Source organism: Phenylobacterium sp. FG114 (assembly GCF_057809855.1).
Genome location: NZ_JBMDKU010000011.1, coordinates 1 through 112,419 on the forward strand (window position 1 = coordinate 1; position 112,419 = coordinate 112,419).

Sequence of the window (112,419 nt, forward strand, 5' to 3'; positions counted from 1 at the left end):
GGAGGCCTCGCGCCGGGTCCTGGGCCAGCGCCACTACGATGTGCAGCTCGTAGGCGGCCAGATCCTGCACCAGGGCGGCATCGCCGAGATGCGGACCGGCGAAGGCAAGACCCTGGTGGCCACCGGGCCGGTGTACCTGAACGCCCTGGAGGGCAAGGGCGTCCACGTCATCACCGTCAACGACTACCTCGCCCAGCGCGACAGCGAATGGATGGGCCAGGTCTACCGCTTCCTCGGCCTCTCGGTGGGCGTGATCGTCCACGGCCTGAGCCAGAACCAGCGCCAGGAGGCCTACGCCTCGGACATCACCTACGGCACGAACAACGAGTTCGGGTTCGACTACCTGCGGGACAACCTGGTCTACGACGTCAGCGAGATGGTCCAGCGCGGCCACAACTTCGCGATCGTCGACGAGGTCGACTCGATCCTGATCGACGAGGCGCGCACGCCGCTGATCATCTCGGGCCCGACCGAGGACCGGTCCGACTTCTACCGGACCATCGACCTGCTCATCAAAGAGCTGATCCAGGACAAGACCACCTACGACTACGACGAGAAGCAGCGGCAGGTGATCCTGACCGAGGAAGGCTCGGAGAAGGTCGAGGAAATGGCCGCCGCCGCCGGCCATCTGGCCGAGGACTCGGCCGGTCTCTACGACCCGGCCAACATCTCGGTGGTGCACCACATCAACCAGGCGCTCCGCGCCAACGTGATGTACGTGCGCGACAAGGACTACATCGTCCGCGCGGGCGAGGTGATCCTGATCGACGAGTTCACCGGGCGTATGATGCACGGCCGCCGCCTGTCGGAGGGCCTGCACCAGGCCATCGAGGCCAAGGAAGGCGCCGTCGTCCAGCCCGAGAACCAGACCCTGGCGTCGGTGACGATCCAGAACTACTTCCGCCTCTACTCGAAGCTGTCGGGCATGACCGGCACCGCCGCCACCGAGGCCCAGGAATTCATCGACATCTACAAGATGGACGTGGCCGAGATCCCGACCAACCGGCCGGTCCAGCGCATCGACGACGACGACGAGGTCTACCGTACGGCCGCAGAGAAGAACCGCGCCGTCACCTTGCTGATCGAGGAGTGCTACCGCCGCAAGCAGCCGATCCTGGTCGGCACGGTGTCGATCGAGCGCTCGGAACAGCTGTCGGAGTTGCTGAAGGCCCACACGTTCGAGCTGGACGGCAAGACCATTAAAGGCATTCCGCACAACGTGCTGAACGCCCGCTTCCACGAACAGGAGGCCAGCATCGTGGCCGACGCCGGCGTGCCCGGCGCGGTGACCATCGCCACCAACATGGCCGGCCGCGGCACCGACATCCAGCTCGGCGGCAACGTGGACATGCGCCTCGCCAAGTGGCGTGAGGAACAGCGCGAGGCGGGGATCGAGGTCACGCCCCAGCAGGCGCTGGACAAGAAGGCCGAGATCGAAGCCGACATCAAGGACCTGAAGGAACAGGCCCTGGCCGCCGGCGGCCTGTTCGTCCTGGGCACCGAGCGCCACGAGAGCCGCCGGATCGACAACCAGCTCCGCGGCCGGACGGGCCGCCAGGGCGACCCTGGCCACTCCAAGTTCTTCCTGTCCTGCGAGGACGACCTGCTGCGCATCTTCGCCGGCGAGCGCTTGGACGCGATCATGCGCACCTTCGGCGTTCAGGAAGGCGAGGCCATCACCCACAAGTGGCTGAACGGCGCCATCGCCACGGCCCAGAAGCGCGTCGAGCAGCGCAACTACGAGATCCGCAAGAACCTGCTGAAGTACGACGACGTCATCAACGACCAGCGCAAGGCCGTGTTCGAGCAGCGCCAGGAGTTCATGGAGGCGTCCGACCTGCAGGAGATCCTGGCCGAGTTCCGCGCCGACACGATCACCGACTTCGTGAACCGCTATCTGCCGCCCAAGGCCTATGCCGAGCAGTGGGACGTGGAGGGCCTGGACGCCCACGTGCAGCAGTACCTCGGCCTGCAGCTCCCGATCGCCGCCTGGGCCGCCGAGGAAGGCATCGCCAACGAAGAGATCGAGGACCGTATCCGCAAGGCGGCCGACGAGCGGGCGGCCGAGCGCAACGCCATGGTGGGCGAGCACATGCGCACCATCGAGAAGAGCTTCCTGCTGCAGACCATCGACCAGCAGTGGCGCGAGCACCTGATGCACATCGACCACCTGCGCACGGTGATCGGCCTGCGCGGTTACGGCCAACGCGACCCGCTGAACGAGTTCAAGACCGAGGCCTTCTCGCTGTTCGAGACGCTGCTCACCGATCTGCGCCAGAACGTCACCAAGTGGCTGATGACGGTGGAGTTCGCTTTCGAGGAGCCGCCGCAGCAGCCGCTGGCGCCGCAGACCTTCGAGGTCCACCTCGATCCGCTCACCGGCGAGAACGAGCTGGAGCGCGGCTTCGTCCCCGACGGCATCCCCGCCGAACAGCGCGCCGCCCTGCCGGTCTCGGCCCTGCCCGACGGGTGGGAGGACACCGGCCGCAACTCGCCCTGCCCCTGCGGCTCGGGAAAGAAATTCAAGCACTGCCACGGCGCGCTGATCTAGGCGCCCATTGCCGGACGTGACGGAAGGGCGGTCAGGCTGCCTCCAGTGATTTGGAGGCTCGCGCGATGACCGTCCTGCCCAAGGCCTGCATCATCGGCGCGGGCTGTTCAGGCTTCACCACCGCAAAGCGGCTGAAGGACCTGGGCGTGCCGTTCGACTGCTTCGAGATGTCGGATGACATCGGCGGCAACTGGTACTTCAAGAACCCCAACGGCCTCTCGGCCTGTTACGAGAGCCTGCACATCGACACGTCGAAGTGGCGGCTGGCGTTCGAGGACTATCCGGTGCCGGCCGACTGGCCCGACTTCCCGCACCACGCCCAGCTGCTGCAGTACTTCAAGGACTACGTGGACCACTTCGGTCTGCGGCCGCTGATCACCTTCAACACGCGCGTCGAGCTGGCGGAACGGACCGGCGACGGCCTTTGGAAGGTGACCCTGTCCACCGGCGAAACCCGGCTCTACGATGTCCTCTTCGTCTGCAATGGCCACCATTGGGACGCTCGCATCCCCGAGTATCCCGGCGCGTTCGACGGCCCGGCCTTCCACGCCCACGACTACCGCGACCCGTTCGATCCCGTGGACATGCGCGGCAAGAAGGTCGTGGTGGTCGGCATGGGCAACTCGGCCATGGACATCGCCTCCGAGCTCTCACAACGCCCCATCGCCAAGACCCTCTGGGTGGCGGCCCGTCGGGGCGTCTGGGTGCTGCCGAAGTACATGGACGGCAAGCCGGCCGACAAAGCCTCGATGCCCCACTGGATGCCGCGCAAGCTGGGGCTCAGCCTGGCGCGGGCCAAGATCAAGAAGACCATCGGCGCCATGGAGGACTACGGCCTGCCGAAGCCGGACCACGAACCGCTGGAGGCGCACCCCTCGGTGTCCGGCGAGTTCCTGACCCGGGCGGGCTGCGGCGACGTCAAGTTCAAGCCCAACATCGCCGAGCTGATGGGCCGGCGGGTCCGCTTCGAGGACGGCAGCGTCGAGGACGTCGACGCCATCGTCTACGCCACGGGCTATCGGATCAGCTTCCCGTTCTTCAAAGACCCGGCCCTGCTACCCGACGCCGAGAACCGCTTCCCGCTGTTCAAACGGATGATGCAGCCGGGCGTGCCGAACCTTTTCTTCATGGGCCTGGCCCAGCCCCTGCCCACGCTGGTGAATTTCGCCGAGCAGCAGGCGAAGTTGGCCGGCGCCTACCTCACCGGCCGGTACCTGCCCCCCTCGCCGACCGAGATGGCGGAGGTGACGAAGTCCGACGAGGCGCTGCATCTCGGCCCCTACTACAAGGCCGCGCGGCACACGATCCAGGTGGACTTCGGCCTCTACGTCCACGACCTGCTCAAGGAGATCGAGCGGGGCGAGAAGCGGGCGAAGGCGGCGGGCTACGCCCTGCCCGTCGCCGCCCGGGCCACGTTGGAGCCCGCGTAGGCCACCCGGCCTTCGATCAGCCGGGCGATGCGGCGCACGCCCTCATCGATGTCGGCGGGCGAGGGCAGCGAATAGCTGAGCCGCAGCGTGTTGGCCTCCGGGTCCACGGCGAAGAACGGCCCGCCGGGCACGAACGCCACGCGCTCGTCCGCCAGGGCGGCCTCCAGCAACTGGGCGCCGTCCATGCCTTCGGGAAGCTGCAGCCAGACGAACATCCCGCCCTGCGGCTTCGACCAGGTGACGCCCATCGGCATGTGCCGCGCCAGCGCCGTCTGCATCGCCGAGGCCCGCTCGCGATAGTGGCCGCGCAACCGCTCAAGGTGCGCGTCGTACCCCTCGGCCACGACGCGCGCGGCGACCATCTGATTGATCGTCGAGACGTGCAGGTCGCAGCCCTGCTTCAGGAGCACCAGCTTATCGATCACCGCCCGGGGCCCGCACACCCAGCCTAGCCGCAGCGCCGGCGACAGGGTCTTCGAGAACGTCCCGCAGAACAGGGTGCGCGCGCCCTCGATCCCGCCCGAACGCGCCACGTCCAGGGCGATCAGCGACGGCTCGTCGGTCCCCGCGAAGCGGAGTTCGCGGTAGGCTCCATCCTCCACCACCACCAGATCATGGGCCGCAGCGCGCGTCAGCAGCGCCTCGCGCTCGCGCTTCGGCATGGTCCGGCCGGACGGGTTGGCGAAGTCGGGCACCAAGTAGGCGATCCGCGCATTGCCCGGGATCTCGCCGGCGAGGTCGCCGTAGGCGGGCTCATAGGCGTTGAACGCCCCCAGAGCGCCCATGTAGGTCGGCCGCTCGACCATCACCGTGTCGCCACGGCTGAGGAACAGCTTGCCGATCAGGTCAAGCGCCTGCTGCGAGCCCGCGGTGATGACGATGTTCCCCTCGTCGCAAGGCACGCCCTGGGCGGTCATCCGCTCGGCGATCCAGCGGCGCAGCGCAGGCAGGCCCTCGCTCACCGAGTACTGCAGCGCCTGGGCTCCGGCCTCGGCGAGCACCTCGCCGTACAGCTGGGCGATCCGCTCGGTCGGAAACAGCACGGGGTCGGGGATGCCCCCCGCGAACGACAGGATGTCGGGCTGGTCGAGCAGCTTGAGCAGCTCGCGAATCTCCGAGGCGCGCACATGCGCCATGCGGCTCGAGAAGCGGTCGGTCCAGGGGTTGGTCATGAGGTCTCCATCTGGCGGCGGATGGAGGGGGTCTGCTGGCCGATCCATCCGCGAGTTGGGCGGGGATCGGTGGGCCTAGGCAGCCTAGCTGCGCACGACCTCGCGACGCCCCGGAAGGGCGGCGGCTACTTTCGCGACGAGAGCGAGGCGAATGGTCATGGTGCGAGTTGCATAGCGGCTGGAAGCGGCGCTGTCACGGTCCAGTCTGGGCGAAGTGGACGTCCCCGCTCAGCGCGTCACGATCGGGAACCCGGCGCGGGGCGCCGACAGCATGCCCAGCAGCCTCGCCAGCGCCGTGCTGTCGCCCGCTGTCGCCTGTCCCGAGAGATCGGCCCCCGCCAGCGCTCCACCCAGGAACTGGGAGCGCGGCATGGCGTAGGTCCCGTCCGCCTTCCCAGTCTCCGGATCGGCCTCGTAGGTCAGCACGTCGTGTTTCACCCGCACGCGAAAGCGCTCCTTGCGGTCGGGGAAGGCCAGGTCGACCGACACCTCGGCGCCCTTCGACTTCGCGGGATCCAGCCGCACGGCCAGCAGGTCCAGCAGCATCGGCGTCGGCGTGTTGCGCACGAGCTCCAGGGAGGCCGACGCGCCGGCCGCCGGCGCCACGCCGTTCCGCAACTCGCGGGCGCCGGTCAGGTACATGTTGCGCCAGATCGCGCTCTCGGCCGCCGCGCCCTGGCGGTCGTACGCCCTGGCCAGCAGTTCGCGGGCGGCCTTGTCGGTCGCGTCGGCCATGACGACGCGGTTGGCCAGCTCACCGGCCCAGCGGTCATCGCCCTTGTCGTAGGCGGCCTGGGCGGCGGCCAGCACCTTGGCCGGCCCGCCCATCATCTCGACATAGCGCTTCGCCTCGTCGGCCGGCTCCAGCGGCGCGAGATGGACCGGGTTGGCGTCGTACCAGCCCATGTAGCGTTGGTAGACCGCGCGGGAGTTGAAGCTCATCGTCCCGTAGTAGCCGCGGTTGTACCACGCGCTGTCCAGCGCCTCGGGCAGCCTGATCCGGTTGGCGATCTCGGCGGGGAGCAGGCCGTCGTTCATCATCCGCACGGACTGGTCGTGCAGGTATTTGTAGGCGTCGCGGTGCTTCTCCAGGTAGTCGCCGATCTCGGCCTGGTCGAACCGCGGCCAGCCGTGGCTGGTCATCAGCACGTCCGACTTGTCGCCGTAGAGCCGGATGGATTCCGAGAGATAACCGGCCCACTCCTTGGCGTCCCGCACCAGCGCCCCGCGCGGGGTCAGGACGTTGTGCATCGTCGCGTTGGCGTTCTCCGCCAGGTCCAGCAGCTTCAGCTCGGGAAAATAGAGGTTCATCTCGGCCGGCGCCTCGGTGTTCGGCGTCAGCTGGAACTGGATGCGGACACCGTCCACCGTCAGCTCCTGTCCGCTCCTGGCGATGTCCACGTTGGGCGGCACGAGGGTCTGGGTTCCCCCGCTGACCGCCATGCCGATCCCCGAGTTCACCAGCCCATCCGGCCCCTTCGGCAGCAACGAGCCGAATTGGTAGAGCGCGCGGCGCTGCATGGCGGCGCCGGCGATGATGTTCTCGCTGACCGCATGCTCCAGGAACCCTTGCGGCGCGATCACCTGGACCTTGCCCGCGTCGACGTCGGGCTGGGCCACCATCCCCCGCGCGCCGCCGAAGTGATCCACGTGGCTGTGCGTGTAGATCAGGGCCACCACGGGCCGGGCGCCCAGCTTGGCGTTGGCCAGGTCCAGGGCCGCCTTGGCCGTCTCGGCCGAGGTCAGGGGATCGATGACGATCCAGCCGGTCTTGCCGGCGATGAACGTGGCGTTGGCGAGGTCGAAGCCGCGCACCTGCCAGACGCCCTTGGTCACCTCGAACAGGCCGCTCTTGGCCAGCAGCTGCGACTGGCGCCAGAGGCTGGGGTTCACGCCGGCCGGCGCCGGCGCCTTCAGGAATCCGTAGGCGGAGAGATCCCATACCACCCGTCCGTCGGCGGCGGTGATCTTCGGGTCGTCGCGCGTGGCGACGAAGCCCTTCTCGGCGAAGGCGAAATCCTGGCGGTCGGCGAAGTCCGGCCCCGCGATCGCCGGCCCGGCCAGAGCTGTCAGGGCCACCGCCGCCACCATCATCCCACGCATGCCGCTTCTCCTCCGTTTCGGGCGGACCGTGGCCGCGCCAGGCGAGCTTGGCAATGCGTAGGTGACAGCTGATCACCCATCCCGGGGGCCGCCCGCCGGGTGAGTTGTCGCGCCGCGGCGGATGCCGGAGAGTGGCGCGATGAGTCCGCACGTCGCCTCCCGCCGCGCCTTACTCACAGGCGCCGGCGCCGTCCTGGCCGCCGGACCGGCCGCGGCCCAGGCGACGGCCTTCGGCGCGGACGACATCCGCAAGGTGCTCGCACATCGGGTCGACACCCAAAAGCGCGGCACGGGGGCCGTCGTGGGCATGCGGGACGCCCACGGCCGCTCGGCGGTCGCCTACGGCTCGACCCGGATTGGTGGGCCGCCGGCGGACGTGCGCTCGATCTTCCCGATCGCCTCCCTGACGAAGGTGTTCACCGCGCTGCTGCTGTCCGACGCCGTGCAGGGTGGCCAGATGCGCCTCGACGACCCGCTGTCGAAGCACTTGCCGGCCGGCGTCACCGTGCCCGACTTTCAGGGCCGCCCGATCACCCTGGCCGACCTGGCGACCCACAGCGCCGGCCTGCCGCTGCGGCCGCCGAACCTGCATTCCAAGGATCCGGACGATCCCTACGCGGGCTACACCACCGCCGACCTCTATGCCGGGATCTCTGCCTTCAAGCTGGCGCGCGCGCCGGGCGCCGAGTTCGAATACTCCAACTTCGCCTACGGCCTCCTGGGCCAAGCCATCCAGCATCGCCTGGGCCGCAGCTACCGCGAGCTGATCCGCGAGAAGATCACCGGCCCGCTCGGCATGGCCGACACCGGCCTCGCCGCCCCGGCTGCGACCGACCCTCGGCGCGTGCAGGGCTACACGGCCGACCTGAAGCCCGCGCCGCCGTGGGACTTCGACGCCCTGGCCGAGGCGGGCAGTCTGTTTTCGACGGTGACCGATATCCTGACCTTCCTGGGCGTCTGGCTCCGCCCCGACAGCAGCCCGTTGGGCCCCGCCGCCCTGGCGATGCTGGCGATCGATCGCCCCGGCGACTCCAACGAGATTCGCATGGCGCTGGGCTGGAGGATCGTGCGGAGGGCAAGCCGCCGGATCGTCTGGAGCAACGGCTCGGCCGGCGGTTGCCGCGCCTTCATGGGCTTCTGCCCCGAGACCGGCGCCGGCGTCGCAGCCTTCAACAACGCACAAACGGGGATGGGGGTCGACGACGTCGGCCTGCGCTGGCTGGGCGTCACCGATCAGAACATCGACATGAGCATGCCGGTCACACACGTCGAAATCACGCTGCCGCGCGACAGGCTCGAACCGCTCGCGGGCCTCTACTGGCTGGCCGACGACGACACGATAATCGTCCGCGTGGAGGGCCCGAACCTCGTCGCCCAGCTCGGCAAGCAGGTGCTGCCCATCTATCCCGAGAGCCCGAGCAGGTTCTTCTTCAAGGCCGCCGACGCCCAGATCGAGTTCGTTCCCGGCGGTCTGATCTTCGCGCAGTCTGGCCAGACCTGGCGCTACGTCCGCCGCCCCTAGGCGAGAGGCCTCCCGCCCGCAGTCCCCATGCCTGCAAGCGGGAGGCTGGTCATCGGAGCGCTAGGCGATCCAAGCCAGGAGGTCGCCGCCCTTCGCGAGGGTCACGCCCATCCCTACCGCGTCGTCACCCGCCAGCGACGACAGGGTCACGGCCTCGCCAGGCAGCGGGTACGGCAGGATCGTGAACACGCCGTCGTCGCCCGGCATCGGGAACGGCAGGATGTGGAACTCGCCCTCGTCGCCCGGCGTCACCACGCCGGTGTCGTCGGGCGCGATCTCGCCGCGCTCGTGGACAGTGACGTAGCCGTCTTCCTTGCCGTCGCCGTCGATGTCGATCGAGACGCGCTGGCCGCCCTTCTCGTCGGCTTCCCGGCCGAGGATGGCGGCGTTCGAGCCCAGCTGGCTCAGGTCCAGCTCGTCGCCCTCGTGGAAGTCCATGATCGTCCCGAGGTTCTCGGGCCCGTCGGCGCCCGGGTTGGTCGAGGTCAGCACGAAGGTGTCGTTCCCTTCGCCGCCGAAGGCCACCCGGCCGTCGAGCACCAGGAGGTCGTCGCCGTCGGTCCCCGCGACGATCCGCATGCGGCCGGCGTCGCCGGGGTGGGGTTCGCCCGGCGCGATCGGCATGGGCATCGGGACCGCGTCGGTCGGCGGAAGCAGTGTTGGACCGCTCACCGCTGGGCCGCTCGACACGGAGCTCCCAGGATCATTGATAGGCATTACTGAAGTCTCCTGAACGTCCCCCCGAGGGCAGGCCAAGCTCTGCCTTGGGTTGCCGCCAGAGTCCAGTAATTACGCAACGAGTTTATATGAGTCTTTCGCGACACCCGTGCCCGCGCCGACTTGACTCGGGGTCCTCCGCCGGGCCGCATCCGGGCCTGGGATGGAGGATCGGATGGGTGGGTTCAAGGGGCTCGTGACGGCGCTGGCCGTGGCCGTGGGGCTGGGCGGTCCCGCCGCAGCGCAGACGGCCGAACAGGCCGCCGCCTTCGCGAAGCTGGATCCCCTGTTCGCGACCTTCATGCAGGAGCGCCACTCGCCGGGCCTCGTCTACGGCGTCGTGGTCGACGGCAAGCTGGCCTATGTGCGGACGCTGGGGGTGCAGGATACGAGGACCAACGCGCCGGTTACCCCCGACACGGTCTTCCGCATCGCCTCGATGTCGAAGAACTTCACCGCCCTCGCCGCCCTGAAGCTGCGCGACGAGGGCAAGCTCCGGTTCGACGCGCCGGCAGAGACCGTGATCCCCGAGCTCGCGCGGCTGAAATACCCCACCACCGACAGTCCCAAGATCACGGTGCGCGACCTGCTGACCCACAGCGCGGGCTTCGTCACCGACGACCCCTGGGGCGACCGGCAACTGCCCATGAGCGAGGCGGACTTCTCCAGGTTCGTGGCGGCCGGCGTGCCGTTCTCGCGGGCGCCGGGGATGGCGTTCGAATACTCCAACCTCGGCTACGCCTTGGTCGGGCGCGCCGTCACCAACGCATCCGGCCGCAACTATGCCGACTACATCGAGGGCGCGTTCCTCAAGCCCCTTGGCATGAGCTCCAGCACCTATGACCTCGCCAAGGCACCGAAAGGCCGTCTGGCCGTCGGCTATCGCTGGCAGGACGATGCCTGGGTCGAGGAGCCTGCGCTGGGCCCAGGCGCGTTCGGGGCGATGGGCGGCCTGATGACCACGGCCAACGACTACGCCCGCTACATGGCCTGGGAGCTGGCAGCCTGGCCACCCCGCGACGGGGCGGAGGACGCGATCCTCAAGCGTTCCAGCGTCCGCGAGATCGTGCGCGGCCAGAACTTCGCGGGCGTGCAGAGCCGCATCGACAGATCCGACCCGGCCGGCTGCGACCGCGCGCGGACCTACGGGATGGGCACCATCGCCTACGCCGACTGCGTGCTCGGCGCCCACTTCACGCACTCGGGCGGGCTACCGGGCTACGGCTCCAACGTCCTGATGCTGCCCGAGCGCGGCGTGGGCGTCTTCGCCTTCTCCAACCTGACCTACGCGCCAATCACCCTGGTGGTGCGCGACGCCGCAATCGTGCTGACGCGGAGTGGGGCCTTCCCAGTGCGTGCCACGCCGCCGAGCGCGGGCCTGCAGGCCATGGCCGCGGCCGTGCAGCGGATCTACGCGGCCGGCGACGTGCTGGCGGCCCGCGACGCACTGGCGATGAACGTGCTCCTCGACCGTGATGCGCGCCGCCGCAACGCCGAGATCGCCGCGCTGAAGGCCAAGCTCGGTGCGTGTCGCGCCGCCGAACCGATAGCCGCCGACAGCGCCATGTCGGCCATGCTGACTTTCCCCTGCGAGCGGGGCGCCTTGCGCGCGCGCGTGATCCTCGCTCCCACCACACCGACATCGATGCAGATGGTCGAGTTCTCGAGCTAGCGAGGCCGGACGATGTGGCCTTCGTCCGGCTTCACGTCGCCCGCGACGACCTGACCGTAGAGCGCCTGCAGCGCCTCGGGGCCGACGTGGTGCTTCAGCGTCAGCCAAGGGTTGCCGGCGATGAAGTCCTGCAGCGCCGTCTTGAAGCGGGCATCCAGCTCGGCCGGACCCCAGTCCTTCATCCGCTGGCGGATCCGGTCGGGGGCGAAGAAGAAGACCGGCGTCGGGCCGGGGAGCTGTGCGGGCGCGCCGCGCGGGGCGTCCCAGTGGGTGACGCCCACCACGACGCTGCTGGCCAGGGCGTCGCCCAGCGTGCGGTGGACCTCGGCGGTCACCGCGCTGCGGCCGGCGAAATCCACATAGGCGACCGGCGCCTCGGCCTTGATCGCGCCGATGGCCTCATACGTCTCGACCTCGTCGTAGAGGCCGGTGCGCGTCAGCAGGTCGAGGTGCGCGGGCGACGTCAGCCCGATCACCTTCACCCCACGCTTGTGGGCCAGCCACGCCAGCCCCATGGCCGTCTTGCTCGAGGCGCTGGACAGCACCAGCGTCCGGGGCGCCGCCTCGGCGATCTGGTCGTCCAGCAGGAAGCTGGTCATGAACAGGGGCCTGAGCAGCGAGCGCCAGTCGTCATCCGGCGCCGCCGGCGCTTCCTGGTAGGCGTTGTAGGTGGGCGGCAGCTCGGCACGGTGGGCCGAGACCTCGACATAGCCCGCCGGGCGCTTCTGCAGCCGTGCCACCGTATGGCTCGACATCGGCCAGTAGCCGAAGAGCCGGAGGCCCTCCGGTGCGTCGGCCGTGTTGGAACGCACGACGCGGGCGTAGCCCCACACCGGGATGCGCCCCAGGCCCTCGGGCGCCGGGAAGAACTTCCAGTAGCCGATCTGGTCGCCCACGGCGCCGTAGGTGACGTTGTTGGCCGTCAGCGCGAAGCTCTCGACCTCCAGCAGCGCCTCGCCGTCGGCCAGCGGGACATCCAGGTCAGCCTGGGCGACGGCCGTCTTGCGCAGGTCGCCCCGGTCCACGAGCAGGTCCCACCCGTTCATACGCAATCTCCGAGCCTGGCCATGTTCGCCGAAAATGGACCGTCATGGCGAGGTTATCCGCGCCATGACGGTCAGGGGGGAAATCAGTCGATCGCGGCCCAGTTGCCGTGGAAGCCGAACGGCATCCGGCGCGGCATCTCGGCGATGGCGATCGGCCCCTTGGCCACGTCCTGGGCTTCGAAGATGGCCAGGTCGGAGCGGTTCTCGCCCGCCCGCCAGATCACCGCCGTCAGCCAGCCGTCGCCCTCGGCCGCGTCGGCCGAGCGGGGCACGAACACGGGCTCCGACGTCAGGTCGCCGCCGTTCAGCTCGTAGACCTGGCGCTTGCCGGTCGACAGGTCGAGGTGGGCGATGGCGCACTGCTTGACCGTGCCGCTGGCCGTGGGGTCGGCGGCGTACCAGCCGTGGCGATGCTTCAGCGTCTCGACCCGCGGATCGACGCGCGGGAACTCGCCGTCCAGGTCGTCCAGCTTGGTCTCCTGGATCGCGTCCGACGCGCCGTTCAGGTCGAAGGTCCAGCGCACCAGGCGGGCCGCCGACTTCTCGCCCGGCCGGCCGTCGGCGTATGGGAACAGCGGAGCCACGTCGTAGCGCATGACGTCGCAGTGGATCTTGCCGTCCTCTTCCCAGGAATTCAGCGGGTGGAAGACGTAGCAGGCCTCGGTGTTGAACCAGCGGATCGTCGAGACGTCGGCGTCGCGGCGCATGACGCCCACGTAGCTGCCCTTCTCCGGCTCCCAGGCGAACGCGGGCTTGCCGCTCATCGCCCGTTCCAGGCTGGCGGTCAGCGGCAGGATCGGGAACAGGGCGTGGTTCTCGGTGACCATGAAGTCGTGGACCATGCAGGCGAAGGGAGCCTGGAAGTCCTGGCGGCGCACCAGCGAGCCGTCGGCCGCCGTCACGCCGTAGCTCATGCCGGCCGAGAGCGGCATCTGACCGACGCCATAGGCGAACCAGACCATCTCGCCGGTCTTCGGGTCGAGCTTCGGGTGGGCCGTCACCTTGCCGTTGAACTCGCGATCGTAGCCCTTCGAGGCCAGGGTGCGCGGATCCATGGCGAAGGGGTGGTGCCCCTCTTCCAGCGCCAGCAGCTTGCCGGCGTGCCAGACGATGTTCGTGTTGGCGACGCCGCCCTCGTTGCCCATGGCCAGCGGGTCGGTGGTCATCGGGTTGCCGAAGCTGCCGAACAGCGAGCGGCCGTGCTCGTGCTCCAGCTCCCACTTGGGCGTTCGCACATAGCGGTTGCGGTAGCTGACCTTGCCGTCGGCCACGTAGAATCCGTGCACCATGCCGTCGCCGCCGAACCAGTGGTGATTGGGGTCGCGGGGCTCGAACTGCGGGTTCGGTCCGATGCGGAACAGTGCCCCGCGCAGGCCCGCCGGGATCTCGCCCTTCACCACCAGATCGAAGTCGTCCTCCGAGCGGACCGGGGCGAAGTTGCCCGCCAGATACGGATTGATGCGCACGTCGCCGTCCATGAGCCGATCCTCCGATTGTGTTTTGTAACTTACGTTGTAAATTCATGCGGGAGGCCGTACCCCTTGGCAAGCGTTTTCTTCCGCAGACGAGTCGAATGCCCCGCGTCCTGACCGAGACCGACGTCGCCGACTTCCGCGAGCGCCTCTGCGCCGCCGCCGAGCGGCTGTTCGCCGAGAAGGGGCCGGATGCGGTCACCATGCGCCAGCTCGCCGCCGCGCTGGGCGTCTCGCCGATGACGCCCTACCGATATTTCCAGGACAAGGACGACATCCTGGCGGCCGTCCGCACCAACGGCTTCACCCAGTTCGCCGAGGCGCTCGAGAAGGCCCGAGACGGCGCCAAGAGCGCGCGCGCCAAGGCCGCGTCGGTGGGCGACGCCTACGTCCGCTTCGCCTTCGAGCACCCCCACACCTATAAGCTGATGTTCGACCTGAACCAGCCGATGGACGACAGCTATCCCGACCTCGTCGAAGCCGGGCGGCGTGCGCACGAGACCCAAACCGCCTGGGTCAAGGACCAGATCGCCGCCGGCGAGATGGCCGGCGACCCGGAGCAGATCGGCGCCATGTTCTGGGCTGCCACCCACGGCGTGGTGGTGCTGGAAATGGCGGGTAAGCTGCCCCCCGGCTCGGCCAAGGACCTCCACCACCGCCTCAGCGCCACCCTGGCCAAGGGCCTGAAGCCGGGCGACTGACGGCCGCTTGACCGCCCCGCACGGAAACCTGCGAGGTTCACCGCAACAGCGGGAGGCGTGGATGGCTGAGATCAAACCCTTTGAGGTGACCTGGACCGAGGCCGAGGTGGGCCGCGTGCTGGATCAGGTGCGCGCCTATCTGTGGCCGCCGGCGCCGCGGGTTCCCGATGGTTGGGCCTATGGCTGCGACGGGGCCTATCTCAAGGCGCTCTGCGAGCACTGGACCGACGCCTATGACTGGCGCGCCGCGGTCGCCGACCTCAACCGCTTCCCGCAGTTCACCGCCCGCGTCGAGGACTTCGACCTCCACTTCCTGCATGTGGTCGGCGAGGCGGGCGGCAAGCGGCCGCTGCTGGTCACCCACGGCTGGCCGGGCTCCCACTATGAGTTCTGGCAGGCGATCGAGAAGCTGGCGTTTCCTTCGCGGTTCGGCGGCCAGGCCTCGGACGCCTTCGACCTTGTCATCCCGTCGCTGCCCGGCTTCGGTTTCTCGTCGAAGCCTACGCGCCCCATGGGCCAGCGCACGACGGCCCGGCTCTTCAACGCCCTGATGACCGAGGTTCTCGGCTATCGCAGCTACCTGGCGCAGGGCGGCGACTGGGGCGCCATGGTCACGTCCTGGCTGGGCCGCGAGCACGGGGCGAACGCGCGGGCGATCCACCTCAACATGCTGGGCTTCCGTCCGCACGGCGGGCCGACGGACGAGGCCGAGGTCGCCTGGGCGCAGAAGCAGGCCGCCGCGATGGAAGTCATGGGCGCCTATTTCCGGCTGCAGGTCTCGAAGCCCCAGTCCATCGCCTGGATGGGCGCCGGCAACCCCGTGGGCCAAGCGGCCTGGATCGCCGAACGCTTCCACGACTGGTCCGACCTGAACGTGAAGTCGATGGACGAGGCCTATCCCAAGGACCGGCTGCTCACCAACATCATGCTCTACGTCATGACCGGCAGCTTCACCTCGGGCGCCTGGTACTACCGCGGCCTGGTGGAGGAAGGCGGCGTGGCCTTCGCCGCCGGCGAGCGCGTGGAAACCCCGACGGCCTTCGCCAACTTCCCGGGCGAGCCCCTCTACGCCGCCCCGCCTCGCAGCTTCGCCGAGCGCGCCTACAACATCGTGCGCTGGACCGACATGCCTCGCGGCGGCCACTTCGCGGCCATGGAGGAGCCCGACCTGTTCGTCGATGAAGTCCGCGCCTGGGGTCGGGAGCACGGCTAGACGGGCTTGCCGTCGCGGGCCGAAGCCGTAGAAGCCAACCCATGGCCCGATACGACTTCGCATCCGACAACACCGCCCCCGCGGCGCCCGAGGCGATGGCGGCGATCGTGGCCGCCAATGGCGCGGGCTTCACGTCCGGCTACGGCAGCGACACGATCAGCGCGCGGGCGGCCGACCTGGTGCGGGGCCTGCTGGACGCAGACGCCGATGTGCGGTTCGTGACCTCGGGCACCGCGGCCAATGCGATCTGCCTGGCCACGCTGTGCCGGCCCTTCGAGGCGGTCCTGGCGCACGAGCATTCCCACATCGCGACCGACGAGACCGGCGCCCCCGGCTTCTTCGGCCACGGCCTGCGGATCGCGGGCTTGCCAGGCGCCTCGGGCCGGATCGACCCCGCGGGCTTGGCCGCTCCCCTGTCGGCGCCCGACCAGCCGCATTGGCAGCCGCCTGCGGCCCTGTCCGTCACCAACGCCACCGAGTACGGCACGGTCTATGACGCCGCGGCGCTGCAGGCCCTGATCGCGCCGGTGAAGGCCAAGGGTTACGGCGTCCACCTGGACGGCGCGCGCCTGGCCAACGCCGCGGCCGCCGGATTCGACCTCAAGGCGATCAAGGGCCTGGGCGTCGACCTGCTGGTGATCGGCGGGACCAAGGCGGGGATGACGCCGACCGAGGCCATCGTCCTGTTCGACAAGTCCCTCACCCGACGGTTCGATGCGCGGCTGAAGCAGTCGGGCCAGTTGCCGTCCAAGGGCCGGTTCTACGCCGCGCCCTTCATCGGCATGCTCGAGGACGGCGCCTTCATCCGCCACGCCGCCCACGCCAACGCCATGGCCCGCAAGCTGGCGGCGGCCCTGCCGTTCAAGGTGGTCCATCCCGTCGAGGCCAATGCCGTGTTCGTCGAGATGGACGAGGCGCGGCTCGCCGCCCTGCATGCGGCCGGCTGGTTCGTCTACCGATTCCTCGACGGGTCGGTCCGCTTCATGTGCTCCTGGGCCACAACCGAAGCGTCAGTGGAAGATCTGGCCGAGACCGCGCGCCGGGTCGCGTAGGACAACCATAGCGACGCTTCGAAGATCGCGGGTCTGGGAGGACCCGCGCTCGCCGAAGGTGTGGCGTGCTCGCCGCACTGCGCGGAAAAACCACGACTATCATCGACCGTTCGTCGCGAATGCGGCGCTGTCACGTTGCCCGCGGGTTCGATGCGTGACAGCGAACGCTCCACCCTCAGGTGCAATCGTCTCCGCTCGCCACTCAACCTATTGGCGCGACGAATGACGGTGCGCCTCCCTTGAAACAACGGCGCCGTCCGGCGCGCTCGAGACAACCGGCCTTGGCCGGACCGCAAGAACGAAAGTCGATATGAACACCAAGCTTCAGAATGCGCTGCTTACCTCGGCCGCGTCCGCCAGCCTGCTGCTCTTCGCCCCGGGCTTCGCCCAGGCCCAGGCGGCCGACGAAGGCGTCGACGTGGGCGAGATCGTGGTCACCGGTTCGCGCATCCGCCGCGACACCTTCTCCTCGCCCCAGCCGCTGTCGGTGGTGAGCGCCCAGGCGATCCGCGAACAGGGGCAGGTTTCGGTGGGCGACATCCTGCTCGAACAGCCGGTGATCAACCCCGCCACGAACCCCCAGAATTCCTCGTCGACCCTGTTCCTGGCCGGCCAGACCCGCGCCGACATCCGCGGCCTCGGCCCGACGCGCACGCTGGTCCTGATGGACAACCGTCGCCTGCCGTTCTCGGACGCCTCGTCGCCCGCGGTCGACCTGAACACCATCCCCTCCCTGATGATCGAGCGCATCGAGACGATCGCCGGCGGCGCCTCTGCCGTTTACGGCTCGGAGGCCATCTCGGGCGTCGTCAACTTCATCATGAAGAAGGAGCAGGACGGTCTCGAGATCGACCTGCAGGGCGGGACCACCGAGGAAGGCGATGGCGAAGAGACGCGCTTCGGCTTCAACTGGGGCAAGAAGTTCTTCGACGATCGCCTGAACGTCCTGATCGGCGGCGAATTTGCCAGCCAGGGCGCCATCATGCGCAAGGACCGCGACTGGGCCATTCCCGGCATTCGCCGCGACACCCGCCAGACGCCGCAGACGATCATCACCAACTCGCGTTCGACCACCGGGCCGACGCCGACGTTCCAGTTGGTCGGCGGCAATGTCCTGGGTACGGCGCGCGCAGTCACCCTGGACACCCGTGACCCGACCCGGGTGGTTCGCCTGTCGGGCGCCTGCTCCACCGTCACGGTGCAGCCGGACTGCCAGGACGAGTCCCTCTACTACGCCGGCATCTACGATGCGCTCCAGGGCAAGTCGAACCGGCAGGTCATCCGGGGCTACGTCGACTACAAGATCACCGACACCTGGAAGGCGTTCGCCGACGTCTCCTACCTGCATGGTTCGGGCTACGGTTACTTCTCGCCCTCGTTCTCCAGCACCAACGGCGCGGGCACCCTGGTCGTGCTGCTCCGCGGCGACAACGCCTACCTGAATGGACCGGGCGCCACCGCCGCTGCCCTGCGGTCGGAGTGGCTGGCCGCGGGCAAGACGTTCAGCGAGGGTTCGACGGCCGCGGTCGGCAAGGTCTACGAAGAGCTCGGACGCCGGGACGTGAAGACCGAGCGCGAGCAACAACGCTACACGGCCGGTGTCGAAGGCAAGTTCCAGACCTTCGGCCGCGACGTGAACCTGGACGCCTACGTCCAGTACTCGAAGGTCGACGGGACCACGACCTCCTACAACGTCTTGAACGTCGCCCGCATGCGGCAGGCGACGGACGCCGTTCTGGTGAATGGCCAGGTCGTTTGCCGCGACGCCGCCGCCCGCGCCGCGGGCTGCGTTCCCTGGGACCTGGTCAACGGCGGGTCGCGCGAAGCGGCTCTGTGGGTCAACGGCATCGCGACCTCCGACCAGCGGCTGTCGCAGACCGTCGCCGGCCTCAATTTCGCGACGAACCTGTTCGATCTGCCGGCGGGCCCGCTGGGCGTCGCCTTCGGGGCCGAGTACCGCAAGGAGAAGAGCGAGTTCGTCCAGGACCCGCTCAGCGCCACCGGCGCCCTGTTCTTCAACGCGATCGGCACGCGTGAGGGCGAGTACGACACCAAGGAAGCCTATGCCGAGGTCCGGATCCCGATCCTGAGGGACCTGCCCTTCGCCGACGAATTCACGATCGAGCTCGCGGGCCGTGTCGCCGACTATTCCACCATCGGCGGGACGGACCAATGGCGCATCCACGCCGAATGGGCCCCCGTGAAAGACATCCGCTTCCGCGCCACCGAAGCGACCGCGGTCCGGGCGCCGAACATCGTCGAGCTGTTCTCGCCGCAGAGCCGGAACTTCACCTCCGCAGCGGCCCCGGCCGTCGATCCCTGTGACCGCGACAACTTCCGGCTGGCCTCCGCAGCGCAGCAGGCCGCCCGCCGCGTCACCTGCGCCGCGGCGATCCCGGGCTACGACCCGACGACGTTCGTCTCCAACGTGGGCTCGGGCCGGCCATCGCTGCCGTTGCTCCAGGGCGGCAACCCCGACCTGGGCCCCGAGAAGGCGCACACCTTCCAGTACGGTGTCGTCATCAATCCGCGCTGGATTCCGAACCTCCAGATCTCGGCCGACTTCTTCAAGCTGAACATCACCGACTCGGTGGGCTCGATCCCGCTCAACACCCTGCTCGGCACGCTCTGCTACGACGACGCCACCACGCCGGTGGCTTCGAACCGGTTCTGCCAGCAGATCCGCCGCGACAGCGCCGGGACAACCACCGGCGTCCTCGTCGGCGGCATCTCGGAAGTCGTCCTGGTCCAGCAGAACGTGGCCTCCAACAAGGTCGAGGGCTGGGACTACGCCGTCTCGTACGGCTTCGAGACGGAAGACATGTTCGGCCGCGACTACGGCTCTGTCGCCCTGCGCGTCGATGCGACCTGGATGTACAAGTTCGTGTCGCAGGGCCTGCCCGGGCAGCCCTTCGCCCAGTTCGCCAACACCATCACCAACGCCACGCCCGAGTGGAAGGGCTCGGCCTCGGCGCGCTGGACGTACGACCGGGTCTCCCTGACCTGGAGCACCCTCTATTTCGGCTCCATGATCGCCAACCAGGTGCAGCAGGCGGGCGTGCTCGATCCGTACAAGACGGGCGACTACTTCCGTCACGACATCCGGGTCACCTATCGCCTGAACGACGACATCCGTCTGCGCGCGGGCGTCCTGAACGTGTTCGACCGCAACCCCCCGGCCCTGCCCGAGACCTATCTCGGCACGGGCACCGGCTCGTCGCAGTACGACAACGGCGGGCGCTTCTTCTTCGTGGGCGCGAACCTGAACTTCTAAGTCCGGGAACGCTTCTCGCAGAGTTGAAACGAAAGAGCCGCCAGGGCGACCCGGCGGCTCTCTTGTTTTCGGCGATCGAGGCCGACGCTATTCCGCCGGCTGCATCGCCCGCTTCACCACCGCACCGGCCAGGCGGCCCGTGATGATCTCCTCGGCCTCGCGCACGATCCGGTGGATCAGTTCGGCGCAGGTGGGGATGTCGTGGATCAGGCCCTGGATCTGGCCGGCCGACCAGATGCCGTAGTCCGGGTCGCCCGCCTCGTAGACCACCTTGCCGCGCGCGCCGGCCACCAGGTCCTTCACATCCTCGAACTTGGCGCCGCCGGCCCGTTCGATCCGCACCACCTCGTCCGACACCGCGTTCTTCGCCACGCGGGCCGTGTTGTGCATGGTGCGGAAGATCAGGTTGGTCTGCCGCTCGTCGTTGGCGACGATCTGCTCCTTCACCTTCTGGTGGATCGGGCTCTCCACCGTGGCCATGAACCGCGTCCCCATGTTGATGCCCTCGGCGCCCAGCGCCAGCGCCGCCACCAGGCCGCGCGCGTCGCCGAAGCCGCCCGAGGCGATCATGGGGATCTTCACCTTGTCGGCCGCCGCCGGGATCAGGATCAGGCCGCCCACGTCGTCCTCGCCGGGGTGGCCCGCGCATTCCAGCCCGTCGATCGAGATGGCGTCGACGCCCATCCGTTCGGCCGACAGGGCGTGGCGGACCGCGGTGCACTTGTGGATCACCTTGACCCCGTGCGCCTTGAAGTGGTCGACGTGCTCCTGCGGCTTGTAGCCGGCCGTCTCGACGATCTTGATCCCGCTGTCGATGATCGCCTGGCGGTACTCGGCGTACGGCGGCGGCGTGATCGCCGGCAGGATCGTCAGGTTCACGCCGAACGGCTTGTCCGTAAGCTTGCGCGCCTTCTCGATCTCACGGCGCAGGTCGTCGGGGGTCGGCTGGGTCAGTGCGGTGATGAAGCCCAGGCCGCCGGCGTTGGCGACGGCCGCCACCAGCTCGGCGCGCCCCACCCACTGCATGCCGCCCTGCACGATCGGGTGTTCGATCCCGAAGGTCTCGGTGAACCGGGTCTTCAGCGCCATCTGGCGTCCTCCCAAACGATTGTTTGGAGGCCAGTTGAACCCGCCTACCCAGCGTCAAGCAAGCGTCACGCCGCTCATCCGGCGAACGCCGGGATGAGCCGAGTTACTGAATCCCGCTGCGGCCGATGGCGTAGAAGCGCTCGGCGCGCTTGGCCTTGAGCTCCTCGGCCGAGAGGCCCTCCAGGGCCGTCAGCTCGGTTTCCACCGCGTCGCCCACGGCGGTCATGGCCGCTTCTGGATCGGCGTGCGCCCCGCCCGCCGGCTCGGGGATGATCTTGTCGACGATCTTCAGCTTGATGAGGTCCTGGGCGGTGATCTTCATCGCCTTGGCCGCCTCGCCCGGCGTGCGCGCGCCGCGCCACAGGATCGAATTGGCGCCCTCGGGCGGGATCACCGAATAGATGGCGTGCTCCAGGATCAGCACCCGGCTGCCGCAGGCGATGCCGAGCGCGCCGCCCGAGCCGCCCTCGCCAGTGACCACCGCCACCATCGGAACTTCCAGCATCAGCGCCTTCTCGGTCGACCGTGCGATGGCCTCGGCCACGCCGCGCTCTTCCGACGCCATGCCCGGATAGGCGGCGGGCGTGTCGACGAAGCTGATCACCGGCAGCTTGAACCGCTCGGCCAGCTCGAACAGGCGAACCGCCTTGCGGTAGCCCTCGGGGCGCGCGTAGCCGAAGTTGTGCTTCACGCGGGTGACGGTGTCGCGGCCCTTCTCGTGCCCCATCACCACCACCGGGCGGCCGCGGAACCGGCCGATGCCGCCCATGATCGCCTGGTCGTCGGCGAACTTGCGGTCGCCGCGCAGCTCCTGGAACTCGTCGATCAGGGCAGCGACATAGTCCACGAAGTGCGGCCGGTCGGGGTGGCGCGCCACCTGGGTCTTCTGCCAGGCGTCGAGGTTCGAATAGGCCTCGATCCTCAGCTCCTGGGCCCGCGCCCGCAGCGACTCGATCTCGTCGTCCACGCCGCCGCCGGCGGTTTCCGAGAGCTTGGAGAGTTCTTCGATCTTGGCTTCGAGGTCGGCGATCGGTCGCTCGAACTCGAGGTAGTGCGCGGCCATCAGGCGTCCGTTCCGAAAGAGGCAGCCGCCCCGGAGAAGCGGCGGAAAGTAGGGCTGAACCGTCTCGCTCACAAGCGGCGAGGTCCGGTCAAGGTTCCTGGTCGGCGGAACGCTCAAGCCTGTGGAGTCGTTTGGCGGGATCGAGTGGACCAGGAGCCTTGAGATGAAGAACGCCCTGAAGATTGGAATGGCCTCGGCGCTGGCGCTCGCCACCGCCCTGCCGGCCGTCGCCCAGCAGTATCGCCCGACGCCGGAATATCAGCGTCAGCAGGAAGTCTACGACGCCCAGCGGGCGCAGTACGAAAACCAGCGGGCGCAGTACGAAGAGCGCCGCCAGGACTACCGCGAAGCCCGCCGCGATGCGCGTGAGGCCCGCCGCGACTATGAGCGCCGCCTCGCCGAGTGGAACCGCGCCCAGGTGATCTACGACCGCCGCTACGGCTACGGCTCGTACGCCCGCATGTATCCGAAGCCCGTCTGGGATCAGACCTACTGGACCCGCAACGAGCCCCCGCCCTACGCCGGCTACTACGGCCGAAACACCTCCGCCACCTCCGTCCCCTGCGGCTCGAGCAGCGGTAGCGGCAACACGGTGGCCGGCGGCGTGATCGGCGCCCTGGCGGGCGCGGTCCTGGGCTCCCAGGTCGCCTCGCGCGGGGCGCGGACCGAAGGCGCCGTCTTGGGCGGCGTGGCCGGCGCCGTGATCGGCGGCGCGGTCGGCAACGCCAGCCAGAACCGCAGCTATAAGTGCGACGCCCGCGGCCCGTACTTCTCGTACGACGACACCGTGGCCTATCGCGAGGGCCGCAACCGCTACGCCTCGACCTATGACTACGGCTACTACGAGCGCCAGCGCTGCCGCCTGGCCGCCGCGCCGGTCGATGCCTACGGCCGCGACGTCCGCTACGTCCGCGTCTGCCCTGACAGCGAAAACCGCTACCGCATCACGGGGTAGGCCCGACTTCTCCTTCCCTTGATGGGGAGGCTGGCTGGAGCGAAGCGACAGTCGGGTGGGGAAACCTTGGCCAGGCCCTGAGCCCGGTGGTGGTCTCCCCAACCTGACCGCTTCGCGGTCTTTCCCTCCCCATGAAGGGGAGGGAAGAGGCCCTACTTCTTCCGCGCCAGCGGATGTCGCGTCTCCACCACCTCGCGGAGCCGGTCGGACGCCACATGGGTGTAGATCTGCGTCGTGGCGATGTCGGCGTGACCCAGCAGCTTCTGCACGACGCGCAGGTCGGCGCCGCCCTCCAGCAGGTGGGTGGCGAAGGCGTGGCGCAGCACGTGCGGACTGACGCGGTCGGGATCTATGCCAGCGTCCGCCGCCGCCTCGTCCAGAACCTGCGCGAACCGGCGCGGCGTCAGGCGCCCAGCCTTGCCCCGTGACGGGAAAAGCCAGGGGTTGGATCTCTCGCCCTTCGGCAGAAACTTCGACCGCACGCCCAGATAGGCCTTCACCGCCGCGCGCGCGGTGTCGTTCAGCGGCGCGAGCCGTTCCTTACCGCCCTTTCCCTTGACGATCAGATAGGCCGGGTCGCGCTGCAGCGCGGCCAGCGGCAGGGCCGTCAGCTCCGAAATCCGCAGACCCGACGCGTAGGCCAGTTCCACCATGCAGCCGAAGCGCAGGCCTTGCGCACCGTCGCGAGCCGAAGCGGCGCCGATCAGCCGCTCCATTTCCTCGCGGCTCAGCACCTTGGGCAACGGCCGCCCCTTCTTAGGCGCCTCCACGCGCCGCGAGGGATCGTCGTCGCGCCAGCCCTCGCCCAGCGCGAACCGATAGAACTGGCGCACCGCCGCCCGCCGCCGCGCGGCCGTCGCCGGCGAGAGGCCTCGCGCGCCAAGATCGGCGAAATAGGCCTCGATGTCCTCGGCGCTGGCCTCGGCGAGACCCAGCCCGCGCCCCGCCAGGAAGAAGCCGGCGTCGGTAAGGTCGCGGGAATAGGCCGCCAGCGTGTTGCGCGCCGCGGCCCGCTCGACCGCCATCATCTCGAGGAACGCCTCGGCCCACTCGGCGCCCTTGGAACTCATTTGAGCCCCGCGAGGCCCTCGAGCACGAAGAGCCGCGCGTCGTCGGCCAGGCCAGCGCGGATCAAGGTGCGGACGATGCGCGCGCGGTCACCGATGGCGGGACCCGCCGTCCCCGCCTCCGCGCAGGTCCAGAGCGCCAGCAGCGCCGCCTCCCCGACCCGGCGGCTCTCCGCGGCGGCCTCCAGCGCCAGGTTGCGGCCCGCCGGCGCCTTTCCCTCGGGAACCGCGAAGGTCGAGATCTTCGCCCGGTCCGGGCCGGGCAGGTCGTTGGCCAGCGCGCCCAGCAGCACGGCGGCCGCCTGCAGCCGAGGCTTGCTCTTGGGATCGGCAGACTCGGCGGCGGCCGCGATCAGCGCCGAGACGCCGGTTTCCGGCGGCAGACCCGACACCACCGCCTGACCCAGCCCGCCGATCTGGCCATCGATCAGGCCAACGTCGAAGCTGGGGATCGCCGGATCGGCGCCCGACACCGCGGCCGCGACGGCGGGGGCCGCCTTGGCGGCGGCCAGGTCGAGGTTCAGGCTCCGCGACAGCGCCAGGTCGAGGCCATTGCGCAGCGACGCCGCGCCGGGCGGCGTCCCCGCCAGCCTCGCCCCCATCAGCCGGCCATAGACGGCGTCGCGCGCCTGAGTCTGGGCGAGTTCGAAGGTGAGTTGCGCCTGCGCCGCCTGCCCGGCCTCGACCTCGCAGAAGGCGCGCAGGCGCAGCCAGTAGGCTTCGCCTCGTCCGGCGCTGAGTCGGTCACCGATACTGCAGGCGCGCGCCGTGTCGCCAGCCAGTAGGGCGGTCTCAGCCGCGGCCTGCGACAGCGTCGCGTTGCGGTCCAGCCCCGGCGCACGGTCGAGGATGCGCGTCGCGGCCGCCACGTCGCCCAGGGCGATCAGGGCGCTCGCCCTGGCCCCGGTCAGGGCCTCGTCGCCCGACGAGCCTTCCGGTCCCCTCGCCCCCGTGGCGAGCACTCGGCGAGCCAGGGCGGCGCCGGCGGGCGAGAGCGGCTTGGTCGCCAGCAGCGGCAGGACGGCGCGCGCGGTCTCTACCGGCGTCCCCTTCCAGAGGTCGGCGGGCAGTCCGGCGTCGCGTCCCGCCGTTGAGAAGGCGTCGGGCGCGGCGAGCTGGACGACCTGGACCTGCGGCTGGGGCGGCGCAGGCGTGAGGAGGGGTGGCGGAGGCGCTTCGGCGGGCGGCGGCGCGGTGGCGGCCGGGACCGGCTCCTGGGCCAGGGCGGGGGTGGCGGCTAGCGTCAGCAGGCCGGCGATCAGGGCGTTACGCGACATGGGACGCAGCTTATCCACCGCCGCCGATTGGCGCGAGTGCACAGGCTCGTGTAAAGGCTCAGCCTCCCATGGACCGTTACGAACCGCTTCGACGCCGCACCATCGCCCTCGTGGGCCTCATGGGCGTCGGCAAGTCGAGCGTGGGGCGCCGCCTCGCCAACGCGCTGAACCTGCCGTTCCGCGACACCGACGCCGAGGTGGAGGCCGCGGCCGGCCGCTCGATCCCAGAGATCTTCGAGAAGCTCGGCGAGCCGGCCTTCCGCGACGGCGAACGACGAGTGATCGGCCGCCTGCTGGAGGGGCCGCCCCACGTGCTGGCCACCGGCGGCGGCGCCTTCATGAACGACGAGACCCGCGCGCTCATCAAGCAGCGCGCCATATCGGTGTGGCTGAAGACCGACCTCGAGGTGCTGGCGCGCCGCGTCGGCCGCAAGGACAGCCGCCCCCTCCTGGCCGGCAAGGATCCGATGGATGTGCTGCGCGCCCAGGCCGAGGTCCGCTATCCGGTGTACGCCCAGGCCGACATCGTGGTGGAGACGGGCGACACCGCCCACCATGTCACGGTGGCCCAGGTGATCGACGCCATGACGAAATATCTGGGCGAAGCCTGCAAATGAGCCGAACCGTCCCCGTAGGCCTGGGCGACCGGGCCTATGACGTTCTCGTGGGCGAGGGCCTGCTGGACGCCGCCGGCCGCCTGATCGCGCCGTTCCAGAAGCGCGGCCGCACCGCCGTGGTGTCCGACGAGACGGTCTGGCGCCTGCACGGCGACCGCCTGACCGCCGCTCTGGCGTCGGCGGGCGTCGAGGCGCTGCCCGTGATCGTGCCGCCCGGCGAGCAGACCAAGAGCTTCGAAGGCCTGGCCGACGTTTCGGACCGCCTGCTCGCCCTCGAGCTCGACCGGGGCGACATCGTCACCGCGTTCGGCGGCGGCGTGGTGGGCGACCTCGCCGGCTTCGCGGCCGCCATCTACAAGCGCGGCATCGACTTCGTGCAGATCCCCACGACCTTGCTCGCCCAGGTGGACAGCTCGGTGGGGGGCAAGACCGCCATCGACACGCCGCGCGGCAAGAACCTGGTGGGCGCGTTCCACCAGCCGAAGCTGGTGATCGCCGACCTCGGCGTGCTCGCCACCCTGCCCGACCGCGAGATGCGCGCCGGCTACGCCGAGATCATCAAGTACGGCCTCCTGGGCGACCTCGCGTTCTTCGAATGGCTCGAGGCGAACGCCGCCGCGGTGCTGGCGCGCGAGCCTGAATCGCTGGCCCACGCAGTGGCGCGCTCCGTGGAGATGAAGGCCGAGATCGTCGCCGAGGACGAGAAGGAACAGGGGCGCCGCGCGCTCCTGAACCTGGGCCACACCTTCGGCCACGCGCTGGAGGCAGAGACCGGCTACGGCGAGGCGCTGCTGCATGGCGAGGCGGTCGGCGCGGGCATGGCGCTGGCCTTCCGCTTCTCCGCCGCCCAGGGACTGGTCTCGGGCCAGGACGCCACCCGCGCCACCCGCGCCATCGCCGCCGCGGGCCTGCCCACCGCCCTGCTCGACATCGCCAACCAACCCTTCGACGCCGGCCGCCTGGTCCGCCACATGGCCCAGGACAAGAAGGCCGAGGCCGGCCGCCTCACCTTTATCCTGGCCCGCGCCCTGGGTGACGCCTTCGTCGCGAAGGACGTGGACGCCGGCGCGGTGCGGGATTTCCTGACCACCGAAGGCGCAACGCCATGATCTGGGCCCTGATCGCGACGCTGGCCCCGTCGCTGCTGATCCTGCTGACCCTGTCGGGCCTGCTCTCCGCGTCCGAAACCTCGATGACCGCGGCCAGCCGTGGCCGCCTGCACCAGCTGGAACGCGACGGCGATCGCGCGGCCCGCCGCATCAACCGGCTCCTCGGCAATCAGGAGACAATGATCGGCGCCATCCTGCTCGGGAACAACGTCATCAACATCGGCGCCTCGGCGCTGACCACCAGCGTGCTGACCGCCGCCTTCCCCGGCCCGCTGGGCGCCCTGATCGCCACGGTGGTGATGACGGTGCTGGTGGTGGTCTTCTCCGAGATCCTGCCCAAGACCCTGGCCATCGCCCGCGCCGACGACGTGGCCCGCGCCCTCTCGATCCCGACCTACTGGACGGTCAAGCTGTTCGGGCCCCTGGCCGACGGCGCGCAGTGGATCGTCCGTCTCACTCTGCGTCCGTTCGGCATCAAGCTGGACGCCGGCACCGACGTGCTGGCCGCCCACGAGGAGATCCGCGGCGCCGTCGAATACCACCACTCGGAGGGCCTTGTGGAGACGCGCGACCGCTACATGCTGGGCGGCGTGCTCGACCTGGGCGAGATGGACGTCTCCGAGGTCATGGTCCACCGGCGCTCGATGGAGACCGTCGACGGCGGCATGACCGCGCGCGAGATCGTCTCCGAGACGCTCGCCAGCCAGCACAGCCGCGTGCCGATCTACCGCGACGATCCGGAGAACGTGATCGGCGTCCTGCACGTGAAGGATCTGTTGCGCGCCCTGGCCGACGCCGACGGCAAGATCGACCAGCTCGACGTCGGCGCGATCCTGCGCGAGCCGTGGTTCATTCCCGAGACCACCTCGCTGAAGGACCAGCTCGCCGCGTTCCTGAAACGCCAGAACCACTTCGCCCTGGTGGTCGACGAGTACGGCGCGCTGCAGGGCCTGGTGACGCTCGAGGACATCCTCGAGGAGATCGTGGGCGAGATCGAGGACGAGCACGACGTCGTCGCCGCCGGGATCAAGCCGACCGAGGGCGGCGCCGTGATCGTCGAGGGCTCGGTGACCATCCGCGACCTCAACCGGGCGATGAACTGGGACCTGCCGGACGAGGAGGCGGTGACCGTCGCCGGCCTGTTGATCCACGAAGCCCAGGCGATCCCGGAAGTCGGACAGACCTATACCTTCCACCACCACCGCTTCCGCGTGGAGGCCCGCAAGGGCGCGCGCATCACCTCGCTGAAGGTGGAGCCGCTGCCCCGCGAAGAGGGGGAATAGGAGCGGTCAGCCCTCGCGGTAGTAGGGCTCGACCGGGCCCTGTAGCTTCATGGTCAGCTGGTTGCCGTGGCGGTCCTTGGAGTTGCCGACGGCCACCCGCACCCAGCCCTCGCTGACGCAGTATTCCTCGACGTTCGTCTTGTCCTGGCCCTTGAACCTGATGCCCACGTTCCGCTGCAGGACGTCGGCGTCGTAGTAGCGGCTGTTCGGATCCACCGACAGGCGATCGGGCAGGGCCGGAGGGGTGTCTTCGCTCATGGGCGGGACGTCGCATAGACCCGGCCGGCATTCAAGCGAGGGAAAGCGGCTCGTACGCGATCTGATGCCCTTCGTCGGCCGGGAGAAGTTGTTGGCCGCCGGCGACGGACCAGCCGATTGCCAAGGCGCCCGCAACCCTGTTCAACAGCGGCCATGAAATTCGCCACCGCCGCCGTCGCGGCCTTGCTCGCCGCCGCCCCCGCCCTGGCCGAGACCCTCCCGCCACAGCGCATCTTCGAAAGCCCCGACATCTCCGGCCCGCGCGCCAGGGGCGTGCAGCTGTCGCCCGACGGCAAGTCGGTCACCTACATCAAGACCCGCGCCGACGACCTGACGGTCACCGACCTCTGGATCGCCGACGTGGCGGGCGGCGAGCCGCGCCTGCTGCTCGACGGCAAGAAGCTGGCCCCGGCCGAACGTGAACTGTCCGAGGCCGAGAAGGCGCGCCGCGAGCGGGCCGGCGTGGCCACCCGCGGCGTGGTGGACTACGAATGGGACGACCTGGGCAAGGCGATCCTGGCGCCCGTGGAAGGCGACGTCTGGCTCTATGACGTGGCCGCGAAGCAGGCCCGTCAGCTCACCAGGACCGCCGGCGATGAGATCGACGCCAAGATCTCGCCGAAGGGCGGCTGGGTTTCCTACGTCCGCGACGACAACCTCTACGTCATGCCCGCCGCGGGCGGCGCCGAGCGCGCCCTCACCGAGGGTGGGACCGAGCTGAAGAGCTGGGGCACGGCCGAGTTCATCGCCCAGGAGGAGATGGACCGCCACACCGGCTACTGGTGGAGCCCCGACGACAAGGCCATCGCGCTGGCCTTCGTCGACCAGACCGGCGTCGATATCGTGGAACGTCCCGAGGTTAACGCCACCGGCGCGCGCGTGGTCCCCCAGCGCTATCCCCGCCCGGGCCGGCCGAACGCCAAGGTCGATCTCTACGTCCAGCCGTTGGACGGCCAGCGGGTGAAGGTGGACCTGGGCCCCGACGCCGACATCTACCTGGCCCGCGTCGACTGGGCGAAGGACGGCAAGACCCTCTACGTCCAGCGCGAGAGCCGGGACCAGCGCCGCCTCGACCTGCTGGCGGTCGATCCGGCCACCGGTCAGGGGAAGGTCATCCTCTCCGAGACCAGCCCGCACTGGGTCGATCTTTCGGACGACTTCCGGCCGCTGAAGGACGGGACCTTCCTGTGGTCGTCCGAGCGTTCGGGCTTCCTGCACCTCTATCTCCACGACCGCGACGGCAAGCTGATCCGCCAGGTCACCAGCGGCGACTGGCCGGTGGAGAAAATCGAGGGCGTCGACGAGGCCGCGAAGACCGTCATCTTCTCGTCCCACAAGGACAGGCCGATCGAGCGGCGCATCTATTCGGTCTCCTACGCCAAGCCCGGCGAGCCCAAGGCCCTGACCCCAGCCGGCGGAACCTGGACCGTCACCGTGGCCGACAAGGGCGGCGCCTTCGCCGGGACCTACGAGGACCCGAAGACCCCGCCGCAGACCGCCCTCTACCGCGCCGACGGCAAGCGGGTGCGCTGGATCGAGGAAAACGCGCTGAAAGCGGGCCATCCGTTCTGGCCCTACGTCGACCATCTGCGTCAGCCGCAGTTCGGCACGATCAAGGCCGCCGACGGCAGCGACCTGTGGTGGTCGCTGCGCACCCCGCCCGGCTTCGATGCCACCAAGAAGTATCCGGTGATCGTCCAGGTCTACGGGGGCCCCGGCAGCGCCCGGGTCGCCGCCAACTGGCACACGCCGGAGGACCAGATCCTGCTGGACGCGGGCTACATCCTGTTCCGCCTCGACAACCGCGGCACGCCCAACCGCTCGGTCGCCTTCAAGACCGCCATCGACCGGCGGATGGGCCAGCTCGAGGTGGACGACCAGATCGCCGGGGCGAAATACCTGCAGTCCCTGCCCTACGTGGACCCGGGCCGAATCGGCGTCACCGGCTGGTCGTACGGCGGCTACATGACGCTGCTGATGCTGACCGCGCCCGACAGCCCATTCAAGGCGGGGGTGGCCGGCGCGCCGGTCACCGACTGGAAGCTCTACGACACCCACTACACCGAGCGCTTCATGGGCACGCCCGCCAACAACGCCGACGGCTATGCGAAGTCGGAGGTGGTGAGCCGCCTGTCACGCCTGAAGCCCGGGTCGCTCCTGCTGGTCCACGGCATGGCCGATGACAACGTCACGTTCGACCACTCCACACGGGTGCTGTTCGCCCTGCAGGCCGAGGGCAAGCCATTCGAGACCATGGTCTATCCGGGCCTGCGCCACCGCGGCGGCTGGACGCCGATGAACCGCAAGCATCGGGCCGATCAGACCGTCGAGTTCTTCGACCGCAAGCTCAAGGGGCCGTGATGCGGGCCGCGCGGGCGGACTCCCCGCGCTCTTCGTAATCCCGCACCAGCGCCTGGAAGCGCGGGGCGAAGAAGTCGATGAAGGCGCGCACCCGCGGCGCGTCCTTGAGCTCTGGCCGCGTGACGATCCAGGTGTGGGACACGCTCTCCGGATGCGGGGGGAAGACCTGCACCAGGTTGGGGTCCACATCCGCCGTCAGGCAGACCATGGGACCGATCCCCAGGCCGGCATGGATCGAAGCCCAAAGATTGGTGACGCTGGTGGATTTCAGCGTCGGCGCCACGCCCGGCGCCTCCCGGAGCACATGCGCCAGGCCGGGAAGGGTCTGCGGCTCGTCCGCACCGCCGATCACCACGTGGTTCTTGAGGTCGGCCGGCGTGGCGGGCAGACCCATGCGGTTGGCGTAGTCCCGGCTGCAGTAGAGCGCCCAATCCACCGTCGAGACCTTGCGCGCCACGAGATTGGAGTCGGGCAGGGCCTGCGACCCCCGGAACGCGATGTCCGCCTCGCCGGCCTCCAGGTCCAGCATTTCGTCGGTCACCACCAGTTCCAGCGCGACGTCCGGATACTGCTCGCGGAACTCCGGCAGCAGGGGGGTGATGGTCGAACTGGCCAGCATCTCGCTGAGGGTGACGCGCACGGTCCCCGCCACGCCGCGCCGGTGGGCCGCCAGCCGCTGCCGCATCGACTGCGCGGCGCGTTCCATCGCCTCGGCGTCAGCCACCAGCGAGAGCCCGGCCTCGGTCAGGCTCGCACCGGCCTGATGACGGTCGACCAGGCGCACGTCCAGGTCGCGCTCCAGCGCCTCGAGCCGCCGCGAGACGGTGGTCTGGTTCACGCCCAACTCCCGCGCCGCGGCCGCGGTCGATCCGCCCCGGGCGACCGCCAGCAGTGCTTTCACGTCGTTCCAGTCGAACATGGCGCGCATGTCGCCACGACCTGCGCCGTCCGGCAAGGCCGCGTCAGGCGGAAGCGGCGCGGTCCTCCGTCCACCCGTCCTCGCCCACGGCCAACGCCCCTTCGATGGCGGCGACCAGCGCGGCCATCTCGATCGGCTTGGCGACGAAGCCGTTCATGCCGGCGGCCAGGTATTCCTCGATCTGGTGGCGCATCACATTGGCCGACACCGCCAGGATCGGCGTGGGCGCCTGGCCGCGCTCGGCCTCCAGGGCGCGGATCGCCGCAGCGGCGTCGACGCCGTTCATCACCGGCATCTGCACGTCCATCAGCACCAGGTCGAAGCGATCGCCGGCGAAGGCCTCCAGCGCCTGGGCGCCGTCCATGGCGAGGGTGAGGTCGACGCCCAACGGCTGCAGCATCGCGCTCAGCAGCAACTGGTTGGTCGCATTGTCTTCGGCCGCCAGCACCCGCAGGCAGGGCAGTCGGGCTTCGCGGTCCGGCGCGACGGGTGCGGCGCTTGCAGCCGGCGCATGCAGCCAGGCGAGCGGCAGGTTGAACGAGAAGGCCGAGCCGCAGCCCTCGGCGCTGGTCACCGAAACGCGGCCGCCCATGAGCTCCACGAACTCGCGGCAGATCGCCAGGCCCAGGCCCGTGCCGCCGTATTTCCGGGTGGTGCTCGCATCCACCTGCGAGAAGCGCCCGAAGAGGCGCTCCAACACCTCGGGCGCGATGCCGACGCCGGTGTCCGAAACGGTGCAGGCGATGCCCTCGTCCGTCCGGCGGACGCAGACGCGGACTTCTCCCGCGGCAGTGAACTTGACCGCGTTGGAGGTCAGGTTCGCCAGCACCTGGCGGATGCGGCCGCCGTCACCCATCCAGACGCCGCGCGCGGCGGGCTCCACCTCGACGAGGAAGCGCACCCCCTTCTGGGCCGCCACGGCGGCGAAGCCCCGCGTCGCACCGTCGACGGCGGCCTCCAAGTCGAAGGGCTGGACGTCCAGCTCCATCCGGCCCGCCTCGACCTTCGACAGGTCCAGGATATCGTTCAGCAGGGCCAGCAGGGCCTCGCCCGAGGTGCGGATCACGTCCAGCTTCTCGCGGTCGGCCGGCGCGAGCGGGCTCCTGGCCAGTACCTGCGCCATGCCCAGCACGCCGTTGAGCGGCGTGCGGATCTCGTGGCTCATGTTCGCCAGGAACTGGCTCTTGGCGACATTGGCCGCCTCGGCGCGGTCGCGGGCCTCCTGCAGGTCTCCCATAGCGTGGGTCAGAACGCGCTCATGCGCGCCGAGCTGGCGGGCCACCCGCAGGATCTGCCATCCGAAGGCGGACATGAGCGCGCCCAGCGCGAGCAGGCCCAGGGCGATCGCCGGGGCGGCGTCGACCAGCACCTTGGCGCCCGGATGATCCGGCTTCCAGGTCAGCCATCCGACCGCCTTGCCGCCGGCGTCGCGCAGGAGCAGGCCCGGCGCGCCGTCCGGCCGGGCGGTCACGATGTGGGGCTCGGGCACGCGGAACTGGCGAAGCGTGGCCATCAGCTGGCGGTCCATGCGCTGGGCCGACACCACGACCACGGCGGGCCCCGGGCGGCGCCGCACGCCGCCGTATTCCGGTGTCACGGTCGACACTGCGGTGAGGTAGAACACGCCGTTCCAGACCACGATCCCCTCGGCGGTGTCCGCCGTATTGGCGTTCCCGGCGCGCGGCGCGGTGGCGCGCCGGGCGGCTTCCATCGCCCGCACCTTGCTGACCAGCGGGGCCGCCTGCGCCAGGAACCCGCGTTGGGCGTTGGGATCGGCGCGACTCTCGCCGCGCCAGGCGTAGAAGGGCGCCCCACGCCCGTCGATGGCCACCGAGATGTCGTGGCCGCGGTTGTAGACGAAGTAGCTGCCGACCTCCTCGTCCGCCCACGAAGGGTCCCCGCCGGGACGCAGATTTTCATAGGACTGGTCCCAGATCGTCGCCGTGGTGATGTCCGCCACCGCGGTCTGCAACGCGCGCTCGAGGGCGCGTTCGATCCGCGCGCTGTCTTCCCGGACCTGAAGGTCGTCCAGCGCATCGACCCCGCCGACCAGCATGGCCGCCACTCCGGCCAGGACCAGGGCCACCAAGGCGGCGCCCAGGACCATGAACCGACGGAGAGCGACCTGCCCTTCGGTCAGTTCGTGGGCGCGCGCGAAGAACATGGATGGATCCTGTCCTCCGCCGCAGCCAACAGCCGGTAAACATTGAGGAAGGGCGGGCCTGACAAACTGTCGCAGGCCCGCCGCCCCGGCCTATTTCGGCTTGCGGAACTTCATGATGAACTGGTCCGTCTTGCCGCGGATCGCCGGGTCGAAGACGTTCTTGTCGTGGGCGTCCGAGGCGTCTTTCAGAAGCGGGCTCTCGCTCTCCAGTTTGAAGCCGGCAGCCTCCACCTCCTGCTTCACGATCGCCGGATCGATCCGGTGGACCTTCATCGGCGGCTCCAGGCCGGAACCCGCGATGGCCACATGGTCGACCACCAGATAGACGCCGCCCGGCTTCAGCGACTTGAACACCTCGGCATTGACCTTGGCGGCCGTGTCCTTGGGGAACGGGGTCAGGTGCAGGTCGTGGTAGTTCTGGACGGTGAGCACTAGGTCGACGCCGTCGGGAAGGTCCAGGTCGCCCAGGCCGGACGTCAGCGCCGTGACGTTCGGATAGGCCCCGGCCACCTTCTTCTGGTCCTCGCCGTACTTGGCTTGGAACTGGATGAATTCGGACGGCTGATAGGCGATCACCTGCCCCTTCGGCCCCACGGCCACCGAGAGCAGGCGCGTGAAGTAGCCGCCGCCCATGATCAGGTCGACCACCTTGTCGCCGGGCTTCACGCCGGCGTAGGCCAGCAGTTGCCCCGGCTTGCGGGCCGCGTCGCGCGCGACCTCGTCGGCCGGCCGCGCCTTGTCGGCCATCGCCGCCACGATGTTCGACGGGGTCGCCGGCTGGGGCGCCCCCTGGGCCGCCGAAGCCGCCAACGCCACCGCCGCTGCCGCGGCTATCATCCATATGCGCGCCATCTGCTGGCTCCTCCCGTTTTGATGGCCGAGCCTAGCATCCGCGACAGCCGAGCCTCTAGCGGCGTGCGAGGAACGGCCGTATCCTGGCGACGCGTGTCAGACAGGAGCCGTCGTGATCAGAGAGATCATCGGGGGCGCAGTGGCTGCTGCGCTTCTTTCCGTGCCGGCGCAGGCCGCCGCCGCCCGCCCTTCCAGCGCCCTCGCCTGGCTGGTGAATCCCACCGATACCGGCTGCCGCGTCGAGCTGGAGCTCACGGCGCGCTCGGGGGCCGTCACGCCCATCAGCCTGATCTCGGACGGCCAGCTGATCAGCCTGCGGTTCTTCAAGGACGACCTGCCGACGCGGGCCTTCCTGCCGATCCGCATCGACAAGGCCCGCTTCTCGAACCTGATGCTGCGCAGCGAGGACGGCGCGGGCGAGCTGGTGCTGTCCGAGGAGACCCTCGCGGCGATGAAGAAGGGCGGGACGCTGGGCGTGGCCTGGCTGACCGAGGAGCCGCTGACCGTATCGCTGTCGGGCTCCGAGCAGGGGCTGACCGACCTGCGCGTCTGCGGCGCCCAGACCGCGTCGCGCCATCGCGAAAGGCTGGCTGCGGAGCAGGCCGCCCGTGACCGGGCCGAGGCCGAGGGCCGCGCGAAGGCGTTGAACGAGGCCCAGCTCGCCGCCGTCCAGGCACAGACGGCCGCCGCCGACGCCCAGCGCCGCCAGGTGGAGGAGACCGCCGAGCGCCAGCGCCGCGCCGAGGCCGCCGCCCAGGAACGGGCCTACGCCGAGGCGCGCCAGCGGGCCTATGAGGAGGAACGCCGCCGCGCCTACCAGCAGGCCCAGCGGCCCTACTACGACGACGAGGAAGACGAGCGCTGGGCGCCGCCGCCGCGGCCGGCCTATCCGCCGCCGCGCTACTACAACCCGTACTGAGCGGCCCGAAAAGCATTCGGCCCGGCGTTTGGCCGGGCCGAAGTCGTTCCTAGCTGACGCTCGCCGCGATGCGGCGTCGCCGGACCACGTAGCCGATGGCCCCGAAGCCCATGATCATCATGGCCCAGGTGCTCGGCTCAGGGATCGCCCCAACGGGGCCGCGGTCGTCCGGCGTCTCGCCAGGACCGCGCGGATCCTCGATGATCGGATTGTTCGGCAGGATCGACGGACCGCCCGAAGGGTTCGTGCCGCCGTTGCCGCCGTTGCCGCCGTTGCCGCCGTCGCCCGGAACCGTCGGGAACGTGGGCTTGTCGATGGGCGGAGTCGGGGGATTCAGAGGCCCGGACGGATCGCCGCCGCTCGGAGCGGTCGGATCGGTGGGGCTTGTCGGGTCCGTGGGCGTCGTCGGATCCGTCGGATTCGTCCCGGTCGGATCCGTGGGCTGGCCGCCCCCACCGCCGCCACCGCCGCCGCCGCCACCGCCGAAGCCGCCCCCGAAGCCGCCGGGGCCGCCGCCGAGGTCGGTGGGCGTGTCACCGCCCGGCGAGGTCGGCGGATCGAGGAAGGTCACGCCGTCGTCGCCCGGATTGCCGGGGTTGCCGCCGTCGCCGCCGTTGGTCGGGCCGCCACCGTTGCCGCCCGGGCCCGGGCCGCCGAAGCCGTCGAAACCGCCTGCGCCGCCGCCGTCGCCTTGGCCGCCCGCACCACCGGCGCCGCCGTTGCCGCCGGCTCCGCCGACGCCACCCGCGCCCGGCTGCCCGCCACCTTGGCCACCGGCGCCCGTATCGCCGCCCTGCGCGCCCGCATCGCCGCCGCCGGCGTCAGCGCCGCCGCGGAACAGGCTCAGGCGGCCGCCATCCGCGCCGTTGCCTTCCATGAAGGTCGGGGCGGCGATCGCGGTGGCCGCGAACATCATGAAGACCACGCCGCCGTGCTTGCTGATCTTGCGCTGCCAGGGTTCGCCGACGCACACCTCGGCCCGAAGGGCGGGATGCCAGGGCGCCAGCGCGCAGACATCGCCGTCGGGGCCCATGACGCGGCCGGGCCACATCCAGCTCCACAGCCAGCTCAGCTTCCAGAAGCGCTTGAAGCCGCGGTCCAACGCGCCGGGCCAGGCCCAGCCGAACAGCGTGGCCATCAGCCCGTGACGGCGGCCGAAGCGCTCGTCATGGGTCGCAGAGGGCCACATCCAGCCGAGCAGGCTGGCCAGCCACGCCGGGCAGCGCTTGTCCTGGGTCTCGAGGGGTTGCGGCCAAAGCCACGCCATCAGCGCGGCCTTGCGGCTACCGGCGGACCGCTCGGTCCGGATCGCTTCGACGGTCATTGGAAATTCATCCCGCCGATGCCGCGATCGGTCGAATTGCTCGTCTCGAGACGCACGCGCCGCACCACTCTATGCCTGACAGGCCGGCACAACCCCCCCCGGGAGACACCGCCTACGGCAGAGATGCCGCATTTCCGCCGCGAAGTCGTTAACGATGGCGCGGTCGCGACGCTTTGTCCCGTTTCAGACAGCGCGCGGTAATCCACGAAAAATCGCGCCGCGCCATCGGCGCCGCGTGTCACTCCGCCCGAGAATCCGCGCCAGCTTGCCGGCATAGGACCTGCTCCCGCTCCAGCGCCGCGCGGGGGATCGCGACGCGTCCAAGCTCCACCGTGGGCCTTCGAGAACTGCGCCACAACGGAACACAATTCGCAGGGGAATTTCGCTCTGAGAGGGAATGCCCCGACGCAAGCCACTCGCAGCAAGATACGGACCAAGCTGAGCCTTGGATGACTCCGGACGGAAGATTCTTGATAAGGCGGGACGGAGAGGTCTCGTCATGAAGGGGTTGCGCCCCGCGCCAGCGCCTGTCGACGCCCCGGCCGGGACCGCCCCGCCGCCGGTGCGCCGACTCATCTTCGCGCTCCTGGCGCTGGCGCTGCTCTGCGCGCTCTGCGCCCCGTTCTTCGCCGACCTGGCCGACCACAATGCGCCGCGAGCCGAGAACGGCGTCGTCGATTATTCCCATTATGGGCCACTCGGGGCCCCGGCCGGCCTGGCGGGCGACTGGCGGCTGACCTGGAAGAGCTCCGGCCCGGGCCAGCCCGCGCCGCAGACCACCGCCCTCGCCCCGGTTCCCGGCGTCTGGACCGGCGAGACCCTGGGTGGCGTCGCCCTGCCCGAGCGCGGCGTGGCCGCCTATGCCCTGACGATCCGCGGCCTCGCGCCCGGCCGCTACATCCTCCATGTCCCCACCCTGTACGAAGCCTCGGAGGTGCGCGTGAACGGCGTGCTGGTCTCAGGGCGTGGCCGCCTGGGCCTCACGCCCGCGGCCACCCGCTACGAGGTGCGCTCGCAGGACGTCGCCATCGACGCCGACGGCCGCGACCTCCAGCTCGAGATCGCCCTGGCCTCCTTCCACCACCGCGACAACGGCATGGAATCGGCGCCCGCCCTGGGCCTGGCCGAACCGATGAGCCGCTGGATCACCCTGGGCTGGCTGCGCGGCTTCATGTTCGTCACCGCCACCCTGCTGCTCGCCTGCTACGGCCTGGTCGTCTACCTGTTCCGCCGCCAGGATCGCGCCTCGCTCTACATCGCCGTCTCGGCGCTCAGCCTGCTGCCCATCGCGGCGATCTTCAGCCATGACAACCTGATCCTGGTCGCCTTCCCGGGCATGACCCTGCAGCAGATGTTGAGCCTGCAGTACCTCTCGGGTCTGGCAGCGCTCGGCTTCTTCCTCGCCTACGCGCACCACCTGTTCCCGAGGGAGAGCCGTCGGCCGATCTTCTGGACCATCGAGGGCCTGCTGGCCGCCGCCTTCGTCGCCCAGGCCGCCGCCCTGGCGCTGGGCGACACCCTGCTGGCGTCGCAGATGTCATTCTGGGTGCTGCCGGTCCGCGCCGCCACCTTCCTGTACATGGTCGCGCTGGTGGTCGTGGCTGCGGTCCGCAAGCGCGACAGCGCCCTGATCTTCCTGCTGGGGCTTAGCGTCTTCGCCGCCAGCCTGATCACCTACGATCTGCTCACCAACGGCGTGCTGCGCCAGGACCGCATCGGCCTCGACCTGCCAGCCCTGGGCATGCTGGTCCTGCTCTTCTCCCACATCGTCATCCTGGCCGAGCGCTGGACGCTCTCCATCGACGCCGCCGAACAGACCGCCGGCGACCTGCGCCGCCTGCTGGACGTCAACGCCGCCATCACCAGCGAGATGGAGCTCGAGGCCCTGCTGACCAAGATCGTCCAGGTCACCTCGCGCATCATCCATGCCGACCGCAGCACCCTGTTCCTGCACGACGAACGGACCGGAGAGCTCTGGTCACTGGTGGCCGAGGGGCTGGAGACCCGGGTCATTCGCTTCCCGGCCCACCTCGGCCTGGCCGGCGCCTGCTTCACCTCGGGCCAGCCGATCAACATCACCGACGCCTATGACGACCCGCGCTTCCACCGCGACGTCGACGCCCTCACCGGCTACCGCACCTCCAGCGTGCTCACGATCCCCGTCACCGCCCGCGACGGCCGCCGGCTGGGCGTCATGCAGGCCCTGAACCGCCAGGACCGGCCCCACTTCGGCGAGGGCGACGTCGAGCGCATGGCCGCCTTCGCCGCCCAGGCCGCGATCGCCATCGACAACGCCACCCTGTTCTCCGAGGTCGCCACCGAGCGGAACTACAACGAGAGCATCCTGCGCTCGATGTCGACCGGGGTGCTCACGCTGGACGCCGACGCCCGGGTCGCAAAGCTGAACGACGCCGCCTGCCGCATCCTGGCGGTCCCCGCCGACCAGCTCGCCGGGGCCGACGCCCGCGTGCTGCTGGCCGCCAATCCCGGCCTGCTGGACGAGTTCGCCGCGGTATCGCGGAGCGGCCACCCCAAGTCGCTGGTCGACGCCGACCTGGTCACCGGCCGCGGCGATCGGATCTCGGCCAACCTCTCCATCGTCCCCCTGCTGGGCGATGGCGAGCCGGTCGGCCTGTTGGTGCTGCTGGACGACATCACCGAGCGCAAGCGGCTGCAGGGCGCCATGCGCCGCTTCATGACCCAGGAGGTCGTCGACCAGGTGCTGGCGCACGACACCCTGCTGTTCGGCGACGCCTGCCAGGCCAGCGTGCTGTTCGCGGACATCCGCAACTTCACCAGCCTCGCCGAAACGCTCAGTCCGCGCGCCACGGTCGAGGTGCTGAACGAGATCTACACCGAGCTGTTCGAAGCGGTGGCCGCCTGCAACGGGGTGCTCGACAAGTTCCTGGGCGACGCGATCATGGCGCACTGGGGCGCGCCGATCCCCACCGACCGCGACCCGCTGAACGCGGTCGAGGCGGCCGCCCAGATGCTGAAGCTGGCCGAGGGGCTGAACCGCCGCCGCCGCGGCCAGGGCCTGGCCGGACTCAGGCTTGGCATGGGCATCGCCACGGGCGAGGTCATCGCCGGCGCCATCGGCTCGCCCAAGCGCATGGACTACACCGTGATCGGCGATAGCGTGAACCTGGCCTCGCGGCTCGAGGCCCTGACCAAGGCCTATGGCGTGGGCGTGATCGTCTGTGAGGCCACCGCCGCCGCCATCGGCGACGCCTTCCCCCTGCGCGAGCTCGACCTGGTGCGCGTGCGCGGCCGCCGCCAGCCGTCCCGGATCTTCCAGGTCCTGACCGACGAGGCGCCCGCCGCGGCAGCCTATGCCGAGGGCCGCCGGCACATGGCCGCCCGCAAATGGACCGCCGCGGTCCGCGCCTTCGAGGCCGCGCGCGCCGCGGATCCCACGGACGGCCCCACCGCTCTCATGCTGACGCGCGCCAAGACCCTCAAGATCGTGCCGCCTCCCGAGGACTGGGACGGCGTCTGGGACGAGGGCTAGCCGCGCATCGCCCACGAAAAAGGGCCCGCGAGGGGCCCTTGTCCGAGGATGAGCTGCACGTGCAGCTTGGGGACTACGCGCCGAGGCCGGCGGTGGCGAAGGCCGTCAGCATGCCGATGATCAGCAGGGCCAGCGGGGCGAGGCGGTCGGCTTGGCGTTCGATGTTGGCGAAGAGGGTCATGACACACACCTTGAGTTCGGTTCCTGGGAACCCCGGGGGAGCGGGGCTGTCCGTCTGGACACTGTTTAGATAGCATCATCTGAACGCTGCATAGATCAGCAATTTTGCCTGACGGCTATGCGTTTGCGCATGACTCACTGCGACGCGACGTCCGGCGGCGCTTAGGCATTGGCTTACCAAATGCGGTTAAGCACGTTCCCAGCCGCGCCCGACGTGGGGGCGTATGCGCGGCGCCGAGGGCGCGATGGCGAAGACTGCGGATCGATCCTACCGAAGCCTGCGCGGGCTCGAGCGCACCGCCTCGACGTCGCGGGTGCTCAACCTCGCCGCGCTCGCCGCCCGCAACGCCGACAATGCGCAACACGCCGCCCAGCCGTTCTTCGTCGCCGATACGCTCAACGGCGCGGTGCTGGTGCGCCATCGGCTGCGCGCGTCCGAGCAAGAGAACTTCGAACGCCATCGCTTCAGCGCCACCAAGCTGATCATTCCCTTCGCGCGCGACGACCTGGGCCTGGGCGGCCGCTCGGTCTTCGTCGGCGAGCGATACTGGATGGACGCCTTCGAGGAACTCCGCGGCGACCTGCCGAACCCCGAGCGCGACGTCGCCGCCCTCGAAGCCATCGACGAGCTTCCATCGCTCGACCCCTTCCTGCTGCGCGAACATCTCAAGCGGCGCAATTTCGAGATCAGCCCCAGCTACTTCGATATCTCGGGCCCCGACCTGTCGCGCATGCAGCGGTTCGTGGGCGGCGAGATCGCCAAGCTCATCGAGCTCGCCTATCGCGGGGCCGAGGGTATGGAAGGCAACATCAACCGCCTCGTCGAGGCGTTGCTGGTCTCGAAGTCCGACGAGCGCCTGGAGCCGCTGCGGCTCACGCTGCGGCTCGAGAAGGAGAACTACCAGGAGGGCATCTTCGCCTGGAAGGGCTTCCTCTATTACAAGTGGGTGCTCAACTCGCTCTGGGAGCAGCTCAAGGAGGTGTTCGCCGAGTTGGGCCGCGTGCGGATCAACACCGCAGTCGACGCCACCATGCGCGCCGAGCTGGAAAGCACCAAGGTGCGCCTGCGCGCCAAGCTGGAACGCCAGGTTCGCGCCGTGCGCACCCAGCTCCAGGTCTACGATGACGTCTTCGCCCAGCTCACCGCCAGCGGCAACGCCGTCGCCTTCCGCGACTTCCTGCTGAAGTCGCCCGAGATGTTCCTGTCCCTGGGCGAAGGCAGCGGCCTCATCAGCCACATCGCCACCTACTGGCGCTACCGCTTCCCGGTCGGCCGGATCCTGCTCGCCACCCCCGACCAGTTGCTCGACATCCTCCAGGACTTCGACGCGAGCCTCGGCCAGGACGAAACCGCCCTCGCCGCCTAGGCCACCGCCATAAGAAAAGGGAGCGCCGGTCGCCCGGCGCTCCCTCATTTCTGTTCGGCCGGATCGCCTTAGCGGCGGTAGCCGTAGCCGTCGTTGTGGCGGTAGCCGTACCGGTCGCTGGTCCGGCCGTAGTAGCCACGGTCGTACGACCGGTAGCGAGCGTCGCGGTAGTAGGGTTGCGACGTGCGATACGCATAGCCGTTGCGGTAGTGCTTGCGGTCGTTGCTCTTGTCGGCCGCGACGCCCAGGGCCGCACCGGCGACCGCGCCGATAGCCACGGCTTCGGTCTTGCCGTTGCCGACCGCCGCGCCGGCCACGCCGCCCAGCAGGGCGCCCAGCAGCGCGCTTTCGGTCTTGGACGTACCCGCGGCCGCCTGGCTGGCGGGCAGGGCCACGGCGCCGGCGACGGTCAGGGCCATCGCAGCCTTCATCATCTTGTTGGTCATGGCTCAAACTCCTTTGCCTGCGCCGGGGCCGGGAAGGCCTGATCGGCGATGTTGAGCCTGAATTTAGCGATGCGGTTCTGAACCCATCCGGAGGCGCCCGTTCATTCTCGCGACAGGAAAGCGAGGCCGTCGAAACCGCCCCCCGGGCACGAAAAAGGGCCCGCGAGGGGCCCTCCGACGTCGGAGACTGGGGAAGATCTCCGTGCGGGCTCGGCCTAGGCGCCGACGCCCACCACGCCGACGGCCGCGAAGGCGACCACCAGCCCGAACATGGCCGTCGTCAGAACGGCGGGGGCCGCTCTTTGGACCAGGCCCTGAAGGATCGAGAGGTTCATGACACACACACCTGAAGTTTCTGGGGGACCCCGTGGGGAGCGGGGTGTCCGTCTGGACGAGTTCTAGATAGCAGAGCCGCCGACTCGCGGGGATCGGCATGTTCGCGGAATAGCTATGCGTTTTTGGTGCAGGCCGCTCTGCATCCAAAGGTTTGCCGCCGGGCGGGAGCGGGACGCGGCCCGGGACGGATCATTCCACGCGTAACGGCGACGGGATGTCTGGCGCCGCTTCGACCGGAGGCTCATATGCCCAGCGTAACCAGGGGGAACAGGACGTGCGCAGCTCCAACCCGTCGGGCGCCGCCCGCTCGATCCTGATCGTCGGGGCGTCGCGCGGCCTGGGCCATGCAATGGCGGCCGAGTTCGCGGCCCGGGGCTGGCGGGTGGTCGGCACGGTCCGAGGCGCCCAGACCCCGCTCCACGCCCTTGCCGTCGAACGCGCCGACGCCGTCGAGGTGGAGACGCTCGACATGACCGATCACGACCAGATCCGGAGCCTCCGCGATCGGCTCGCCGGCCGGGCGTTCGAGGTGGTCTTCGTCAACGCGGGGATCGTCAACCGACGACCTTCCGACACGATGGCCGAGGTCTCCGCCGACGAGTTCGTCGAGGTCATGGCGACCAACGTCCTGGGCGTCATGCGCGCCGTGGAGGCGCTCGGTTCACTGCTGGCGCCGGGCGGCGTTATCGGCGCCATGTCCTCGGGCCAAGGCAGCATCGCCAACAACGCCAACGGGACGAACGACGTCTACCGCGCCAGCAAGGCGGCTCTGAACCAGGCGCTGGCCAGCTACGCCGGGCGGCATCCGGAGCGAGCGACGATCCTCATGGCGCCCGGGTGGATCCGCACCGAACTGGGCGGCGCGGGCGCGCCCTTCGGCGTGGAAGAGGCCATGCCTCAGATCGTCGACGTCCTCGTGGGCCAACAGGGCGCCCCCGGCCTCCGCTACCTCGACCGGTTCGGCAAGACCGTGCCCTGGTGACCACGGTTGGCGAGGCGTGCGCAAAGGCTGAGGGAGCGCTCCGCCCTCCGGCTGGCGGCCTGCGCCTTTGGCGTCAGTCCGCCGGGCTCGCGGGCAGCCCGGCGCCCACAGTCGTGAGAAAGTCGTCCAGGTACTGGCGCATGCTCATGGCGGCCGTGCGGATGTCATCGAGAGGCAGGCTGTCGTCGGCGATCCTGGTCAGATCGTCGGTGAGGGTCGACAGGTAATCCCGCGGGCTGGCGGCCTGCCGCGCCTCCTGGCGCACCAACTGCATGATGAGGTGGTGGTGCACGATGGCGCGCGCCTGGAGGTCGGCGATCAGTCGCGTCAACTGTAGCTCGTTCGACATGCTGGATCGGGATCCGGTGTGTGAGGCGCGGCTCACGTCGAGCGCGCGGGTGTAGGGCGGAGACGAGGACGACCGCCAGGAATCTCGAACTAGCGGCGCGCCTGGCGGGCGGCGTAGCGGGCGTCACGCTTTGCCTTGGCTTCGGCCTTCGTGAGCGCCTTGCGCTCCTTCCGTTCGCCGCGCTTGGCGTCGAGCGCTGCGGCAGACGCAGCTTCGTCGGCCAGGCGAGCGGCTTCGACACTGGCTGCGGCCGCCTCGGCCTTGGCCGTCTTGGCCTCGAGCCGGGCCTCGCGGACGCGGCGGAGTTCCTCCGCCTTCAGCGCCGCCCGCGACGGCGCGTGAGGATCGTGGGTTACGGCGGGCTTCGGCCGAAGCTTCGCGAGCAGGGCTGCCTTGGCCTGGGCCGCGCGGGTCTGTCGGTCGGAAAAGCTCGCACCGTCGATGTCGTTGTTCATGGGGACTCCGAGATGCGGTTGATCGCGTCGGGGGTCGCCCCACGTGCGATAGGCGCGTCAGATCGTGGGAGCGCTCGTGACGCGCTGGTCGTCCGGAGGCGGGATGAGCCCGCCCCCGGCGCCGAATTCGCGTTTAGACCGACTGCAGCTGGCCAGCGGACATCTTGCCGCTGCGCTGGTCGCGCTCGAGCTCGTAGCCGACCTTCTGGCCTTCGTTGAGCGAGCCCATGCCGGCGCGTTCGACCGCGGAGATGTGCACGAACACGTCGTTGCCGCCGTCGTCGGGTTGAATGAAGCCGAAGCCCTTTTGGCCGTTGAACCACTTCACAGTGCCAGTCGTCATAATCGTCACCTTTCAGGTGTAAGTCTTCGCGCGTCCCGAATAGGACGTGAGGTCAAATTGTCGGAGAAGGAAGGGTGGGCCCGGGCTCGATCCGAAGAACAAGCGTGGAGAGCAACCGAACCGAAAACGATATTCGATGCATCAATATATCCACAGAACAGCCGGCCGCGCCAGCTAAATCTGGTCCCGGGATAAGTTCAGGGCGGCTGATGGGGCTGGATGGCCGATCTTGTCGGCGTTCGCGGCGGCGTCAATCGGCGCGCGAAGCCTCTTCCGAAAAGCGCCGCCGTCCCGCATCATGGCGGCCGTTGCTCCGGGACGGCCCGGGCGCGTCGCAGCCCCGGGGGAGCCATGTTCGCCGCGATCCTGACCGTCGTCGCGCTGCACGCCGGCGCCCCGCCCGTGGTCGCCACGCCCAAGGGCCAGATGGCGCCTGTCACCAGCATTCCGGGGGAACCGCCCTACGGCCTGCGGATCGGACGCAACGCATCCAAGAGCGACCAGGTCTGCTTCCGCGACCCCGTGGTGGGCTCGAAGATCCCCACCCGCCGCTGCATGAGCCGCGAGATGTTCGTCCAGCGCCAGCAGGACTCGAAGGACCACCTCGACGCCGTCCAGCGCGACGCCCGCATCCAGACGACGTTCTAGGTTCGGCGTCGCCTCCCCTCCTCGCCGCAGGGGGAGGAGGGGGACGGCCCGGCTTCTATGCCGCGAGAAGCTGCGGCTGGCCGCCGGCGAGGTAATCCAGCTTGCCCAGCGGCACGCCCTGGCTGCGCAGCAGGCCGTAGGCGGTGACCACGTGGAAGTGGAAGTTGGGCAGCGAGAACTGGAACAGGAAGTCCCGCGCGGTGAACTTCAGCGTCCGGTTCGGCGTCGGCAGCTCGATGATCCGCGTCTCGTCCAGCGCCTCGATCTGTTCGCGCTTGATCGACTCCACGAAGGCGATGGTCTTGGCCACCCGGTCCTTCACCTCCGCCCAGGTCGTCTCGGTGTCGGGCATGCTGGGCGGCGTGACCCCGGCGAGGCGCGCCGCGCCGCCCTTGGCCGCGTCGCTGGCGATCTGGATCTGGTTGGTGAGGGGGTGCATGTCGGGCGCCAGCCGTGCCGCCAGATAGGTCTGCGGATCGACGCCGCTCGCCTTGGCGTGCGCCTCGGCCTTGTCGAGGATCGCGGCCAGGTTCTTCAGCATCCCGAGGTAGCCGGGGATCGAGGCGTCGTAGAGCGACAGCGCCATTGAGCATCTCCAAGGTCGAGGTTGAGGCCGAGAGATGGGCCGCGCCGCGGATGGGCGAAAGACGGACCCCGCCTCATTTTTTCTGACAGGCCCGCATCGCACGGCCGCGCTCGGCGTTGAAGGCGACTGCTGCGCAAACAGGCTGCGAGGTCGCTTGGCTCCGAAACCCGAAGATCCCGTCACCCCCTTCTTCGACATGGTCGGCATGGCCCTGTCGGGAGATCCGGTGATGCTGCGCAGCCTCGCGGCGACGCTGGGGTCGTTCTCGATGCGGCTTGTCGTGGCCTTGCTGATCCTGGCGGTGACGCTGTGGCTGTCGAGGCGGCTGGGCAAGGCGGCTGAGCGGGCGCTCACCCGCATTCCGCACCATCACCAGCCCGCCGACAGCACGCTATCGACCTTCGTCTCGACGCTGGTCCGCTACGTGGTGGTCGCCATCGGCCTCGTGGCGGTGCTGCAGCAGCTGGGCGTGCGGGCCACCTCGGTCCTGGCCGTGCTGGGCGCCGCCTCGCTCGCCATCGGCCTGGCGCTGCAGGGCACGCTGGGCAATGTGGCGGCCGGCGTCATGCTCCTGCTTCTGCGCCCCTACCGCGCCGGCGATCGGGTCGAGCTGAACGGCCGGCAGGGTGTCGTGGTGGGCATGGACCTCTTCAACACCAAGCTCCTGGACTACGATGGGCTCACGCTGTTCCTGCCCAACGGCAAGGTGTTCGGCGACATGATCGTCAACATCAGCCAGGCGGGCCGCCGCCGCATCGAGCTGACCCTGGGTGTCGACTACGAGGACGACCTGGACTTGGCGCTGGAGACGATGATCCGCGTCGCGCGGGCCGAGCCCCGCGTGCTCGCCGACCCCGAGCCCTGGGCCCGCGTGACCGCCTCGGGCGACAGCGCCATGGAGGTCACCCTGCGATGCTGGGCCACGACCGACGACTGGATGAACACCCGCTTCGATCTGCTGAAGGCGCTCAAGGAGGCCTTCGACGACGTCGGCCTGATGATCCCCTACCCCCACCAAGTAGAGATGCGGCGATCGGAATTCCGCCCAAAGCCGGCGGTGCGCGAGAAAAAAGTCGGGAAGGGCGAGGCTCGCCCGTCCTAGGCTGGCGCACACCACCGCAGCCGAGGCCCCCGCATGCTCTACGCCCTGCTCGCCTACCACGAGGAAGCCGACGTCCAAGCCATGACGCCGGACCAGGACGACGCCCTGATGGACCGCCTCATGGGCGTCCATGCGCGCCTGGAGGGCCGCATGGGTCCCGCCGCCCGCCTGGGCGCCACCTCGCTGGCGGCCGTGGTCCATGGGCGCGGCCTGGTGACCGACGGGCCGTTCGCCGAGACCAAGGAGGCCATGCTGGGCTTCTACGTGATCGACTGCGCCGACCGCGCCGAGGCGATCGCCGCCGCCCAGGCGCTCAACGCCGCCAATCCGAACGCGATCTACGAGGTCCGCCCCATCGTCACCTACGTCCCCGGCGCGGCCTTCCCGCACACCGACGCTGGGCTCGAACTGGTCAGGCCATAAGGACACGCCGCCGGCGCAGGACCGCGCCCGCGCCGACGAACCCGATGATCATCAGCGCCCAGGCGGAAGGCTCGGGCGCCGCGGCCGTGGCATTCAGCGCCACGTTGTCCAGCCCGGGCGCCCCGCGCGAGGTCGAGCTGCTGTTGCCCGCGAACTGCACCCGGATCGCGCCCGACGTCGGGGCCACGGCCGTCAGGGCGTATTGCGTCCACGTTGAGCTCTGCGCGCCGGGCGAATAGGGCAGGCTCACGGTCTTCGTCGCGAGCTGAGTCAGCGACTGGGCGTCCGACAGCGTCGCCGCCAGGTCGCCCGCGCTATTCTGTGCCCACTGGCCCACCCAGTAGGTCAGCGTCACCTGCGAGCCAGCCACGAGGCCGGTGACGTCCTGGTAGATCCCGCCGGTGGGGCTGGCGCCGTTCATGTCGAGGAAGCGGTCGCCCTCCTGCGGGTTCAGCAACACCAGGAAGCCCGCCCCGCTCTGGGTGTAGGCGTCGCTGACGATGTCCGGCGCCTCCAGCCCTGCGACCCGGCTCCAGCCGTCGGGCGCCAGCGGGCCCCGGTAGTAGGTCCCCATGTTGTTGGCCGGCCCGCCCTCGAAGCCGCCGTTGGTCAGGAGGTTGGCGGCCGCGGCCGGCGTGGATGCGAGCGCCGCGGCGATGGCGGCGGTGGCGAGAAGCGTCTTCAAGGCAGATCCCCGTTCGGAACGATGTCGCCGCGAACCTGTGGCGATCTTCCTCGGCGGGCGTCCCCCGTTTGGGGGTATGACCTTGGTTTAGTTTCACTTTTTCGCGCGACGGGGGAATCCGGGCGGCCTGAATGCGCCGTGCGCGCGAACTAGGCCTGCGCGGCTTCCGCACGCTCGAGGGCTGTCCGCAGCGCCTGCAGCTCGCCGCGGATCCGCGCCACGGACGCTAGGTCCAGGCCGGACGAGGCCAGGAGTTCGGCCGGCGCCGCGCAGGCCGGCCCTTGCAGAGCGCGGCCCTTGTCGGTCAGCCGGATGCGCACCACCCGCTCGTCCCGCTCGTCGCGTGCGCGGGTGATCAGCTCCATGCCCTGCAGCCGCTTAAGCAACGGCGTGAGCGTGTTCGACTCCAGGCCCAGCCGCTCGCCCAGCTCGCCGACGGTGCGGTCGTCCCCTTCCCACAGCACCACCATCGCCAGGTACTGCGGATAGGTGAGCCCGAGCCGGTCCAGCAGCGGACGATAGAGCCGATTGAACGCGTGCCCGGCCGCGTAGACCGAGAAGCACAGGAAGTCGTCCAGCTTCAGGGGTGACGAAGGCGCGTCGTTGGTCATGCGCTGAATATAAATCGTGCACGATATGATCGCAAGCGGTTGACACTCGCTGAACCGCCTACCAAATAGATCGCACACGATCTAATCGCGCACTAGTAATCCAAAGGAGCCCTCTATGTCCGTCAATGTCCTTTACCGCACCGCCGCCCGCGCCACCGGGGGTCGCGACGGCAGCGCCGCCACCCTGGACGGTAGCCTCGATGTCACCCTGGCCACGCCCAAGGAGCTGGGCGGCGGCGGCGGGGCGGGGAATAACCCGGAGCAGCTCTTCGCCGCCGGCTACGCGGCCTGCTTCATCGGAGCCATGAAGTTCGTCGCTAGCCAGGGCGGGCCCAAGGTGCCCGCCGACGCCACCGTCACCGCCGACGTCGGTATCGGTCCGCGGGCTGAAGGGGGTTTCGGGCTCGACATCGCGCTTGAGGTTTCGCTGCCGGGCCTGGACCGCGACGCCGCCCAGGCCCTGGTCGAAAAGGCGCATCAGGTCTGCCCGTACTCCAACGCCACGCGCGGCAACGTCGATGTCCGCCTGAGCGTGGTCTGAACCGTCACGGTCGGCAGGTTCGCGCGGCCGTCGCGGCCGCCCTGGACCTGCCGGCCTCGGGCTCGGATCGAACGCCCGGCCGGCGCATTCCCATCGGGAGTTCAACGTCCGGGACCCCCATGATCCGCTCTGTCCTCATCGGCCTCGCCGCCGGCGCCCGCGCCCTCACTCCGCTGGCCGCCGTCGCCGAGGCGGCCCATCGCCGCGCGCTGCCACACGACAATGGCGCGCCGGCCTGGCTCGGCCATCCCCTCGTCGCCGCCGCCACCAAGGCCCTCGCGGCTGGGGAGCTCTGGGGCGACAAGCTACGCTCGGCGCCCGACCGGATCGTCCCGGCCGGTATCGCCGCGCGCGTGATCAGCGGCGGGGTCGCGGGCGCGGCCTTGGCGCCTCGCCGCCAGGCCCTGCTCGGCGCCGCGCTGGGGGCGACTGCCGCCGTGGGCGCGGCCTACCTCACCTTCGGCCTGCGCATGCGTGCGCTCCGCCGCTTCGGCCAGACCCCGACCGGCCTGGTGGAGGACGGCCTCACCGTCGCTGCCGCTCAGGCAGTGGTGGCCAGCGCCGCGCCTTGAAATCCGCCACCCGAGTTCCCACCTAAACGACTGAAACCCCAACACAACTCGGAGATTCCATGGCCACCGGCTGGGCCCACGAAGGCGCCGTGCTCGACCAGATCGAAGACACGATCAGCGACGCCGTCCGCAACGCCCGCGCCCGCCTGCCCGCCGGCGAAGGCACGGACGACTGCGTCGAATGCGGTGAAGTAATCCCCCCGGCCCGCCGTCGCGCCCTGCCCGGCGCCCACACCTGTGTCGATTGTCAGTCGGCCCGCGACCAGCGCGTGGTCCACACGACCATCAACCGCCGCGGCAGCAAGGACAGCCAACTCCGCTGAGGCGCGGAACCCGGCCTGCCCCTGCGGGTTGCCTTCGCTGCGCCCCCCGGCGCGCCGACCGAGAAGGCCCATGACCCGCGCCACCGCCGTCGCAGCCCTTGCCACGACCCTCGCCGCCGCCGTGCTCGCGGGCTGCGCCACGACCCCCGCCCAGAATCGCGACGTGGTCGCCGTCGTCCAGGACGAGCAGAGTCGCCAGGCCGTGGCCGAAGCCATCGACGAAGGAAAGGCCCCCGAGGCCGCCCTCTCTCGCGCCTCGGAAGCCAGCGAACTCACCCCGCCGCACTAGCCCCTCCCGATCCGCCTGCACAAAAGTCTGCGAAAACCGCCTCGTCAGCCGCCCCCGCAACGGTCACAATGCGCCATGGCGACCGATCGCAAGACCGTTGACTACCTTGTCGACCAGATGGCCGAGGCCGGGGTCGTGACGGCCAAGCCGATGTTCGGCGAATACGGCGTCTACTGCGACGGCAAGATGTTCGCGATCGTCGCCGACGAGCAGCTCTTCATCAAGCCGACGGCCGCGGGCCGCGCCCTGGCTCCGGACGCCGCCGAGGCCGCTCCCTATCCAGGCGCCAAGCCCTATCTGCTGATCGACGCCGACCGCTGGGACGATCGCGACGGGCTTCGCGATCTGGCCCGCGCCACCGCGGCCGAACTCCCCACCCCCAAGCCGAAGCCGCCGAAGAAGCCCAAGATAGCGGGCTGAACGCCGGCGGGCCGTCAGCGGACGGTCGGCAGAGCCTTGCGGCAGTCGCCCGCGCACTCTTCGCACATCGTCGCGCAAAGCTGGCAGTGTTCGTGATCGTGCTTGCGGCATTCCTCGGCGCAGATTTCGCAAGCGCGGATGCACGCCTCGATTTGCACCCGCAGCATCTCGATGTCCTGGCTGCTGCGCCGGACCGCCAGCCGGGCCGTCGCGGCGCACACGTCGGCGCAGTCCAGGCACCGGCGGATGCAGTCGCGCATGTCCATCGGCTCGGCCACGCAGGCGTCGGCGCATGACGTGCAGAACAGCGAACAGAGCATCGCGTGGCGCGCGGCGGTGACGAGGTCCTCGTTCACCTCGCCCTTCACGTCGGGATGAAGCCCGACCATCTTCGAGAGGGACATCGCATTCTCCTCGCTGGCTGGGACATTGAACCCGCCCCGCCGTCCGAGGTTGCTCCCATCGGCCATTTGTAAGCCGCGCGGGCTACTTCCCGAGGTGGCTTTGGAACCAGCTGACCATCGCCTGCATGGCCTCCGTGGCGTAGGCGTCGGTCTTGGCCGGGTCGCCCTTGACGTAGAAGTCATGGTCGGCGCCCGCGAACATCGTGAGCTTGTTTTCAACCCCGACCTTGTCCAGCGCGGCATGCATGGCTTCGGACTGCGCGGGCGGCACGCCTCTGTCGGCGTCGCCGTGCAGCATCAGGGTCGGCGGATCGTGCGCATCCACGCTGTGGATGGGCGAGACCGAGGCAAAGAGCCTGTCGTCGAACGCAACGGGGCCGGCCTTGGGGCGGCCCTGCAGCAGGACGGCCAGGTCGGTGGGCGGGAAGTAGGCCACCACGGCCGCGACGCGGTTGCCTGAACGCTCCAGCGGGTTGGCGGCGGCCGGGTCCCCGTCGTCGGCCATCATGCCGGCGACGAGCGCCAGATGGCCCCCGGCGCTGGCGCCCCAAACGCCGATCCGCTTCGGGTCGGCGCCGTAGTCGGCGGCGTGCAGCTTGATGTGGCGCATTCCGAGCCGCACGTCGGTCACCGCGTCCGGAACCTGGAAGCGCGGCGCCGAGGAATGGTAGAGCGCGACCACCGTGAAGCCCTTGTCGATCAGCGCCTGATAGCGGGCCGGGCGTTCCTCGGGCGGCGCCCACGACGACCGCCAGCCGGCGGACACCATGTTGACCACCAGCGCGCCATTGGCCTTCTTCACCGGCTTGAAGACGTCGTACGTGAGCGCCATGCCGTCGCGATGCCCGTAGATCACGTCGCGGACATAGGTGGCGGTCTTCAGTTCCGCGGGGGTCGGCGCGCGAAGGGCGCTGCGGGGATAGCCGCTGAGCGGCGGTCCAGGGTCTGCGGGCGACGGGGTCGGAACCTGCGCCACTGCGGCGCCGCCCGCGCCGAGGGCCACCGCGAAGGCGAGCGCGATCTTCCGGAACCTGTTCATGGACGTCCCCCTGCTGTCGAGCAGCCTAGCCATCCGGAAGGCAGGACGCCAACACCACTGCCCCATCATGGGCGACAGCCGGATTGGAATTCCGCGGCGGACCGCTATCTCTACGCGGACCCCTGAGATCTCGTTCGCCACGGAGCCGACCGCATGACCAAGCCCATGAAGATCGACTTCGTCTCGGACGTGTCCTGCCCCTGGTGCATCATCGGCCTGGGCGGGCTTGAGGAAGCCCTGGCGCGGGTCGGCGACCTGGTCGAGGCGCAGATCACCTTCCAGCCCTTCGAGCTCAATCCCGATATGCCGCCTGAGGGGCAGAACATCGGCGAGCACGTCCGCCAGAAGTACGGCGCGACGCCGGAGCAGTCGGCAGCGAACCGCGAGCAGATCCGCGCCCGCGCCGCCGAGGTGGGCTTCACCATCGCCACCGGCCCCGACAGCCGGATCTACAACACCTTCGACGCCCACCGCCTGCTCCATTGGGCGGGCCTGGAGGGCCGCCAGCTGCCCCTCAAGAAAGCTCTGTTCGAGGCCTATTTCACCCGAGGCGAGGCCCCCTCCGACCACGAGGTTCTGGTCGCCGCCGCGGAACGCGCGGGCCTCGATCCCGTGAAGGCGCGCGAGGTGCTGGCCTCGGGCCGCTTCGCCGATCACATCCGCTCCCTGGAGCGCCAATGGTACGAGGCCGGCATCAGCTCGGTGCCGGCCGTGATCATCAACGAGAAATATCTGATCTCCGGGGGCCAGCCCGCCGACGCCTTCGAACGCGCGCTCCGCACGATCGCCGCCGAGACGTAGAGGCCGGTCGGACCGCGACGCCTAGGTCTCAAACCTCGTCCGGGCCGTAGGCCACCCGGTTCACCGCGCGACTGTAGGTCTTGGGAAGGTCGACCGATCCGGATGGAAGCGCGGAGGGTATGGCGCCCGTCCGCTGCAGTTCGCCGGCGGTGTAGCCGAAGGCGGCGTGGAACTGGCGGCTGAACCGAGCCTCGTCCGAGAAGCCGGCGGCATGGGCGATCTGCTGGACGGTCCGGCCGTCGGTGCGGTCGCTCAGCATCCGGTGCGCGGCCTCCAGCCGGAGGCGCCGGACCAGTTCGGTCACCCCGCCGTCCCCCGTCAGCGCGCGATAGAGCGCCGACCGCGAGACCCCCAGCGCCGCGCAGACCCGCTCCGTCGTGAGAGGCTCCGAGAGATGGGCGTCGATGTGGTCCATCACCCGGCGGCGCAGATCCTCGGTCCGCAGCACCGTCGGCCGCGGCCTGGCGGAGGCGGGCAGGCAAGCGGCCACGAGCTCGCATAGCGCCCGCGCGGCGGGAAGCGCGGCGGCGTCGGGAAGCTCCGGCAACGCCTCGCAGAGCGAGGTGAGATAGGTCGCAAGCAGCCGGCTCTGGGCGGTCGGTGGCAGCGGGCCGTGCACACCGCCACGACGTCCGGCGCCCAGCAGGTTTCTCGGAAGCACCACCACGATGGAGCGTACCGGCCCGGTCATGATCTCGATGGGCCGGGCGAGATCGAGAAGCACCGGCGTCCCCGGTTGCACCTCGAATCTGCGGCCGTCGGCGTCGAGATGCAGCACGCCCTCGAGCATCAGGTTCAAGTTCCAGTAGTCGCTGCGCCGGGCGCGGATCATCTCGATGCTGCGGCGGAAGTGCAGCGGCGGAAGCCGCGATTCGCTGATCGGCAGAGGTCCGAGGCCGGTCACCTTCGACACCGCCTCGAAGGCCGCCTCAGGATCGCGCGGCGACACCTCGAAATCGCTCAGTCCCGAGCTCCACAGCCTGAACCGGTCCGGCCCGGGGATGTCCTTCGTGTCGAAGACGAACTGATGCATGCCTTCGCCCATCAGACCTGCCGGCTCAGCGGCGCGCAAGCCTGCCCGCGCCGGCCAGGAGCCGTATCAAGCGCTCAGCCGCGAGCGATCGGGCTCCAGGCCTGGCGTTGCGACCGCATGGCCGCGCCCGCCAGGCCAAAGCCCAGCACCGCCAGCGCCCAGGTCTCCGGCTCGGGCACGGGGACCGCCAACGGCGTCGGATCGTAGTCGTAGCTGAGTTGCACTTCGCCGGCCCAGCTTTGAGTGGTCGTGGCGCGCGCGTCGCCAAACAGTCGGCTGAGCACCAGCGTCAGATTGAGGTTGGACGCCAGTTCGACGGGCACGGGACCACCCTGGAGGAATGGGGCGAGGGGCGCCGAAGCCCCGGCGAGATCGAAGTCCGCCGACTTCGTCTCGGTGAGGAGGCACCCGGCGGCGCCCACCGTGCCGCATGAGATGAACACGTCTCGGCTGAGCCTGCCCATCGCATGGCCGGCGGCCAGGACGTCGTCGACCATGCTCCCTTCGATCCACACTGACCCGACCGGGTTGATGAACACCCCGTAGGACAGCGTGAGCTGCGAATTCAGGTCGAGGCGCACGCCGCGCAGCGAGCCCAGCGCGGTGTCGAAGGCCTGGAACAGCAGGGTTTGCCGTTCGACCCCGCCGAATGGCTCGTCGGGAAGCTCGATGCCGGCGCCCGACGCAGTGTGGTTCACGACGTGGAAGATGCTGAACGCCTGGCTCTGAACGATCGTGGCGGCCTGGGCCGAACCGGCGAGCAGCGACGCAGCCGTCACGGACGCGGCGGCGAAGATTGGGCGGCGAAGGGCCGAGACGGCGCCCTGGCGCGAGGCCGGCTCAAGTGCCTGCGCGCGGCGGGTCGGCCGCGGGGACCGCCGGCGCAGCGCCGCGCCCACCGCCCCGAAGCCCAGCAGCATCAGACCCCAGACGCCGGGCTCGGGCGTCGGGCTCGCGCTCACGGCCTCGAACCGCACGGAAGACGGCGTAAGGCTGAACGCGAAAAGGGCGGGCGACCCGGCTTGCGCGAACCCACCCTCCAACGCCCCATAGCCCCCCGTCAGCGGCCCCGACCACGGCGTCTCGAGACTGGCCTGCGCCGCACCGAAGCCGCCGATCCAGAAGTTGAAGAAGCTGGGCAGGGGAACGGCCGACTGCACGTCGGTCACATTGAATTCCACCTGGCCGGGATAGCGGTCGGCGAACTCGTGGACATAGTTGGGTCCGTAAGTCTCGGCCGTGCTGTTGAAGGTGTGGGTCAGGTCGGTGGCCTGCCCCCCGACCGTCAAGATGGCGCTCAGGATGGGGCTGTCGTAGCCCCCGCCCTGGCCGCCACCCAGGAACTCGCCCGTCCCGTTGAAGTCGGTCCGGTAACCCAGCGCGGTGTCATAGGTGAGCTGGGCCACGAACGGCTGGGCGTCATAGAACGTGCGATCGCCCAAGAACCCGATCGCGTCATAGCCGCTCAACTCGCCCACGAAGGTCGCCGACATCACCTTGGCCTCGGCTGTCCCGGCGGTGAGCGCGAAGGCGCAAACCAACGCCAGGCCCGTATTCGCTCGCAGCATCGTCTTCCCCGCAACTCGGCCGCGGGCGGAACTCCCGGCGCGGCGCCTTCACGACCTTAGGCCGCGGTGGCGCGCCGCGCCGTCCCAGACGCTTGCTTCCATGCCTCAAGCCGGTCCGAGCCGGGGTTCGGCTGGGCGACGGCGCGCGTTGACGCCCGCCGACGCACGGCGTCTACGACGCCGCCTACGCTCCCTCGTAGTTCAGGATCGGGGCCAGCCACCGCTCGGCCGTGCGGACGTCCCAGCCCTTCCGCCGCGCATAGTCCTCGACCTGGTCGCGCTCAATGCGGCCGACGCCGAAGTAGTGGGCCTCGGGATGGGCGAAGTAGAGGCCCGAAACCGCCGCCGGCGGGGTCATGGCGTAGCTCTCGGTCAGCACGATGCCGGCCGCGTCCGTGGCGCTCAGGAGTTGGAACAGCGTCGCCTTCTCGGTGTGATCGGGCTGCATCGGGTAGCCCGGCGCCGGGCGGATGCCGCGGTACTGCTCGGCGATCAGGTGGTCGATGTCGAACGGCTCGTCCGGCGCGTAGCCCCAGAGCTCGGTGCGCACCTTGCGGTGCAGCGCCTCGGCGAAGGCCTCGGCCAGCCGGTCGGCCAGGGCGGTGGCCAGGATCGCCGAATAGTCGTCGCCGGCGTCCTTGAACTGTTTGGCCAGTTCCAGCTCGCCGTGTCCGGCGGTCACCGCGAAGCCGCCGATGTAGTCCGGCTTCGTGCCCACCGGGGCGATGAAGTCGGCCATGGCGACGTTGAACTGGCCCTCGCCGGTCTTGATCATCTGCTGGCGCAGGGTGTGCAGCCGGGCGAGCTCGGTCGCGCGGTCCTCATCCGCATAGACCACCACGTCGTCGCCGTCGGTGTTGGCAGGCCAGAAGCCCACCACGCCGCGCGCCTCCAGCAGACCCTCCTGGATGATCCGGTCCAGCATCCGCTGAGCGTCGGCGAACAGATCGGTGGCGGCCTTGCCCACCACGTCGTCCTCCAGGATCGCCGGATAGCGGCCGATCAGCTCCCAGCTGGCGAAGAACGGCGTCCAGTCGATGTGCCGGCGCAGCTCGGGCAGGTCGTAGGGCGCGAAGGTGCGCGTGCCCAGGAAGCTGGGCTTCGGCGGGTCATAGGTGGTCCAGTCCGGCGTGAAGGCATTGTCGCGCGCCTCCTGCAGGGTGGCGCGCGCCCGGGCGCCCTGGCCGCGCGCGAACTGCTCGCGCACCTTGACGTAATCGGCCTCGGTGGCCGCCAGGAACTTGGGCTTCTCGGTCGGCGACAGCAGGTTCGAGACCACGCCCACCGCCCGACTGGCGTCGAGCACATAGGTGGTCGAGCCCGACGGATAGCGCTGCGAGATCTTCACCGCCGTGTGGGTCTTGGATGTGGTCGCCCCCCCGATCAGCAGCGGCATCTTCATGCCGCGCCGCTCCATTTCCGAGGCCACGAACACCATTTCGTCCAGGCTGGGCGTGATCAGGCCCGACAGGCCCACGATGTCGACGCCGTTCTTCTCGGCCTCGTCGAGGATGCGGTCGGCCGGGACCATCACGCCCAGGTCGATGACCTCGTAGTTGTTGCACTGCAGGACCACGCCCACGATGTTCTTGCCGATGTCGTGGACGTCGCCCTTCACGGTGGCCATCAGCACCTTGCCGGCGCTCTGGCGCTCCGCGCCGTCCTTCTCGGCTTCCATGAAGGGCATCAGGTAGGCCACGGCCTGCTTCATCACCCGGGCCGACTTCACCACCTGGGGCAGGAACATCTTGCCCGCGCCGAACAGGTCGCCGACCACGTTCATCCCGTCCATCAGCGGGCCTTCGATGACGTGCAGCGGGCGCTCGGCCAGGCTGCGCGCCTCCTCGGTGTCGGCCTCGATGAAATCGGTGATGCCGTGGACAAGGGCGTGGCTCAGGCGCGCGGCGACCGGCTGGTCGCGCCAGGCCAGGTTCACCACCTTGGCCTCGCCCTTCTGGCCCTTGTACTTGGGCGCCAGATCGACCAGCCGCTCGGTGTTGGAGGGCGCGCCGGGCTTGGCCGGGCGGTTCAGGATCACGTCCTCGACCAGCTCGCGCAGTTCGGGCTCGATGTCGTCGTAGACGGGCAGGTCGCCGGCGTTGACGATGCCCATGTCCATGCCCGCCGCGATCGCGTGGTACAGGAACACCGAGTGGATCGCGCGGCGCACCGGCTCGTTGCCGCGGAACGAGAAGCTGACGTTCGAGACGCCGCCCGAGATGCGGGCATGGGGACAGACTTGCTTGATCCGCCGCGTCGCCTCGATGAAGTCGACGGCGTAGTTGTCGTGCTCCTCGATCCCGGTGGCGATGGCGAAGATGTTGGGGTCGAAGATGATGTCCTCGGGCGGAAAGCCCACCTGGTCCACCAGGATGTCGTAGGCGCGCTTGCAGATCTCGACCTTGCGGTCGGCCGTGTCGGCCTGGCCCACCTCGTCGAAGGCCATGACCACTACGGCCGCGCCGTAGCGCAGGCAGGCCTTGGCCTGCTCCAGGAACTTGGCCTCGCCCTCCTTCATGGAGATCGAATTCACTATCGCCTTGCCCTGGACGCACTTGAGGCCCGCCTCGATCACCTCCCACTTCGAGGAGTCGATCATCACCGGCACCCGCGCGATGTCCGGCTCGGCGGCGAGCAGGTTCAGATAGGTCCGCATGGCGGCGACCGAATCCAGCAGCCCCTCGTCCATGTTGATGTCGATGACCGCGGCCCCGGCCTCGACTTGCTGGCGCGCGACCGACAGCGCCTCGGGATAGGCGCCCTCGGCGATCAGCTTGCGGAATTTGGCCGAGCCGGTGACGTTGGTCCGCTCGCCGACGTTGATGAAGGTGGGACGCATCAGCTCACAAACTTGAGGGACCGCAGGATGAGGTAGAGCCCGCCTGCGCCGGCGGGAACGCGATATGCGCCCTGAGCCTCGACGACGCGAGCGGCGATCGCCGCCAGCATCCAGCCCAGACCGTCCAGATCGTCGCTGCGCAGTTCGGGAATCGTCAGTTCCTCGACGCCGTTCTCCACGCCGAACGCCCGGACCCGCTCGACGTCCTCCAGCATGGCCTGGCGCCACTGGATCGCCGCCCAGCCCCAGCGCCACTCGCCGTCGGCGGTCGCGCCCAGCACCTGGATGTCGCAGATCACTCGCGGGCCGTTGGCGTCCGAGAACCTCAGCACGCCCTCGTTTGCGTCGTAGTCGTAACGCTCCCACGTCTCGAGCCCGAAGGTCTCGGCGACATGCCGTTGCTTGGCGGTGAAGGCCGCGAACGCTTCCTCACACCACGCGTCGTACCAATTGGGGGCTTGCATCAGACGAGCTCGAACGGCTCCAGGCCCGCCAGCCGCATGGCTTTCGGGCGCTCGGGCACGGCCCGGGGCTTCAGCCCGCGCACTGCGTCCGCCACATGCCGGATGTGGTCCGGCGTCGTGCCGCAGCAGCCGCCCAGGATGTTGACCAGGCCGTGCTCGGCCCATTCGTGCAGCTGGTGGCCGGTCTGGTCGGGCGTTTCGTCATACTCGCCCATGGCGTTGGGCAGGCCGGCGTTGGGATAGGCCGAAACCAGCGTGTCGGCGACCCGCGCCAGTTCCGCGATGTGCGGCCGCATCAGGTCGGCGCCCAGGGCGCAATTCAGGCCGATGGCGAACGGCTTGGCGTGACGCACCGAGTTCCAGAACGCCTCGACGGTCTGGCCGGACAGGGTGCGGCCCGACCGGTCGGTGATCGTACCCGAGATCCAGATCGGCAGCGGCTCGTAGCCCTCGTCCTGCAGGTCCAGGATCGCCTTGATGGCCGCCTTGCAGTTCAGCGTGTCGGTGATCGTCTCCACCAGGAACAGGTCGACCCCGCCCTCGTGCAGGGCGCGGACCTGTTCCAGGTAGGCGTCGTAGACCTGGTCGAAGGTGACCTTGCGCGCGCCCGGATCGTTCACGTCCGAGCTCATCGACAGCATCACCGGCAGCGGTCCGATGGAGCCCGCCACGAACCGCGGCTTGTGCGGTTCCTTGGCCGTCCAGCGGTCGGCCACCTCGCGCGCGATGCGGGCGCCCTGCAGGTTGATGTCCCGCACGGCGGCTTCCATGCCGTACTCGGCCTGGCCGATGGTCGTGGCCGAGAAGGTGTTGGTCTCCGAGATGTCCGCGCCCGCGGCGAAGTATTGGTCGTGCAGGTCGGCGATGATGTCGGGCCGCGTGACGCACAGCAGGTCGTTGTTACCCTTGAGCTGGCCGGGGGCGTCCTTGAAGGCCTCGCCGCGGTAATCCGCCTCGGCCAGGCCGCGCTTCTGGATCATCACGCCCCAGGAGCCGTCGAGGATGAGCACGCGCGTCTTGGCCGCCGCCTTCAGCGCCGCGATGCGCTCCTGTCTGGAGAGGGGGCGGGTCATGCCGCAGCTTCCTTGGGTTCGGTCCTGGGGGAGGTCTCGCGCACGCCCAGCACGCGGCAGATCGCGTACACCAGGTCGGCGCGGTTGAGCGTGTAGAAGTGGAAGTCGCCGAAGCCTTCCTCGGCCAGCCGCGCGCACATCTCGGCGGCCACCGAGGCCGCGACCAGCTTGCGGGTCTCGGGGTCGGCGTCCAGCCCCTCGAAGTGGTTGGCCAGCCAGGCCGGGATTTCGACCCCGATGCGGCCCGCCATGTTCGACAGCCCCTCGAAGCTCGAGACGGGCATGATGCCCGGCAGGATGGGGATCTCGACGCCGGCCTTGCGGATGCGCTCGACGAAGCGGAGGTAGCCGTCGATGTCGAAGAAGAAGTTGCTGATCGCCCGCGTCGCCCCGGCGTCCACCTTGGCCTTCAGGACCTCGATGTCGTGCTCCACCGACGGGCTTTCGGGGTGGATCTGCGGATAGACGCCGACGCTCACCTCGAACGGCGCGATGGCCTTGATGCCGGCGGTCAGCTCGGTGGCGTTCTGGTAGCCGTCGGCGCGAGGCGTATAGGCCCCGCCCAGCGAGCCCGGCGGGTCGCCGCGCAGCGCCACGATGTGGCGGATGCCGGCGTCCCAGTAGTCGCGGATCACCTCGTCCACTTCGCCGCGCGAGGCCTCCACGCAGGTCAGGTGCGCCGCGGGCTTCAGCGACGTCTCCTTCAGGATGCGCACGACGGTGCGGTGGGTGCGCTCGCGCGTCGAGCCGCCCGCGCCATAGGTCACGGACACGAACTCCGGGCTCAGCGGCTCGAGCCGGCGGATCGCCTCCCACAGGCTCTCCTCGCTCTTCGGCCCCTTGGGCGGAGAGAATTCGAACGACACGCGCGGCCTCGGCTGGCCGCCCGAGCCCGCGCGGGCGACGGGACCCAGCGCCGTGGATTGCGGCGCGCTGGACGGGGCGGGACTCATGCGGCGCTCCTCAAGGCGGTCGGCGCGCGCTGGGCGGCCCAGATCTTCACGGTCAGCCCGTCGTCACGGGTCGGCGGCAGCGCCTCCAGCGCCACCTGGGGCAGGTCGGCCTCCGCCAGCCAGCGGCTCATCTCTTCGTCGGAAAATCCTAACCGGCGGTGCTGATGCTGCTCGCGCAGGAATTCGTGCCTGTGCGGGGCGAAGTCGACGATGATCAGCCGCCCGTCCGGCGCCACGATCCGCGCCGCCTCCTTCACCGCGGCGGCCGGGTCGCCCAGGTAGTGCAGCACCTGGTGGACCACTACCAAGTCGGCGCTGGCGTCCGGCAGCCGGGTGTCGAAGATGTCGCCGTGGCGCAGCTCCACATGCGCCAGCCCCGCCTCGACCGCGTTGCGCCGCGCGATGTTCAGCATCTGCTGCGACAGGTCCAGGCCCAGGGCCTGGTCGGCATGCGGCGCCAGCAAGGTCAGCATGCGGCCGGTCCCGGCCCCCAGGTCGACCAGCCTCCGGAAGCGGCCGGACCCGGCGGCGCGCACGATCTCGGCCTCGACATGGGCGTCCGAGACATAGAGCGAGCGGATCTGGTCCCAGTGCTCGGCGTGCTCGGCGAAATAGGCCTGCGCCGCATCGGCGCGTTCGGCCTGGACGTCGTCCAGCTTGCGGCGGTCACGTGCCAGGACGGGGTCGTCGGGATTGATCCGCGCCAGCACCTCGCCGATCACCTCGTGTTGGTGACCCGCGCCGGTGAGGCGATAAAACACCCACGCGCCGTCGGGGAAGCGTTCGACCAGCCCCGCCTCGGCCAGCAGTTTCAGGTGGCGCGACACCCGCGGCTGACTCTGGTCCAGCACCCGGCAAAGCTCCAGCACCGCCAGCTCCTCGCGCTCCAGGAGCGCCAGGATACGCAGGCGGGTCGGTTCTCCCGCCGCGCGCAGCACATCCACCGTCTGTTTCGCCGACAGCCTCATCGGACATAAAGATATCTTTATGTGTAAGAAGCGCAAGGGGCCAGTGGCGCCGAGCGTCACTTTGCAGCGCCGGGAACACAGAGGGAACTCGCGTCAAATTCAACTCACGCGCGAAAAATCCGCGCAGGTCGATCCCTCAGGGCGCCGGCGAAGTCACCGGCTGGCCGGCCAGGAAAAGGCGAATGTTCTCCGCGGCGCGACCCAGCATGTTGGGGATCCCCTCCGTCGTGCCGCCGGCGCGGTGCGGCGTCAGGAGCGTCCCGGGCACATCGGCCCACCGCGCGGCCGGCGTCGGCTCGACTTGGAAGACGTCGAGGGCGGCGCGGCGCAGTCGTCCGGCCCGCAGCGCGGCGATCAGCGCATCCTCGTCGACCACGGACCCCCGCGCGACGTTGACGATCATCCCCTGCGGCCCGACGGCGTCGATCACCTCGGCCGAGATCAGGCCCTGCGTCTGGGGTCCGCCTGGACAGGCCACCATCAGGATGTCGCTGTCCCGCGCCAGCGCCAGCAGGCTCTCAGCCATCGGCCACGGCGCGGCCTTGGGCCGAGGCCCCCACCAACTCACCGTCATCCGGAACGGCTCGGCCCGACGCGCGATCGCCGCGCCGATGTGGCCCAGTCCGACGATCCCCAGCTTGCGGCCGGTCAGGCTGGGTTGCGGGATCAGGCGGTCCTCGAGCCGCCAGCGGCCCTCGCGGATCGCCCGGTCGTGCTCGTGCATGTCGCGCGCACCGGCCAACAGGAGGCCCATGGCGTGGTCGGCGACGTCGTCGGCGTTGACCCCTCCGGCATAGGTCACCTCGATCCCGTGCGCCCGGCACCACGCCACGTCCACGCCCTCGTAGCCGGCCGTCATCACCGCGATCAGGCCCAGGTTGGGGAAGGCCGCGAGGAATTCCGGTGTCAGCGTCGCCTCGCCGGCGTGCAGCAGCGCCCGCACCTGCGGCCTGTCGGCGTCGGGCATGTCCCAGGCGATGGCGGTGGCGAAGCCCTGCCGGGCCAGCATCGGCTCCAGCCCTACGAGGATCCGGGCCGAGATGGCGACGATCGGTTCGGACACGGCATTCCCCTTCAAGGCGTGGCGCCTGCTGCTATAGCCAGCGCCGCCGTCCCGCGGCCAGCCTAGGCCCGTCCCTCCGCGCAGGCCGCCAGCTTGCGGGCCAGGAGCGCGCGCTCTGCGGCGTTCGCGGTCAGCGCCATTGCCGTCTCGTAGGCCGCCCCGGCCTCGCGGGTTCGGCCCAGCCGTTGGAGCAGCTCGCCGCGGATGGCGTGGAACAGGTGGTAGCCGCGCAGGTCGATCGCCTCGACCAAGGCCAGGGCGCGCTCGGCGCCCTCGACCTCCGCGACGGCGACGGCGCGGTTCAGCCGGGCGACCGGCGTCGGCGCCACGACCATCAGCTGGTCGTAGAGCGCCACGATCTGGCGCCAATCGGTCTCGACGGCGCTTGCCGCGTCGCTGTGCACCGCGCCGATCGCGGCCTGGAGCTGATAGGGGCCCGGCCGATTGATCTCGAGGCAGCGGCGGACCAGCGCCTGGCCCTCGGCGATCAGCCGCGCGTCCCACAGCGTCCTGTCCTGCTCGGCCAACAGCACGGGCTCGCCGTGCGGCCCCGTCCGCGCCCGGCGCCGCGAGGCGGTGAGCAGCATCAGCGCAAGTAGGCCCAGCACCTCCGGCTCCTCCGGCGCGAGTTGGCGCAGCAGGCGACCCAGGCGCACGGCCTCCTCGCACAGGTCGTCGCGGACGAGCTCGGCGCCTGTGCTCGCGGCGTAGCCCTCGTTGAACACGAGGTAGATCACCGCGAGCACCCCGCGGAGGCGTTCAGGCAACTCCGCGGCCTCGGGCACGCGATAGGGGATGCGGGCGTCGCGGATCTTGGCCTTCGCCCGCACCAGCCGCTGCGCCATCGTCGCCTCGGGCGTCAGGAAGGCCCTTGCGATCTCCGGCGTCGACAGCCCGCCCACCAGGCGCAGGGTCAGCGCCACCTGGGCCGGCAGGGCCAGCGCCGGGTGGCAGCAGGTGAAGATCAGGCGCAGGCGGTCGTCTTCCACGTCCGCCTCCGGCGGGTCCTCGGGGGCGTCCAACAACGCCGCCTCCGCATGGCGGCGGCCGCGCGAGGCCTCGCGGCGCAGGCGGTCGATGGCGCGGTTGCGCGCCGTCGTGACGATCCATCCCGCCGGGCTCGGCGGCAGGCCCACCTCGGGCCAGCGCGCCAGCGCCTCGGCAAAGGCGTCCTGCACCGCCTCCTCCGCCAGGCTCACGTCGCCCAGTCGGCGGATCAGGATGGCGACCGCGCGCCCGTGCGCCTCACGGAACACGCGCGCCACGTCGTCGGCGGTGGGTGGGTCAGGCGGCAGGCGGCGCCCCCCGCGGCGGATCCGGGTACATGGGCCGCACCTCGAGCGGAATGGTAATGGCCTTCGCGAGCTTGCGCGCCCACATCAGCGCCTCGTCGAGGTCAGCCGCCTCGATGATGGTGATCCCGCCGATGTGCTCCTTGCCTTCCAGGTATGGGCCGTCGGTGGTCAGCACCTCCCCGTCCTGCAGCCGCACGGTCGTGGCCGAATCCGTCGTGTGCAGGCCGCCGCCGAACACCCAGAGTCCGGCTGCCCGCATCTCGGCGTTCACGGCGCCCACATCGCGCATGATCGGTCCAAGGAAGTCCTCCGGCGGGACCGGGCCGTCAGGCTGGTGGATGAGGAACATGTAGCGGGCCATGGGGCGTCCTTGCGGTTCGCAACGCGGCATCATGCCGGTTTTCCGCGCCCTGAACGAACGCGACGGACCGGAATCGACAACGCCCGCCGGGAATTCTCCAAAGCTTGACTTGGCGGCGGCCTTCCCCGAGGAAGGCGCCTCGGTGAGCCCGCGCGGCGGCCTCAAATCGGCTCACCCCAGTCCCCACGCCCCGCGTGGGCCTCCGGCCGCATGGCCGCCGCTTCCCACGGTTTCCTCCCATGTCCTCCGCAAGCGCGCTGTGGCGCGACCGCGACTTCGTCCGCCTCTGGCTCGCCCAGGGCGTCTCGGCCTTCGGCGCCCGCATCACCCGTGAGGGCCTGCCCATCGCCGCGGTCCTCAGCCTGGGCGCCTCGCCCGGACAGCTCGGCCTGCTGGCGGCCCTGTCGCATGGACCGGCCCTGCTGGTGGGCCTGGCCGCCGGCGGCTTTGTCGACCGCAACAGGCGGCGTGGGTTGATGATGACCGCCGACCTGGCCCGCGCCGCGGTCCTGGCCTCGATCCCGGTCGCCGCCCTCCTCCACCTGCTGACCCTGCCCCAGCTCTACGTGGCCGCCGCCCTGGTCGGCGCCGCCAGCGTCCTCTTCGAGATCGCCGACCACGCCTACCTCCCGAGCCTGGTGGCGCGTGAGGAGCTGACCCGCGCCAACGCCAGCCTGTCCGCCACCGAATCCGTCGCCGAGATCGGCGGGCCGGCGCTGGCGGGCGCCCTGTTCCAGGTGCTGGCCGCGCCGATCGCCATAGCGGCCAATGCGGCGACCTACCTGGTCTCGGCCGTCTTCCTCGCCGGCATCCGCCACGTCGAGCCCGAACCCCATCCGGAGCCCCCCGCCCATTGGACTGAGGACGTGCGCCTGGGCTTCCGCACGGCGCTCAGCCACCCGCTGGTGCGGCCGGTGTTCCTGAGCTCGTGGATGCAGGCGCTCGCCGGGGGCATGTTCGGCGCGCTCTACATCCTCTTCTGCGTGCGCGTGGTGGGCCTGACGCCGGGCCTGCTCGGCCTGACGATCGCGGCAGGGGGCGTCGGCGCCCTGGTCGGCGCCGTCGTGGCGGGCTGGCTCTCGCGGCGGCTGGGCGTCGGTCCCTCGTTTCTGGGCGCCCAGCTGCTCGTCGCCCTGGCGATCGCGATCATCCCGCTGTCGCCGTCGGACCCGGCGAAGGGAATGACGTTCCTCGTCGTGTCCCAGATCCTGGGCGACGCCTTCGGGGTGGCCACCCTGATCTTGGGGACCAGCCTGGTGCAGACGGTCACCGCCACCGCCGTCCTCGGCCGCGTCAACGCGACCTTGAAGGCCGTCAGCGGCGGGCTGGCCGTGCTGGGCGCGATCCTGGGCGGCCTGCTGGGCGAGGTCATTGGCGTCCGCGGCGCGATCTGGGTCGGCGTCGCCGGCCTGGCCCTCGCCCCCCTGTTCAGCCTCCCCGGCCCGCTCAAGCGCCTGCGCGAAATGCCCTCCGGCCCAGGCTAAGCCCCGAAGATCCAGCCGGCCGTCAGCGTGCTCATCTGGACGCCGACCAGGATCATCTGCCCCCCGCCGGTCATGCTGATGACCGTGTCGGCGCCCGACTGGGCGACCGTGTACTGCGTGCCTGGATCGAGCTGGACCCGATCCCCCTGAGCGAGGCTGAAGTCCAGCACCCGGTCGACGCCCGCGTCGCCGAAGGTGTGGAACAGGTCCGCGCCCAGCCCGCCGGTGACCGTGTCGTCGCCCTTGTCGCCCGAGACGTAGTCGTCCCCGGCGCCGCCGAAGATCACGTCGTTGTCCTGGCCGCCGCGCACGATGTCGTTCCCGTCGCCGCCCTCGCAGGTGTCGTTCCCGATGTTGCCGTAGACGAGGTCGCCGCCGGCGTCCCCGGACAGGCTGTCGTTGTCCTTGCCGCCCACCACCCAGTCGTCGCCCGCGCCGCCCGCTTCGGTGTCGGCGCCGGTATTGCCCTGGAAGTTGTCGAACCCGGCGCCGCCGCTCAGGGAGTCGGCGCCGTCTCCGCCCGCCACCATGCCCACAGCGGTCCCGCCGGCGCCCACATAGGTGTCGGCCCCGGCCCCCAGCGTGACTTCGCCCTCGATCCGGCCAATGTTCTCCAGCCGCGAGGCTCCGGCGCCGAGGTCGACCTTTCCGACCAGCACGCCGGTGTTGGCGTACAGATCGGGCGGATGCCCGGCGGGCGCGTCGTCGACCACGCGCAGGGCGTAGTCACCCTCGATCCGGCCGCCATTGCGGAAGCTGTTCGAGGCCGGCTGGCCCTGCGGCGCGGCCTGGATGCGCCAGAGCACCCCGTCCGAGCTGGCATCTCCGCCGCCGTCCCGCGCGATGATGATTCCGGTGTTGTTGAAGCCCACCGACTGCAGCGAGGTGATCGAAATCCCCACCGCCCCGGTCTTGCCGGTCGCGGTGATCGACCCCGTGTTGAGAAGCGTCCCGGCCGTCCCCAGCGACACGCCGAACGCGTTCGCCGCCGACGACGACGCTAGGATGGTTCCCGAATTGGTGAGCAGCCACGCGTCCTGCGCGCTGGCGGACACGCCTGTCACGCGCCCGACGGCGGACACGTCGATGACGCCACGGTTCTGCAGCTCCGGCGAGTCGGCGGCCAGAGCCTGGAACCCGACCGCGACGCCCGCCTCGCCGGCGAAGGTCGACACGACCTTGATCGTCCCCATCATGCCGACGGTCACCACCGCCTCGGGGCTGCCACTCAGTTCCTTGCCCAGGACGCCGATGGCTGCGCCAGCCACGTCGTAGGCGACCTCGACCGTCCCCTCGACCCGCAGGATGTCGCGCACCCCGCCGATGCCGGACTCCAGCACGATGCCGGTCTCATTGCGGAAGCTGAGCGCGGCGCCCTGGGCCACCACGAAATTGTCCGAGGTCGTCAACCTTGGCATGCCATCCCCCTCGCCCAGGCGAGGGGAGCTTGACTACAGCAGCCCGTCAAGCGCCGGCCGGCCCCGCCTCGGCCAGGCCCCGAACATCCGGCCGGCGGCGAGCGTGCTCATCTCGACGCTGACGAGGATCATCTCCCCACGGGCCACACGCATCGCTACGCCCCCACGCCAAGGTCGCGTGAGGGCCACGACCCGATCGGGCTTGGGGCTCTACCGCCCGAACTTCTGGAACTTGATCCGGTGGGGGATGAGGCTGTCGGCGCCCAGGCGGCGCTTCTTGTCCTCTTCATAGGCCTCGAAGTTGCCCTCGAACCATTCCACGTGGCTGTCGCCCTCGAAGGCCAGGATGTGGGTGGCCAGCCGGTCCAGGAACCAGCGGTCGTGGCTGATGACCACCGCGCAGCCGGCGAATTCCTCCAGCGCCTCCTCGAGGTTCTGCAGCGTCTCGATGTCCAGGTCGTTGGTCGGTTCGTCGAGCAGGATGACGTTGCCGCCTTCGGTGAGCGTCTTGGCCAGGTGGACGCGGTTGCGCTCGCCGCCCGACAGCTGGCCCACCTTCTTCTGCTGGTCGCCGCCGCGGAAGTTGAACGAGCCCACGTAGCTGCGGGTGTTGATCTCGCGCTTGCCCACGGCCAGCACGTCCAGTCCGCTGGAGATCTCCTGCCAGACGGTCTTGTTGGGATCCAGCGCGTCGCGGCTCTGGTCGACGTACGACAGCTTCACCGTCTCGCCGACGCGGAACGTACCCCCATCGGGCTGCTCCTGGCCGGTGATGATCTTGAACAGGGTGGACTTGCCGGCGCCGTTCGGGCCGATCACGCCGACGATGCCGTTCGGCGGCAGCTTGAAGGTCAGGTCGGTGAACAGCACCTTGTCGCCATAGGCCTTCGACAGGCCGTTGGCCTCCAGCACCACATTGCCCAGGCGCGGGCCGGGCGGGATCTGGATGACGGCGGTGGTCTGCGCCTGCCGCGCGTTCTCCTGCTCGCGCACCATGTCCTCGTAGCGGGCCAGGCGGGCCTTCGACTTGGCCTGGCGGGCCTTGGCGCCCGAACGCACCCACTCCAGTTCGCGGGTCATGGCGCGCTGGCGGGCTTCGGACTCGGACTGCTCCTGCACGATCCGCTTGGTCTTCTGCTCCAGCCAGCCGGAGTAGTTGCCCTCGTAGGGGATGCCCTTGCCGCGATCGAGCTCCAGGGTCCACTTGGTCACCTGGTCCAGGAAGTAGCGGTCGTGGGTGACCAGGATCACGCAGCCCGGGAAGGCTTCCAGGTGGTGCTGCAGCCAGGCCACGCTCTCGGCGTCGAGGTGGTTGGTCGGTTCGTCCAGCAGCAGCATGTCGGGCTTGCTGAGCAGCAGGCGCGCCAGCGCCACGCGGCGCTTCTCGCCGCCCGACAGCTTGTCCACCGGCCAGTCGTCGGGCGGGCAGCGCAGAGCGTCCATCGCCATGTCGATCTTGGAGTCGATGTCCCAGAGGTCGCCGGCGTCCAGCTTCTCCTGGAGGGCGGTCATCTCCTCCATCAGCTCGTCCGTGTACTCCTCGCCCAGCCTGGCCGCGATCTCGTTGTACTTGTCGAAGATCCGCTTCTCTTCGCACCAGGCGATGACGTTGGCGCGGACGTTCACCTGCTCGTCCAGCTGCGGCTCCTGCTCGAGGTAGCCCATCTTCACGCCGTCGGCGGCCTTGGCCTCGCCCGAGAATTCCTTGTCGATCCCGGCCATGATCTTCAGCAGGGTGGACTTACCCGAGCCGTTGACGCCCACCACGCCGATCTTGGCGTCGGAGTAGAACGACAGCCAGATGTTCTCGAACACCTTCTTGCCGCCGGGATAGGCCTTGGTCAGGCCCTGCATCTGGAAGATATATTGCTGCGCCATGGGGCGTCCGCGCTCGCTGGTTCGATGTGTCGGGAATTCGGGCGAGCAGATAGCGGTGGCGGCGGCCGGGCGCAACGGCCGACCGGACCGGAACCCGCGCTGTGGGCGTGCGTTAGGAGCCGATGGGGGACGGGGAACCTTGAGTGCGCGCCGATGATGATCATGAACCGCCGCATCGTCGGGCGGGCGGCGCGATGAACGATCGCGCCGAACCGGGTCCGCGCAAAGGTGAGGACGAGTTCCGCCTGCTGGTCGATAACATCGTAGACTACGGGATCTACATGCTGGACCCCAACGGCCTGGTGACCACCTGGAACCGCGGGGCCGAACGGATCGAACGCTATGCGGCTAACGAGGTGGTCGGCCGCCACTTCGCACTCTTCTACACCCCGGAGGACCGCCAGGCGGGCGGCCCGGCCAGGGCGTTGGAAACCGCGCTGCGCACCGGCCGGTTCGAAGCCGAGGGGTGGCGGGTCCGCAAAGGTGGCGACCGGTTCTGGGCCTCGGTCGTCATCGACCCGGTCCGCGACGACAATGGCAGCCTGATCGGCTTCGCCAAGGTCATCCGCGATATCACCGAGCGGCGGGCCGCACAGGACGCCCTCGCCCAGAGCGAGCGGCAGTTCCGCATGCTGGTGTCCGGCGTCGTCGACTACTCGATCTTCATGCTCGACCCCAACGGCATCATCAGCAACTGGAACGCCGGCGCCCAGCACATCAAGGGGTATGGGGCCGACGAGATCGTGGGCCAGCATTTCTCGCGGTTCTACACCGACGAGGACCGCGCCGCCGGTACGCCCCTGAGGGCGCTGAAGACCGCCACCGAACAGGGCCGCTATGAGGCGGAAGGCTGGCGTGTGCGCAAGGACGGCAGCCTGTTCTTTGCGTCGGTGATCATCGACGCGATCCGTGAAAGCGACGGGACGCTTCTCGGCTTCGCCAAGATCACCCGCGACATCACCGACAAGCGCCGCGCCCAGCTCGACCTGCAGCGGGCGCACGAGCAGTTGGCCCAGAGTCAGAAGCTGGAGGCCCTGGGCAAGCTGACCGGCGGGGTGGCGCACGACTTCAACAACCTCCTCATGGTCGTCAGCGGTCAGGCCCAGCTCCTTCGCCGCAAGGTGGGGGACGATCCCCGCGCGCTGCGGGCCCTCGACGCGATCGACGTCGCCGCGCGGCGGGGCGAGGATCTGACCCGCCACCTGCTGTCGTTCTCGCGCCGGCAACGGCTGACGCCGGCTCCGACCTCGCTCGCCGAGCGCAGCGTGAGCCTGGGCGAACTGCTCGCTGCGAGCCTCCCCGCGACGGTGCGGCTCGACATGGCCCTGTCGGAGGACCTCTGGCCTGTGGCGGTTGACGGTGGCGAGTTCGAGCTGGCGCTGCTGAACCTCGCGGTGAACGCGCGCGACGCCATGCCAAAGGGCGGCGAGCTATGCCTCCGCGGCGAGAACGTCACCCTGGACGGCTCAGGCCCAGGGCAACTGCGAGGCGATTTCGTCGCGTTGACGGTGTCCGACACCGGGACGGGGATCGCGCCCGATATCATACCGAAGATCTTCGACCCCTTCTTCACCACCAAGGACGTCGACAAAGGCACGGGGCTTGGCCTGTCGCAGGTTTTTGGCTTCGCCCAGCAGTCGGGCGGCTACGCCACGGTGGAGAGCGAGCTCGGCTCGGGGACACGCTTCACGCTCTACCTGCCTCGCACCGACAGGACGCCGCGCGCGGCGCAAGACGAGGGTCCGGTGCCTCTTGTCGGCAGCGCCCGGGTCCTCTTGGTGGAGGACAATCCCGAAGTCGCGGAAGTCGCCGCCCGCATGCTGGAAGAATTGGGCCACGAGGTTCGGGTCGTCGGCAACAGCGCTGCGGCCCTCACGGCGCTGCAAGGCAGCGAGCCGGTCGACGTCGTATTCAGCGATATCGTGATGGCGGGCGACCTCGACGGCCTCGACATGGCGCGGCGGGTCCGCGAGACCTTCCCCGACGTTCCGGTCGTGCTGGCCACGGGCTATAGCGAGGCCGCGGCCCGGATCGGCGACGAATTCCCCATCCTGCGCAAGCCCTACAAGCTCGCCGACCTGAACCGCGCCATCGCCAAGTCCCTGAGGCCCTCGTCCGCCGAGGATGACAAGCTGGTCGATCTCGAGGCGGCGCGCCGGGCGCGGGGCGCCAACGGCAAATAGGTCACGAGAAAGCCGCGGAAGGGGCGCCTGATCGTCCTCCGGCTGGGATAGCTCGACCCGAAGGCCGTGCGCCGGTCGATGAGCGGGCGTCCCCTCCCGCGAGTTGATCCCTTGGCGGGCCAGACGAACCGAAGCGGCCTGCCGAGGGGAGGAAAGAACCTGGATCTAGTTGCGCGCCGCCTGGAGCTGGATCGCCGCCTTGTTGCAGGCGCGGACCTGGCCGTCGGTCAGCTCGCGGCCGCCCGAGCGGTAGCTGGCGACGGGGCCCACCACGGCCACCACCTTCTTGCACTCGCGGACCAGCCCATCGAGGTTGGCCTTGCGGTCGGCCGAACCCAGGCACTGGTCGCCGTCGCATCGCCACGCCACGCCGGAAATCACCGCTTCGCGCGGCGCCGTGGCTCCGGCCTTGAGCCGCGCCTCGCCCTGGTAGCCCGCCGTCTGGGCAAAGGCCGAACCCGTCGCGAACACCGCCAGCGCGGCGATCGCGGTCACACACCTGAAGTTTTGCATTTTCGTGTTCCTGTGGGTAGAAAAGAGCACGACCGGTCGCTAAGCTCTAAAAAGAGCACGATCGGTCACTTTGTCAAGCAGGGAGGCTTGGCTTTTGCGCAAGGGTGAAGCCACGAGGGCGCGCATCCTCGAGGAAGCGACGCGACAGGCGGCTCTGCGCGGCCTGACCGGCGTGAGCCTGTCCGACGTGGCCGACGCGGTCGGCTTGTCGAAGAGCGGCCTCTTCAAACACTTCGAGTCCAAGGAAGACATGCACCTGGCGGTCGTGCAGATGGTCACGGACAAGTTCCGCGACATTGTCTGGACGCCGGCCGCCGAACTGCCGCGCGGCCGCCAGCGGCTGGAGAAGATCTTCGAGCTCTGGCTCCGGTGGTGCGAGGAGGACTGGCCCGAAAGCGGCTGCCCGCTTACCCAGCTCAGCGTCGAACTGGACGACCAGCCCGGCCCGCTGCAGGACCTGCTGCGCAAGCAGCTGCAAGCGTTCCGCAAGACGGTGACGCGCGAGTTCCTGTGGCTGCGCGACCCGCCGCTCAGCGAGGCCGAGGCCCACGCCGCCTACTTCCAGATGAAGAGCTTCATCCTGGGGCACTCCGACTCGCGCCGGATGATGGGTGACGCCGACGCGCGCCGCTCGGCCGCGGGCGCGTTCGAGGCCCTGCTGGACCGGACCTCGCGCGCCGCCGCCTGATCCGTCGGCCCGATCCCCCGGAACGATCCCCGAGCTGTCGCGTAGTCACTGCGATGGGTGGACCACACCAGTGACAGATGAGGATGACAGCCATGCACAAGGACGAAGCCAAGGGCGCCGCCAAGGACATCGCGGGCTCGATCAAGGAAGGCGTCGGCAAGGCCACGGGCGATGACCGTCTGGCCGCGGAGGGCGCCGGCGAGCGCGTGGAGGGCAAGGTCCAGAAGGGCGTCGGCGCCCTGAAGGACGCCGCCCGCGACGTTCTGAAGAACTAGGCCCAGGCCACGAGGATCGGAGGCCGCGCCGCGAGACCGGCGCGGCCTTCGTCTTGTCAGGCCTCCCGGTCGATCTCGGCGAAGGTCTTGCCCCGCGTCTCGCGGGCCGCGAGGGCCGCCACGCCGGTGACCAGCGCCGCGCCGGCCACATAGATCGCGATCGGCGTCCCCGAGCCATAGGCCGCCAACAGGGCCGCCGCGATCAGCGGGGCCAGCGAACCCGCGAAGATCGACGTCACCTGATAGGCCAGGGAGACGCCGGAATACCGGATCCGGGTTGGGAACATCTCGGCCAGGAAGGCCGCCTGCGGGCCGTACATCGCGCCATGGCAGACCAGGGCCCCGACGCAGGCCAGCACGATCATCACCGGCTCCGCGCTGTCGAGCAGGCGGAAGAACACGAAGGCCCAGACGACCATGCCGAACGCACCCGCCGCATAGACCGGCCGCCGGCCGATCCGGTCCGACAAGAGCCCGAACAGAGGGATCAAGAAGACGTGACAGGCCGAGGCGATCAGGATCGCCTCCAGCGCCACCTGCCGGGACAGCCCGACCTTCTGGGTGACATAGGTGATCGAGAAGACGGTGATCACGTAGTAGCTGATGTTCTCGGCGAACTTCAGTCCGGCCCCCACGATCAGCTCCCGCGGCCGCCGCCGGATCGCCTCCAGCGTCGGCGCCTTCTCGATGGCCGCGGCTTCCCGGGCCACCTCCCGGAAGGTCGGGCTCTCCTCCACCGTCGTGCGGATCCACCAGCCGACGCCGATCAGGACCGCCGAGAGCAGGAACGGCACGCGCCAGCCCCAGGCCAGGAACTCGGCGTCGCTCTGGATCGTGGCCATCAGCGCCAGCATCCCCGAAGCCAGGAGACTGCCGGCCGCCACCCCCGCCTGCGGGAAACTGGCCCAGAGGCCGCGGCGGGCCGCGTCGCCGTGCTCGGCCACGATCAGCACCGCCCCGCCCCACTCCCCGCCCACGGCGAAGCCCTGCACCAGCCGGAGCGCGATCAGCAGGGCGGGCGCCCACAGGCCCACCTGGTCGTGCGTCGGCAGGCAGCCGATCAGCACGGTGGCCGCGCCCATCATCACCAGGCTCAGCATCAGCAGGCGCTTGCGCCCGATCCGGTCGCCGAAGTGGCCGAACACGATCCCGCCGAGCGGCCGCGCCACGAACCCCAGCGCATAGGTGGCGAAGGCCAACATGGTGCCGACCAGCGGCTCTGACGCCGGGAAGAACAGCTTGTTGAACACCAGCGCCGCGGCGGTGCCGTAGAGGAAGAAGTCGTACCACTCGATGGTGGTGCCGATCATGCTGGCCGCCACCACCTTGCGCAGCGTGGCCGCCGGCGACGCGCTCGCGTCCGAACTCATGCACATTCCCCCCGCGGCGGCTCTTGCGGCGCCGGTCCGGCGCGGACTGTCCGGGCCAATCGCCTTGCGTGCAAGGGGTTGCTCATCCTGTGGGCGGATCGCGGCCGCTGGCCGCACCGGGCCCAGGTAGTCTTGACGTTAACCCCTGACCCGCCATCTTGCGCGCTTTCCACGACGGCCCGGAGGCTAGATGCCCAACCTCGTCCGCCGCAGAGAGCTGCTTACGCTTGGGGCCGCTGCCGGCCTCGCCCTGATCGCCGCCCCCGCCTGGGCGCGGAACTTCGATGTCTGGGAGCCGCGCCGCGCGGTCCTCGACAACCTCCACACCGGCGAGAAGTTCAACGAGGTCTATTACGCCAACGGCAGCTACCTGCCCGACGCCCTGGCCGAAGCCACCCGCGTGATGCGCGACTGGCGCACCGGCGACGAGCACTTCATCGATCCGGGCCTGTTCGACGTCCTGCACGCCATCGGCGGCAAGCTCGAGACGAACGCGCCGTTCCAGATCATCTCCGGCTACCGCTCGCCCCGCACCAACGCGATGCTGCATTCGCGTTCCAAGGGCGTCGCCGAGAACAGCCAGCACACCGTAGGCAAGGCCATCGACGTGCGCGTCCCCGGCGTGGACCTGCGCAACCTGCGCGGGGCGGCCCTTTCCCTGGGCGCCGGCGGCGTGGGCTTCTACCCCGTCTCCAACTTCGTCCACGTCGACACCGGCCGCGTCCGCCAATGGCAGGGCGCCTAGCCCTCTATCTGCCGCCGCAGGCGCCGTCTTCCAAACCACGAAAAACACGAAAGTCACGAAAGCTCAGCAGGCACGGCCTTTTCGTGCCTTTCGTGTTTTTCGTGGTTCCAATCCTGCGGCGCTGATGCGCTCGCGGATTTCTCTAGTTCTTCGGCGCCTCGGTCGGCGGGTCGGGCTCGACGGTCGTCATGCCGGTCGCCGCCGCGTCGTCGTCGATCTGCTGCTGCTCGGGAGTCCTCTCGACCGGGGGCGGCGGGGGCGGCGCGACCTCGGCGGCCTTGGGCGCCTCGACGGGCGGCGGCGGCGGGGCCGCGGCCGCCGGCGCGGGCTCGGCCGCCTTTTCCACCGGCTTGTCGAAGTTCAGCGTCCGGCTTACCGCCAGCGCCACCAGCACCGCCGCGCAGGCGGCCGCGATCCACAGAACCGTCTTGAACATCGCCCCCTCAGACCTTCGTACCCGACGCCAGCACGCCCACGCGCTGCAGCAGCTCCCGGTCCCAGTTATAGGGGTCCGAGCGGAAGTGCATCTGACCGTCCGAACTCGCGAACGCCGTCCAATAGAGGATGAACACCGGCGTCGGCTCGGGCAGCTTGGCGCGCACGGTCTTATCGCCCTCGAGTTGCTTGTCGATGGCCTCGGAGGTCCAGGTGGCGTCGCCGTTCAGCAGAGCCTCGGCCAGCGCCCGGGGCTTCTCCAGGCGCACGCAGCCGTGGCTGGCGTTGCGGGCGAAGCGGTCGAAGCCGCCCTTCGAGGGCGTGTCGTGCAGGTAGACGGCGAACGGGTTGTCGAAATCGAACTTGAACCGGCCCAGCGCGCTCTGGTCGCCTGACGCCTGCTGCAGCCGCGGCTGGCCGCCCTGCACCGGGATCACCCGATAGCCGTTGCGGGCGAAATAGCCGGGGTTGGCCTTCTCCTTCGGCCACAGCTCGCGCTGCGCGATGCCGGCCGGCACGTTCCACGGCGGATTGATCACCACCGAATGGATGTTCGAGATCAGCATCGGCGTCTCATCGCCCGGCTTACCCGATACCGCCTTCATCGACATCACCGGCTTGTCGTCCCGGAACAGGGTGACGATGGCCGCCCCGGTGTTCACCTGCACCCGCGTCGCCGGCATGGTGGCCGGCATCCAGCGCCAGCGCTCCATGTTGGCGATGATCTGCAGCACGCGCTGGCCCACCGGCTGGTTCAGATAGGCCAGGGTGCCGTCGCCCACCACGCCGTCGGGCTTCAGGCCGTAGCGCCTCTGGGCGCGCACCACCGCCTCCTGCAGCGGCTGGTCGAAGGTCGCCGAGCCGTTGGCGGCGACCAGCGGGTCCTCGACCGCCAGGCGGGCGCGAAGCGCGGCCACGCGCGGGTCGTGGGAGCCCAGCTCCATCTTCGGCCCCTCGGCGATGGGCTTCCAGCCGCCCTTGGCCGCGATCTCGCGGTAGCGGACCAGGCCGCGCTTCAGGGCGACATAACCGGAATAGCGGGGCGGCAGGCTGTCGAGCCACGCCTGCAACCGCCCCTCGGCCAGCGCCTTCGCCAGTTCGGGGGACGGGTCGTAGGCGGCCGGGCGCACCTGCCACAGCTCGGGGAACTTGTCGGGGTCCATGCGCCCGATGCGGACGTCGTGGGCGTACTGGAGCAGGCCGTCGGCCAGGGTGGCCTGTTGCGCGGCCGAGAGCTGGCCGTCGTCGGGGAACCCATCCGGCAGGTAGGCCTTGGGCTGCAGGCCATGCAGGTCGGCCGCGCGCAGCGCCTTCACGGCGACCTGCGCCTGGGCCGGCGTCAGGGCGGGAATCGCGACCGGCGGCGCCGGCGGCGGCGGAACCGGAGCCGCGGCGGCGGCGGGGGGCAGCGCCAGAACCGGCGGAGCGGCCGACTGCGGCTGCGCCCGGGCGATCTCGCCGACGGCCAGCGGCGCCAGAGCGGCCAAGGCCAGGCAGCGCCCGATGCGTCCGCCCCGCAACCCATGCCCGCTCATGATCGTACCCGTTCCTTCTGTGTTGCCCCGGTATCTACGCACCGGGATGATCGCTGGATGAACGCATATCTGGCCCTGCCCGCCTCATGTGTCGACCGGGCGCCATGCGGCGACAGTCGGACTGTCACCACGATGCAACATATAACGCGTTACGCCGGATAGCGATGGACGACGCCCTGCGGGTCGGTGACCTCGCCGTCGCCGGCGTAGCAGGGGCCCACGGGCGCCTTGCCGTGGCCGCCCGGGATATCGAGCACATAGGTCGGCTGGCAAAGGCCCGAGACGGCGCCGCGAAGGTCCCGCATCAGCGCCTGGCCCTCGGCGATCGAGGTGCGGAAATGCCCGGTGCCGGGCGCCAGGTCGGCGTGGTGCAGGTAGTAGGGCTTGATCCGCAGCTCCACGAACCGCCGCATCAAGGCCTCCATCACCGCCGGATCGTCGTTCACGCCCTTAAGCAGCACGGTCTGGCTGACCATCGGGATGCCCGCGTCGAGGATGCGGGCGCACGCCGCCTCGGCCGCCGGCGTCAGCTCGCTGGCGTGGTTGGCGTGCAGCGCCACCCAGGTCGTCTTGCCCGGCGCGCGCAGGGCGGCGACCAGGCCCGGCGTGATCCGCTCGGGATCGACCGTCGGCACGCGGGTATGGAAGCGCACCACCTTCACATGCGGGATCTTCGCCAGCCGCGCCATCAGCTCGCGCAGCCGCCGCACCGACAGGATCAGCGGATCGCCGCCGGTGATGATCACCTCCCAGATCGCCGGGTCGGCGGCGATGTAGGCCATGGCGGCGTCCAGCTGGTCGGGCGACAGCGGCCGCACCCCGTCCGGCCCCACCATCTCGCGGCGGAAGCAGAACCGGCAGTAGACGGCGCAGGCGTGGTTGGCCTTCAACAGCACCCGGTCCCGGTATCGATGCACGACGCCGAAGACCGGGCTGTGGGCGTCGTCGCCAATGGGGTCGGCCCGCTCGTCGGGCGTCTGCTCCAGCTCGGCGCTGTCGGGCACGAACTGGCGGGCCACCGCGTCGTTGTCGGGGATCAGCTCGGCCATCGCCGGCGTGATCGCCACGGCGTAGCGGGCCGCGACGCCTTCCAGCTCGGCCAGCCGCCCAGGCGCGACCAGGCCGGCGTCGGCGAGGTCCTTCGGCGTTCGGAGCGTGCGGGCGGTCATGGCGCGGCGCATATGGCCCATGCCGGCCGCCGCCGCAAACGCCGCGAGGTCGCGGATCAGGCCGCCCGGCCCTCGTCCAGCGCCTGGCGCACCCGGCGGGCGAGCTGCGCAACGGTGAAGGGCTTGGGCAGCAGCGCCGACTGCACCGCCTCCGCTCCGCTGGCGTCGCGGGCATAGCCGGTGGTGTACAGCACCCTCAATTCGGGCTTCGCGGCTCTCGCCTGCTCGGCGAGCTGCAGCCCGTTCATCCCCGGCATCACGATGTCGGTGAACAGCAGGTCGGCCGCTGGCTGCTCGGCCAGCCGGGCCAGCGCCTGGGCGCCGTCCGCGGCCTCGGCGACGGCATAGCCCAGGTCGCGAAGGGTCTCGACCGACAGCCGGCGCACGTCCGCCTCGTCCTCGACCACCAGCACCGCCTCGCCATCGCGGGCGCGCGGCAGCGGGGCGTCGTCAGCGTCCAGCAACGCCGCCGCCGGCAGCTCGCCGACCCAGCGCGGCAGGTAGATGGTCACCGTCGTTCCCCGGTCGACCTCCGAGCGCAGGGTCACGCACCCGCCGGACTGCCTCACGAAGCCGTACACCTGGCTCAGGCCCAGACCCGTGCCCTTGCCCACTTCCTTGGTGGTGAAGAACGGCTCGAAGGCGCGCTCCATCACCGCGCGAGGCATCCCTGCCCCTGTGTCGGCGATGCGGACGACCACGAAATCTCCCGCGGCGGGACCCGCCGGGTCGTCCGCCACCGGCGCCGTCACATTCTGGGTCTCCAGGACCAGGCGTCCGCCGTCGGGCATGGCGTCGCGCGCATTGACCGCCAGGTTCAAGAGGGCGTGCTCCAGCTCGGCGGTATCGGCGTGCACGGGCCACAGGTCCTCGGCCAGGGCGGTGGAGATCTCGACCCGCTCCCCCAGCGAACGGCCCAGGAGCTCGGTCATGCCGCCGACCAGTGCGTTCACGTCCAGCGGTTCGGGATTGAGCTTCTGCCGCCGCGCGAAGGCGAGCAGCCGGCCGGTGAGCGCCGCGGCCCGGTTCGCCCCCTCCGCGGCGTTGTCGATATAGCGGGCGACGCGCGGATCTTCCGTCCCGGTCAGCCGCCGCCGCGCCATGTCCAGGCTGCCGACGACGATCGCCAGCATGTTGTTGAAGTCGTGGGCGATCCCGCCGGTGAGCTGGCCGATCGCCTCCATCTTCTGCATCTGCCGCATCTGGCCTTCGGCGGCCTCCAGCTTCTCCATCTGGTCGCGAAGCTCGCCTGTGCGCTGCGCGACACGGTCCTCCAGGGTGGCGTTGACCGTGCGCAGCTCGGCGCGCGCCTCGGCGGCCAGCAGGCCGGCCCGCGCCTGGGCGAGCACGGCGAAGGTCAAGGCGAGGGTCATGGCCGCGCCGAGGGCGAGGCTCCAGTAGACCAGCGCATGGTTGCTGCCGGCGTCGAACGCCGGACGGGTCCGGACCAGCAGGGTCCATGGCCGGCCGGCCACCTGCAGCGTCCGGGAGGTCTCCAGCGCGCCGCGCCCCACGGCGGGCGGGGCGGTCTCGAACAAGAGGTTTGTCGCCTCGGGTGCGCCGTCGTAGACCGCCACGTCGACCAGCCGGTCCACATTGGCCGGGAAGACGGTCTGCAGCAGGTCCACCGTGCGGAGCGGGCTATAGATGAAGCCGTCGAGCCGCGCGCCGCCGCGGCGGTCCGGCGTCGTGACAGGCAGGAACATCAGCACGCCCGGCTGTTGGGCTGCGTCGGTCTCCTGGACCAGGGTCACCCGGCCCGACATGGACAGGTCGCCGGTGGCGGCGGCCCGGCTCATCGCCTCGCGGCGCACCGGTTCGCTGAACATGTCGTAGCCGATGGCCGCCGTGTTGCGGGCGTCCATGGGGCGCAGGTAGAGGATACTCGTGTGGGCGCGCCTGGGGCCCAGCGGCCAGACGTGGAAGTCGGCCTCGCCCTCGTTGCGGATCCGGGCCTCCAGCGCCCTGCGCGCGGCATCGTCCTCGAAGCGCGCGGCGTAACCGATCCCCAACACGCCCGGATAGCGGCTCCCCAGCCCCAGCCGGTCGACATAGGCGGCGAACTCCGCGCCCGTGACGTTGGTGCTGCCCGCGAACAGGCCGGCGGCGCCACGCAGCAATGCGCTGTGGCCTTCGATCCGTTGCTGCAGGGCGCTCACCGCCTGGTTGGCCTCGACCCGCAGGCGGGTCGCATCGCGCGCTGCGTTGGCGTTCAGCAGCTGGAAGGCGGTGAGCATAGTGGCGGCGATCCCCACCACCAGGACCAGCGTGGGGACGACCAGGTGGGGTAACCAGCGAGAAAGGCTTAGCTTTGCCACGGCGGCAGGGCAGCGTGAGCCCGGGCCGGGTGTCAAGTTCAAAGCCGACAGCTCAGGCCACGGGCGTCCAGAGCACCTGCTCAATTCGGGTGGCGCCGGTCGCCAGCATCACCAGCCGGTCGAACCCCAGCGCCCCCCCGCTGGCGGGCGGCATGCAGGCCAGCGCCGAGAGGAAGTCCTCGTCTATGGGGTAGGTCTCGCCATAGAGCCGCTGCTTCTCGGCCATCTCGCCCTCGAAGCGGCGACGCTGCTCTTCGGCGTCGGTCAGTTCGCCGAAGCAGTTGGCCAGCTCCACGCCACACGCATAGAGCTCGAAGCGTTCGGCCACGCGCGGGTCGCCGGGCTTCGGTCGCGCCAGGGCCGCTTCCGACACCGGGTATTCGCAGAGAACCGTCGGCCGTCCGTGGCCCAGGTTCGGCTCCACCTTCTCGACGATGATCCGGCTGAACACGTCGGCCCAGGTGTCGTCGTCGGCCAGCCGCACGCCCGCGGCCCGCGCCTGGCCGTGAAGGTCGCCGAACAGGTCGACGTCCGCATACCGCCGGAACGCCTCGGCCACCGTCAGCCGCTCGGGCTCGGCGAACGGATCGGCCGTCGCGCCACGCCAGGTCAGCGCACTAGCGCCCGCAGCCTCGGCCGCCACGCGCATCAGCCCCGCGCAGTCGTCCATCAGGACCTCGTACGGCGCCCCGGTCCGATACCACTCCAGCATCGTGAACTCGGGGTGGTGCAACGGCCCCCGCTCGCGGTTCCGCCACACCTTTCCCAGCGTGAAGATCGCCGGCTCCCCCGACGCCAGCAGCTTCTTGCAGGCGAACTCGGGCGAGGTATGCAGGTACATCGGCCGCGCCTGGCCGTCCGTCGTCAGGGCCTGGGTCGCGAAGGCGTGCAGATGAGCTTCGTTGCCGGGCGAAACCTGCAGTCCCGCCGTCTCAACCTCGACCAGCCCCTCGTCCTCCAGCCAGCCGCGGGCGGCGCGCGTGATCCGTCCCCTCGCCTCGAGGAACGGTCGGCGGTCGGCGCGCCGCGACGGGCTCCACCAGGGGGTTTCGTTCGGATCTGCCAAGGTTGCGGCTAAGTGGGGGGCTGGAGATTTCGGCGCACATCGCTATAGGGGCGCCACGAGAATTTCATCAGCGGAATCGCGCGGGCTCGCCCGCGAAGGTCCGCCGCATCCCGAGGACCTACGTGAAAGTCATCGCCAGCTCGCTCCGGAAGGGCGCCGTCGTCGACATGGACGGCAAGCTCTACGTCGTCCTGACCGCCGAGAACATCCACCCCGGCAAGGGCACGCCCGTCACCCAGCTCAACATGCGCCGCATCTCCGACGGCGTGAAGGTTTCCGAGCGCTGGCGCACGACCGAGACCGTGGAGCGCGCCATCGTCGACGACCGCCCGCACACCTTCCTCTACCAGGACGGCGAGGGCTTCCACTTCATGAACCCCGAGACCTACGACCAGGTGGTGGCCTCGGAAGACATCGTCGGCGACGCGGCCCCCTACCTGACAGACGGCTGCACCGTGACCCTGTCCACCCACGAGGGCGTGCCGATCGCCATCGAGCTGCCGCGCCTGGCCACCTTCGAGGTCGTTGAGACCGAGCCGTCGGTGAAGGGACAGACCGCCTCCTCCTCTTACAAGCCGGCGATCCTGTCGAACGGCCTGCGCACCATGATCCCGCCGTACATCGGCGTGGGCACCAAGATCGTCGTGCTGACGGAAGACGGCTCGTACCAGGAACGCGCCAAGGACTGAGGTCCCGCTCCGATGCTGGGAGAAGGACCGGGCGGCTGACACGGAGGCCGCCCGGCCCCTCCCCTTTGAGCGCGCCGCCGAACGAGGCGGCGACACACCCAAAGCCGGGGGTTCGGACGGATAGGCGCAAGCCGCGCGGAAACTCCGTCACGGGCCGGCGAAAAAAGTTTCGGAGAGTGGACCGCGGGGAAGAAGCCGTGGCCGGATGGGGTCAACCCCCGGCTCTTCCCCGCCTTCGACGCAGGTCGCCGCGCGGCACGAGGGCGGCGGAAGACGCATCGGTAGTCCTTGAGCTTGGCTATAGCGGAACCGCGTTCGCCGGGCCCTTCCGCCAAATGTCGCACCCGTCGCCGACACAGGTTCTGGGACAGGCTATAGAGGTTCTGGGCTGGCCCGCCGGGTAGCTTGGCCCTAACAGGCGCCTGGAATGGACCCTGATTTCTGGCTCTTCGCCGCCGTCGGCTTCGCCGCGCAGCTCGTCGATGGCGCGCTGGGCATGGCCTACGGGGTGATCTCGACCTCGGTGCTGCTGAGTCTCGGCGTAACGCCGGCCAACGCCTCGGCCAGCGTGCACGCGGCCAAGGTGTTCACCGGCGCCGCCTCGGGCGCGTCGCACATCTATCACCGCAATATCGACTGGAAGCTCCTGGGCCTGCTCTCGGGCGGCGGCGTGCTGGGCGGTGTGCTGGGCGCCTACGTCCTGACCTCCGTGCCCGGCGAGGCGGTGAAGCCCTATGTGGTCGGCTGGCTGTTCCTCATGGGCCTCGTGATCCTCTACCGCGCCTGGCGGCAGGCGCGGCCAAAGGTCTTCTCCTGGCGTTCGCCCTTCCCGCTCGGACTGGTGGGCGGCTTCTTCGACGCCATCGGCGGGGGCGGTTGGGGTCCCGTTGTGACCAGCTCGCTGATGGGGGCCGGCGCCGATCCCCGCAAGGCCATCGGCACCACCAACGCCGCCGAGATGTTCGTGGCTATCGCCACCTCGGCCGCCTTCCTCGGCAGCCTGCTGAGCGGCCACTGGGAGACCGAGGGCCTCCGCGGGCTGATGTGGTCCCTGGCGGGCCTGATCGCTGGCGGCGTCGTGGCCGCGCCGGTCGCCGGCTGGATGACCAAGGTGCTGCCGCTGCGGCTGTTGACCTGGATCGTGGGCGTGCTGGTCGTGGCCCTGGCGATCTGGCAGGGCGTGGGCCTGCTCTAGAGGCCGTCCCGTGCGCTGAGACGCCGTCTAAGCGCCTGACGCATCCGAAAATTTTGTTACACAGGGACGCTTAAGCTTCGCGAGTTTCGTCCATGAATCACCGCCGCATCGCCGGCCTGCTCGCCGCCGCTGCTTCCGCCGTGGCGCTCCAGGTCCATGCTGCGCCGCGGCCGACCCTGGCCGAACCCTCGCTGTCGCCCGACGGCGCCGAGATCGCCTTCGTCTCTGGGGGCGACATCTGGACCGTCCCTGCGGCCGGCGGCACCGCCAGCCTGCTCGTCACCGACGCAGCCACCGAGGGCCGGCCCCTCTATTCGCCCGACGGACGCGAGCTCGCCTTCACCTCGACGCGCGCCGGCGCGTCGAACGTCTATGTCCTGACGCTCTCCACCGGAAAGCTGCGCCGCGTCACCTTCACCGACGCCAACGAACAGCTCGACGGCTGGTCGCGCGACGGCCGATGGCTCTACATCTCCGGCCCCGCCAACGACGTCGCCCGCCAGAACGACGTCTATCGCGTGGCCGCGACCGGCGGCACGCCGCTGGAGGTGAGCCGCGAGCGCTATCTCAACGAGTTCAACAGCGCCCCCTCGCCCGACGGACAGTCCATCGCCCTGATGGCCAAGGGCATCTCCTCCACCCAGTGGTGGCGCAACGGCCACAGCCACATCGATGAGGCCGAACTCTGGCTGAAGCCCGTCGCCGCGAACGCCCCCTATCGCAGGCTGCTGGGCGCCACGTCCAAGCGCCTGTGGCCCATGTGGAGCGCCGACGGCGCCACGCTGTGGTTCATGAGCGACCAGGGCGGGACCGAGAACCTCTGGCGCATGCCGGCCGCCGGCGGCGCGCCGCAGCAGGTGACCAGGTTCACCGACGGCCGGGTCCTGTTCCCCTCCATCGGCTACGACGGCAAGAGCATCGTCTTCGAGCGTGAGTTCGAGATCTGGAAGCTGGACACCGCCACCGGCGCCGTCGGCCGCGTCCCCATCGCGCTGCGCGGCGCGCCGGCGGCGGCGGGCGAGCGACGCCTGGTCGAGACCAGCTTCCGCAGCCTGTCCGTCTCGCCCGACGGCAAGAAGCTGGCGGTCATCGCCCACGGCGAGGTCTTCGCCGCCCCGGCCAAGGACGGCGGCCAGGCCCAGCGGATCACCGAGACGCCGGGCGCCGAGAGCGATCTGGCCTGGTCCGCCGACAGCCGGAAGCTCGCCTATGTCGCCGAGCGGGGGCGCGTCAGCCAGCTCATGGAGTACGACTTCGCCACGCAGAAGGAGCGCCCGCTTACCCAGGCCTCCGACTTCGACGCCGCGCCGGCGTACTCGCCGGACGGCAAGATGCTGGCCTACGTCCACGGCACGCGGCAGATCCGGGTGATCACGCTGGCCGGCGGCGGCGACCGGGTGCTGTTCGAAGGGGCGCTCGACCGCAACGACGGCTCGCGGCTGGCCTGGTCGCCGGACTCCCGGTGGCTGGCGTTCGGCGTCACCGATCGCAAGTCGTTCCGCAACGTGTGGGTGGCCCCGCTCGCCGGCGGCCAGGCCCAGCCGGTGAGCTTCCTCGCCAATGGCAATGCCGCCGACCAGATCGCCTGGTCGCCCGACGGCAAGTACATCGTCTTCGACAGCGGCCAGCGCAGCGAGCCGGTGAAGATGGTCCGCATCGACCTCCTGCCCAACACGCCCAAATACCGCGAGGACGCCTTCCGCGACCTCTTCAAGGCGACCCCGCCCGGCTCGCCCGCGCCAAAATCGGACCCCAAGGAAAAGTCCCCGGCCGCCAGGCCCAGCGCCTCCGAGGGCGAGGCCAAGGCCGAGGAGGAGGCCAAGGACGACGCGCCGGCCCCCAAGGGCAAGACGCCCGTCGTCCGCATCGTCTTCGAAGGCATCCGCGAGCGCGCCACCTTCATCCCTCTGGGCGGCTCGGCCGAAGAGCCGGTGATCAGCCCGGACGGCAAGACCCTGGTCTACCGCGCCCGCCAGAGCGACCAGCAGAACCTGTTCAGCTACAGCCTGGACGAACTGGCCAAGGAGCCGCCTGCGCCGCAGCAGCTCACCGGCGGCCGCCGGCCCAAGCGCGACTACGCCTTCAGCCCGGACTCCAAGCAGGTCTTCTATCTCGACGGCGGGCGGGTGAGCGCCGTCGCGGTCGAGAGCCCCAAGCCGAAGTTCATCGACGTCACCGGCGAGATGGTCGTCCGCTTCGACGCCGAGAAGCAGGTGGTGTTCGACGAGGCCTGGTCCACCCTGAACCGCGCCTTCTACGACGAGAGGTTCCACGGCCAGGACTGGACGGCGCTGCGCGACCGCTTCGAGCCCTTCGCCCAAGGGGCCCAGACGCCCGACGAACTGCGCCGGGTGATCAACCTGATGATCGGCGAGCTCGACGCCTCGCACTCGGGCGTCAACCGGCCCAGCGAAGGCTTCGGCGCCCAGCCCGCCTCCCGCGTCGGCGACCTCGGCCTCAGGTTCGAGCGCGAGGCCTATGAGGCCGGCCGCGGCCTCGTCGTCCGCGAGGTGATCTCGCTCGGACCGGCCGACATCGAGGGCTCCATCAAGCCGGGCGATGTGCTGACCGCCGTCGACGGCAAGCCGGTCGGTCCGGGGGTCAACCTCGACAGCCTGCTGCTGGACCGCGCCGGCAAGCGCACCGTGCTCACCGTCTCGGGCCGTCAGGCCGTCGTGCGCCCGGTCGCTCCGTCCGTGGCCGCCGGCCTGCTGTACCGCCACTGGGTCAACGACCGCCGCGCCTATGTGGAGAAGGCCAGCGGCGGGCGGCTTGGCTACGTCCACATCCTGGACATGAGCTCCGACAGCTTGGACCAGCTCTACATCGACCTCGACGCCCAGAACCAGGGCAAGGACGGCGTCGTCATCGACGTGCGCAACAACAACGGCGGCTTCATCAACGGCTACGTCCTCGACGTCTTCAGCCGCCGCAACTTCCTGACCATGACCCCGCGCGGCCTGTTCGGCGTGCCCAGCCGCCAGAACCTGGGCCAGCGCGCCCTGGGCCTGCCGACCATCCTGGTGACCAACGAGAGCTCGCTCTCCGACGCTGAGGATTTCACCGAGGGCTACCGCTACCTGGGCCTGGGCAAGGTGGTGGGCGTGCCCACCGCCGGCTGGATCATCTACACCGGCGCCCAGCCGCTGATCGACGGCTCGTCGGTGCGCGTGCCGTTCATCCGCATCCAGGGCGCCGACGGCAAGGATATGGAGCTCAACCCGCGGCCGGTGGACATCACCGTGGAGCGGCCGCTGGGCGAGACCCTGGCCGGCCGGGACAGCCAGCTCGACGCCGCCGTGGCCGAGCTGCTGAAGGGCCTCGGCGGGGCCCGGCCATGACGCCCATCGACTCCGGCGAACGCCTGGAGCTGGCGTGGCGCACCGCGTCGCTGGCCATGGACTTCGTGCTCGACATGGAGGCCGCCAGCCGCAACACCAGCGACCTGGTGAACGGCCTGCTGTTCGCGGCCATCCAGTCGGCCAATGTCGCGGCGATCAGCGCCGATCCCCAGCTCCAGCTCCGCTACGCGATGCTGTCCGACACTCCGCCCACGGACGATCTTCGCCGTCCGGTCAGCGTCAACGCGATCGCCCAGTCGCTGCGGATGCCCTTCGAGACCGCGCGGCGCCGGGTGCACGGCCTGGCGAAGCTCGGCGTCCTGGACGTCACCGCCAAGGGGGTCCTGGTCACCCAGCGCACCCTGGGCCACCCGATGTTCCTGACCAACGTCTTCCTGCGCCACGACCATCTGAAGGCCTTCTACCTGCGCATGATCGGCCTGGATCTCTTCGTCCTCCCGCCGCCCGCCGACCTCCCGGCGTGGCGCGAGCCGCCGGTGCGGCTCACCAACCGGCTGATCTGGGAATACATGCTGCGCGCGGCTGACGGCCTGGGCGCGCTGGTGGGCGACACCACCAACGGCCTGATCCTACTGGCCATGGTCCGCGAGAACACCGAGGGGTTCACCCCGGCCCAGATGGCCGCCTGGGCCGCGGATCCGCTGGCGCACGCCCGGCCCGTGCGCAACGGCCGCCTGGCCGGGCGGCTGAACCTGTCCACCGAGACGCTGCGCCGCTACGTCATCAGGCTGGCCGATCAGGGATTGTGCCTGCGTGGTCCCCACGGCCTGGCCGCCATCGCCCCGCCGGGTTTCCGCGAACGCCTGGACCACCTGGTCCTCGACAACTACGGCAACCTCCAAAGGCTCTTGACCCGCCTTCGCCAATTCGGCGTGGGCGCCATGTGGGAGGCCGAGGCGCTGGCCGCCTGACGGCTCACGCCATCCAGCGGTACCCGACGCCCGGCTCGGTGAGGATCAGGGCCGGCGCCGACGGGTCGGGCTCGATCTTCTGGCGGAGCTGGCCCACGAACACCCGCAGGTACTGAACGTCGTGCTCGTGCGCCGGTCCCCAGACGGCCGTCAGCAGTTGGCGGTGCGTCACCACCTTCCCGGCCCCCTTCACCAGCTGGGCAAGCAGGTCGTACTCGCGCGGCGACAGGCGGATCGCCTCGCCGGCCCGGGTCACCAGCCGCTTCACCAGGTCGACGGTGAGGTCGCCCACCGTCACCACGGGCTCGGCGCCCTGGTCGCGTAGCCGGTGGCGCAGCGCCACCCGCAGCCGGGCCAAGAGCTCGCCCACCCCGAACGGCTTCTCCACATAGTCGTCGGCGCCCAGGTCCAGCGCATCGATCTTCTCGGTCTCCCGGTCGCGCGCCGACAGGATCAGGATGGGCCCCGCATAGAACGCCCGCGCCCTCTGGAGCGCGTCTTTGCCGTCCATGTCGGGCAGGCCCAGGTCCAGCACCACCGCGTCGGGCGCCTTGCGCGCGATCTCCTTCAGGCCATCGGCCGCCGTCTCGGCGCGCACCGGCTCGTAGCCCGCCGCGTCCAGCGCCGGCCCCAGGAACCGGTGGATTTGCGGCTCGTCGTCGATGACGAGGATGCGGGGCTTGTGGTCGCTCAAAGAAAGCCTCCGGGCGTGGCCCGCTCCTTGGGCAGGCTGATCAGGATGCGCGTCCCGCGGCCGTCGTGGATCGGGCTGGCCGCCGCGATACGCCCGCCCATGGCCTCCACGAAGCCCTTGGCGATGGCAAGCCCCAGGCCCGCGCCCTTGCCGCGATCCGTGGACTCCTCCATCCGCCGGAACTTCTCGAACACCCGCTCCAACTCGGGCGTCGGGATGCCTCGGCCCTCGTCCTCGATCGAGATCACCACATTGCCCCGGTCCTCATAGGCCGCCACCTCGATCGTCGTGCCGTCCGGGCTGTAGGCGATGGCGTTCTCCAGGATGTTGACCAGCGCCTGCTCCAGCAGCGAGGGGTCGGCCATCACCAGGGTCACCTGATCGGGGAAGTCCCAGGTCACCTTGCGGGTCTCGACCCGTCGTCGCACCCGTTCCACCGCCGCGCGCAGCACGTCGCGCACGTCGGTCCAGTCGCGCCGGGTGACCAGCGCCCCGCCCTCCAGCCGCGTCATGTCCAGCAGGTCACCGACGTAGCGGTTCAGCCGCTCGGCCTCCTCGCGGATCGAGACCAGCAGGTCCTCGCGCACCTTGGCGGTCAGCGACTTGCCGTAGTCGATCAAGGTGGTCACCGACCCCAGCACGGTGGACAGCGGCGTGCGCAGGTCGTGGCTCACCGAGTTCAGCAGCGCCCCACGCAGTCGGTCGGTCCGGCGCAGCGCCTCCGCGTCGGCCGCCGCCGCGGCGAACTCCGCCCGCTCCAGCGCCACGGCCCCCTGGTCCAGCAAGGCCGCCACGAACCGCTCGCCGTCCTCGGTGGCGATCGCCTGCGGCTCGATGCCGACCACCCCCGCGCGCGCCTTCACGCCCTGCAGCGGCCGGAAGGTCCAGGCCGCGTTGGGCAGGGTGCCTGTACCGACCCCGGCCGCCTCGCCCTTCTCCCAGGCCCAGCGCGCCGCCGCCATGTCGCCGGCCGACAGGGCGTCCAGCGCCGGCGAGGCGGCGGTGAGGGCCAGGTCGTCGCCCGCCGGCGTCAGCACCACGGCCTTGCAGCCGGTCGCCGCCGCCAGCTGCTCGGCAAGCGCCGTCGCCGCATCCTCGGCCTTGGCCGCCGACGACAGCCTGCGCGTCGCCGCCAGCACGGCCGAGATCGCCGAGGCCCGCCGCGCCGTCGCCCGCGCCTGGTCCCGCACCCGGCCCGCCAGCCAGCCCGTGGTCAGCGCCACGGCGAAGAACACCGCGAAGGTCAGCACGTCGGCCGGGTGGCCAATGTTCACCGTCAGCCGCGGCTCGAGGAAGAAGAAGTTGTAGGCGAACGCCGAAGCCGCCGCCGCCAGCACCGCCGGCCACAGCCCGAACGCCAGGCCCGAGACCAGCACGCTCAGCATGAACACCATGGCCAGGTTCGCGCTCTCGACGTAGCGGTCGACCAGCATCGCCAGGCCGCCGGCCAGGCCGACAGAAGCCAGCGCGCCGAGATGCCCGCGCCAGGGCATGTCGCGCAGGCTGGGCGGCGGCCGGCGCTCGGGCGCGGCGGGCTCCGGCGTCTCGGTGATCACGTGCAGCGCCGCGCCGCTGACGTCCTCCAGCAGCGCCCGGATCAGGGTCCGCCGGAACGGCAGCGGACGGCGGCCGCTCTTGCCCAGGACGATCTGGGTCATGTTGTTGCGCCGGGCGAACTCCAGCACCGAGGCCACCAGGTCGTCGCCGGTCAGGGTCACGGTCGCCCCGCCCAGTTGCTCGGCCAGCTTCAGCGCCTCGCGCAGCTTCTGCGCGCCCATGGCCGAGGTCGGCCGCGCGTTCGGCCGCTCCACGTGGGCCACCGTCCACGGCGCGTCCATCATCATGTCCGACAGCCGCCGGCCCGCCCGCACCAGCGAGCCCGCCATGGCGTCGGGCCCCACCAGCACCAGGATCCGTTCGCCCGCCGCCCAGGGACCCTCGACGCCCGCGCGCTTCATCGCCCCGATGAGCTGGTCGTCCACCGCCTGCGCCGCCCGCCGCAGCGCCAGTTCGCGCAGCGCCGTCAGGTTCTCCACCTTGAAGAATCGGTCCGCCGCCAGCCGGGCCGTCTCCGGCAGGTAGACCTTCCCCTCGGCCATCCGCTCGCGCAGCTCGGCGGGCGTGATGTCGATCAGCTCGATCTCGTCGGCGTTGGACAGCGCCAGGTCCGGCACCGTCTCGCGCTGGCGCACGCCGGTGATCTTCCAGACCACGTCCACCAGGCTCTCCAGGTGCTGGACGTTCAGCGTCGTCCAGACGTCGATGCCGGCGGCGAGCAGTTCGTCCACGTCCTGCCAGCGCTTGGGATGCCGCGAGCCCGGCGCGTTCGAGTGCGCGTATTCGTCGACCAGCAGCAGCTCGGGCTTGCGCGCCAGGGCCCCATCCAGGTCGAACTCCAGCAACGTCCGGTCGCGGTAGTCGATCGGCCTGCGCGCCATCACTTCCAGACCGCGCAGCAGCGCCTGCGTCTCCTTGCGGCCGTGGCTCTCCACCACGCCCACCACGACGTCGCCGCCCTCGGCCTTTCGGCGTCGGGCGGCGCGCAGCATCTCGTAGGTCTTGCCGACCCCCGGCGACATGCCGAGGAACACCTTCAGGCGTCCCCGCCCCTGCCGTTCGGCGGCCAGCAGGGCGTCGGGGTCGGGCCGCAGCGGCTCCTCGGGGCTCATCGCGCCGGAAGTTGCGCCGCCGGGAACGCCGCGTCGAGCGCCAGATTGGTCTGCAGCACATTGACCGCTGGCTGCCCCAGCACGCCCAGGACGGGCGCACGGGTGTTCCGGTCGATCACCTGCTCGACCTGCGCCGCCGTCACGCCCCGCGCCGCCGCGATCCGGGCCGCTTGGCGCCGCGCGTTGGCCGGGGAGACGTCGGGGTCCAGACCCGAGCCCGAGGTGGTCACCGCGTCGGCGGGGATCGGCGCGGCGTTCCCGGTTCGCAGCTCGGCGGCCGCCTTGCCGATCCGCTCCGAGAGCGCCGGGTTCAACGGCCCCAGGTTCGAGCCCGACGAGCCGGCGGCGTCATAGCCGTCCGCCCCGGCGGCCGACGGCCGCGGATGCAGGTACTCGGGCCGGGCGAAGTTCTGGGCGATCAGCCGCGAGCCGATCACCTGCCCGGCGTGATCGCGGACCAGACTGCCGCCGGCCTGGGCCGGGAAGGCCAACTGGCCGATCCCGGTCACCGCCAGCGGATAGGCCACGCCCAGAAGCAGGGTGAAGAACAGCGTCGCCACGACGGCGGCTCGGGCTTGCGCGAGATAGGTCATCGGAAGGGTCCTTCCAATTCAGAGAGGGCGGTCGGCGAACAGCGCGACCACGAGCATCAGGAGGATCAGGCCGCCGCTCACCACGGCGGCCCGCACGAGTTGGGCGTCCATCAGGCCAGCCCCAGCCCGGCCACGACGACGTCGATCAGCTTGATGCCGATGAACGGGGCCACCAGGCCGCCCAGGCCGTAGACGAGGAGGTTCCGCTGCAGCAGGCGCCCTGCGCCGATGGCCCGGTACTTCACGCCCCTCAGCGCCAGCGGGATCAGCGCCACGATGATCAGCGCGTTGAAGATCACCGCCGACAGGATCGCGCTCTTCGGGCTGGCCAGCCCCATGACGTTGAGCGCGCCCAGCGCCGGCAGGGCCACCACGAAGATCGCCGGGATGATCGCGAAGTACTTGGCCACGTCGTTGGCGATGGAGAAGGTGGTCAGGGCGCCGCGGGTGATCAGCATCTGCTTCCCGGTCTCGACGATCTCGATGACCTTGGTCGGGTCACTGTCCAGGTCGACCATGTTGCCGGCCTCGCGGGCGGCCTGGGCGCCGGTCTGCATCGCCACGCCGACGTCCGACTGGGCCAGGGCCGGGGCGTCGTTGGCGCCGTCGCCGCACATGGCCACCAGGCGGCCCTTGCCCTGCTCGGTGCGGATCAGCCGCAGCTTATCCTCGGGCGTGGCCTCGGCCAGGAAGTCGTCGACGCCGGCCTCCGAAGCGATGGCCGCGGCGGTCACCGGGTTGTCGCCGGTGATCATCACGGTGCGCAGGCCCATGCGGCGCAGGTCGGCGAACCGCTCCTTCACGCCCGGCTTCACCACGTCCTTCAGGTGGATCACGCCCACCAGGGCGCCGTCCTCGCTCACCGCCAGCGGCGTGCCGCCCGACCGCGCGATCCGGTCGACGCTCGCGGCCACGTCGGCCGGCACGTCAGCCGCCGTCAGGTCCAGCGACTTCAGCACCGCGTCCACCGCCCCCTTGCGCCACGACTTGCCGCCGGCGTTCAGGCCTGACTGCCGCGTGGTGGCCGAGAACGCGATCACCTCGCCGCCAGCAGGCGCCTCGCCCGCCTGGCCCAGGTTGCGGGCCAGCTCGACAATGGAGCGGCCCTCGGGCGTCTCGTCGCCCAGCGAGGCCATCAGCGCCGCCTCCAGCGCCCGCTCGGGCCGCACGCCGGGCGCCGGGATCACCTCGGTCGCCATGCGGTTGCCGAACGTGATGGTGCCGGTCTTGTCCAACAGCAGCGTGTCCACGTCGCCGGCGGCCTCCACGGCCCGGCCCGAGGTGGCCAGGACGTTGACCTTCAAGAGCCGGTCCATCCCCGCGATGCCCACCGCCGACAGCAGCCCGCCGATGGTCGTCGGGATCAGGCAGACGAACAGCGCGCCCAGCACCACCGGGTCCAGCTTCACGCCGGAATAGGCGCCCAGGCCCAGCAAGGTCACCACCGCGATCAGGAACACCAGCGTCAGCCCCGCCAGCAGCACCGCCAGCGCGATCTCGTTCGGCGTCTTGCGCCGGTCGGCGCCCTCGACCATGGCGATCATCCGATCGAGGAAGGTCTGCCCCGCCTCGGACGTGATGCGCACCTTGATCCAGTCCGAGACCACCGTGGTGCCGCCGGTGACGGCGCTGCGGTCTCCGCCGCTCTCGCGGATCACCGGCGCGCTCTCGCCCGTGACCGCCGCCTCGTTGACCGAGGCCACGCCCTCGACGATCTCGCCGTCGGCCGGGATCACGTCGCCCGCCTCCACCAGCACGATCTCGCCGACGCCCAGCTTGTGCGCGGGGGTGGGGACGATCACGCCGCGCTCCGCGTCCACCAGCAGCTTGGCCTTGGTGGTCACCCGGGCGGCGCGCAGGCTGTCGGCCGCCGCCTTGCCGCGCCCCTCGGCCACGCTCTCGGCGAAGTTGGCGAACAGCACGGTCGCCCACAGCCAGATGGCCATCTGCAGCGAGAACACCCAGTCGCCGCCGCGGGCGATCTGCAGCACCGTCGAGAGGGTGGCCAGGATCGCCACGATCTCGGTGGCGAAGATCACGGGATTTCCAGTCAGCTTGCGGGGGTCCAGCTTGACGAAGGCGTCGCGCGCCGCGCGGGCCAGCATGGGCCCCGAGAAGCTGCTGGCCAGGGCGTTGGCCTTGCGGCGCGGCCCACCCAGGGAGGTGGTGGTTTCGGTCATGTGAGGATGTCCCAGGATCAGCACTGCGCGACGGCCTGGAGCGCCTGGAAGTGCTCCACGATCGGGCCGAGGGCGAGGGCCGGGAAGAACTGCAGGCCGCCCATGATCAGGATCACCCCAATCAGGAGGCCGATGAACAGCGGGCCGTCGGTGGGGAACGTCCCCGTGGTGGCGGCCAGCTTGGGCTTGGCGGCCAGCGAGCCGGCGATGGCCAGCACCGGGATGGCGTAGGCGAACCGGCCCAACAGCATCGCGATCCCCAGCGTCGTGTTCCACCAGGGGGTGTTGGCGCTGAGGCCGGCGAAGGCCGAACCGTTGTTCCCCGCCGCCGAGGAGTAGGCGTAGAGGATCTCCGACAGGCCGTGCGCGCCCGGATTGGCCAGGCCCTTCAGCGCGACCGGCAGCACCGCCGCCGCCGCCGAGAAGCCGAGGATCGCCAGCGGCAGGATCAGCACCGCCAGCATGGCGTACTTGATCTCGCGGGCCTCCACCTTCTTGCCCAGGTACTCGGGCGTGCGCCCGACCATAAGGCCGGCGACGAACACCGCGATCAGCGCCATCACCACCATGCCGTAGAGGCCCGACCCGACCCCGCCGGGCAGGATCTCGCCCAGCTGGATCAGGAACATCGCCATGCCGCCCCCCAGCGGCATCAGGCTGTCGTGCATGGCGTTCACGCCGCCGTCCGACGCACCGGTCGTGGCCGCGGCCCAGATGGCGGTGGATGGCGCGCCGAAGCGGACCTCCTTCCCCTCCATGTTGACCGAGGCGTCGACGTTGTGAGCCGCAAGCGCCGGCGCCGTCTGCGTTTCCGCGGCATAGATTACGCCCGCGCCGGCGCCGACCAGGATCACCATCACCGCCGCCAGCGCGCGGGCTTCCTTGCCGGCCAGCACGACCCGGCCGAAGGCGATCACGCAGGCCAGGCTGAGCGCGTTCATCGAAACGATCTCGATGAGGTTGGTCCAGGCGTTGGGGTTCTCGAACGGGTGCGAGGAGTTGGCGTTGAAGATCCCGCCGCCGTTGGTGCCGAGTTGCTTGATCGCTTCCTGGCTGGCCGTTGGATAGAGCGCGATGGTCTGCTGGCCGCCCTCGACCGTGTGCGCCGTGACGTTGGCCAGAAGGCTCTGCGGCTCGCCCAAGCCCACATAGACCACGGCGATCACCAGCGAGATCGGCAGCAGGACGTAGAGGCTGATCCGGGTCAGATCGACCCAGAAGTTCCCCAGGCCCTCGCCGCGGTTCGCCGCGAACGCACGGGCCACCACCGCCGCCAGCGACATGCCGGCCGCGGCCGACAGGAAGTTGTGCGAGGTCAGCCCGGCCATCTGCGAGAAGGTGGAGAGCGTCTGTTCGGGGACGTACGACTGCCAGTTGGTGTTGGAGACGAAGCTGACCGCCGTGTTGAACGCCAGGTGCGGCGAGAGCCCCGCGAACCCCTGAGGGTTCAGCGGCAGCAGGTTCTGGAACCGCAAGATCAGGTACAGCACCACGAAGCTGGCGGCCGAGAAAGCCAGGAAGCTCGCGGCGTAGCTCAGCCACGCCTGGCTCCGATCGGCCTTCACGCCGCAGGCCGCGTAGACCCCGCGCTCGACCGGCCGCAGCACGGGGTCGAGCCAGGTGCGCTCGCCCTGCCAGACACGCGCCAAGTAGAGCCCCAGGGGAATGGCGCAGGCCACCACCGCGGCCAGCGTCAGGGCGATCTCCGCCCAGCCGGAGGCGTCCATCAGAACTTCTCCGGCTTGATCAGCGCGGCCAGCATGTAGCCGCCGATGACGAGGGCGCCCGCGCCCCAGATCAGGATCTCGGCCATCACAGGCGCCTCAGGGCGGCCGCATAGACGCCGAACAGCGCGAAGGCCCCGAGGCCCAGCGCCAGGAAGACGATGTCGATCATGTCGGTCTCACGCGCCGGACGACGGGCCCGGCTTCGACGCCGGTTGTCGCGCCGCCGGCCGTCAAATCGCGAGACGGGAGTCCGGCCCCGGACATAAGGGCCGCATAAAGGTCCGCGGTCGCCCCTGGCCATCAATCGTGACCATTGGTCCGCTCATCCTGGCGAATGCCGGGATGAGCGGGTTGAATAGCCCAGCCCACCCGCTGGCGCCCGCCCGCGCAGCCGCTACAACAGGCGCTCACGCTCGGGGGAGTTCAGCATGTTCCGGTCCGCCGCCCTCGCCATGGGCTTCGCCGCCCTGGCCGCCACGGCCCAGGCGCAGTCCCTCAGCCCCTACGCCTCGGCCGGCGAGCAGCAGGCGGCCCTCACCGACGGTCGCGTGACCTCGGAGCAGCTCGTCCGAACCTACCTCGAACGCATCGAGCGCATCGACCGCGCCGGGCCCAAGCTCAACGCGGTGATCGCCCTCAACCCCGACGCCCTGGCCGACGCCCGGCGCCTCGACGCCGAGCGCCGCGCGGGCAAGGTGCGCGGCCCGCTGCATGGCTTGCCGATCCTGCTGAAGGACAATATCGAAACCGCCGGTCCGACACCGACCACCGCCGGCTCCCTCGCGCTCGCCGCCAACGTCACCGGCCGCGACGCCCCGATCGTCCGGCGCCTGACCGAGGCGGGCGCCATCGTCCTCGGCAAGACCAACCTCTCCGAATGGGCCAACTTCCGCTCCACCCGCTCCATCAGCGGCTGGAGCGCCGTGGGCGGGCTGGTGCGCAACCCCTATTCCCTGGACCGCACCGCCTGCGGCTCCTCCTCCGGCTCGGGCGCCGCCGTCGCGGCGGGCCTGGCGGCCTTCGCCATCGGCACCGAGACCGACGGCTCGGTCACCTGCCCGGCGGCCATGAACGGCGTGGTCGGCCTGAAACCCACCGTGGGCCTCGTCGCCCGCACCCACATCGTCCCGATCTCGCCCGAGCAGGACACCGCCGGCCCGATGACCCGCACCGTCGCCGACGCCGCGGCCATGCTCAACGTCATCGCCGGCAGCGAGGCCTCCGACCCCGCCACCAAGGACGCCGACGCCAAGACGTCCAACTACCTGGCGGGCCTGAAGCGCGACGCGCTCAAGGGCGCCCGCATCGGCGTCTGGTTCTCGTGGAAGGGCCGCTCGCCCCAGACCGACGAAGTCTTCGCCGCGGCGTTGAAGGCGCTGGAGGCCCAGGGCGCGGCGCTGGTCGAGATCAAGGGGCCGGACGACGCCACCATGGCCAAGATCGGCGAGCTGGAGGGCGACGTCCTGCGCACCGAGTTCAAGGCCGCGCTGAACGACTACCTGGCCGCCACGCCCGCCGCCGTTAAGGCCCGAACCCTGGAAGACCTGATCGCCTTCGACAGGGCCGAGCCCCGCGAACTCTCGCTCTTTGGCCAGGAGATCTTCGAGGCCGCCCAGGCCAAGCCGCCGATCACCGACCCGGCCTACAAGGAAAAGCGCGCGGTCGCCCGCAAGCTGGCGCGCGAGGCGCTCGACAGGATGCTCGTGGACAACAAGCTGGACGCCATCGTCTCGCCCAGCGGCGGCCCGCCCTCGATCGTCGACCCGGTGAACGGCGGCCCCTTCTTCGGTTCGCCCTCCCGGCTGCCGGCGGTGTCGGGCTATCCGCACCTCACCGTCCCCGCCGGCTACGCCAGCGGCCTCCCCGTCGGGATCTCGTTCCTCGGCCCCGAATGGTCCGAGGCCAGGCTGCTGGCCCTGGGCTACGCCTTCGAACAGGCCACCCGCGCCCGCCGCGAACCCGAGTTCCTGCCCGACGTCGCCGCCCGCCCCGAAATCGCCCGCGCCTACGACCCGCGCTAGCCGCTGCAACCTCCACACCCGCCACGGGTTACGCGCCTGCCGGAGATCCGACTGGAGGGAGCCATCGCCATGATTGCGCGCGCGGAGCGCGACGGCCTTGAAAGCGCCGCCGTAAGCCATGACATCCACGCCCAGCCGGTTAGACTGGCCCCGCTGCTTGACCGGAAGGGATTCCCCGCTGGCCCCGCTGAGGAAGAGACGACCGATCCGCCGCGCGACCCTTAAGGCCCTCAAGGCCAAGGTCGTCCGCCCGGAATCGTCGGCCGATCTGTTCAACGCCGCCGCCAGCAGCATCATCGCACGGAGATCGGGCCGCGTGTTCGACGCCACCGCCCCCAGGTACGCCAACCTCATCCGCCTCGACCCCGAGGCGGCGGCCGCGCCGGCCGAGCCGCACGGCGGCGCGGGCTTCCACCTGATCGACACGACCATGATGTACGCGCCCCAGTCCGGCGGCGTGAAACGCTACCTGATGGCCAAGCGCGCCTGGCTGGCCAAGCGCCGTCCCGACGTGCGCCACACCCTGGTCGTGCCCGGCGCGCGCACCCGCGCGGATGCCGACGGCATCGTGAGCGTCGCCGCCACCCGCCTGCCTTTCGGCAACGGCTATCGGATGCCCGCCAGCCTGACCAAGTGGGAGACCGTCCTGCGCCTGCTGGAGCCCGACGTGATCGAGGCGGGAGACGTCTTCGTGCCCGGCCACGCCGCGCTCTACGCCGGCGACGCCCTGGGCGTGCCGGTGGTCGGTTTCTGCCACACCGACGCCGCCGCCCTGGCCGCCCTGCACTTCGGCGAGTGGGCCGAGGCGCCCACCTTCAGCTTCTGGGCCCAGGCTTACCAGCGCTTCGACCACGTGGTGGCCCCCAGCCGCCACATGGCCGCCCGCCTGGCCGACGCTGGCGTCCACCGGATGTCGATCCAACAGCTCGGCGTCGACACCGCCCTCTTCCATCCCGAGCGCGGCGATCGCCAGAAGCTGCTGCGCAGGCTGGGCCTGCCGTCCGAGACGCGCCTGCTGGTCTTCGCCGGCCGCCCGGCGCGCGAAAAGAACATCGATTCCATGGTGGCCGCGGTCGAGCGCCTCGGCGCGCCCTACAAGCTGCTGCTGATCGGCGCCGGCGACAACGCAGCCTGGTCGCCCAGCGTGATCAGCCTCGACTTCGAGAAGGACCCCGTCCGCCTGGCCGCCCTGCTCGCCTCGTGCGACGCGGCCCTGCACGCCAACGAGAACGAGATCTTCGGCCTCTTCGTGCTGGAGGCCATGGCCGCCGGCCTGCCCGTGATCGGCTCGCATCGCGGCGGCGTGGGCGAACTCATCGACGCTTCCGTCGGCCAGCCGGCCCGCAACGTCGAGCCGGGCGGCCTGGCCGAGGCCATCGAGGCCCTGTTCGCCCGCGACATGGCCGCCCTCTCCCAGGCCGCACGCCGCCGCGCCGAGACCCGCCACGGCTGGGACGCCACCTTCGAGGCGCTCACCCGCCTCTACGGCACGCTGATCGCCGACCGCGAACCCCTGGCGCTCACGGCGTAGCGGGCGGGCGAAGGCCGCTCCACTTGATCGGCGTCAAGGCGCCGCTGGCGCCCCTGCGCGACACGCATCGTTCGAACACTGGAAATCGAGCGCGCCCCTGACCGTCGCATCTCGTCGCATCGCACGCGTCGCCGGTCCGACCGCCATCGCCTTGGCGGTGACGGAGTCGATGAACATGCACATCTTCGCCGCCCAGACGGCGCCCGTCGTGTACCTCAACGGCGCGATCCTCTTCGCGGCAGGCGTGGCCATGGTCCAGGCGCACAACCGCTGGACCTGGGGCTGGCCCCTGCTCGTGACCCTGACGGGCTGGGGCGTGACGGCCCTCGGCCTGGTCCGCATGATCGCGCCGGGCGCGCCCCAGGCGGGCGAAGGCCCGATGACCAGCGCCATCTTCGTCGCGCTCTTCGTGCTCGGCGGATGGCTTTCGTACCTGGGCTATCGGAGCAGCGGCGGGCGCATGGGTTGAACCCGGCGAGCGAAGTCCCGCTACCGCGCCAGCGCCGCCGTGCGCGTCTTGAGCTCCATGGCCTCACCGCCCCGTCGGCAGGTCCTTGAACGGCACGTCCTTGTCCACGCGGATGTCGCCCGGCAGGCCCAGCACGCGCTCGGCGATGATGTTCTTCAGGATCTCGTCCGTGCCGCCGGCGATCCGCAGGCCCGGCGCGCTCATCAGCGAGGCGTGGAACGCCCCGTTCAGCGGGCTCAGCGCCGGGTCGTTGATGATGCCGTACTGGTCCAGCAGCTCCACCATCGCGTTGCCCAGGTCCTGCATCTGCATCGCCGAGACCACCTTGCCGATCGAGCTCTCCGGCCCCGGCGTCTGGCCGCGACTCAGCGCGGTCATCGTGCGGTTGCGGGTGTGCTCCAGACCCTTGGTCGCCACGTACCAGTCGGCCAGCTTCTCGCGCACCGCCTGGTCCTTCAGCACCGGCCCGCCGTCCAGCCCGGTGATGCCCCGCGCCGCCTCGAGGAAATGGCTCCAGCCGGCGCCGCTCGGCCCGCCCACCGCCAGCCGCTCGTTCATCAGCGTGACCAGGCTCACCTTCCAGCCGTCGTTCACCGCGCCCAGCCGCTGGCTGTCCTTCACCCGCACGTTGGTGAAGAACACCTCGTTGAAGCCCGAACCGCCCGACATCTGGTGGATCGGCCGCACCTCGATCCCCGGGTCCTTCATGTCGACCCAGAACATCGTCATGCCCTTGTGCTTGGGCGCGTCCGGGTCGGTGCGCACGACGACGATGCCGAAGTCCGAGAACTGCGCCCCCGTCGTCCACACCTTCTGGCCCGAAATCAGCCAGTCGCCCGAGCCGTCGTCGGCCTTAACCGCCTTGGTGCGCGCCGCCGCCACGTCCGACCCGCCCGACGGCTCGGAGAACAGCTGGCACCAGATCTCCTCGCCCTTCAGCGCCGGCCCCACGAACCGCGACTTGGTCTCGTCGTCGGCGAAGGCCATCACGGTCGGCACGCACATGCCCAGCCCGATCTGGAACGGGTTGGGCGGCACCGGATACTTCGCCTCCTCGGCGTTGAAGATCACCTGCTGGATCGGCGTGCCCCCCGGCCCGCCCCAGGCCTTGGGCCAGGTGATCTGCGCATAGCCGGCCGCCGCCTTCTTGGCCTGCCACGCCTTGGACGCCGGCATGGTGTCCCGGCTTCCGCCTTCCAGGTCGTCGCCTCCGACGGCCTGCTTCGGCGCATTGGCCTCCAGCCACGCGCGAACCTCGGCGCGATAGGCCGCTTCCTCGGGAGAGTCGTTGAAGTCCATTTCCGTCGCTCCCTAGGCAGCCATGTTCTTGCGTTCGAGGTGGCTCACCAGCCGCTCCTTCCACACCCGTGGCGCGCCGGCCACGAGGCTGAGCTGCCGCGAACGCCGGTAGTACAGGTGCGCGTCCACCTCCCAGGTGAAGCCGATGCCCCCGTGGGTCTGGATGTTCTCCTTGGCCCCGAACCAGAACGCCTCGCTGGCCGCGATCCGCGCCGCGCTGGCCGCCACCGGCAGCTCGGGCGCATTGGTGTTCAGCGCCCAGGCCCCGTAGTAGGCGTTCGACCGCGCCAGCTCGTTCTTCACGTACATGTCGGCCAGCTTGTGCTTGATCGCCTGGTAGCTCGCGATCACGCGGCCGAACGCATAGCGCTCCAGCGCATAGGCCTTGGCCATCTCCAGGCAGCGGTCGGCCCCGCCGCACTGCTCGAACGCCAGCAGCACCGCCGCCCGGTCGGTCACCTGCTCCAGCAGCGCGAAGCCCTCGCCCGCCCCGCCCAGCCGCTCGGCCGCCGCGCCGCTGAACGTCAGCTTCGCCGCGTCCCGCGTCGGGTCCAGCGTCTGCAGCGCCTCGCGCGTCACGCCGCCGGACAGGTCCACCAGGAACAGCCCCGCCTGGCCGTTCTCCTTCGCCAGCACTAGCGCGTGGGTGGCGATGTCGCCGTCCGTCACCGGCAGCTTCACGCCCGACAGCTTGCCGCCGCTCACCGTCGCCTGCAGCGCCCCCGCTGTCAGCACGCCCGGCCCCTCCGACGTCGCCACGCAGCCGATGACCTCGCCCGCCGCGATCTTCGGCAACAGCGCCGCCTTCTGCGCCTCGGACCCGGCCAGCATCACCGCCTCGGCCAGGAAATAGACCGTCGAGGCGAACGGGATCGGCGCCGCGACGCGCCCCAGCTCCTCGGCGATGGCGCACAGTTCGATATGCCCCAGCCCCAGCCCGCCGTGCGCCTCCGGGATCGCCGCCCCCAGCCATCCCTGCCCGGCCACCGCCGCCCAAAGCTCGGCGTCGTAAGCCTTCGCGTCGTCGTCCAGCACCTTGCGCACCCGGCTCGTCGGGCAGTTGCCCTCCAGGAACTTCCGGGCCTCGTTCTTCAGGAACTTCTGATCGTCCGAAAAGTCGAAATTCATGCCTGCCCCCGCCGGCTCGACCGGTCTGGCGTTTTCCTCAGGCGCCCAGCATTGCGCGCGGAGGCGGGGCTAGGAAAGTGTGACCTCGCGTCATCCGCCGCAGGCCCTCCCCCGCGAAGCGGCGGGAGGGGTAGTGGGTCAGTCTTAGGCCGGCATCGACCCTTTGCGCGGCCAGTGTGAAGCCTGACCAAGGCTCGCCGTCAGAGACGTCGGCCCTGCAGCGTCGGCGGGGCGCATCCCTCCACGAGGGCCTTTAGGCGTGGTGGGCCTCGTACTCGGTCTTGGTGGGCAGCTCGTCGAACGCCGGCTCATGATCCGCCGCGTCGTATTCATCGCGCGGAACGTCCAACTCGGAACCATCTGGATAGCGGACTCGGGCGCTTTCCTGGTTCCCCCAGCCGTCCGTCTCCTTGTAGAGCCCGATTGCCATGCCGCCATCATAGCGGCTCGCTTCGCCAGGCGCGATGCTCGTCAACGGCGGGACATCTCAAACTGGGGCATAGCAGTCTTCACCACGACCACAGCGTCCGTGTTCGGCTTCTGGCTTCTTGTCGGCCGCTAACTATTCCCGGACAAGAGCAAGAAGGGCGGCGACTAAGCCTTCTTCTGATCCTTGGGTTTCAAAGGCGCGTGCGGCTTGTGCGGCGTGTTCACCAGGCGCCCTAGCGTCTCTTGAAAGCGTCGCTGTACGTCGCGCTCATCGATAGGATTTTGCTCAGCCATGAATGACAGACCGTTGCTTGTGCATGGGTTCTACAAGGCCGTTGGGCGCAGAAGCAGACCGCCCGGCTCCGGCAGGTTATGGACGATTACATCAGCGACGGCGGAGCGAAACTTGAAAATCGGTTCGACGAAAAGTCGCGGCTCTACTCGTTGGTCCTCGAAACGGAGCTTCTCCCCCTTGAGGTCGCGATGCTGGCCGGAGACATCGCTCACAACCTTCGCAGCGCCCTGGATGCCGCGATCAGCACCCTGGTGGCAGAAGCACAAGGCGGCACGTTCGATGGCCGAGTGAATTTCCCCGTCTTCGAGAAAGAGGAGCACTTCCACAACAGCTTCAGGGGGAAATCTCCCCACGCCATCATCGCCAAGCTACTTCCGGATCTAGCGGACCTTTTGGCGAACACCATCAAGCCCTGGCTCACCGGCATCGACGGCTCGCGTGGCACCGCCGACCTTGTCGGCCTCAGCCGCCTCGACAACCTGAACAAGCACAACACCATCATCATCGCGACGGGCGCCGTCACGTTCGCGGGGTACGACTTTCATGCCCCCGGCATGTCCCAGCAATCCTGCGCCTTCACGATCTACCCCGGTGATCAGTTACCCATCGGGACAAGCCCAATGCCGATACACACCCAGCCCGGCGTTACCTTCGCGGAACTCAACATCGCCCACGGCCAGCCCTTTGGCGGCTGCGCGCTGTTCGGCCTCCTGGATCACCTGACGGAGCTTACGTTTCGTGTCCTCCATACGCTGGAGGCGCACTTCGGGCGGAGCAAGGCCGCCGAAGGCTGAGCAGTCTGTTGCAGCCCTGTCGGGCATCTCTCTGTCCTCGTCATCGAGGGCAGCTATTCCTTCGTCAAATCAGCGCCAGCCTGTCCTTCGAATCATCGTCTGGGCGGTTTGCTTTGTAAGGTACATAACCACCCCGGAAGGTGAAGAACGCATCCTGAACTTTCTTCCGGTCGACGATGCACGTGCGACCGCTTCTGACGCACAGCCATGTTTCCATCCTCCGCATGGACGTCGTCGACGCGGATCCTGCGGAAGCCATGCTGGCCCAACTGGCCACGATGGACTTCACCCTGGCCAAGCACCTGCACGCCTGCGCCATGAACGCCGACGACCCGGCCGAGATCGTCAACCTGTCGCGGGCCTACCAGCGCATCTCGCGCTCGACCCGCCAGAGCCTGGCCCTGCACGCCCGCTTCAAGCGCGAGCGCGAGCGCGCCGAACGCGAGGCCTCGAAGCCCGCGCCGCCGCCCGGTCCGCCCCCGCCGCCCCGCGACGAGCGCCGCATCCAGGCGCGGCGCGAGGCCGTGCACAAGGCCGTGCGACGGGTCGCCTGGTCGGAATACGAGCGCTGCGACGCCGATGAGGATCTCGAGGATTTCGACATGTTCCTCGACGAGGTCCGCGACGTCCTGGTCAAGGCCGCGCGCCACGACACTTTCGGACTGATCGAACAGGATGGGGACTGGGCCGAGGAGCCCCTCGACGAGCACATCGCGCGCGTCTGCGCCGACTTCGACCTGCCGCGGGACGCCGCCCGCGCTTGGCGCGACCTCCCCGACCCGCCCGCCGACCAGGACTCGTCCTGACCCGGCGCGAAGCGCCTGTTTTTTGAAACCACGAAAGACACGAAAAGCACGAAAATCACCGCGCAGGCTCCGCGCCCGCCGGCGCCCTTTTCGTGTCTTTCGTGCTTTTCGTGGTTGATACGATTGCGCCGAAGCGCCTAGCCGCCGTCCGGCACGAACTCGTGCTCCCGCGTGAACCGGCCCACGGGTCGGCCCCACTCCCACAGCTCCGCAGGCTGCCCCTTGAGCAGTTGCACCCGCGCGCGCACCACCGCGTCGCGGTCGTCTTCGGCCGGAAACGTCTCGCCCACGCGCAGGCGTCCGCCGTCTCCGACGTGATAGATCCGGTAGGTTGGCAGCGCCGTCGATCCCCGATTGAGCCCCTGCGGCCACGATGAATCGCGGATTGTCGATTTGTCCATCGGCGACCCGACACAGGCCGCGCGAATTCGCGGACCACGCCTTGGCGCCGCCGCACTCGGACGCCTAGATGATCGCCATGCGCACAGACACGCCCCAGCCGATCCGGCTCTCCGAGTACCGCCCGCCTGCGTTCCTGGTGGACGACGTCCATCTGACCTTCGAGCTGGCGCCCAACACCACCCGGGTGAAGGCGAAGCTGTCGGTGCGCCGCAACGGCGACCACAAGGACCCGCTGGTGTTCAACGGCGAACGTCTCAAGCCGCTCAGCGTCGCCATCGACGGCCGCACGCTGACCGAAACCGAGCGCACGATCGACGGCGAGTTCCTCACCATCCCGAACGCACCCGACGCCTTCGTCCTGGAGACCGAGGTCGAGATCGACCCGGAGAACAACAAGGCGCTGGAAGGCCTCTACATGTCGGGGGGCCGGTTCTGCACCCAGTGCGAGTCCGAGGGCTTCCGCAAGATCACCTTCTGGCCCGACCGGCCCGACGTGCTGTCGAAGTACACGGTCCGCATCGAGGCCGACCGCAAGTTCCGCCACCTGCTGGCCAACGGGAACCTGGTCGACAAGGGCGAGCTGCCGGGCGGCCGCCACTTCGCCGTCTGGAACGACCCCTTCCCCAAGCCCAGCTACCTCTTCGCCCTGGTCGCCGGCGAGCTCGACGTGCTGGAGGACAAGCTCACCACCATGAGCGGCCGGGTCGTCGACCTGCGCATCTTCGTCGACCCCGGCATGGCGCCCCGCGCCGCCTACGCCATGGACGCGCTGAAGCGTTCGATGAAGTGGGACGAGGAGGCCTACGGCCGCGAGTACGACCTCGACCTGTTCATGATCGTGGCGGTCCGCGACTTCAACTTCGGCGCCATGGAGAACAAGGGCCTCAACGTCTTCAACTCATCGCTGCTGCTGGCCGACCCGGCCACCGCCACCGACGTGGACTACGAGCGCATCGAGGCCGTGGTCGCCCACGAGTACTTCCACAACTGGACCGGCAACCGCATCACCTGCCGCGACTGGTTCCAGCTCTGCCTGAAGGAGGGCCTGACGGTCTTCCGCGAGCAGGGCTTCTGCGAGGACATGCGCGGCAAGGCCGTCGCCCGCATCAAGGCGGTGAAGGCGCTACGCATGCGCCAGTTCGCCGAGGACCAAGGTCCCCTGGCTCACCCCGTCAGGCCATCCGCCTACATGAAGATCGAGAACTTCTACACGGCGACGATCTACGAGAAGGGCTCCGAGGTCATCGGCATGCTCAAGACCCTGATCGGGGCCGAGGCCTTCCGGAAGGGCATGGACCTCTACTTCGACCGCTGGGACGGCCACGCCACCACGGTCGAGGCCTTCATCGAATGCTTCGCCGAGGCCTCGGGCCGCGACCTGTCGGACTTCTTCGCCTGGTACGAACAGGCGGGCACGCCCCGCGTCTCGGTGTCCGGCCGCTATGACGAGGCGGCGAAGTCGCTGGAGCTGACGCTCACCCAGGCCAACCCGCCCACCAACGGCCAGGAGACCAAGCGCCCGGTGCCGATCCCGGTGACCGTGGGCCTGCTGGACTACGAGGGCCGTACGCTGGCCTTCGAGCGCGATGGCCAGGCCGTCGACGAGACCGTGGTCGTGCTGGACAAGCCCGAGCTGAAGGTGACGCTCACCGGCGTCGACAGCCCGCCGGTCGTCTCGGCGCTGCGCGGCTTCTCGGCGCCCGTGGTTCTGAAGACCGACGCCGAGCCCAAGGAACGCTACGTCCAGCTCGCGTCGGACCCCGACCTGTTCAACCGTTGGGAGGCCGGCCAGGACCTCGCCGCCGACCTGATCCTCGGCCGCGCCGCCGGCAAGCCGAACGAGGTGGGCGAGGAGCGCTACGCCGAGGCGGTCGGCCGCGCCCTGGTCGACCAAGCGTCCGACCCCGCGTTCAAGGCCCTGCTGCTGGCCCTGCCCTCCGAGGGCGACCTGGCGCTGCTGAAGAGCCCGGTGGATCCGGCTGCGATCCATGAGGCCCGCGAGGCGTTGCGGCTTCGCCTGGCACTGCACCTGAACGCCGAGTTGCGCCACATCCACACCGGCCTGCAGGACCTGGGCGAATTCTCGCCCGACGCCGCAGGCGCCGGCCGCCGCGCGCTCCGCAACGCCGCCCTGGAGCTGATGGCCGCCAACCCGCGCAGCGAGATCGCCGACATCGCCTACGGCCACTACCGCGCCTCGGTGAACATGACCGACATGATCGGCGGCCTGAACGCCCTGATGCTGATCGGTGGCCCGCTCTACGAGGAGGCGCTGGCCGACTTCTTCGAGCGCTGGAAGTCCGAACCCCTGGTCATCGACAAGTGGTTCGCCGTCCAGGGCCGCGATCCGTCCGAAGAGGCGCTCGGCCGCATCCTCGCACTCACGGCGCATCCGGCCTTCGACGCCAAGAACCCCAACCGTCTCCGCGCGCTGGTCTCCAGCTTCGCCAACTTCAACCCTGTGCGCTTCCACGACCCGTCGGGCGCCGGCTACCGGTTCCTGGCCGACCAGATCATCGCCGTCGACCGCTTCAACCCGATGACCGCCGCGCGCCTCGTGGACCCGCTGGGCGGCTGGAAGCGCCTGCGACCGGAACTGGGCAAGCTGATGCGCGCCGAGCTGGAGCGGATTGTCGCGATCGAGGGCTTGTCGAAGAACGTTTACGAATTGGCCACTCGCGCGCTCGACTGAATGCGGCGATTGCCCGCGATGACCGCGGGCGGCGGATCAGCATATGCTCCCGCTTCGGTTCGGGGACGCGGACCGGCGGGAGACTTAAGGAGCGGCGGCCTTGGCCGGACGCGGGGGGCAAAATCTCGCAGGCGTGACGCCCGAAAGGCGCGGTCGCGGGCGCGTGCCCGGAGCGTCCCGCCACTCGCGCCCGGCCATCCTGACCGCCGTCATCCTGCTGGGGATGCTGGGCGCCGTCGCGGTGGCTCGCATCTGGTGGTTCGCCCCCAGCCGGCTCGAGCTGGTGATCTGGCTGGTCGTCGCCGTGGCCGCCGCCATGACGCTGGGCCTTCTCCTGGTTCAGGAGATGCGGCGCGTCGACCGCGTACAGGCCGCCCGCAACGACAGCGAGCAGCGCTTCCGGATGGCCGTGGAAGCCGCGCGCTGCGGCATCTGGGAGTGGGACCTGGCCACCGACCAGATCTTCATGTCCGAGGTCACCGCCTCCCTGTTCGGCTGGCGCTCGGGCCTGGTCGACGGCCAGCAGGTGCTGGAACGCGTCGCCCCCGGCCACCGCGACGACATGCGCGAGGCGCTGTCCACCGCCGCCATCTACGGCGACTTCGACGTCAGCTTCCGCGTGCCGCCCATCGCCGGCGCCCGGCCCGTCTGGATCGACTTCCGCGGTCGCGGGTTTGGCGAGAGCCCCGAAGGCGGCTTCGCCCGCATCATCGGCGTCGCTCTTGATGTCACCGAGGAACGTTTGGCCCAGGCCCGCGCCCAGTCCGCCGAAAGCCGCCTGCGCGACGCCATCGAAAGCACCTCCGAGGCCTTCGTCCTGTGGGACCGCAACGGCCGCCTCGTGATGTGCAACAAGAACTTCCGCAGCTACTTCCAGCTCGACCCCGAGGTCCTGAAGGCCGGCGTCGGCCGCGAGCAGGTCGAACGCGCCGCCCGCCTCGCCATCCGGCAGGAATACCCGGCCCCCGGCGGTCGGCGCGGCGTGCGCGAGGCCGAGCTGTCGGACGGCCGCTGGGTGCAGATCTCCGAGCGTCCCACGGCCGAGGGCGGTCTCGTGGTCACCGCCGCCGACATCACCGTGCTGAAGACCCAGGAAGAGGCCCGCCGGATCAAGGAGGAAGAGCTCCGCCGCGCGGTCATCAACCTGGAGCAGAGCCAGGAGCAGCTCTCGGAACTGGCCCGCAAGTACGAGGCCGAGAAGATCCGCGCCGAGGGCGCCAGCCAGGCCAAGAGCGAGTTCCTCGCCAATATGAGCCACGAACTGCGCACGCCGCTGAACGCCATCAACGGCTTCTCCGAGATCATGTCAGGCGAGATGTACGGCCCGCTCGGCGACGCCCGCTACCGCGACTACGCCCGCGACATCCTAAGCTCCGGCCAGCACCTGCTGGCGCTGATCAACGACATCCTCGACATGTCGAAGATCGAGGCCGGCAAGATGACCCTGCGCTTCGAGCCGCTGTGCGTGGAGGAGATCGCCGAGGACGCCCTGCGCCTGGTGCGCAACCGCGCCGAGTCGGCGGGCCTGAGCCTGATCCTCGACTTCGTCGACCTGCCCGACGTCGAGGCGGACCATCGCGCCGTGAAGCAGGTCCTGCTGAACCTGCTCTCCAACGCCATCAAGTTCACTCCGCGCGGCGGCCGCGTCACCGTTCGCGGCGAGCGGCGCGACGACGCCCTGGGCGAACGCGTGCGGATCAGCGTGCAGGACACCGGCATCGGCATCTCGCCCCAGGACCTGGAGCGGCTGGCGCGGCCGTTCGAGCAGGTCGAGAGCCAGCATTCAAAGACCACCCAGGGCACCGGCCTGGGCCTGGCGCTCACCAAGTCCCTGGTGGAGATGCACGGCGGCCTGCTGGACCTGAAGAGCGCGCCCGGACAGGGCACGGTCGCCAGCTTCGCCCTGCCGGTCAGTCAGAGCCAGCCGGCCGCCCGGCCCGGAAACGCCGCCGCCGCATAGGACGTCCGAATCTGACGTGGCGCGGCGCCAGGATGCCGCGCGATGCGCCGCCGCCGATCAGCCCTTCACCAGCGCCAGGTAGGCCTTCCGCGCATCGGCCTGCGCCGCGTCCAGCCGCGTCCGCAGCGCCTTCAGCGTCTTCACCCCGCCGGCCCGCGCCAGCAGCGCCTGGAAGGCCTTCGGCTCCTGGGCGGGGTCGGGATTGTCGTCCAGCGCCACCTTGAGCAGCTGGGTCAGGTCCTGCTGCAGCCGCCACGCTTCGCGCAGCGCCGCCAGCGGCTCGGGCGCCGCCAGGCCCGCCGCGCCCAGATCGTCCAGGGCCCTGGCGGTGTTGGGCGACAGAGGTCCGCCGGCGGCGGCGTGTGCGATCTGCAGAAACTGCGCGGCGAACTCGATGTCGACCATCCCGCCGGGCGAGAGCTTGAGGTCCCAGTCGCCCTTCGGCGGCCGCTCGTCCTCCAGGAGCTGGCGCATCTCGCGCACGTCCCTGGCCGTCTTCCGGGCGTCGCGCGGCCGGCGCAGCGCCGCCTCGATGGCGCCCTGCGCGTCGGCCGCGAACGCCTCGGACGTGGCCCACGCCACCCGCGCCCGAGTAAGGGCCAGCAGTTCCCAGGTCTCGGCCTCGCCCTCGTAGTAGTGGCCGAAGGCGGCGAAGCTCACCGCCACCGGCCCCTTGGTGCCCGAGGGGCGGAGCTGCATGTCCACCTCGTAGAGTTGGCCCTCGGCGGTGGGGCTGGAGAGCGCCGCGATAAGCCGCTGTGTGAAGCGGCCGTAGAACGCCGAGGCGTCCCAGCCCTTGATCCCGGACGCCGCCGCCGGATCGTGCGCGCGGTACAGCGTCATCAGGTCGAGGTCGGAGCTGGCGCTCATCTCGCGCGAGCCGCACTTGCCCAGCGCCACCACGGCGACGTCGCCTGGAAAGTCGCCGCCCATCCGGATCGTCTCGGCCAGGGCCGCGGGCGCCAGGGTCTCGATGCAGAGGTCGGCGAGGTCGGCGAAGGCGCGGCCGGCCACCTCGGCGGTGGCCGCGCCGCTCATCACCTGCACGCCGACGCGGAAGGCCTGCTCGCGATGCAGGCGGCGCACCACGTCCATGGCCGCCTCGAACCCGTCGGCCCGCGAAACGGCCCGGCGCATGTCGGCGCGCTCCGTGCCGATCTCGATCGCCTCGAAGAAGTCCGGGTCGAGCATGGCGTCGATCGCCGCGGGGCGGCGCGACAGCGTCGCCGCGAGCTTCGGTGCGAAGGCCAGCACCTGGACGACAAGCTCGAACAGCTTGGGCTGCGCGAGGAACAGCGACTGCAGTTGCACGCCCGTGGAAAGCCCGCCGAAGAAGTCGCAGAAGCGGTTGAACGCGACATCCGAGGCGCCCGTCGCCTGGGCCGCTTCCAGCAGGCGCGGCGCCAGGCGGGTGAACAGCTCCCGGCCGCGCTCGGTGCGGGTCGCCGCGACATGGCCGTGGTGCCACGACCGGATCGTCTGGGAGACCCGCGGCGGGTTCGAGAAGCCCATGCGGGCGATGGTCGCCAGCGTCTCCGGGTCGTCGTCCACGCCGGTGAACACCAGGCTGCCGAACCGCGACGAAAGCTGCTCCTCCTCGGCGAACAGCTCACCATAGCGGGCGTTCACCGCCTTCAGCGTGCGCGTGACCTCGGCGTCGAAGCTGCGCAGCGGCGCATCGCCGGCCAGGGCCGCCACCCGCTTCCGGTCGCCATCGCTCTCGGGAAGCTTGTGGGTCTGCTCGTCCTCCAGCATCTGGATCCGGTGCTCGACGGCTCGCAGCCATCGGTAGGCGGCGGCCATCTCGGCGGCAGTTCCGCGGGTCACATGGCCTGCGTCCGCCAGCGCCTGCAGGGCGTCCAAGGTGCGCGAGCTGCGCAGTTCCGGGTGCCGGCCGCCCAGGATCAGCTGCTGGGTCTGGACGTAGAATTCGATCTCGCGGATGCCGCCGCGGCCCAGTTTCAGGTCTACGCCCTTGGCCGAGACGCGCTCGTCCACCTTGTGGGCATGGATCTGCCGCTTGATCGAATGGATGTCGGCGATGGCGGCGAAGTCGAGGTTCTTGCGCCAGATGTAGGGGATCAGTTCGCCGAGGAACGCCCGGGCGGCCACCACGTCGCCGGCGCAGGGCCGGGCCTTGATGAAAGCCGCCCGCTCCCAGTTTTGGCCGACGGTCTCGTAATACTCCAGGGCCGCAGGCACCGGCACGGCCGGCGGCGTGGAGGAGGGATCGGGCCTCAGCCGCAGATCCATCCGGAAGACGTAGCCATCGCCTGTCTTGGCC

The 112,419-nt window shown here is 70.0% G+C and carries 94 protein-coding genes and 1 pseudogene (1 of these 95 only partly in view); 42 read left to right on the forward strand and 53 right to left on the reverse strand.

All coding sequences use genetic code 11. From position 1 onward, the window contains the following. Positions 1-2,551, forward strand: a 2,551-nt coding sequence (gene secA, locus ACODSY_RS17940; RefSeq protein ID WP_488953171.1) for a preprotein translocase subunit SecA, incomplete at its 5' end; no start/stop codon positions are given. Between the two features lie 65 nt (positions 2,552-2,616). Next, positions 2,617-3,981, forward strand: coding sequence for a flavin-containing monooxygenase (locus ACODSY_RS17945; RefSeq protein ID WP_488953172.1), 1,365 nt, complete (start codon positions 2,617-2,619; stop codon positions 3,979-3,981). On the opposite strand, the gene ACODSY_RS17950 is transcribed toward ACODSY_RS17945, so the two are convergent. Next, positions 3,936-5,153: an aminotransferase-like domain-containing protein gene (locus tag ACODSY_RS17950; protein ID WP_488953173.1), complete on the reverse strand. Its 1,218-nt coding sequence runs from the start codon at positions 5,151-5,153 to the stop codon at positions 3,936-3,938. The two genes, ACODSY_RS17945 and ACODSY_RS17950, sit on opposite strands and share 46 nt — an antisense overlap. Positions 5,154-5,381: 228 nt before the next feature. Next, entirely contained in the window at positions 5,382-7,256 is a 1,875-nt protein-coding gene (locus ACODSY_RS17955) for an alkyl/aryl-sulfatase (RefSeq protein WP_488953175.1), read from the reverse strand. A gap of 139 nt (positions 7,257-7,395) precedes the next feature. Between ACODSY_RS17955 and ACODSY_RS17960 the strand changes: the two genes are divergently transcribed. Further along, positions 7,396-8,778 carry a serine hydrolase domain-containing protein gene (locus ACODSY_RS17960; RefSeq protein ID WP_488953176.1) on the forward strand — a complete coding sequence of 461 codons (1,383 nt, stop codon included), beginning with the start codon at positions 7,396-7,398 and terminating at the stop codon, positions 8,776-8,778. A gap of 60 nt (positions 8,779-8,838) precedes the next feature. Here the strand turns inward: ACODSY_RS17960 and ACODSY_RS17965 are convergent, their stop codons facing one another. Beyond that, on the reverse strand, positions 8,839-9,408 hold the full coding sequence (locus tag ACODSY_RS17965) for a hypothetical protein (RefSeq protein ID WP_488953177.1): 570 nt from the start codon (positions 9,406-9,408) through the stop codon (positions 8,839-8,841). A 262-nt stretch (positions 9,409-9,670) separates the two neighbouring features. On the opposite strand from ACODSY_RS17965, the gene ACODSY_RS17970 reads away from it, so the two are divergent. After that, positions 9,671-11,167: a serine hydrolase domain-containing protein gene (locus tag ACODSY_RS17970; protein WP_488953179.1), complete on the forward strand. Its 1,497-nt coding sequence runs from the start codon at positions 9,671-9,673 to the stop codon at positions 11,165-11,167. On the opposite strand, the gene ACODSY_RS17975 is transcribed toward ACODSY_RS17970, so the two are convergent. Together ACODSY_RS17975 and ACODSY_RS17980 are read right to left on the reverse strand one after the other, a co-directional pair. Continuing rightward, positions 11,164-12,213: a DUF2855 family protein gene (locus ACODSY_RS17975; protein WP_488953181.1), complete on the reverse strand. Its 1,050-nt coding sequence runs from the start codon at positions 12,211-12,213 to the stop codon at positions 11,164-11,166. The genes ACODSY_RS17970 and ACODSY_RS17975 overlap by 4 nt on opposite strands. 83 nt (positions 12,214-12,296) lie before the next feature. Beyond that, a complete protein-coding gene (locus ACODSY_RS17980; RefSeq protein ID WP_488953182.1) occupies positions 12,297-13,691 on the reverse strand; it encodes a carotenoid oxygenase family protein in 1,395 nt (464 codons plus the stop codon). A gap of 95 nt (positions 13,692-13,786) precedes the next feature. Between ACODSY_RS17980 and ACODSY_RS17985 the strand changes: the two genes are divergently transcribed. The 4 genes from ACODSY_RS17985 (at position 13,787) to ACODSY_RS18000 (ending at position 19,925) form a co-directional block, all read left to right on the forward strand. Then, positions 13,787-14,386, forward strand: coding sequence for a TetR/AcrR family transcriptional regulator (locus tag ACODSY_RS17985; protein ID WP_488953184.1), 600 nt, complete (start codon positions 13,787-13,789; stop codon positions 14,384-14,386). Positions 14,387-14,447: 61 nt separating this feature from the next. Continuing rightward, positions 14,448-15,599 carry an epoxide hydrolase family protein gene (locus ACODSY_RS17990; protein WP_488953185.1) on the forward strand — a complete coding sequence of 384 codons (1,152 nt, stop codon included), beginning with the start codon at positions 14,448-14,450 and terminating at the stop codon, positions 15,597-15,599. 41 nt (positions 15,600-15,640) lie between these two features. Beyond that, positions 15,641-16,651 carry a threonine aldolase family protein gene (locus ACODSY_RS17995; protein ID WP_488953186.1) on the forward strand — a complete coding sequence of 337 codons (1,011 nt, stop codon included), beginning with the start codon at positions 15,641-15,643 and terminating at the stop codon, positions 16,649-16,651. A gap of 310 nt (positions 16,652-16,961) precedes the next feature. Further along, the gene (locus tag ACODSY_RS18000; RefSeq protein WP_488953187.1) at positions 16,962-19,925 is read left to right on the forward strand and encodes a TonB-dependent receptor plug domain-containing protein; all 2,964 of its coding nucleotides are present in this window, start codon (positions 16,962-16,964) and stop codon (positions 19,923-19,925) included. An 87-nt stretch (positions 19,926-20,012) separates the two neighbouring features. Here ACODSY_RS18000 and ACODSY_RS18005 read toward each other — a convergent pair whose 3' ends face one another. Both ACODSY_RS18005 and ACODSY_RS18010 read right to left on the reverse strand, forming a co-directional pair. Continuing rightward, a complete protein-coding gene (locus ACODSY_RS18005) occupies positions 20,013-21,029 on the reverse strand; it encodes an NAD(P)H-dependent flavin oxidoreductase (RefSeq protein ID WP_488953188.1) in 1,017 nt (338 codons plus the stop codon). Between the two features lie 88 nt (positions 21,030-21,117). Continuing rightward, positions 21,118-22,077 carry an acetyl-CoA carboxylase carboxyltransferase subunit alpha gene (locus ACODSY_RS18010; RefSeq protein WP_488953189.1) on the reverse strand — a complete coding sequence of 320 codons (960 nt, stop codon included), beginning with the start codon at positions 22,075-22,077 and terminating at the stop codon, positions 21,118-21,120. Between the two features lie 163 nt (positions 22,078-22,240). On the opposite strand from ACODSY_RS18010, the gene ACODSY_RS18015 reads away from it, so the two are divergent. Further along, positions 22,241-23,032 (forward strand): glycine zipper 2TM domain-containing protein, encoded by a 792-nt coding sequence (locus ACODSY_RS18015; protein ID WP_488953190.1) that lies wholly within the window; start codon positions 22,241-22,243, stop codon positions 23,030-23,032. Positions 23,033-23,184: 152 nt separating this feature from the next. Here the strand turns inward: ACODSY_RS18015 and ACODSY_RS18020 are convergent, their stop codons facing one another. Then, entirely contained in the window at positions 23,185-24,102 is a 918-nt protein-coding gene (locus ACODSY_RS18020) for a site-specific tyrosine recombinase XerD (RefSeq protein WP_488953191.1), read from the reverse strand. Further along, positions 24,099-25,376, reverse strand: coding sequence for a hypothetical protein (locus tag ACODSY_RS18025; RefSeq protein ID WP_488953193.1), 1,278 nt, complete (start codon positions 25,374-25,376; stop codon positions 24,099-24,101). The genes ACODSY_RS18020 and ACODSY_RS18025 overlap by 4 nt, the downstream gene beginning before the upstream one ends. 68 nt (positions 25,377-25,444) lie before the next feature. Between ACODSY_RS18025 and ACODSY_RS18030 the strand changes: the two genes are divergently transcribed. The 3 genes from ACODSY_RS18030 to ACODSY_RS18040 are packed head-to-tail and all read left to right on the forward strand — an operon-like array spanning position 25,445 to position 28,385. Further along, entirely contained in the window at positions 25,445-25,993 is a 549-nt protein-coding gene (locus ACODSY_RS18030) for a shikimate kinase (protein ID WP_488953195.1), read from the forward strand. Then, positions 25,990-27,102 (forward strand): 3-dehydroquinate synthase, encoded by a 1,113-nt coding sequence (gene aroB / locus ACODSY_RS18035; protein WP_488953197.1) that lies wholly within the window; start codon positions 25,990-25,992, stop codon positions 27,100-27,102. Before ACODSY_RS18030 ends, aroB begins: the two co-directional genes overlap by 4 nt. Next, on the forward strand, positions 27,099-28,385 hold the full coding sequence (locus tag ACODSY_RS18040; protein ID WP_488953199.1) for an HlyC/CorC family transporter: 1,287 nt from the start codon (positions 27,099-27,101) through the stop codon (positions 28,383-28,385). Before aroB ends, ACODSY_RS18040 begins: the two co-directional genes overlap by 4 nt. A 6-nt stretch (positions 28,386-28,391) precedes the next feature. Here ACODSY_RS18040 and ACODSY_RS18045 read toward each other — a convergent pair whose 3' ends face one another. Next, positions 28,392-28,643, reverse strand: coding sequence for a DUF3297 family protein (locus tag ACODSY_RS18045; RefSeq protein WP_488953200.1), 252 nt, complete (start codon positions 28,641-28,643; stop codon positions 28,392-28,394). 153 nt (positions 28,644-28,796) lie between these two features. On the opposite strand from ACODSY_RS18045, the gene ACODSY_RS18050 reads away from it, so the two are divergent. Continuing rightward, a complete protein-coding gene (locus ACODSY_RS18050) occupies positions 28,797-31,004 on the forward strand; it encodes a S9 family peptidase (RefSeq protein ID WP_488953202.1) in 2,208 nt (735 codons plus the stop codon). Here the strand turns inward: ACODSY_RS18050 and ACODSY_RS18055 are convergent. From ACODSY_RS18055 to ACODSY_RS18065, 3 genes are all read right to left on the reverse strand, one after another. Then, positions 30,991-31,932, reverse strand: coding sequence for a LysR family transcriptional regulator (locus tag ACODSY_RS18055; protein WP_488953204.1), 942 nt, complete (start codon positions 31,930-31,932; stop codon positions 30,991-30,993). The two genes, ACODSY_RS18050 and ACODSY_RS18055, sit on opposite strands and share 14 nt — an antisense overlap. Positions 31,933-31,966: 34 nt before the next feature. Continuing rightward, positions 31,967-34,087 carry a hybrid sensor histidine kinase/response regulator gene (locus ACODSY_RS18060; protein WP_488953206.1) on the reverse strand — a complete coding sequence of 707 codons (2,121 nt, stop codon included), beginning with the start codon at positions 34,085-34,087 and terminating at the stop codon, positions 31,967-31,969. Between the two features lie 90 nt (positions 34,088-34,177). Beyond that, on the reverse strand, positions 34,178-34,939 hold the full coding sequence (locus ACODSY_RS18065; protein WP_488953208.1) for a class I SAM-dependent methyltransferase: 762 nt from the start codon (positions 34,937-34,939) through the stop codon (positions 34,178-34,180). A gap of 112 nt (positions 34,940-35,051) precedes the next feature. On the opposite strand from ACODSY_RS18065, the gene ACODSY_RS18070 reads away from it, so the two are divergent. After that, positions 35,052-35,858, forward strand: coding sequence for a hypothetical protein (locus tag ACODSY_RS18070; RefSeq protein ID WP_488953209.1), 807 nt, complete (start codon positions 35,052-35,054; stop codon positions 35,856-35,858). Between the two features lie 49 nt (positions 35,859-35,907). Here ACODSY_RS18070 and ACODSY_RS18075 read toward each other — a convergent pair. Then, a pseudogene (locus ACODSY_RS18075) lies at positions 35,908-36,009 on the reverse strand (PEPxxWA-CTERM sorting domain-containing protein); the annotation flags it as partial. Positions 36,010-37,681: 1,672 nt separating this feature from the next. Here ACODSY_RS18075 and ACODSY_RS18080 point away from each other — a divergent pair. Continuing rightward, positions 37,682-40,693 carry a GAF domain-containing protein gene (locus ACODSY_RS18080; protein ID WP_488953210.1) on the forward strand — a complete coding sequence of 1,004 codons (3,012 nt, stop codon included), beginning with the start codon at positions 37,682-37,684 and terminating at the stop codon, positions 40,691-40,693. A 425-nt stretch (positions 40,694-41,118) separates the two neighbouring features. After that, positions 41,119-42,240 (forward strand): hypothetical protein, encoded by a 1,122-nt coding sequence (locus ACODSY_RS18085; protein WP_488953211.1) that lies wholly within the window; start codon positions 41,119-41,121, stop codon positions 42,238-42,240. A gap of 68 nt (positions 42,241-42,308) precedes the next feature. On the opposite strand, the gene ACODSY_RS18090 is transcribed toward ACODSY_RS18085, so the two are convergent. Continuing rightward, complete coding sequence (locus ACODSY_RS18090; protein WP_488953212.1) at positions 42,309-42,686, reverse strand: YMGG-like glycine zipper-containing protein; 378 nt, start codon at positions 42,684-42,686, stop codon at positions 42,309-42,311. Positions 42,687-43,296: 610 nt separating this feature from the next. Between ACODSY_RS18090 and ACODSY_RS18095 the strand changes: the two genes are divergently transcribed. Further along, complete coding sequence (locus tag ACODSY_RS18095; protein ID WP_488953214.1) at positions 43,297-44,004, forward strand: SDR family NAD(P)-dependent oxidoreductase; 708 nt, start codon at positions 43,297-43,299, stop codon at positions 44,002-44,004. 73 nt (positions 44,005-44,077) lie between these two features. Here the strand turns inward: ACODSY_RS18095 and ACODSY_RS18100 are convergent, their stop codons facing one another. From ACODSY_RS18100 to ACODSY_RS18110, 3 genes are all read right to left on the reverse strand, one after another. After that, positions 44,078-44,353 (reverse strand): hypothetical protein, encoded by a 276-nt coding sequence (locus tag ACODSY_RS18100; protein ID WP_488953215.1) that lies wholly within the window; start codon positions 44,351-44,353, stop codon positions 44,078-44,080. An 89-nt stretch (positions 44,354-44,442) separates the two neighbouring features. Continuing rightward, the gene (locus ACODSY_RS18105; RefSeq protein WP_488953216.1) at positions 44,443-44,808 is read right to left on the reverse strand and encodes a DUF6481 family protein; all 366 of its coding nucleotides are present in this window, start codon (positions 44,806-44,808) and stop codon (positions 44,443-44,445) included. Between the two features lie 133 nt (positions 44,809-44,941). Beyond that, positions 44,942-45,151: a cold-shock protein gene (locus ACODSY_RS18110; RefSeq protein ID WP_488953218.1), complete on the reverse strand. Its 210-nt coding sequence runs from the start codon at positions 45,149-45,151 to the stop codon at positions 44,942-44,944. A 351-nt stretch (positions 45,152-45,502) separates the two neighbouring features. On the opposite strand from ACODSY_RS18110, the gene ACODSY_RS18115 reads away from it, so the two are divergent. Beyond that, entirely contained in the window at positions 45,503-45,799 is a 297-nt protein-coding gene (locus ACODSY_RS18115) for a hypothetical protein (protein ID WP_488953219.1), read from the forward strand. A 55-nt stretch (positions 45,800-45,854) separates the two neighbouring features. Here the strand turns inward: ACODSY_RS18115 and ACODSY_RS18120 are convergent, their stop codons facing one another. Further along, positions 45,855-46,385 (reverse strand): DUF1993 domain-containing protein, encoded by a 531-nt coding sequence (locus ACODSY_RS18120; RefSeq protein ID WP_488953220.1) that lies wholly within the window; start codon positions 46,383-46,385, stop codon positions 45,855-45,857. 154 nt (positions 46,386-46,539) lie between these two features. Between ACODSY_RS18120 and ACODSY_RS18125 the strand changes: the two genes are divergently transcribed. Further along, positions 46,540-47,487 carry a mechanosensitive ion channel family protein gene (locus ACODSY_RS18125; RefSeq protein ID WP_488953222.1) on the forward strand — a complete coding sequence of 316 codons (948 nt, stop codon included), beginning with the start codon at positions 46,540-46,542 and terminating at the stop codon, positions 47,485-47,487. 33 nt (positions 47,488-47,520) lie between these two features. Continuing rightward, the gene (locus tag ACODSY_RS18130; RefSeq protein WP_488953224.1) at positions 47,521-47,910 is read left to right on the forward strand and encodes a YciI family protein; all 390 of its coding nucleotides are present in this window, start codon (positions 47,521-47,523) and stop codon (positions 47,908-47,910) included. Here ACODSY_RS18130 and ACODSY_RS18135 read toward each other — a convergent pair. After that, entirely contained in the window at positions 47,900-48,595 is a 696-nt protein-coding gene (locus ACODSY_RS18135; protein ID WP_488953225.1) for a PEP-CTERM sorting domain-containing protein, read from the reverse strand. The genes ACODSY_RS18130 and ACODSY_RS18135 overlap by 11 nt on opposite strands. A gap of 149 nt (positions 48,596-48,744) precedes the next feature. Further along, positions 48,745-49,206, reverse strand: coding sequence for a MarR family winged helix-turn-helix transcriptional regulator (locus ACODSY_RS18140; RefSeq protein ID WP_488953227.1), 462 nt, complete (start codon positions 49,204-49,206; stop codon positions 48,745-48,747). A gap of 115 nt (positions 49,207-49,321) precedes the next feature. On the opposite strand from ACODSY_RS18140, the gene ACODSY_RS18145 reads away from it, so the two are divergent. The 5 genes from ACODSY_RS18145 (at position 49,322) to ACODSY_RS18165 (ending at position 51,351) form a co-directional block, all read left to right on the forward strand. After that, the gene (locus ACODSY_RS18145; protein ID WP_488953229.1) at positions 49,322-49,747 is read left to right on the forward strand and encodes an organic hydroperoxide resistance protein; all 426 of its coding nucleotides are present in this window, start codon (positions 49,322-49,324) and stop codon (positions 49,745-49,747) included. Between the two features lie 119 nt (positions 49,748-49,866). Further along, positions 49,867-50,319 carry a DUF4126 domain-containing protein gene (locus ACODSY_RS18150; protein ID WP_488953231.1) on the forward strand — a complete coding sequence of 151 codons (453 nt, stop codon included), beginning with the start codon at positions 49,867-49,869 and terminating at the stop codon, positions 50,317-50,319. A 59-nt stretch (positions 50,320-50,378) separates the two neighbouring features. Beyond that, positions 50,379-50,642, forward strand: coding sequence for a DksA/TraR family C4-type zinc finger protein (locus ACODSY_RS18155; RefSeq protein WP_488953233.1), 264 nt, complete (start codon positions 50,379-50,381; stop codon positions 50,640-50,642). Between the two features lie 70 nt (positions 50,643-50,712). Continuing rightward, positions 50,713-50,931 (forward strand): hypothetical protein, encoded by a 219-nt coding sequence (locus tag ACODSY_RS18160; protein ID WP_488953235.1) that lies wholly within the window; start codon positions 50,713-50,715, stop codon positions 50,929-50,931. A 75-nt stretch (positions 50,932-51,006) separates the two neighbouring features. Next, positions 51,007-51,351 (forward strand): TfoX/Sxy family protein, encoded by a 345-nt coding sequence (locus ACODSY_RS18165; protein WP_488953236.1) that lies wholly within the window; start codon positions 51,007-51,009, stop codon positions 51,349-51,351. A gap of 14 nt (positions 51,352-51,365) precedes the next feature. On the opposite strand, the gene ACODSY_RS18170 is transcribed toward ACODSY_RS18165, so the two are convergent. Both ACODSY_RS18170 and ACODSY_RS18175 read right to left on the reverse strand, forming a co-directional pair. Further along, positions 51,366-51,755, reverse strand: a complete 390-nt coding sequence (locus ACODSY_RS18170) for a four-helix bundle copper-binding protein (RefSeq protein ID WP_488953238.1) — start codon at positions 51,753-51,755, stop codon at positions 51,366-51,368. A gap of 82 nt (positions 51,756-51,837) precedes the next feature. After that, positions 51,838-52,794, reverse strand: a complete 957-nt coding sequence (locus ACODSY_RS18175) for a prolyl oligopeptidase family serine peptidase (protein ID WP_488953240.1) — start codon at positions 52,792-52,794, stop codon at positions 51,838-51,840. Positions 52,795-52,947: 153 nt separating this feature from the next. On the opposite strand from ACODSY_RS18175, the gene ACODSY_RS18180 reads away from it, so the two are divergent. Continuing rightward, positions 52,948-53,595 (forward strand): DsbA family oxidoreductase, encoded by a 648-nt coding sequence (locus ACODSY_RS18180; protein ID WP_488953242.1) that lies wholly within the window; start codon positions 52,948-52,950, stop codon positions 53,593-53,595. 28 nt (positions 53,596-53,623) lie between these two features. Here the strand turns inward: ACODSY_RS18180 and ACODSY_RS18185 are convergent, their stop codons facing one another. The 10 genes from ACODSY_RS18185 to ACODSY_RS18230 all read right to left on the reverse strand — a co-directional run bounded on the left by ACODSY_RS18185 (position 53,624) and on the right by ACODSY_RS18230 (position 65,212). Continuing rightward, entirely contained in the window at positions 53,624-54,628 is a 1,005-nt protein-coding gene (locus tag ACODSY_RS18185; RefSeq protein ID WP_488953244.1) for an AraC family transcriptional regulator, read from the reverse strand. 74 nt (positions 54,629-54,702) lie between these two features. Next, positions 54,703-56,196, reverse strand: a complete 1,494-nt coding sequence (locus ACODSY_RS18190) for a PEPxxWA-CTERM sorting domain-containing protein (protein WP_488953245.1) — start codon at positions 56,194-56,196, stop codon at positions 54,703-54,705. 184 nt (positions 56,197-56,380) lie between these two features. Then, positions 56,381-59,035, reverse strand: a complete 2,655-nt coding sequence (gene metH, locus ACODSY_RS18195) for a methionine synthase (protein WP_488953247.1) — start codon at positions 59,033-59,035, stop codon at positions 56,381-56,383. Then, complete coding sequence (locus ACODSY_RS18200; protein ID WP_488953249.1) at positions 59,035-59,499, reverse strand: DUF6882 domain-containing protein; 465 nt, start codon at positions 59,497-59,499, stop codon at positions 59,035-59,037. Before ACODSY_RS18200 ends, metH begins: the two co-directional genes overlap by 1 nt. Next, the gene (locus tag ACODSY_RS18205; protein WP_488953251.1) at positions 59,499-60,572 is read right to left on the reverse strand and encodes a homocysteine S-methyltransferase family protein; all 1,074 of its coding nucleotides are present in this window, start codon (positions 60,570-60,572) and stop codon (positions 59,499-59,501) included. Before ACODSY_RS18205 ends, ACODSY_RS18200 begins: the two co-directional genes overlap by 1 nt. Further along, entirely contained in the window at positions 60,569-61,525 is a 957-nt protein-coding gene (gene metF / locus ACODSY_RS18210; RefSeq protein ID WP_488953252.1) for a methylenetetrahydrofolate reductase [NAD(P)H], read from the reverse strand. Before metF ends, ACODSY_RS18205 begins: the two co-directional genes overlap by 4 nt. Beyond that, the gene (locus ACODSY_RS18215) at positions 61,522-62,493 is read right to left on the reverse strand and encodes an ArsR/SmtB family transcription factor (protein ID WP_488953253.1); all 972 of its coding nucleotides are present in this window, start codon (positions 62,491-62,493) and stop codon (positions 61,522-61,524) included. Before ACODSY_RS18215 ends, metF begins: the two co-directional genes overlap by 4 nt. Before the next feature lie 136 nt (positions 62,494-62,629). Continuing rightward, the gene (locus tag ACODSY_RS18220; protein ID WP_488953254.1) at positions 62,630-63,556 is read right to left on the reverse strand and encodes a 2-hydroxyacid dehydrogenase; all 927 of its coding nucleotides are present in this window, start codon (positions 63,554-63,556) and stop codon (positions 62,630-62,632) included. A gap of 62 nt (positions 63,557-63,618) precedes the next feature. Further along, the gene (locus ACODSY_RS18225; protein ID WP_488953256.1) at positions 63,619-64,821 is read right to left on the reverse strand and encodes an RNA polymerase sigma factor; all 1,203 of its coding nucleotides are present in this window, start codon (positions 64,819-64,821) and stop codon (positions 63,619-63,621) included. A gap of 19 nt (positions 64,822-64,840) precedes the next feature. Then, complete coding sequence (locus ACODSY_RS18230; protein WP_488953258.1) at positions 64,841-65,212, reverse strand: YciI family protein; 372 nt, start codon at positions 65,210-65,212, stop codon at positions 64,841-64,843. 239 nt (positions 65,213-65,451) lie between these two features. Between ACODSY_RS18230 and ACODSY_RS18235 the strand changes: the two genes are divergently transcribed. Next, positions 65,452-66,696 carry an MFS transporter gene (locus ACODSY_RS18235; RefSeq protein WP_488953260.1) on the forward strand — a complete coding sequence of 415 codons (1,245 nt, stop codon included), beginning with the start codon at positions 65,452-65,454 and terminating at the stop codon, positions 66,694-66,696. On the opposite strand, the gene ACODSY_RS18240 is transcribed toward ACODSY_RS18235, so the two are convergent. Both ACODSY_RS18240 and ettA read right to left on the reverse strand, forming a co-directional pair. Then, a complete protein-coding gene (locus ACODSY_RS18240) occupies positions 66,693-68,114 on the reverse strand; it encodes a calcium-binding protein (RefSeq protein ID WP_488953262.1) in 1,422 nt (473 codons plus the stop codon). The two genes, ACODSY_RS18235 and ACODSY_RS18240, sit on opposite strands and share 4 nt — an antisense overlap. Positions 68,115-68,324: 210 nt before the next feature. Then, positions 68,325-69,992: an energy-dependent translational throttle protein EttA gene (gene ettA, locus ACODSY_RS18245; protein ID WP_488953264.1), complete on the reverse strand. Its 1,668-nt coding sequence runs from the start codon at positions 69,990-69,992 to the stop codon at positions 68,325-68,327. A gap of 194 nt (positions 69,993-70,186) precedes the next feature. Between ettA and ACODSY_RS18250 the strand changes: the two genes are divergently transcribed. After that, positions 70,187-72,175 carry a hybrid sensor histidine kinase/response regulator gene (locus ACODSY_RS18250; RefSeq protein WP_488953266.1) on the forward strand — a complete coding sequence of 663 codons (1,989 nt, stop codon included), beginning with the start codon at positions 70,187-70,189 and terminating at the stop codon, positions 72,173-72,175. 165 nt (positions 72,176-72,340) lie between these two features. Here ACODSY_RS18250 and ACODSY_RS18255 read toward each other — a convergent pair whose 3' ends face one another. Beyond that, entirely contained in the window at positions 72,341-72,670 is a 330-nt protein-coding gene (locus ACODSY_RS18255; protein ID WP_488953268.1) for a DUF8200 family protein, read from the reverse strand. Between the two features lie 112 nt (positions 72,671-72,782). Between ACODSY_RS18255 and ACODSY_RS18260 the strand changes: the two genes are divergently transcribed. Together ACODSY_RS18260 and ACODSY_RS18265 are read left to right on the forward strand one after the other, a co-directional pair. Continuing rightward, complete coding sequence (locus tag ACODSY_RS18260) at positions 72,783-73,376, forward strand: TetR/AcrR family transcriptional regulator (protein ID WP_488953270.1); 594 nt, start codon at positions 72,783-72,785, stop codon at positions 73,374-73,376. Between the two features lie 92 nt (positions 73,377-73,468). Continuing rightward, positions 73,469-73,651 (forward strand): CsbD family protein, encoded by a 183-nt coding sequence (locus ACODSY_RS18265; RefSeq protein ID WP_488953271.1) that lies wholly within the window; start codon positions 73,469-73,471, stop codon positions 73,649-73,651. 56 nt (positions 73,652-73,707) lie between these two features. On the opposite strand, the gene ACODSY_RS18270 is transcribed toward ACODSY_RS18265, so the two are convergent. Beyond that, positions 73,708-75,021 (reverse strand): MFS transporter, encoded by a 1,314-nt coding sequence (locus ACODSY_RS18270; RefSeq protein ID WP_488953272.1) that lies wholly within the window; start codon positions 75,019-75,021, stop codon positions 73,708-73,710. A 190-nt stretch (positions 75,022-75,211) separates the two neighbouring features. Here ACODSY_RS18270 and mepK point away from each other — a divergent pair, with 190 nt between their 5' ends. Continuing rightward, a complete protein-coding gene (gene mepK / locus ACODSY_RS18275) occupies positions 75,212-75,766 on the forward strand; it encodes a peptidoglycan L,D-endopeptidase MepK (RefSeq protein WP_488953274.1) in 555 nt (184 codons plus the stop codon). A gap of 142 nt (positions 75,767-75,908) precedes the next feature. Here mepK and ACODSY_RS18280 read toward each other — a convergent pair whose 3' ends face one another. The 5 genes from ACODSY_RS18280 to epmA form a co-directional block, all read right to left on the reverse strand. After that, the gene (locus ACODSY_RS18280) at positions 75,909-76,202 is read right to left on the reverse strand and encodes a hypothetical protein (protein ID WP_488953275.1); all 294 of its coding nucleotides are present in this window, start codon (positions 76,200-76,202) and stop codon (positions 75,909-75,911) included. Positions 76,203-76,209: 7 nt separating this feature from the next. Further along, positions 76,210-77,736: a L,D-transpeptidase family protein gene (locus ACODSY_RS18285; protein WP_488953277.1), complete on the reverse strand. Its 1,527-nt coding sequence runs from the start codon at positions 77,734-77,736 to the stop codon at positions 76,210-76,212. 149 nt (positions 77,737-77,885) lie between these two features. Continuing rightward, positions 77,886-78,926, reverse strand: coding sequence for a lysine-2,3-aminomutase-like protein (locus ACODSY_RS18290; RefSeq protein ID WP_488953278.1), 1,041 nt, complete (start codon positions 78,924-78,926; stop codon positions 77,886-77,888). Positions 78,927-78,961: 35 nt separating this feature from the next. Further along, entirely contained in the window at positions 78,962-81,223 is a 2,262-nt protein-coding gene (locus ACODSY_RS18295) for a CHASE domain-containing protein (RefSeq protein ID WP_488953280.1), read from the reverse strand. Positions 81,224-81,275: 52 nt separating this feature from the next. Next, positions 81,276-82,289: an EF-P lysine aminoacylase EpmA gene (gene epmA / locus ACODSY_RS18300; protein ID WP_488953281.1), complete on the reverse strand. Its 1,014-nt coding sequence runs from the start codon at positions 82,287-82,289 to the stop codon at positions 81,276-81,278. A 122-nt stretch (positions 82,290-82,411) separates the two neighbouring features. On the opposite strand from epmA, the gene efp reads away from it, so the two are divergent. The 4 genes from efp (at position 82,412) to ACODSY_RS18320 (ending at position 88,446) form a co-directional block, all read left to right on the forward strand. Next, entirely contained in the window at positions 82,412-82,978 is a 567-nt protein-coding gene (gene efp, locus ACODSY_RS18305) for an elongation factor P (RefSeq protein WP_488953282.1), read from the forward strand. Positions 82,979-83,405: 427 nt separating this feature from the next. Continuing rightward, a complete protein-coding gene (locus tag ACODSY_RS18310; protein ID WP_488953284.1) occupies positions 83,406-84,173 on the forward strand; it encodes a sulfite exporter TauE/SafE family protein in 768 nt (255 codons plus the stop codon). A 92-nt stretch (positions 84,174-84,265) separates the two neighbouring features. After that, complete coding sequence (locus tag ACODSY_RS18315; protein WP_488953285.1) at positions 84,266-87,514, forward strand: S41 family peptidase; 3,249 nt, start codon at positions 84,266-84,268, stop codon at positions 87,512-87,514. Beyond that, on the forward strand, positions 87,511-88,446 hold the full coding sequence (locus tag ACODSY_RS18320; protein WP_488953287.1) for a hypothetical protein: 936 nt from the start codon (positions 87,511-87,513) through the stop codon (positions 88,444-88,446). Before ACODSY_RS18315 ends, ACODSY_RS18320 begins: the two co-directional genes overlap by 4 nt. A 4-nt stretch (positions 88,447-88,450) precedes the next feature. Here the strand turns inward: ACODSY_RS18320 and ACODSY_RS18325 are convergent, their stop codons facing one another. The 6 genes from ACODSY_RS18325 to ACODSY_RS18350 form a co-directional block, all read right to left on the reverse strand. Next, positions 88,451-89,140: a response regulator gene (locus tag ACODSY_RS18325; protein WP_488953289.1), complete on the reverse strand. Its 690-nt coding sequence runs from the start codon at positions 89,138-89,140 to the stop codon at positions 88,451-88,453. Continuing rightward, positions 89,137-91,809, reverse strand: coding sequence for a DUF4118 domain-containing protein (locus ACODSY_RS18330; RefSeq protein ID WP_488953290.1), 2,673 nt, complete (start codon positions 91,807-91,809; stop codon positions 89,137-89,139). Before ACODSY_RS18330 ends, ACODSY_RS18325 begins: the two co-directional genes overlap by 4 nt. Next, positions 91,806-92,402 carry a potassium-transporting ATPase subunit KdpC gene (gene kdpC / locus ACODSY_RS18335; RefSeq protein WP_488953291.1) on the reverse strand — a complete coding sequence of 199 codons (597 nt, stop codon included), beginning with the start codon at positions 92,400-92,402 and terminating at the stop codon, positions 91,806-91,808. Before kdpC ends, ACODSY_RS18330 begins: the two co-directional genes overlap by 4 nt. Positions 92,403-92,512: 110 nt before the next feature. Further along, positions 92,513-94,507 (reverse strand): potassium-transporting ATPase subunit KdpB, encoded by a 1,995-nt coding sequence (gene kdpB, locus ACODSY_RS18340; RefSeq protein WP_488953405.1) that lies wholly within the window; start codon positions 94,505-94,507, stop codon positions 92,513-92,515. A gap of 92 nt (positions 94,508-94,599) precedes the next feature. Further along, positions 94,600-96,309, reverse strand: a complete 1,710-nt coding sequence (gene kdpA / locus ACODSY_RS18345) for a potassium-transporting ATPase subunit KdpA (RefSeq protein ID WP_488953293.1) — start codon at positions 96,307-96,309, stop codon at positions 94,600-94,602. Then, on the reverse strand, positions 96,309-96,395 hold the full coding sequence (locus ACODSY_RS18350; protein ID WP_488953407.1) for a potassium-transporting ATPase subunit F: 87 nt from the start codon (positions 96,393-96,395) through the stop codon (positions 96,309-96,311). Before ACODSY_RS18350 ends, kdpA begins: the two co-directional genes overlap by 1 nt. 342 nt (positions 96,396-96,737) lie before the next feature. On the opposite strand from ACODSY_RS18350, the gene ACODSY_RS18355 reads away from it, so the two are divergent. From ACODSY_RS18355 to ACODSY_RS18365, 3 genes are all read left to right on the forward strand, one after another. Continuing rightward, positions 96,738-98,330, forward strand: coding sequence for an amidase (locus tag ACODSY_RS18355; protein ID WP_488953295.1), 1,593 nt, complete (start codon positions 96,738-96,740; stop codon positions 98,328-98,330). Between the two features lie 157 nt (positions 98,331-98,487). Next, positions 98,488-99,861 (forward strand): glycosyltransferase, encoded by a 1,374-nt coding sequence (locus tag ACODSY_RS18360; protein WP_488953296.1) that lies wholly within the window; start codon positions 98,488-98,490, stop codon positions 99,859-99,861. 169 nt (positions 99,862-100,030) lie between these two features. Then, entirely contained in the window at positions 100,031-100,330 is a 300-nt protein-coding gene (locus ACODSY_RS18365) for a hypothetical protein (protein WP_488953297.1), read from the forward strand. 63 nt (positions 100,331-100,393) lie between these two features. Here ACODSY_RS18365 and ACODSY_RS18370 read toward each other — a convergent pair whose 3' ends face one another. The 3 genes from ACODSY_RS18370 to ACODSY_RS18380 form a co-directional block, all read right to left on the reverse strand. Continuing rightward, a complete protein-coding gene (locus ACODSY_RS18370; protein WP_488953298.1) occupies positions 100,394-101,629 on the reverse strand; it encodes an acyl-CoA dehydrogenase family protein in 1,236 nt (411 codons plus the stop codon). Positions 101,630-101,641: 12 nt separating this feature from the next. Continuing rightward, positions 101,642-102,757 (reverse strand): acyl-CoA dehydrogenase family protein, encoded by a 1,116-nt coding sequence (locus ACODSY_RS18375; RefSeq protein WP_488953299.1) that lies wholly within the window; start codon positions 102,755-102,757, stop codon positions 101,642-101,644. Positions 102,758-103,010: 253 nt separating this feature from the next. After that, positions 103,011-103,187, reverse strand: coding sequence for a hypothetical protein (locus ACODSY_RS18380; protein WP_488953300.1), 177 nt, complete (start codon positions 103,185-103,187; stop codon positions 103,011-103,013). A gap of 371 nt (positions 103,188-103,558) precedes the next feature. Between ACODSY_RS18380 and ACODSY_RS18385 the strand changes: the two genes are divergently transcribed. Together ACODSY_RS18385 and ACODSY_RS18390 are read left to right on the forward strand one after the other, a co-directional pair. Next, the gene (locus ACODSY_RS18385) at positions 103,559-104,275 is read left to right on the forward strand and encodes a hypothetical protein (protein WP_488953301.1); all 717 of its coding nucleotides are present in this window, start codon (positions 103,559-103,561) and stop codon (positions 104,273-104,275) included. A gap of 224 nt (positions 104,276-104,499) precedes the next feature. Beyond that, positions 104,500-105,081, forward strand: coding sequence for a hypothetical protein (locus tag ACODSY_RS18390; protein ID WP_488953302.1), 582 nt, complete (start codon positions 104,500-104,502; stop codon positions 105,079-105,081). A 137-nt stretch (positions 105,082-105,218) separates the two neighbouring features. Here ACODSY_RS18390 and ACODSY_RS18395 read toward each other — a convergent pair whose 3' ends face one another. Next, positions 105,219-105,482 (reverse strand): hypothetical protein, encoded by a 264-nt coding sequence (locus tag ACODSY_RS18395; protein ID WP_488953303.1) that lies wholly within the window; start codon positions 105,480-105,482, stop codon positions 105,219-105,221. A 77-nt stretch (positions 105,483-105,559) separates the two neighbouring features. Between ACODSY_RS18395 and pepN the strand changes: the two genes are divergently transcribed. Next, positions 105,560-108,175 (forward strand): aminopeptidase N, encoded by a 2,616-nt coding sequence (gene pepN / locus ACODSY_RS18400; protein ID WP_488953409.1) that lies wholly within the window; start codon positions 105,560-105,562, stop codon positions 108,173-108,175. A 163-nt stretch (positions 108,176-108,338) separates the two neighbouring features. Further along, positions 108,339-110,135: a sensor histidine kinase gene (locus ACODSY_RS18405; RefSeq protein ID WP_488953304.1), complete on the forward strand. Its 1,797-nt coding sequence runs from the start codon at positions 108,339-108,341 to the stop codon at positions 110,133-110,135. Between the two features lie 57 nt (positions 110,136-110,192). Here the strand turns inward: ACODSY_RS18405 and ACODSY_RS18410 are convergent, their stop codons facing one another. After that, positions 110,193-112,419, reverse strand: partial view of a bifunctional [glutamine synthetase] adenylyltransferase/[glutamine synthetase]-adenylyl-L-tyrosine phosphorylase gene (locus ACODSY_RS18410; protein WP_488953305.1) — the 3' portion only. The gene runs 662 nt beyond the window's last position; 2,227 of the gene's 2,889 nt are visible here — the last part of the coding sequence; its start codon lies beyond the right edge, outside the window — the gene reads right to left on this strand; its stop codon occupies positions 110,193-110,195.

What these genes read in the sequence shown, in the direction of transcription:
- ACODSY_RS18170 (WP_488953238.1), bottom strand. Translation starts at nt 51,755, where the DNA reads ATGTCCCTCTCGAAGATGGTCGGGCTTCATCCCGACGTGAAGGGCGAG.
- ACODSY_RS18215 (WP_488953253.1), bottom strand. Translation starts at nt 62,493, where the DNA reads ATGAGGCTGTCGGCGAAACAGACGGTGGATGTGCTGCGCGCGGCGGGA.
- ACODSY_RS17990 (WP_488953185.1), top strand. Translation starts at nt 14,448, where the DNA reads ATGGCTGAGATCAAACCCTTTGAGGTGACCTGGACCGAGGCCGAGGTG.
- ACODSY_RS18315 (WP_488953285.1), top strand. Translation starts at nt 84,266, where the DNA reads ATGAATCACCGCCGCATCGCCGGCCTGCTCGCCGCCGCTGCTTCCGCC.
- ACODSY_RS18150 (WP_488953231.1), top strand. Translation starts at nt 49,867, where the DNA reads ATGATCCGCTCTGTCCTCATCGGCCTCGCCGCCGGCGCCCGCGCCCTC.
- ettA (WP_488953264.1), bottom strand. Translation starts at nt 69,992, where the DNA reads ATGGCGCAGCAATATATCTTCCAGATGCAGGGCCTGACCAAGGCCTAT.
- ACODSY_RS18285 (WP_488953277.1), bottom strand. Translation starts at nt 77,736, where the DNA reads ATGAGCGGGCATGGGTTGCGGGGCGGACGCATCGGGCGCTGCCTGGCC.
- ACODSY_RS17995 (WP_488953186.1), top strand. Translation starts at nt 15,641, where the DNA reads ATGGCCCGATACGACTTCGCATCCGACAACACCGCCCCCGCGGCGCCC.
- ACODSY_RS18120 (WP_488953220.1), bottom strand. Translation starts at nt 46,385, where the DNA reads ATGGCGCTGTCGCTCTACGACGCCTCGATCCCCGGCTACCTCGGGATG.
- ACODSY_RS18270 (WP_488953272.1), bottom strand. Translation starts at nt 75,021, where the DNA reads ATGAGTTCGGACGCGAGCGCGTCGCCGGCGGCCACGCTGCGCAAGGTG.
- ACODSY_RS18155 (WP_488953233.1), top strand. Translation starts at nt 50,379, where the DNA reads ATGGCCACCGGCTGGGCCCACGAAGGCGCCGTGCTCGACCAGATCGAA.
- ACODSY_RS18140 (WP_488953227.1), bottom strand. Translation starts at nt 49,206, where the DNA reads ATGACCAACGACGCGCCTTCGTCACCCCTGAAGCTGGACGACTTCCTG.
- metH (WP_488953247.1), bottom strand. Translation starts at nt 59,035, where the DNA reads ATGCGTCCCACCTTCATCAACGTCGGCGAGCGGACCAACGTCACCGGC.
- ACODSY_RS18115 (WP_488953219.1), top strand. Translation starts at nt 45,503, where the DNA reads ATGTTCGCCGCGATCCTGACCGTCGTCGCGCTGCACGCCGGCGCCCCG.
- ACODSY_RS17970 (WP_488953179.1), top strand. Translation starts at nt 9,671, where the DNA reads ATGGGTGGGTTCAAGGGGCTCGTGACGGCGCTGGCCGTGGCCGTGGGG.
- pepN (WP_488953409.1), top strand. Translation starts at nt 105,560, where the DNA reads ATGCGCACAGACACGCCCCAGCCGATCCGGCTCTCCGAGTACCGCCCG.
- ACODSY_RS18000 (WP_488953187.1), top strand. Translation starts at nt 16,962, where the DNA reads ATGAACACCAAGCTTCAGAATGCGCTGCTTACCTCGGCCGCGTCCGCC.
- ACODSY_RS18390 (WP_488953302.1), top strand. Translation starts at nt 104,500, where the DNA reads ATGGACGTCGTCGACGCGGATCCTGCGGAAGCCATGCTGGCCCAACTG.
- ACODSY_RS18100 (WP_488953215.1), bottom strand. Translation starts at nt 44,353, where the DNA reads ATGTCGAACGAGCTACAGTTGACGCGACTGATCGCCGACCTCCAGGCG.
- ACODSY_RS18250 (WP_488953266.1), top strand. Translation starts at nt 70,187, where the DNA reads ATGAACGATCGCGCCGAACCGGGTCCGCGCAAAGGTGAGGACGAGTTC.
- ACODSY_RS17955 (WP_488953175.1), bottom strand. Translation starts at nt 7,256, where the DNA reads ATGCGTGGGATGATGGTGGCGGCGGTGGCCCTGACAGCTCTGGCCGGG.
- ACODSY_RS18350 (WP_488953407.1), bottom strand. Translation starts at nt 96,395, where the DNA reads ATGGCCGAGATCCTGATCTGGGGCGCGGGCGCCCTCGTCATCGGCGGC.
- ACODSY_RS18185 (WP_488953244.1), bottom strand. Translation starts at nt 54,628, where the DNA reads ATGCATCAGTTCGTCTTCGACACGAAGGACATCCCCGGGCCGGACCGG.
- ACODSY_RS18080 (WP_488953210.1), top strand. Translation starts at nt 37,682, where the DNA reads ATGAAGGGGTTGCGCCCCGCGCCAGCGCCTGTCGACGCCCCGGCCGGG.
- ACODSY_RS18165 (WP_488953236.1), top strand. Translation starts at nt 51,007, where the DNA reads ATGGCGACCGATCGCAAGACCGTTGACTACCTTGTCGACCAGATGGCC.
- ACODSY_RS18180 (WP_488953242.1), top strand. Translation starts at nt 52,948, where the DNA reads ATGACCAAGCCCATGAAGATCGACTTCGTCTCGGACGTGTCCTGCCCC.
- ACODSY_RS18130 (WP_488953224.1), top strand. Translation starts at nt 47,521, where the DNA reads ATGCTCTACGCCCTGCTCGCCTACCACGAGGAAGCCGACGTCCAAGCC.
- aroB (WP_488953197.1), top strand. Translation starts at nt 25,990, where the DNA reads ATGAGCCGAACCGTCCCCGTAGGCCTGGGCGACCGGGCCTATGACGTT.
- ACODSY_RS18110 (WP_488953218.1), bottom strand. Translation starts at nt 45,151, where the DNA reads ATGACGACTGGCACTGTGAAGTGGTTCAACGGCCAAAAGGGCTTCGGC.
- ACODSY_RS17985 (WP_488953184.1), top strand. Translation starts at nt 13,787, where the DNA reads ATGCCCCGCGTCCTGACCGAGACCGACGTCGCCGACTTCCGCGAGCGC.
- ACODSY_RS17980 (WP_488953182.1), bottom strand. Translation starts at nt 13,691, where the DNA reads ATGGACGGCGACGTGCGCATCAATCCGTATCTGGCGGGCAACTTCGCC.
- ACODSY_RS18020 (WP_488953191.1), bottom strand. Translation starts at nt 24,102, where the DNA reads ATGAGTTCCAAGGGCGCCGAGTGGGCCGAGGCGTTCCTCGAGATGATG.
- ACODSY_RS18365 (WP_488953297.1), top strand. Translation starts at nt 100,031, where the DNA reads ATGAACATGCACATCTTCGCCGCCCAGACGGCGCCCGTCGTGTACCTC.
- ACODSY_RS18395 (WP_488953303.1), bottom strand. Translation starts at nt 105,482, where the DNA reads ATGGACAAATCGACAATCCGCGATTCATCGTGGCCGCAGGGGCTCAAT.
- ACODSY_RS18200 (WP_488953249.1), bottom strand. Translation starts at nt 59,499, where the DNA reads ATGCAAGCCCCCAATTGGTACGACGCGTGGTGTGAGGAAGCGTTCGCG.
- ACODSY_RS18370 (WP_488953298.1), bottom strand. Translation starts at nt 101,629, where the DNA reads ATGGACTTCAACGACTCTCCCGAGGAAGCGGCCTATCGCGCCGAGGTT.
- ACODSY_RS18090 (WP_488953212.1), bottom strand. Translation starts at nt 42,686, where the DNA reads ATGACCAACAAGATGATGAAGGCTGCGATGGCCCTGACCGTCGCCGGC.
- ACODSY_RS17945 (WP_488953172.1), top strand. Translation starts at nt 2,617, where the DNA reads ATGACCGTCCTGCCCAAGGCCTGCATCATCGGCGCGGGCTGTTCAGGC.
- ACODSY_RS18355 (WP_488953295.1), top strand. Translation starts at nt 96,738, where the DNA reads ATGTTCCGGTCCGCCGCCCTCGCCATGGGCTTCGCCGCCCTGGCCGCC.
- ACODSY_RS18015 (WP_488953190.1), top strand. Translation starts at nt 22,241, where the DNA reads ATGAAGAACGCCCTGAAGATTGGAATGGCCTCGGCGCTGGCGCTCGCC.
- ACODSY_RS18145 (WP_488953229.1), top strand. Translation starts at nt 49,322, where the DNA reads ATGTCCGTCAATGTCCTTTACCGCACCGCCGCCCGCGCCACCGGGGGT.
- ACODSY_RS18380 (WP_488953300.1), bottom strand. Translation starts at nt 103,187, where the DNA reads ATGGCAATCGGGCTCTACAAGGAGACGGACGGCTGGGGGAACCAGGAA.
- ACODSY_RS18060 (WP_488953206.1), bottom strand. Translation starts at nt 34,087, where the DNA reads ATGTTCTTCGCGCGCGCCCACGAACTGACCGAAGGGCAGGTCGCTCTC.
- ACODSY_RS18025 (WP_488953193.1), bottom strand. Translation starts at nt 25,376, where the DNA reads ATGTCGCGTAACGCCCTGATCGCCGGCCTGCTGACGCTAGCCGCCACC.
- ACODSY_RS18160 (WP_488953235.1), top strand. Translation starts at nt 50,713, where the DNA reads ATGACCCGCGCCACCGCCGTCGCAGCCCTTGCCACGACCCTCGCCGCC.
- ACODSY_RS18055 (WP_488953204.1), bottom strand. Translation starts at nt 31,932, where the DNA reads ATGCGCGCCATGTTCGACTGGAACGACGTGAAAGCACTGCTGGCGGTC.
- ACODSY_RS18030 (WP_488953195.1), top strand. Translation starts at nt 25,445, where the DNA reads ATGGACCGTTACGAACCGCTTCGACGCCGCACCATCGCCCTCGTGGGC.
- ACODSY_RS18085 (WP_488953211.1), top strand. Translation starts at nt 41,119, where the DNA reads ATGGCGAAGACTGCGGATCGATCCTACCGAAGCCTGCGCGGGCTCGAG.
- ACODSY_RS18280 (WP_488953275.1), bottom strand. Translation starts at nt 76,202, where the DNA reads ATGTTCAAGACGGTTCTGTGGATCGCGGCCGCCTGCGCGGCGGTGCTG.
- ACODSY_RS18065 (WP_488953208.1), bottom strand. Translation starts at nt 34,939, where the DNA reads ATGGCGCGCATATGGATGATAGCCGCGGCAGCGGCGGTGGCGTTGGCG.
- kdpC (WP_488953291.1), bottom strand. Translation starts at nt 92,402, where the DNA reads ATGACCTATCTCGCGCAAGCCCGAGCCGCCGTCGTGGCGACGCTGTTC.
- ACODSY_RS18230 (WP_488953258.1), bottom strand. Translation starts at nt 65,212, where the DNA reads ATGGCCCGCTACATGTTCCTCATCCACCAGCCTGACGGCCCGGTCCCG.
- ACODSY_RS17965 (WP_488953177.1), bottom strand. Translation starts at nt 9,408, where the DNA reads ATGCCCATGCCGATCGCGCCGGGCGAACCCCACCCCGGCGACGCCGGC.
- ACODSY_RS18265 (WP_488953271.1), top strand. Translation starts at nt 73,469, where the DNA reads ATGCACAAGGACGAAGCCAAGGGCGCCGCCAAGGACATCGCGGGCTCG.
- mepK (WP_488953274.1), top strand. Translation starts at nt 75,212, where the DNA reads ATGCCCAACCTCGTCCGCCGCAGAGAGCTGCTTACGCTTGGGGCCGCT.
- ACODSY_RS18050 (WP_488953202.1), top strand. Translation starts at nt 28,797, where the DNA reads ATGAAATTCGCCACCGCCGCCGTCGCGGCCTTGCTCGCCGCCGCCCCC.
- kdpA (WP_488953293.1), bottom strand. Translation starts at nt 96,309, where the DNA reads ATGGACGCCTCCGGCTGGGCGGAGATCGCCCTGACGCTGGCCGCGGTG.
- ACODSY_RS18105 (WP_488953216.1), bottom strand. Translation starts at nt 44,808, where the DNA reads ATGAACAACGACATCGACGGTGCGAGCTTTTCCGACCGACAGACCCGC.
- ACODSY_RS18175 (WP_488953240.1), bottom strand. Translation starts at nt 52,794, where the DNA reads ATGAACAGGTTCCGGAAGATCGCGCTCGCCTTCGCGGTGGCCCTCGGC.
- ACODSY_RS18320 (WP_488953287.1), top strand. Translation starts at nt 87,511, where the DNA reads ATGACGCCCATCGACTCCGGCGAACGCCTGGAGCTGGCGTGGCGCACC.
- ACODSY_RS18290 (WP_488953278.1), bottom strand. Translation starts at nt 78,926, where the DNA reads ATGGGCCATATGCGCCGCGCCATGACCGCCCGCACGCTCCGAACGCCG.
- ACODSY_RS18330 (WP_488953290.1), bottom strand. Translation starts at nt 91,809, where the DNA reads ATGAGCCCCGAGGAGCCGCTGCGGCCCGACCCCGACGCCCTGCTGGCC.
- ACODSY_RS17975 (WP_488953181.1), bottom strand. Translation starts at nt 12,213, where the DNA reads ATGAACGGGTGGGACCTGCTCGTGGACCGGGGCGACCTGCGCAAGACG.
- ACODSY_RS18310 (WP_488953284.1), top strand. Translation starts at nt 83,406, where the DNA reads ATGGACCCTGATTTCTGGCTCTTCGCCGCCGTCGGCTTCGCCGCGCAG.
- ACODSY_RS18045 (WP_488953200.1), bottom strand. Translation starts at nt 28,643, where the DNA reads ATGAGCGAAGACACCCCTCCGGCCCTGCCCGATCGCCTGTCGGTGGAT.
- ACODSY_RS18205 (WP_488953251.1), bottom strand. Translation starts at nt 60,572, where the DNA reads ATGACCCGCCCCCTCTCCAGACAGGAGCGCATCGCGGCGCTGAAGGCG.
- ACODSY_RS18385 (WP_488953301.1), top strand. Translation starts at nt 103,559, where the DNA reads ATGGACGATTACATCAGCGACGGCGGAGCGAAACTTGAAAATCGGTTC.
- ACODSY_RS18375 (WP_488953299.1), bottom strand. Translation starts at nt 102,757, where the DNA reads ATGAATTTCGACTTTTCGGACGATCAGAAGTTCCTGAAGAACGAGGCC.
- ACODSY_RS18010 (WP_488953189.1), bottom strand. Translation starts at nt 22,077, where the DNA reads ATGGCCGCGCACTACCTCGAGTTCGAGCGACCGATCGCCGACCTCGAA.
- ACODSY_RS18240 (WP_488953262.1), bottom strand. Translation starts at nt 68,114, where the DNA reads ATGCCAAGGTTGACGACCTCGGACAATTTCGTGGTGGCCCAGGGCGCC.
- ACODSY_RS17960 (WP_488953176.1), top strand. Translation starts at nt 7,396, where the DNA reads ATGAGTCCGCACGTCGCCTCCCGCCGCGCCTTACTCACAGGCGCCGGC.
- kdpB (WP_488953405.1), bottom strand. Translation starts at nt 94,507, where the DNA reads ATGCTGGCCCGCGCGGCGCGCGACGCCTTCGTCAAGCTGGACCCCCGC.
- ACODSY_RS17950 (WP_488953173.1), bottom strand. Translation starts at nt 5,153, where the DNA reads ATGACCAACCCCTGGACCGACCGCTTCTCGAGCCGCATGGCGCATGTG.
- ACODSY_RS18040 (WP_488953199.1), top strand. Translation starts at nt 27,099, where the DNA reads ATGATCTGGGCCCTGATCGCGACGCTGGCCCCGTCGCTGCTGATCCTG.
- ACODSY_RS18190 (WP_488953245.1), bottom strand. Translation starts at nt 56,196, where the DNA reads ATGCTGCGAGCGAATACGGGCCTGGCGTTGGTTTGCGCCTTCGCGCTC.
- ACODSY_RS18235 (WP_488953260.1), top strand. Translation starts at nt 65,452, where the DNA reads ATGTCCTCCGCAAGCGCGCTGTGGCGCGACCGCGACTTCGTCCGCCTC.
- metF (WP_488953252.1), bottom strand. Translation starts at nt 61,525, where the DNA reads ATGAGTCCCGCCCCGTCCAGCGCGCCGCAATCCACGGCGCTGGGTCCC.